Raw genomic sequence first — 113,554 nt, forward strand, 5'->3', positions numbered from 1 at the left:
CCTCCTGCCAGCCGGTGGCCTCATAGAAGCGTCGGCGATAGTCGGGATCCAGCGGGCCACGGGTGACCTCGGCCAGGGTCCAGACCCCGGCACTCAGCCCGTTGCCCAGCGCCTGCATGAAGGGATCCTGGCCGAAGTGACCGGCGAGGTAGCGATCGAACAGCAGATCCCGCTGGTGGCTGAGGTTGTCGTAGAGGTAGACGGGCCGCTTCCCCACCCCAAGCAGCAGGGCGCAGTCGAATGCCACCCGCTGCTGGATGAGGCGCACCATGGCGGCCGGGAAGGCCGGGCCGTGGAGGGCCTCTATGGTGTCGGTCAGGGCGCGGGTATGGGCGGGGCTGGTCATGGGCTGGGGATCTCTGCTGGGGCTGGGTCCGATAGGCCCCATGCTAGCACGGCAGTGAGAAAACTGTCCCCAGAGGGACATATCCGCGGGGGGACGCCGGAGGGAGGATAGGGGCTTTTCCTCTGCCGCTGGAGCGCCCATGACTGACTCTCACCTGCTCGATGACTTGATGGCCCGCGGGCTTGTCGCCCAGAACTCCGGCCCCGAGGCCCTGGCTGCCCACCTGGCGGAGCCGCGCACCCTCTATTGCGGCTTCGATCCCACCGCCGGCAGCCTGCACATCGGCCATCTGGTGCCGCTCCTGATGCTGCGCCGCTTCCAGCTGGCCGGTCACAGGCCGGTGGCCCTGGTGGGGGGCGCCACCGGCCTCATCGGGGATCCCAGCTTCAAGGCCACCGAGCGCACGCTCAACAGCGGCGAAACCGTGCAGGGCTGGGTCGCCAGCCTGTCGGCCCAGATAGCCGCTCTGCTGCCGGCGAGTGACGGCCTGGCGGCGCCGCAGTTGGTGAACAACGCGGACTGGATGGGGCAGATGTCGGCCCTGGATTTTCTGCGGGATGTGGGCAAACACTTCTCCGTCAACGCCATGTTGGCGCGGGAGTCGGTGCGCCAGCGTCTCGCCCGCCCGGATCAGGGCATCTCCTTCACCGAGTTCTCCTACGCCCTGCTGCAATCCCAGGACTTCGCCGTGCTGCACGAGCGGCTCGGCTGCACCCTGCAGATCGGCGGTAACGATCAGTGGGGCAACATCACCGGCGGCATGGATCTCACCCGCCGTCTGCAACGGGCCCAGGTGTTCGGCATGACCCTGCCACTCATCACCAAGGCGGACGGCACCAAGTTCGGCAAGACGGAGGGGGGCGCCATCTGGCTGGATCCGGCCCTCACCTCGCCCTATGCCTTCTACCAGTTCTGGCTCGGTACCGCGGACGAGGATGTGTATCGCTTCCTGCGCTACTACAGCTTTATGCCGCTCTCTGCCATCGAGGCGCTGGAGGCCGAGGATGCGGAGCGTCAGGGGCGCAAGCGGGCGCCCCAGGTGCTGGCGGACGAGCTGACTGCCCTGGTGCACGGCGAGGCCGCGCTCGCCCAGGCGCGGGCCATCAGCGAACTGCTGTTCAGCGGCCGGGTGGCGGAACTCGACGAGGGGCCGCTGGCGCAGCTGGCCGCTGGCGGCCTGCCGACCACGGCCTGGCAGGTCGACGGGGAGCTGGCGGCCCTGCTGGTGGCGACCGGGCTAGCCGGCTCCAGGCGGATTGCCCGCGAGCTGCTGGCCGCCGGTGCCATCAGCCTCAACGGCCGACTGGCGGAGGGGGGCGAGCTGGTGGAGGGGGACTGGCGCTTTGGCCGCTACCTGCTGCTGCGCCGGGGCAAGAAGCAGTACCATCTGGTGCTGCGCTCCTAGAGGGCCAAGTTTTCCATCAACTAGGTGTTGATAATGGATCTGTTGATGTCGCTGGCCCACCCAGCTCGCGGATCACGTAGTCGAGGAAGTGGGTGATGAGGGCCGAGTCGGCGCGCCTCTGGGTGTAGAGGGCGTAGAAGTGCGCCCCCTTGGGCCGGTAGGCGGGCAGCACCTCGCACACCGAACCCGATGCCAGCTCATCGGCCACCAGATAGCGGGGCAGGCGGGCGATGCCGAGCCCCTGAGCCATCGCCATCCGGATCGACTTCTTGTTGCTGAAGGCGAGCTCCCCGGCTACCTCCAGGAGGATCTCCTTGCCCTGGTGGAGCAGGGTCCAGTGCTCGCGGCGACCGTAGTCCTGGCTGCGGGTGATGAGGCTGTGATGTTGCAGATCCTGGGGATGCGCCAGGGGCGGATGTGCAGCCAGGTAGGCCTCGCTCGCGCAGAGCACCAGATCGTCCTGGACGATGGGACGCGCCAGATAGGGTTCACTGCGCAGCACTGTGCTGCGAAAGGCGACGTGCAGGTTGTCCCGCACCAGGTCGGCGACATGGTTGGAGAAGTCGGCGATGATCCGCACCTCGGGGTGGCTGGCGCGAAAGCGCAGCAACACCGGGGTCAGCACCACCTCCCCCCAGAGATCCGGCGCCGTGATCCTGAGCTCGCCGCAGAGGCTATGGCGACGCCGTTGCAGACCGTCGAGCAACTCCTCGTGCAGGGCCACCATCTGGTCGGCCTGCTGGCAGGCCAGCTTGCCCGCATCGGTCAGTTGTACCCGGCGGGTGGTGCGGCTGAGCAGCACGGCCCCCAGGCTCTGCTCCAGATGGCGCAGATCCTTGGAGGCCTTGCTCGGGGTGATGCCGAGGTGGCTGGCGGCCGCTGCGAAGGAGCCGAAGCGGGCGATGGCGAGCAGCAGTCGCATCAGATAGAGGGTGTCGAGCTTGTGGTTATCCATGGGATCTCTTATTGAATCCTGTTGGGAATGAGTGTCTTTCTTTTCGGCCTGATTATGTCTTTAAGGGCTGGGATTATAGTGGCGTCAACGAGGCACAGATGCCAGGAGAAAGACCATGATCCCGATGTTGAATGACGAATTCCACTTTGTGCGGGCCGGGCTGCGGCTCAAGAATCGGGCCGTGCTGGCCCCGCTGACCCACAACATGAGCGCCGACAATGGGGATCCCAGCCGGGCGGAGCTCGACTGGCTGGCCCGCTGCGCCGAGGGAGGCTTTGGCTTGCTCATCGGTGCCGCGACCCAGGTGCAGACTGGGGGGCGCTGCTGGCCCGGACAACCGGCCCTGATGACGGATGCCCAGCAGTCGGCCTTTGCAAGGCTGGCGCAGAGCGCCGAGGAAAACGGCGCCCTGGCGCTGATCCAGCTTCACCACGGTGGGGTCCGTGCCCAGCCCGAGCTGAACGGCACTGCTCCGGTCGGCCCCAGCGCCATGGCCCCGGGTGGCCGCTATCCGTTCGGGGTCGAGGCACTGACGGAGGCGGATATCCTCCGGCTCATCGATGCCTTCGTGGGGGCCGCCGAGCGTGCCCATGGGGCCGGCCTGCACGGGATCGAGCTCCATGCCGCTCACAACTTCCTGCTCTGCAACTTCCTCAATCCCCTGCTGAACCGACGGGAAGATGGCTGGGGGGGCAACCTGGCCGGGCGGGCAAGGCTCCTGATCGCCATAGTGCGGGGGATCCGGGCCCGGCTGCCGAAGCGCTTCCTCATCGGGGTGCGGCTCTCACCGGAGAGCTATGCCCATATCGAGGGGATCCGGCTCGCCAACCAGCTGGCGCTGGCCGAGTTGCTGGCGGAGGAGGAGATCGACTACCTGCACTTCTCCATGGGGGACAGCTTCAAGGCGGCGAACGAGGATCCCGACGGGGGCTCCCTGCTGGCGGCGGTGCGAGCCGGGGTCGGGGGGCGGGTGCCGCTCATGGTGGCGGGCCGGATCCGGGACGCCGAGTCCGCCCGGCTGGCCCTGGCCGGCGGCGCGGACCTGGTGGCGGTGGGGGCGGCGGCCATCGGCAACCCGGACTGGATGCAGAGGGTGAGCCGGGCCCAGCCGCTGCGCCAGCCTCCCTTTGGGACGGCCCTGCTGACGGAGCTTGGCTTCACCGATCGCGCCCTGGATTACCTCGGCAGCCTGCCGGGCCTGGTGGCTCGGGCCGAGTGTGAGGAGGTGCTATGAGCGACTGGGCCCTGCTCTGGATGTTCGTCCCCACCTTCTTCCTCATCTCCGTCTCCCCCGGTCTGTGCATGATGCTGGCCATGAGTGTCGGCGCCAGTCTGGGGCTGAGGCAAACCCTCTGGGTCATCGCCGGGGAGCTGCTCGGGGTGGCCCTAATCGCGCTGACCGCATTGCTGGGCTACACCCGGGTACTGGTGGAACACCCGGCCCTGCTGCAGGGCTTCAAGTACGGCGGTGCCCTCTATCTGCTCTGGCTGGGGGTCATGGGCCTGCGCCCAGGCCCGGGCGACGGGCCCGTCCCCGAGGTGGACAGGGGGCGAGCCGGCCTGCTGCTGCGGGGCTTCACCGTGGCCATCTCCAACCCCAAGTCCTGGCTCTTCATGATGACCCTGCTGCCCCCCTTTATCAGCCCGGATCTGGATGTCGGCCGTCAGACCCTGGCCTTCGTCGCCGTGATAGTGCTCATCGAGTGCGTCAATCTGCTGCTCTACGCCTACGGCGGACAGAGCGCGCACCGCCTGTTGCAGGGGCGGGGAAGGGGCAATCTGCTCGGGCGCATCTCGGCCCTGCTGATGATGGGCATCGCCCTCTACTGGCTGCTGGGGTGAGTGAAGAGGGGGAAGCGGCCGTGCACGGCCGCCTCCCTTCAGGCCATGAGGGGCAGCAGCTCGGCGTAATCCTTGAGAGCCGGGAAGCGCTGGAACTGCAGGGGCGGCATGGCGCTGTCCGGCTGGTGGATGCCGAGCTGGTGGGCGATGCCGTAGTCGGCGGAGGCGACCAGGATCCGCTCGCTGTCGTCGATGAAGAGGGTGCGGGCGGGAGCGAAGGGCAGGCGTCCTGCCAGGGCCTGCCAGCAGTGCTGACTCTCCTTCGACCAGCCGAGCTCGTGGGTGCTGACGATCTCGTCTAGATGCTTATCGAGTCCGAGTCGTTCGATTTTGACCGCCAGGCTGGCCGGGTGGGCGTTGGTGAACAGGACACGGCGCTTGCCGGCGGCGTTGAGGGCGGCGAGAAACGCGATGGCGTTGGGGCGCCACTGGATCTTCTCCAGGATCTCCTGCTTCATCCCCCGGATGTCGAGCGCCAGAGTCTGGCTCCAGTAGTCCACGCAGTACCAGTCGAGGGTCCCCGCCACCGCCTCGTAGTGGGCGTCGATGCGGCGCTTCGCCTCGTCTTGCGCCAGGCCGTGGCGCTCGGCATAACGCGTCGGCACCAGGGTTTGCCACAGATGGCTGTCAAACTGCAGGTCGATCAGGGTGCCATCCATGTCGAGCAGAACCGTGTCTATCTGGTGCCAGGGGAGGGAAGCGGGCATGGATCATCCTTCGTATCGTGTGGAAAGCGGAAAGGGCGGCATTATAACGGATTTTTTAGGCACCTTTAGCGCCCTTGCCCCGTGGTGTTCGTTCGGTGAGTCGTTTACTCTTGAAGCACGATTTTTTAACGAGCAACACCCCCCATGAGTGAGCACCACAAGAGCAAGCCCGAACACATTCGTGTGGAGATGATCGCTCACGACAAGCCCAAGCCGGCGATCCTCAAGGCCGAGATAGTGGCCGAGAGCCGGCTGTTCAAGGTGGAATCCCTGCACCTCCAGTTCTCCAACGGGGAGGAGCGCGTCTACGAGCGCATGCGCGGGGGCAACCGGGGGGCCGTCATGGTGGTGCCCATGCTGGATGCGCACACCTTGCTGCTGGTGCGCGAATACGCGGCGGGCACCCACTCCTACGAGCTCGGCTTCCCCAAGGGGCTGATCGATCCGGGGGAGAACGCCCTCGAGGCGGGCAACCGTGAGCTGATGGAGGAGGCGGGCTTCGGCGCCCGCGAGCTGGTGCCCCTCAAGCAGGTCTCCCTCGCCCCCGGTTACTTCTCCAGCCGCATGGACATCTTGCTGGCACGGGATCTCTACCCCGAGCAGCGCATCGGCGACGAGCCCGAGCCCCTGGAGGTGATCCCTTGGCCCCTCGACCGGATCGATGAATTGTTGGCGCGACCCGACTTTACCGAGTCGCGCAGCATCAGCGCCCTGCTGCTGGCCCAGAAGTGGCTGGCGGAGCAGGGAAATGAGCGCCCCTAGGGCGCAGTGTGTAGAAAACAGAGGTAGCGAGATGCAGGAGCTGTTGGCCTGGGTGCCTGGGGTCAAGGAGATAGCCCGCGAAGCGGGGCGGATCCTTCACGAAATCTATCACGGCGGTCAATTCGAGCGTCAGCTGAAGGAGGATGCGACCCCGGTCACCAGTGCCGATCTTGCTGCCGATGCCTACCTCAAACAGGCGCTGTCGGCGCTCACCCCCCATATCCCCGTGTTGACCGAAGAGGCGGCGGACGTGCCTTTCAGCCAGCGGGCAAACTGGCGCCAGTACTGGCTGGTGGATCCCCTGGACGGCACCGGCGAGTTCATCGCCGGCAGCGGCGACTTCGCCACCCTGATCGCCCTGGTGCAGGACAACGTACCCGTGCTCGGGGTCATCTATGCGCCGGAGTCCGACGTGCTCTACTGGGCGGTGCGTGGCCATGGCGCCTTCAAGGAGGCTGGGGGGGAGGTCTATCCTATCAGCGCCATGCACCACGAACACGATCAGCCGGACGCCCTGGTGGTGGCCATCAGCCGTCGCCAGAAGTTGGAGCGACTGACCCGCCGCCTCAACCCGGCCATCAACTACGAGCTGATCCCGCTCGGTTCCAGCTCCCTCAAGTCCTGTCTGGTGGCGGAGGGGGCCGCCGACTGCTACGTGCGCCTCGGCCCCACCGGCGAGTGGGACACGGCCGCCGCCCAGTGCATCGTCGAGGCGGCCGGGGGGCGCATCCTCAGCCTGGCGCTGCAGCCCCTCAGCTACAACGAAACGGAGTCGCTGGAGAACCCGGACTTCATCGTGATGGGGGATCCGGATCTCGCCTGGGGCAAGATCCTGGTCAGCTGACGGGGCCGGGATCCCGCAGCCGACATCGCAAAGGGCGGCCTCAGGGTCGCCCTTTGCATTAGCGCGATCCTCTGCCGTTATCGGACTTTGACAGGGATATTCGCTGGCAAATGCGAGTCGTGGCAGTGGATCATCACACTTATCCAGGATGGAATGGTGGGTGGTTTCATGTAATTCTGTAAATGCTCGTTCTGTCAAAATAAAAAATCAGACTGATCGTGAATTTTGGTTTTATGTATCGTAAAAATCCTGATGTCAGGATATATGGAATTACATACTCCGATTATCCAGCCCAATCTCACTGGCTTGGCCGCTCTTTGGCAGTGAGATCTGCCAGTTCCGATTTTTGAGAATTAAATTCTGAAAGAGCACAATTATTTCAGTTTTAAATACTGACAATAAGTGAATTACCGATGAGTTTATCTGCAGAGGTCACAACGGAGCTATCCGGTTCCCGATCCGTCGCCGCCCACACCGGCTGGCGTCGTCACGACACTCACTGGGTCATCAGCCTGTTTGGCACCGCCGTCGGCGCCGGCATCCTGTTCCTGCCCATCAACCTGGGGCTAGGCGGGATCTGGCCCCTGGTCATCGTCGCCGTGCTGGCGGGTCCCATGACCTTCCTGGCCCACCGTGGCCTGGCGCGCTTCGTGCTCTCCTCCTCTCGCCCCCAGGCGGATTTCACCGAGGTGGCGGAAGAGCATTTCGGCAAGATGGCCGGCCGCCTCATCTCGGCGCTCTATTTTCTCTCCATCTTCCCCATCCTGCTCATCTACGGTGTCGGCCTGACCAACACGGTGGAGAGCTTCATGGTCAACCAGCTCGGCATGGCCACCCCGAACCGGGTGATGCTCTCCGGCGTGCTGGTGTTCGCCATGATTGCGGTGATGCTGGCCGGTGAGAAGGCCATGCTGCGGGCCTTCGCCTTCATGGTCTACCCGCTGGCGGCCATACTGGCGGCCCTCTCTGTCTATCTCATCCCCCAGTGGCACTGGCCGGAAATGGTGGCCTTCGGGGGGGCCAGCTTCCTCAACACCGTCTGGCTGGCGCTGCCGGTGACGGTATTCGCCTTCAGCCACGCCGCCGCCATCTCCGGCTTTGCCAACGTGCAGCGCCGGGAGTACGGCGAGCAGGCGGAGGCCAAGAGCGGCCTCATACTGCGCAACACCACAATCATGCTGGTGGGCTTCGTGTTGTTCTTCGTCTTCTCCTGCGTGCTGAGCCTCTCCCCGGCCCAGCTGGCGGAGGCCAAGGCGCAAAACGTCTCAGTGCTCTCCTATCTCGCGAACATCACAGACAACCCTGTGATCATCACCCTGGGGCCGCTCATCGCCTTTATCGCCATCAGCTCCTCCTTCCTCGGCCATTTCCTGGGGGCCCGCGAGAGCCTCAAGACCCTGATCGCCAAGCCCACCGGCCTGTCGCTGGCCAAGGCGGACAGGATCGGCATCGCCCTGATGTTCTTCGCCATCTGGGGGGCTGCGGTCATCAACCCCGGCATCCTCGGCCTGATGGAGACCCTCTCCGGCCCCGTCATCGCCATGATCCTCTTCATCATGCCGGTGGTGGCCATCTACAAGGTGGAGGCACTGGCTCGCTTCCGTCAGGGCTGGGCCAACGGCTTCATCCTGCTGACCGGAGCGCTGGCGGTGTCGGCGCTACTGTTCAGCCTGCTGAAGTAACGGACGGCCTCTTGTGGGAGGCAGAAATACACAGAGAGGCGACCCCGGGGTCGCCTCTCTTGTTTTATTCGACTGAGTTTTTTCTATCGGGGGCTTAGCCCAGCTTGGCGCCGTTCTCCACCGCCCGCTCCGGGATGGCCATCACCACGGCTCCGTCCGGCCGGTAGAAGCCGGTGAGCAGAAACTCCGACTGGAAGGGGCCTATCTGCTTGGTGGGGAAGTTCACCACGGCCACTATCTGGCGGCCCACCAGATCGTCCGGTTGATAGAGGTCGGTTATCTGGGCGCTGCTCTTGCGCACCCCGATCTCGGGGCCGAAGTCCGCCCACACCTTGTAGGCGGGCTTGCGCGCCTCGGGGAAGGGTTCGACCCTCACCAGGGTGCCGACTCTCAGCTCCACCATCTCGAAATCCTGCCAGCTTATGGTCTGCATCTTGGCTCCTTATCTTGCCTGTTTAGCGCGATGCTCAGCATGCCCGAACCACCGTCGTCTTGTCTTCGGTGCAGAGCCGATCCGTTATGGCAACTGGCCGTTTTGTTGGCGCCAGAGGGACGGGGTCAGGCCGGTCTCGGTGAGGAAGCGTTCGGCGAAGGCCCCCTGATCCTGGTAACCGCAGCGGCAGGCTATCTCGCCGATGGGAAGGGCTGTCTGGGCCAGCAGGGTGCGGGCCAGCGTCATGCGCCGCTGCCGGATGTAGTGGGAGACGCTCATGCCCAGCTGCTGGCGAAAGGCGTGCTTGAACTGGCTCTGGCCGAGGCAGGCGAGGGCGGCGAGGCGCTCGTTGCCGAGGGGCTCGGCGAGGTGGGCTTCGATATGGCGCTGTACCCTGAGGATGCGGGGGGAGACAGGGGCGGCGGCGTTCTGGCCCTCGGCCAGCAGGTTCAGCCAGATCTGCTCCATCCCCGCCACGTGGCGACCCTGTGCCACCATCTGGCGCAGGAAGGCAAGGTAGTGGCGCTGGGGCTCGTCCAGCTCGATAAAGGGGCGCTCGGTGAGGGGGGCCGGCAGCCATTGGCTCTCCTGCACCAGGAAGGAGAGGGTCGGATCGGCGGCGTAATCGTGACGCTCCCCCGGCACTATGATGCAGGCAAACCCGGGGGGAAGGCGCCGACCCCTGCCCTGCACCTCTATCTCGATGGGACCGTCCAGGGGGATCACCAGCTGGGCGAAGTCGTGGCTGTGACTGCTCACATCGTGCTGATAGCGGCGCAGGCTGAAGGGAAGGGGAGTGGATGACAATGACGCGGCCAGGGGCCGCGTCATTGAGGGGGGAGGACTCTTCGCCATCTGCTCGGCAGATTATTCGGCGTCGTAGTCTTCGATTTCCTTGCCGAGCGCTTCCATGATGGCGCGCGCCTCGGCAGGGACGCTGTCCGGGTGATCCTTGCGCAGATCCTCGTCACCGGGCAGCGGCTGGCCGGTAAAGGCGTGCAGGAAGGCTTCACAGAGCAGCTCGCTGTTGGTCGCATGACGCAGGTTGTTCACCTGGCGACGGGTGCGCTCATCGGTCAGCACCTTCAGCACCTTGAGCGGGATCGAGACCGTAATCTTCTTGACCTGTTCGCTCTTCTTGCCGTGTTCCGCATAGGGGCTGACGTAGTCGCCGTTCCACTCTGTTCCCATGATCCACCTGTTCTCATTTGGTCGTGAGCGCGGATTTTAACCCTTAAGGAATTCAATGGCAATCCAACAGCAAAGCCATTTAGACGTCCAGAAGTGTTGACGGCTTTTTTGTGCTGACGTAAGGTGGTTCACCATAGGCCAGCAATGGCAGGCTGGTCGTGGCAGAGGTGCGGCGACTATCCCCCAGCGACAGTTCAAGGAGAGAGTGACATGACCCACAAGGCCACCCTGGCGGTACGTACCGGCATTGAGACAGATACCCAGCACGGCGCCGTGGTGCCGCCCATCTACCTCTCCAGCAACTACACCTTCGCCGATTTCGGCGAGCCGCGCACCTACGATTATGCCCGCTCCGGCAACCCGACCCGCACCAACCTGGCGGACGCCCTGGCGGCCCTGGAAGGGGGGGCTGGCGCCGTGGTGACCGGCACCGGCATGGGGGCCGTGCACCTGGTGACGACTGCCCTGCTCAAGGCCGGCGATCTGCTGATCGCCCCCCACGATTGCTACGGCGGTACCTGGCGCCTGTTCGAATACCTGGCGGCCAAGGGCCACTATCGGGTGCAGTTCGTGGATCAGGGGGACGAGGTGGCGTTGGCCGAGGCGCTTTCCCAGAAACCGGCGCTGGTGTGGGTGGAGACCCCCTCCAACCCCCTGCTGCGGGTGGTGAACGTGGCCGCCATCGCCGCCGCCTCCCACGAGGTGGGCGCCCAGGTGGTGGTGGACAACACCTTCCTCTCGCCTCTGTTGCAGCAGCCCCTGACCCTGGGCGCCGATGTGGTGGTGCATTCCACCACCAAGTACATCAACGGCCACTCAGACGTGGTGGGCGGCGTCGCCATCGCCAAGGAGGCCGTCCTGGCCGAATCCCTGGTGTGGTGGGCCAATTGCCTGGGACTGACCTCGGGGGCGTTTGATTCCTACCTCACCCTGCGGGGCCTGCGCACCCTGGCGCCGCGCCTGCGCACCCATCAGGAGAACACGGACAGGATCCTCGCCTTCCTGCAGCAACAGCCCCTGGTGAAGACGATTTATCACCCCAGCCTGCCGAGCCATCCGGGCCACGAGATTGCGCGTCGTCAACAGTCTGGCTTCGGCGCCATGCTAAGTTTTGAACTCGATTGCAACGAGGCGGGGCTGCGTACCTTCCTGGCGGCCCTCGAGCTCTTCTCGGTGGCCGAATCACTCGGCGGGGTGGAGAGTCTGGTGGCCCATCCCGCCAGCATGACCCACAGGGCCATGACCCCGGCGGCGCAACAGGCGGCGGGCATCAGCGCCCAGCTGCTGCGCCTGTCGGTCGGCATAGAACACGGTGAAGACCTGGTGGCCGACCTGGCCCGGGCATTTGAACAAGCAGCACTGGCAGAACAGGTGAAGTAAATGGAACAGCAGCAAGGAGAGGTAGCGGTGGCAGCAGAAGCGGTACTGAAGCGGCGCCATGTGCACAAGTTTGGCGGCAGCAGCCTGGCGGATCCCGTCTGTTATCGCCGGGTGGCCAGCATAGTCGAGCAGCAGCCGGGTGGTCATGAGCTGATTGTGGTCTCCGCCGCCGGCAAGACCACCAACCGGCTGATCCAGCTGGTGGAGCTGGCCGAAGCGGGTGACGAGGCCGCCGGTGAAGCCATCACGGCCCTGCACGCCTATCAGCAGAGCCTGATCGACGGCCTGCTGGAGGGGGATCTGCAGCTCGACTTGAGCAAGCAGCTCGCCGACGATCTGCAGCTGATCGCCAAGACCCTGGAGGGGCAGTTCGATCGCTTCGAGCGAAACGGCCTGCTCGCCTTCGGCGAGGTCTGGTCTGCGCGCCTGTTGGCCGCCCTGCTCAGCAGCCGTGGCGAGCCCGCCATCTGGCTCGATGCCCGCAGCTTCCTGCGCGCGGAAGACGGCGCCCTGGTCAAGGTGGATACCGCCATCTCCAGCGAGCTGCTCAAGGCCCGCCTCGCGGAACATGCCGGCCGCATCGTCGTGACCGGCTTTATCGCCGCGGATCTGGAGGGGCGCTCCCTGCTGCTCGGCCGCAACGGATCCGACTACAGCGCCAGCCTGTTGGCGGCGCTGGCGGATGGCGAGTCCACCACCATCTGGAGCGATGTGGCCGGTGTCTACAGCGCGGATCCGCGCCGGGTGAAGGAGGCGCGCCTGCTGGAGCGCCTGAGCCTGGCCGAGGCCAACGAGCTGGCCCGTCTCGGCTCCTCGGTGCTGCATTCGCGCACCCTGCAGCCGGTGGCAGACAGCCGCCAGCGTCTTACCCTGCGTTGCAGCTACAACCCGGACGAGGGTTGCACCCATATACTGCGCCGGGCACCGCGTTCCGGCGGCGCCCGCATCGTCTCCTCGGTGGATCAGATAGCGCTGATCGAGTTGAAGGTGTTGCCCCAGACCGGCTTCGAGCAGACGGTGGCGGCCATCGAGGCTCATCTGGCCCGCCATCGCCTCAACCCGCTGACCCTGCAGCGCCAGCCGGATCGGCGGGTGCTGCGTCTCGCCTACACGCTCGAGGTGGCACAAGGGGCCTTCGAGGTGCTGCGAGACTTCCAGCTGCAAGGCAACTTCACCGGCCTCATCCAGAAGGAGGGCTTCAGCCTGGTGGCCCTGGTGGGCGCCGGCGTCACCGACAACGCCGAGCAGTGCCACCGTTTCTATCAGCTGTTGGCGGATCAACCCCTGGAGTTCGTGCAGGTGGCCAGAGACGGCCTGAGCCTGGTTGCCGTGCTGCGCCAGGTGGTGCTGGAACCCCTGCTCATCGCCCTGCACAGCGCCCTGTTCAGCCGCCCGACCCGGGTCGGGCTTGTGGTGTTCGGCAAGGGCAACATAGGCGGCCACTGGCTCAGCCTCTACGCCCGCGAGAAGGCGCGGCTCGAACACGATCTCAACCTGGCCCTCACCCTGTACGGGGTGTTCGACTCCAAGGGCGGCCTGCTGGACGAGGAGGGACTGGCTCCCCTCAAGGTGCGGGACAAGTTCGATCCCAAGCCCCTCATCTGGCCCGAGCTGCTGGGTCAGCTGGAACAGCACGGCTTCGATACCCTGATAGCGCTCGACATGACTGCCAGCGAGACGGTGAGCCGCTACTACCCGGACTTCGCCCAGCTCGGCATTCACATCATCGCCGCCAACAAGTTTGCTGGCGCCGCCGAGAGCGAGTTCTACCAGCGCATCAAGCAGACCTGCCGGGATCATCAGGTGCAGTGGCGCTACAACGCCACCGTCGGCGCCGGCCTGCCCATCCAGTCCAGCATCCAGATGCTGCGCCAGAGCGGCGATCGCATCCAGAGCGTGTCGGGCATCTTCTCCGGCACCCTCTCCTGGCTGTTCCAGCAGTATGACGGCAGCCGCCCCTTCTCTGAGCTGGTGGACGAGGCCTGGCAGCACGGCCTGACCGAGCCGGATCCGCGCGAAGATCTCTCCGGTCAGGATGTGCGTCGCAAGCTCTTGATCCTGGCGCGGGAGGCGGGTTTCGAGCTGGATTCCGCCGACATCGAGCTGGAAAACCTGGTGCCCGTGCCTCTGCGCAAGGTGACCACGGATCAGTTCATGGACCGCCTCAAGGAGCTGGATGCCCCCATCCAGAGTGCGTTCGAGGGCGCGCAGCGGGTCGGCAAGGTGCTGCGCTACGTGGCCCGCTTCGAGCACGACGGCAAGGCGCGGGTCGGGCTGGAGACCCTGGAGCCCCACCATCCGTTCGCGAACCTGCTGCCCTGTGACAACGTGTTCGCCATCGAGAGTGACAGCTATCGCACCAACCCCCTGGTTATTCAGGGGCCGGGGGCGGGGCGCGAGGTGACGGCGGCGGCGATCCAGTATGATCTGTGGCAGATCTGCGCCAGCCTGTGATGGTTAAGAGCAATTGAAGAAGAGGCGCCCTTGGGCGCCTCTTCTGTGTGTATCGCTGGATGGAGTGACAGGGGGGCGTTACCAGAGCACTTTGCCCAGCAGGGGGGCGAGCAGCACGGTCGCCATGCCGGCGATCATCATCACCATGCTGGAGACCACCCCCTCCTCGTTACCCATCTGGTACGCCTTGGCGGTGCCGGCGCCATGGGCGGAGGCGCCAAAACCGGCCCCCTTGCCGAGGCGGCTGCGAATGGCGAGCACCGCCAGCACGCTCTCACCGACCGCCATGCCGATCACCCCGGTCAGCACCACGAACAGGGCGGTGAGATCGGCGTTGCCCCCCACGGATCGGGTCGCCTCCACCGCGAAGGGGGTGGTGATGGATCGCATGGCCATGCTGCGTTGTAGCAGATCCGGCAGCTCCAGCCAGCGGGCCAGCAGCACTGTGCTGCCTACCGCCATGATGACGGAGGCGATGACCCCCACAGAGAGCGACAACCAGTGGCGACGCATCAGCATGCGGTTCTCGTAGACGGGCACCGCGAAGGCGACGGTGGCGGGCCCCAGCAGCCAGAGCAGCCAGTGGGACTCGGCCATGTAGTCCTGATAGGGGATCTTGAACAGCATGACCACGGCCACCAGCAGGGCGGGGGCCAGCAGCAGGGGCATCAGCGGCAGTATGCGCTTGCGGGCATAGAGCCACTTGCTGGCATAGTAGAACAGCAGGGTGAGGGCGAAGCAGAGCAGGCCGAGCAGGGTATCAGACATGACGGCGACTCCGGCGGGCCAGCATGAGTTCGAAGCGGTAGACTCTGTCCACCACCAGGGCGGTAGTGCCAAGCACCAATATTGTGCTGATGACCAGCACCAACATGATGCGCCACCCCTCTTGAAGCAGCAGATCCTGATAGTTGACCACGGCCACCACGGCGGGGACGAAGAACAGCAGCATCTCCGCCAGCAGCCAGCGGGCGCCGGCGCTGAACCACTGGGCCTTGACCACCCCGAGCAGGATGCAGGCGAGCAGCAGCAGCATGCCGGTGAGGTTGGCGGGCAGGGGCAGGTGCAGGGTGCGCACGGCTGTGTCCGCCAGCAGCCAGATGCCGGCCAGCAGGACGATTTGGAAGACGGTTTGCAGCCAGTTGAGGCAGAAGGTTTTCATGATGGAGGTCTGTCTGTGAATCTGATCACAGTATAAGAGGGTGGTAAACCTGCAAAAAATGAATTTAAATTATGAAAAATATGCCAATTAGGCATTATTTAGATTCCACCACCACGAGCCCCACCATGGATATCCGAGCCCTGCGTTACTTCGTCGAACTGGTGCGGGAGCAGAGCTTCACCCGCGCCTCCGAGAAGCTGTTCGTCACCCAGCCCACCATCAGCAAAATGATCCGCAACATGGAGGAGGAGCTGGGCCAGCCTCTGCTGAACCGGGAGGGGCACAGTTTCACCCTGACCGACAGCGGCCAGGTGCTGTTCACCCACGGCCAGCTGGTGCTGGCCCAGATGCAGCAGTTGGAGGCGGAGCTTGCCGACTTGCAGAGCCTGCAGCACGGGCGCCTCGCCCTCGGCATACCGCCCATGGTGGGTCACGTCTACGCGGATCTCATCCGCGCCTATCGCAGCCGCTACCCCAAAGTGGAGCTCTCCATCGTCGAATACGGCGGGCGGCGCATCGAGCAGGCGGTGCTGGAGGGGGAGCTGGATCTCGCCATTACCATGCTGCCGACCAAGGAAGAGGGGGCACTGAGCGCCCTGGAGCTGGATTGCTATCCCATCCAGGTGGTGCTGCCTGACTTGCCCCGCTGGCGGGATCGAGCCGAGATCCGGCTTGGGGACCTGAAAGAGGAGCCGTTTTTGCTCTACACCCAGGCCTTCACCCTGAGCGAGCGGTTGGAGCAGGCGTGTCAGCAGGCGGGCTTCACCCCCCAGGTGGCGGCGCGCAGCAGTCAGTGGGATTTTCTCACCGCCATGGTGCGAAGCGGCATGGGGGTCGCCTTCCTGCCCGAGCCCATCTGCCGGCGGCTGACCCCGGACGGCCTGGTGCTGAGGCCGCTTCGTCCCGAGCTCAGCTGGCGGCTCGGGGTGATCTGGCCGGCCAAGCGCTACCTCTCCCGCACCGCCGAGGCCTGGCTCGAGCTGTGCCGTGAGAGTCAGTCTGTCGCGGCTCCCTGAGCCGCAAACGCGAGCATGGGGCCGTGCTTTGCCTCATAGCTAGGTGGCCGAGACACGTCTCGCCAAGCTGCGAGACAGAGGTGCAGGGCTAGCCCCTCATCACCTCGCCCAGCCGGCGGCAGAGCCGGCGCAGGGTCTGGTTGTCTAGACAACCGAAGCCGAGCAACCAGCCCTCCCGGGTCCGCTCCCCCAGGTGAAACTGACCCAGAGGGCGCAGCCCCAGTCCGAGGGCGTTGGCTGCCGCCGTCCAGCGCGCCTCGCCGCCGGGGGGCAGCAGCACGGCGCACTGCAGGCCGGCACCGCTGTGGATGGGGGTGAGCTCGGGACAGTGCAGCGCCAGCTCGGCCAGCAGCAGATCCCGCCGGCTCTGGTAGACGAGCCGACTCTGGCGCAGGTGGGCGGCGAAGTGGCCGGCGCGGATAAAGTCCGCGGTGACCGCCTGCTGCAATTGGTTGCTGTGGCCGTCGATGGCGGCGCGCGCCCGCCCGAAGGCCTCCATCAAGGGGCGTGGCAGCACCAGATAGGCGAGGCGCAAGGAACCGAACAGCACCTTGCTGAAGGTGCCCACATAGATGACCCGGCCCTGCCCATCCAGCCCTTGCAGGGCGGGCAGGGGACGCTGATCGTACTGATATTCCCCGTCGTAATCGTCCTCCAGCACCCAGGCCCCCTGGCGCTCGGCCTCGGCCAGCAAGGCCATGCGCCGCGGCAGGCTCATGGGCACACCGAGGGGATACTGGTGGGCCGGGGTGCAGTAGATGAGCCTGGGCTTTGGATGCTCTCCCGTAGGGTTGAGCCCCTCCTCATCCACGGGCACAGGGTGGATGCGGGCGCCGGCACTCTCCATGGCGGTGCGCGCCCCCGGATAGCCGGGATCCTCCACCCAGACGCAGTCTCCTGCGTCTATCAGCAGCTGGGTCGCCAGCATGATCCCCTGCTGGGAGCTGGTGAGGATCAGGATCTGATCCGATTCGCACACCACGCCCCTGGACTGCACCAGGTAACTGCTGATGGCTTGGCGCAGCTCGGGCAACCCCTGGGGATCCCCGTAGTTCATCCAGTCGCCAGCGCGCTGGCGCCACTGCTGCTGCATCAGTCGGCCCCAGAGCTGCTGGGGGAAGAGACGGGGATCCGGCTGGCTGGAGGCAAAGGAGTTGCCAACCTCTGGCACCTCCTCGCAGGCGCCCCCCGCCGCCATCTCCTGACCACGGCGAGAGAGCCCGGCCGCCGACTGGGGCGGGCGAGGGGCTGGCCGCACCGCCGCCAGCGCCACGAAGCTGCCGGCCCCCACCCTGCGCACCAGATAGCCTTCCGATTCCAGCCGGCCGTAGGCAAGCTCCACAGTGCTGCGGGAGATGCCGAGATCGCTCGCCAGCAGGCGGCTTGCGGGCAAGCGGCTGTGCTGGGGCAGGTGGCCCGCGAGTATGGCTTCGCGCAAGGTGCGCACCAGCTGTTCATGCAGGGGCAGATCGGTTTGCTGCTGGTGGGCGAACAGGGTTGGCAGGACCGTCATGGCTGGCACCCATCGGCTTCCCGTCGGGTGCGTGCCAAGTGCTCATGGAGAGGCAGAGCAGTTTGCTGCTGGTGGGCGAATAGGGTGGGCAGGACCGTCATGTCGGCCTCCGGTGACAGGGGAAGGAAAGCGTCATTGGTCTGCTTATATTGGCAAAATTGGTCGGGGTGGCAAGGCCATTCTCTCGCTACAGTGAAGTCAGCGTTCAGGCCTTAGTCATCACAAGGAGTCGGTATGTCGGAATTTGGCGCCATCATCAAATGGCAGCGGGGGGAGGATGAGTCCTTCGTTGATCAGCGCTACAGTCGGGCCCACAGCTGGGAGTTTGACGGCGGCGTGCGGGTGCCCGCCTCCTCCTCCCCACACGTAGTGCCCTTGCCCTATTCGGTGGCCGAGAATGTCGACCCCGAGGAGGCCTTCGTCGCGGCGCTCTCCAGCTGCCATATGCTCACTTTCCTCTGGCTGGCGGCCAAGGCGCGCTATCGGGTGGAGAGCTATCAGGACGAGGCGCTCGGCATCATGGAGGCGGACGAGCGCGGTCGCCAGTCCATCACCCGGGTCCGGCTGCGCCCCCGCATCGTCTTTGGGGGCGAGCGGCAGCCGACGTTGCCTGAGCTGGAGCAGCTGCATCATCAGGCCCACGAGGAGTGCTTTATCGCGAACTCGGTGCGAACCGTCGTCACCACTGAGATCAGAACCTAATCGGGGCGGACGGTTGTCACTACCGAGATCAGGCCCTAATCAGGGTGGACGGTTATCACCATAGAAATGAGGCATTAATCGGTGGTGTGAACCCTAGTCACCACCGAAATCAGAAACGAGTCGCAAGGAGCATCAGGATGAGTCAGGTATTGAGTACAGGGGTGGCGAGCCCGGTGGAGGCCAGCGCGTTTTTCGAGGCCCAGCTGAAATATCGCACCGATCCGGCGGATCTGGCCGCGGATCTGCTGAGCGGGGAGGCGGGTGAGGGCGGGAAGATAGTGGTCATCGACACCCGCTCCCCCGCCCACTACGCCGAGGGCCATATTCCGGGGGCGGTTTCTTTCCCCCATCGCACCATGAATCCGGCCAGCACGGCGGCCCTGCCCAGGGACAAGGTCTATGTCTGTTACTGCGATGGCATCGGCTGCAACGGTTCGACCCAGGGGGCCTACAAGCTGGCGGCGTTGGGCTTTCAGGTAAAGGAATTGATCGGTGGCCTGCACTGGTGGCGTCAGGACGGCTTCGCCGTCGCCACCGGCAGCGAGGTCGGGGTTTTGCAGAAAGAGCTGTTGGAAGGAGGGATTGCCTGTGCCTGCTAAGCCGCTTGTTACCCATATTACGAACGAGTTCGATCAGCCCGTTGGCGCCGAGGTGCCGGGCTGGGCTGGGGCCGAGTTCCCCCCCAAGGCGGTCATGAGCGGTTGGGGCTGCCGGCTGGAGCCGCTGGATCCCGCGCGTCACTGCGACTCGCTCTGGCAGGCATTTGGTGCCGACAGCGGGGCCATGTGGACTTATCTCACCAGCGGTCCCTTCGAGGATGAGGCGGCCATGTTGGCCTGGCTGCAACAGAGCGCCGCCAAGGCGGATCCCCAGTTCTATGCGATCGTGGACGAGGCGAGCGGCCAGGCGCTGGGGCTCGCCAGTTATCTGCGCATCGACCCCGCCGCCGGCAGCATAGAGGTGGGCTGGCTGCACTTCTCCCCCGCCATGCAGCGCACCCGCCTCTCTACCGCGGCCATGGCGCTGATGATGGGCAACGCCTTCGCGCTCGGCTACCGGCGCTACGAGTGGAAGTGCAACGATCTCAATTGGCCCTCCCGTCATGCGGCGCTGCGCCTCGGCTTCAGCTATGAGGGCACCTTCCGCCAGGCCCGGGTGGACAAGGGGCGTTCCCGGGATACGGCCTGGTTCTCGGTGATCGACGGCGAATGGCCGGCCCTGAAAACGGCCTTCGAGCGCTGGCTGGCGGATGAGAACTTCGATGGGCAGGGGCGCCAGATATTGCGGCTCTCCGATCTTCGCCTGTCGCGCCAAGACTGACCAGGCTAGGCCCATAAGACTAAGCCCATAAAACGAGAGAGGCCCCGCATTGCGGGGCCTCTCTCTTGCACGCTGTGACTTAGTCGTGATGATCGCCAATGGGGGCGGCAATCCACTTCATCAGGGTCAGCATGTCCTGGGGAGCCACGCCCACCGAGAGGCCGCGCTTGCCGCCGCTCACCAGGATCTCGTCATACTGCATGGCGGAGTCGTCCAGCACGGTGGGCAGCAGCTTCTTCTGGGCCAGCGGGCTGATACCGCCCACCTTGTAACCGGTCAGCTTCTCGGCCTCCGCCGGCTTCATCATTTCCACCTTCTTGAGTCCCGCCGCCTTGGCCAGCTGCTTCAGGCTGCACAGGCCGGAGGAGGGCACTATGGCTACCACCGCCTGCTTGTCATGGTGGGCGATCAGGGTCTTGAACACCTGGGCCTCCGGCAGGCCGAGCTGGGTCGCGGCATGCTTGCCGAAATCGTCGTGGGCCTCGCACTCGTAGGGGTAGAGCTTATGGGGGATCTTCAGCTTTTTCAGCAGGTTGATAGCGGGGGTCATCAGATTTCCTCGAGCCGGGACAAGGTCAGACAGTCTGCGCCCGAGATGCTGGCATGGCAAGGGGCGCGGTCAATTCGCCCCATGACGCAGAGCGCTTGCGAGGACGCGGCCTCCGGATCCCGCCTATGCTCTGAGGGCTAAACCCTGCATGCCTATACTGGATGCGTCGCAATGTTGGCAAGGGAGAGGGATCCTAACCCGTGAGTAGCTCAGTGATAAACCTGCCGAGTGCCGAGCCCTTCGGTCGCCATGACGCCCTGGCGCGGTTGACCGCCCTCGACCGTGCCTATGGCATCGTCGAGTTCGATCTCGCCGGTCGCATGGTCGCGGCCAACCCCTTGTTCTGCTCCATCCTGGGGTACAGCCTGCAGGAGCTGCTCGGCCAGTCTCACCGTCTGCTGGTGCCACCGGAGCTGCAGGAAGGGCACGCAGCCTTCTGGCAGGGGGTGCTCAGCGGCGAGATCCACGGCGGGGCCTTCCGCCGTGTCCTGCGGGACGGCAGCAACCTCTGGATCCATGCCACCTATACCCCGATCACCGACGAGACGGGTACTCCCCTCGGGGTGATCAAGCTCATCCACGACATCACCCAGGAGGTGCTGGCGGAGCAGCGCGTCGAGCTGCAGAGCCAGATGTTCGACATCATAGTGGCCGCCCATCAGAGTTTTCTGCTGGACCGCAACCTGGGATCGGCCTGCGATACCATCTTCGAGCGCTTGCTGAGCGTGAGCCAGAGTGCCTACGGCTTCATCGGTATAGTCCAGCATGAAGAGGGTCAGCCCAGCCTCTATGTGCCCTCCATCTCCAATCTCTCTTGGGACGAGGCCACCCATGCCTGGTACGAGCAGCAGCGCCAGAGCCGGGGAGGCCTCATCTTCAACAAGCTCGACAACCTGTTCGGCCATGTGGTGACCCACAACGAGCTGGTGTGCAGCAACGATCTGCCGAACCATCCGGCGAGTCGCGGCTCATCCCCCCGCGGCCATCCCCAGCTGTACAGCTTCCTCGGCATCCCCATTCGCCACAAGGGGGAGGCCATCGGCATGATAGCCCTGGCCAACCGTCCCGGTGGTTTTGACGAGAGTCTGGTGAGCCTGCTCGAGCCCCTCACCACGGCCCTCGGAACCCTGATCCACGCTCGTAACCTGGAGGAGGAGCGCAGCCGGATGGAGCAGGTGCTGCGTTTCAACGCCGAGCATGACTTCCTGACCCGCCTGCCCAATCGCAGCCGTTTCTTCAGCCAGGCCAATCTGCTGCTGGCCCATCTGCTGGTGCATCCGGAAGAAAGGAACTGCTGCCTGGCCCTGATCGATATCGATTTCTTCAAACAGATCAACGATGAGTACGGCCATCTCGCCGGCGATGCGGTGTTGCGGGAGCTGGCCCAGTTGCTGATGCAGGGGGTGCAGGGCAGGGATCTGGTGGCTCGTTTCGGTGGGGAGGAGTTCATCCTGCTGCTGCGCGGTGTCGACCCTGAGGAGGCGAGATCTCTCATGGAGCGCATCCGCATGGCGATCGAGCGGCACAGCTTCCGCCATCAGGGGGGGCTCATCCCGGTGACCATCAGCGTCGGTCTGACCCCCTTCCGGCCCGATTACCACTCCATGGATGACTGGATCCAGTGCGTGGATCTGCACCTCTATGAGGCCAAGCGCCTCGGACGTAACCGTATTGCCTAGGGTTGCCGGATACCGGAAATAGAAAAGGGCGCCACAATGGCGCCCTTTTTGCGTTTGATGCGAGATCCGTGATCAACCCGTGTTGCGCATGCCGGCGGCAATCCCGGCTATGGTGACCATCAGCGCCTGATCCAGCTCCGGGTGCAGGGTCTCGGGGTGGTTGCGGGAGCGACCCAGCAGCTCGACCTGCAGCACGTTGAGGGGATCCGTGTAGGGGTTGCGCAGCTTGATGGACTCCTTGATCCAGGGCTGGTCATCGAGCAGATCCCCCTGCGGGCGCAGCTCAAGCACCACCTGGATGGAGTCGGAGAGCTCCTGACGCAGCTGTTTGCCCAGAGCCCACAGCTCGGTCGGTACCAGACGGGTGTCATAGTACTCCGCGAGCCAGAGGTCGGCCTTGAGGAACACCATCTCCAGCATCTCAAGGCGGGTGCGGAAGAAGGGCCACTGGCGGCTCATCTCGTCCAGCACGGCCTTGTGACCGTCGTCGATGGCCTGTTGCAGCCCCTTGTGGGCGCCGAGCCAGGCCGGCAGCATCAGCCGGTTCTGGGTCCAGGCGAAGATCCAGGGGATGGCGCGCAGGCTCTCGACACCGCCGTTCGGCTTGCGTTTGGCAGGACGGGAACCGAGCGGCAGCTTGCCGAGCTCCATCTCCGGGGTGGCGGCACGGAAGTAGGGAACGAAGTCCTGATGGCCACGGACGATGGAGCGGTAGTGCTCGCAGGAGGACTCGGCGACCTGCTCGATCACGGCGCGCCAGCTCTCCTTCGGCTTCGGCGGTGGCAGCAGATTCCCCTCCAGCACGGCGCTGGTGTAGAGATTCAGGCTGTTGATGGCGACCTTGGGCAGGCCGAACTTGAAGCGGATCATCTCCCCTTGCTCGGTCACCCGCAGGCCGCCGCGCAGGGATCCCGGCGGTTGGGACAGGATCGCCTGATGGGCGGGGGCGCCGCCGCGACCGACGGTGCCGCCACGGCCGTGGAACAGGGTCAGACGCAGGTTGTTGGCCTCGGCCAGCGCCACCAGGGACTCCATGGCGGCGTACTGGGCCCAGCCGGCGGCCATCATGCCTGCGTCTTTGGCGGAATCCGAGTAGCCGATCATCACGTACTGACGGCCCTGGATGTAGCCGCGATACCAGTCAACGGACAGCAGGCGCTCCATCACGGCGGTGCCCGCCATCAGGTCTTCCTGGGTCTCGAACAGCGGCGCCACCGGCATGCGGAACTTGCAACCGGCCTCTTTCAGCAGCAGCTGCACCGCCAGCACGTCGGAGGGGGCGCCGGCCATGGAGATGATGTAGATGCCGAACGCATCCGGGTCGTGCTGGGCGATCACCCGGCAGGTGTCTATGGTCTCGCGAGTCTCGGCGCTCGGCTCCCAATCGGTCGGGATCAGCGGGCGGCGGGAGTTCAGTTCGTTCAGCAGGAAGGCCTGCTTGTCGTCCTCGCTCCACTCGGCGTAGTCACCCATGCCGAGGTAGCGGGTCAGCTCGGAGAAGACCTGGCCGTGGCGCTCGCCGTCCTGGCGGATGTCGAGCTTGACCAGATGGATGCCGAAGCAGGCGAGCTTGCGCAGTACGTCCAGCAGCATGCCGTCGGCGATGTTGCCCATGCCGCAGGCGTGCAGGCTGTGGTAGCAGAGCTCAAGGGGCTCGCGCAACTGGGCCGTGGTCTTGACCAGATCCCGGCTCTCGCTCACCTGGCCCTGTACCTTGGCGGTCAGGTACTCCTGGGTCTCGCGCAACTGCTCGCGCAGCTCCCGTACCAGGGCGCGGTAGGGCTCCGGGTTGTCACCCACCAGTTTGCGCAGATCCTCGGTGCAGTCAGCCATGGAGAGCTCTGAGGTGAGCTCCTTGATGTCGCGATAGAAGAGGTTCACCGCCATCCAGCGGCCCAGCTCCAGAACCTCGGCGGTCACCTTGGCGGTGACGAAGGGGTTGCCGTCACGGTCACCGCCCATCCAGGAGGTGAACTTGACCGGCGCGGCATCCAGGGGCAGGCGCACACCCAGGTGGTGTTGCAGGCGCTCGTCCAGATGGCGCATGAATTCGGGAATGGCGGGCCAGAGGCTGTTTTCCACCACGGCGAAGCCCCACTTGGCCTCGTCCACCGGGGTGGGGCGCTGCTCGCGGATCTCGTTGGTGTGCCAGGCCTGATTGACCAGCTGTTCGATGCGATTGAGGATCTTGTCCCGCTCACGGGGCAGCAGATCGGAGAGCTCCAGCGCCTCCAGGCAGTCGTTGAGCTGCACATGCTTGTGGATCAGGGTGCGACGGGTCACCTCGGTGGGGTGAGCGGTCAGCACCAGATCGATGTCCAGTTCGCGCACGGCCTGGATGATGGCCTCCTGGGACAGGTTGGAGGCTTTCAGCTTGTCAAACATCTGCTCCAGGGGATCCGGGGTGCAGACTTGCTCTTCGCAGCGGCGGGAGATGGTGTGGAACTGTTCCGCCACGTTGGCCAGATTGAGGAACTGGCTGAAGGCGCGGGCCACGGGCAGCAGCTCGTCATCGGAGAGGGTGCGCAGGGTCTCGAGCAGGCGTTCCCTGTCTGCCTCATTACCCTTGCGGGAGGATTTGGCCAGTTGGCGAATGGTCTCGATCTTGTCGAGGAAGGCCTGTCCCTGATGATCCTTGATGGACTTGCCCAGCAACTGGCCCAGCATGCCTACGTTGGCGCGTAGAGCGGCGTACTTTTCGTTCATTCCACATCCTTATTTTTGTTGGTGCCTCCTGACCTTCCTAGGCGAGAGGCAGCCCCACTTATTGTTGTGCGATTACAACATATGCTCCGTCATCTTAGGGGGACAATCTACCCAGATTGTCTGCGCAAGGTCAAATAACAGGCCGATTCAGAACATGTATTTCCCTCACCTGTCCCGCCCCGGCATGTCATGTAACTTACTTACATTCTGCCCCTGTCAGATGCAGAAACGCCGGACCAGGTGCTGCAATACCGCCGTGGTCGGTTTGACAAACGACAGATCCAGATACTCATCCGGCTGGTGGGCCTGGGCGATATGGCCAGGGCCCAGCACTATGGTTTCACAACCGAGCAGCTGGATGAAGGGGGCCTCGGTGCAATAGTTCACGGATTGCGCGGCCTGGCCGCTCGCCAACTCAGCTTCCCGCACCAGATCCGAGTCATCCTTGCAGGCGTAGGCGGGGATGGGCTCGTGCAGGTGCTGCAGGTGCAGGCAGCCCGGCTGGTGGATCTCGATGGGGGAGAGGGCCTCCTTGAGCATCCCCATCAGCTCGTCCGGCCCCACCTGCGGGGTGGGTCTCATATCGATGTGTAACTCGCAGCAGCCGCAGATGCGGTTCGGGCTGTCCCCCCCCTGGATGTAACCCAGGTTCAGGGTCGGCTGGGGCACGGCGAATCTATGATCCGCGTATTTGTCCTTCAGATCTTGCTGCAGCTTCAGCACCTGCCCCATGGCCTTGTGCATGATCTCCATGGCGTTGACCCCGTTGGCAGGATCCGAGCTGTGGCCGCTCCGGCCCGTGATGCGGATCGCCTCGGACATGTGTCCCTTGTGGGCCACCACGGGCACCAGGCCGGTGGGTTCGCCGATCACGGCGTAGTCCGGCTTGAGCTCGGCCGCATCGGCGATGGCGCGGGCCCCCGCCATGGTGGTCTCCTCATCCGCGGTGGCGAGGATGCGCAGGGGCTTGTTGAGGGTGGTCAGATCTATATCTTTCAGCGCCTCCACGATAAAGGCGAAGAAGCCCTTCATGTCGATGGTGCCCAGGCCATAGAGGCGGTTGTCCTCCTCGGTCACCTTGAAGGGATCCTTGCGCCAAGCGCCCTCATCAAAGGGCACGGTATCCGTGTGACCCGCCAGCAACAGGCCTCCCTCGCCCTGGCCGATCGTCGCCACCAGGTTGAACTTGCCGGGCAGATCCGGCAGGGCAGTCACCTCGCAATGAAACCCCAGCTGACCGAACCAGTCCGCCAGCAGACGGATCACCCCCTCGTTGCTCTGATCCCAGCGGGGATCCGTGCTGCTGATGGAGGGAATCGCAATAATATTCTTATAAAGTGAAAAAAAATCCAGATTGGCCATCAGCTCCTCCTTGCGTCCCCGGAATCTTTCTGTTAGAAAATACAAATGCAAAGTGAGTGCATGAATATTCTTTTCGAGTGCTCATCGACAAGGCTTCTAGTTGTAAGGGAAAGTTAATGTTCTGTCACCTGATCTGTAACCGACGACACAACCCCGCCTGAATTGCCCCTCCGCACACAGAGTGTCAAAGGGGCGATAGCTGACCCTTTGCGCTACAGCATCGCGCTGTGAACTTCAAACCCAGACTTGGAATACTCAACAATGCTTAACACCGTTATCGTCGGTGCCAGTGGCTACGCGGGAGCCGAACTGGCCGCACTGGTCCAGAACCATCCACAACTCAAGCTGTTCGGCCTCTATGTCTCAGCCGGCAGCCAGGACGCGCACAAGCGCTTCTCCTCCCTCCATCCCCAGTGGGTCGGTGCGCTGGATCAGCCCCTGCTGCCCCTGGACGAGGATGGTATGACCCGGATCCTGACCCAGGCCGATCTCGTTCTGCTGGCCACCGCCCACGAGGTGAGCGCCGAGCTCGCGCCCAAGTTCCTGGCCAAGGGGCTGCCGGTGTTCGATCTCTCCGGCGCCTTCCGGGTCAAGGATCAGCAGTTCTACTCCTCCTTCTACGGTTTCACCCACGAGAGCGAGCAGTGGCTGGATCAGGCGGTCTACGGTCTGGCGGAGTGGAACGCCGATGCCATCCAGAGTGCCCAGCTCATCGCCGTGCCGGGCTGCTACCCGACGGCGTCCCTCTGCGCCCTCAAGCCGCTGCATCAGGCGGGCCTGATCGCCAGGGAGTGGCAGCCCATCATCAACGCGGTCTCCGGTGTCTCCGGGGCCGGTCGCAAGGCGGCCATCAACACCAGTTTCTGCGAGGTGAGCCTGAACCCTTACGGCACCTTCAATCACAGACACCAGCCGGAGATCAGCCACCACCTCGGCAAGGGGGTGCTGTTCCAGCCCCACCTCGGCAACTATGTGCGTGGCATCCTGGCCACCATCTATGTGCAGCTGGCGGACGGCGTGACTCAGGTCCAGGTGGATCAGGCCTATCTCAAGGCCTATGAGGGCAAGCCCCTGGTGCGCCTCACCGGCCAGATGCCCTCCATCCGCGGGGTGGCAGGCACCCCATACTGCGACCTCGCCTGGCAGCAGCAGGGCAACATGCTGGTGGTGGTCTCCGCCATCGACAACCTGCTCAAGGGCGCCGCCTCCCAGGCCATGCAGTGCATAAATATCAAATTTGGATTTGAACCGGCCACCGGCCTGATTTAAGGAAGGATTGAGACATGGACAAGCAGACACTGGTTATCAAGTTGGGTGGGGCGCTTATCGAGAATGACGAGGCGCTGACTGCCCTGTTCGCCACCCTGAAGACATTCCTGAACGAGCAACACAAACCCCTGGTGCTGGTGCACGGCGGCGGCTGCCTGGTGGACGACCTGCTCAAGGGGCTGGGTCTCACCTCCACCAAGAAGAACGGCCTGCGGGTCACCCCGTTCGACCAGATCCCCTTTATTGCCGGCGCCCTGGCGGGCACGGCGAACAAGATGATGATGGCCAAGGCCATCGCCACCGGCACTCCGGCGGTGGGGCTCTGCCTCGCCGATGGCGGCCTCTGTCAGGTGACCCAGCTCGACCCGGATCTCGGCGCGGTCGGTGACTGCCAGCCGGGCAACCCGGCCCTGGTGCAAGGGATCCTGGGGCAGAACTTCCTGCCTGTGGTGAGCTCCATCGGCATCACCGCCGAGGGCCAGCTGATGAACGTCAACGCGGATCAGGCGGCCACTGCCATCGCCGAGGCACTCGGTGCCGATCTGGTGATGCTGTCCGACGTGAGCGGCATCCTGGATGGCAAGGGCAAGCTGGTGCCGCAGCTGGACAAGCAGAGCGCCCTGGATCTGATGGAGAAGGGGGTCATCCGCGACGGCATGGCGGTCAAGGTGAAGGCGGCCCTGCACGCCGCCGAGACCCTGGGCAAACCGGTCTGTGTCGCGAGCTGGCGCTACCCGGATCAGCTGCTCAAGCTGCTGGCCGGCGGCGCCGTCGGCACTCAAGTCTGCCTCTGACATTCACCGGGAAAAGGACAATCCGATGCAACATCTTCTGAAAGACAGCGACTTAAACAAGGCCCAGATCGAGGCGCTGATCGCGCTGGGCAAATCGGTCAAGGCCGACCCGAAGAAGTACGGCCAGGCCCTGGCAGGCAAGAGCGTGGTGACCCTGTTCGAGAAGCCGTCCCTGCGCACCCGGGTCACCTTCGACATCGGCATCGCCCGCCTCGGCGGTCACAGCGTCTATCTGGATCAGCAGAACGGGGCGCTCGGCAAGCGGGAATCGGTGCAGGACTTCGCCGCCAACCTGTCCCGCTGGTGTGACGCCATAGTCGCGCGGGTGTTCGATCACCAAACCCTGGTGGGGTTGGCGGAGCACGGCAGCGTGCCTGTGGTGAACAGCCTGTGCAACCTCTACCACCCCTGCCAGGGGCTGGCGGACTTTATGACCATTGCTGAACACTACGCCGATCTGTCAAAGGTGAAGCTCGCCTACCTTGGCGATGGCAACAACGTCAGCCACTCCCTGCTGCTGCTGGGGGCGACGCTCGGCACAGACGTGACCCTGGTCTGCCCGAAGGGTCACGGCCCGGACACCCAGATCTTCCTGCAGGCCCAGGCCCTGGCGGCCCAGTCCGGCGCGCACATCCATATCAGCGATGACGTGGGCGCCATCGAGGGCTTCGACGTGGTTTATACCGACACCTGGGTCTCCATGGGTGACAACACGCCAATGGAGCAGGTAAAAGATATCTTTATGCCTTATCAGATCAACCAGGCCCTGCTCGACCGGACCGGCATCCAGCACGTGCTGCACTGCCAGCCGGCGCACCGGGAGCTGGAGATCACCTCGGAGGTCATGGACGGCCCAGCCTCCCTCATCCTGGATGAGGCAGAAAACCGGATGCATATCCAGAACGCCGTGCTGCTGACCCTGCTCGGGCACAAGTGACGCGACAACCGACCCTGAATCAAACACCTTATCGAATCATCATGGAGAGAAGTAAATGAGCGGAATCAACAAGATCGTACTGGCTTACTCGGGCGGACTGGATACCTCGGCCATCATTCCCTGGCTGAAGGAGAACTATGACGCGGAAATCGTCGCCTTCGTCGCCGACGTCGGCCAGGAGCGCGACGATCTGGAAGGGATCGAGCAGAAGGCCATCGCCTCCGGCGCCACCAAGTGCATCGTCAAAGACCTGCGCGAAGAGTTCGTCAAAGAGTACGTCTACCCGACCCTGAAGACAGGGGCCGTCTACGAAGGCACCTATCTGCTGGGCACCTCCATGGCCCGTCCCATCATCGCCAAGGCCATGGTGGAAGCGGCCCTGGCGGAAGGCGCCGACGCCATCTCCCACGGTTGCACCGGCAAGGGCAACGATCAGGTGCGTTTCGAAGGGGCCGTGGCCGCCCTGGCGCCACAACTGAAGGTGATCGCCCCCTGGCGTCTGTGGGACATGCGCTCCCGTGAGGATCTGCTGGCCTATCTGGAAGCCCGCGACATCCCCTGCAAGGCGACCCTGAAGAAGATCTACAGCCGCGATGCGAACGCTTGGCACATCTCCACCGAGGGTGGCGAGCTGGAGAGCACCTGGAACGAGCCGTCCGAAGCGGTCTGGCAGTGGACCGTCTCCGCCGAGCAGGCACCGAACGAGCCGGAATACGTCAAGCTGACCGTGGCCCAAGGCGAAGTGGTCGCGGTCGACGACCAGCCGCTCAGCCCGCATCAGATCCTGATGACCCTGAACGAGCGTGCCGGCAAGCACGGCGTCGGCCGCATCGACATCACCGAGAACCGCATGGTGGGCATGAAGTCCCGCGGCTGCTACGAGACCCCGGGTGGTACCGTCATGGTCGCCGCGCTGCGCGCCGTGGAAGAGCTGGTGCTGGATCGTCCGACCCGCGCCTGGCGGGAAAAACTCGGTGCCGAGTTCTCCCACCTGGTCTATGACGGTCGCTGGTTCACCCCGCTGTGCAAGGCGATCAAAGCCTCTGCTGACGCCATCGCCGAGGATCTCGACGGCGAAGTGGTGCTGAAGATGTACAAGGGTCAGGTCACCGCGGTGCAGAAGAAGTCGCCGAACAGCCTCTACTCCGAAGACTTCGCCACCTTCGGCGCCGACGAGGTGTACGACCAGAGCCACGCAGAAGGCTTCATCCGCCTCTACACCCTGGCCAGCCGGATCCGCGCCATGAAGGAGCAACATCAGGCCATCGGCGGCGATCATACCCACGGCTGATGTATTGGTTTTACCCGCTAACACCGGTGAGGGGGCTTTGCCCCCTCGTTTATAGATGGCGGCTTGGCCCCCTCACTTATAAGCGGCGGTATGTGACGAAAGCGGCAGCGCCTTGGCCGCGGCTGTGAGATAAGTCTCTGTCAGACGAGAGACTCGCAGCCAAGCAAGGCAAGATTTCAGCGCGCAGGCCAGGGGCCGCGCCAGTGCGGCAGGCGCAAGGCGCCGCCGGCAACGTATTCAAGGAGAGCAGTATGGCACTTTGGGGTGGACGCTTCAGTCAGGGCGCAGACAGCAGATTCAAGCAATTCAACGACTCGTTGCGCTTCGATTACCGCCTGGCGGAGCAGGATATCCAGGGCTCCATGGCCTGGGCCCGCGCCCTGGTCAAGGTCGGCGTCTTGACCGGCGATGAGCAGGCACAGCTGCAACAGGCGATGGAAGTGCTGCTGGCCTCGGTGCAGCAGGATCCCCAGCAGATCCTGAGCTCGGATGCCGAAGACATCCACTCCTGGGTCGAAGGCAAGCTGATCGACGCCGTGGGGACCCTCGGCAAGAAGTTGCACACCGGCCGTTCGCGCAACGATCAGGTCGCCACCGACTTGAAGCTCTGGTGTAAGGCCCAAGGGGAGCTGCTGCTCGCCTCCATCACAGGGCTGCAGCAGGGGTTGGTGGCGTCGGCCCGTGCCAATCAGGCCGCCGTGTTGCCCGGCTACACCCATTTGCAGCGTGCCCAGCCGGTCACCTACGCCCACTGGGCCCTGGCCTATGTGGAGATGCTAGAGCGGGACTATTCCCGTCTGCAGGATGCGCTCAGGCGCCTCGATACCAGCCCCCTCGGTTGCGGCGCCCTGGCGGGTACCGCCTACGCCATCGACCGGGAGGCGCTGGCGCTGGACATGGGCTTTAGCGGCGCTACCCGCAACAGCCTGGATTCGGTGTCGGACCGGGATCACGTGGTGGAGCTGATGCACGTGGCGTCCCTCTCCATGGCACACCTGTCCCGCTTCGCTGAGGATCTTATCTTCTACAACACCGGCGAGGCGGGCTTCGTCGAGTTGTCCGATGCGGTCACCTCGGGTTCCTCCCTGATGCCCCAGAAGAAGAACCCGGATGCGCTGGAACTCATCCGTGGCAAGACCGGCCGGGTGGTCGGTGCCCAGATGGGCATGCTGATGAGCCTCAAGGCGCTGCCGCTCGCCTACAACAAGGACATGCAGGAAGACAAGGAGGGGCTGTTCGACGCCCTCGACACCTGGCACGACTGCCTGGACATGGCGGCGCTGGTGCTGATCGATCTGAAAGTGAATGGCGAGCGCACCATGGCCGCGGCCCAGGGTGGCTACGCCAACGCCACCGAGCTGGCAGATTATCTCGTCGCCAAGGGCATCCCCTTCCGCGAGGCGCACCATATCGTCGGCGAGACGGTGGTCTACGCGATCGGGGTGAAGAAGCCATTGGAGGAGCTTTCCATCTCTGAGTTCCAGCGCTTCAGCCCCGTGGTGGGAGAGGACGTCTATCCGAACCTGGAGCTGGAGGCGACCCTGGCCAAGCGGGTCGCCAAGGGCGGCGTCGCCCGGGAGCAGATCGAAGGCGCCCTGGTCGCCGCCGAAGCCTGGCTGGCCAAGCGCGGCTGATTGCCGGGCTGAATGCAACGAAGAGGGCCTTGGCCCTCTTTTTTATTTCTGTGTCATCGCCTGCCGACCCCGATTGCGTGAGAATGGGCAGGTGCACGGACGCACCGCCATCCATCAAGGAGTTCCTATGTATCTGCCAACCCACTTCGCCGTCACCGATCCCGAGGCGCTGCACGCGCTGATGCGGGCCCATCCGCTGGGGGCCCTGATCACTCATGGGGAAGGGGGGCTGGATGCTAATCACCTGCCGTTCGAATTCGATGCAGGGGAAGGGGAACATGGCGTCCTGCGCGCTCATGTGGCTCGCAACAACCCGCTCTGGCAGGCGGTGACGGATGGCCAGGAGGTGCTGGTGATCTTCAAGGCCGCCGATGCATATGTCTCCCCGAACTGGTATCCGAGCAAGCAGGAGCACCACAAACAGGTGCCGACCTGGAACTACGCCGTGGTACACGCCCATGGCCGCATTAGGGTGCGGGACGATGCCCGCTTCGTGCGCCGTCTGCTGGCGAGCCTGACGAGGGTTCACGAGGCCGCCGAGCCTAGCCCCTGGAAGATGGCGGACGCGCCGCGAGACTATCTCGAGGCCATGGTGGCGGCTGTGGTCGGCATCGAAATCGAGATAACCGGGCTGGTGGGCAAGTTCAAGTTGAGTCAGAACAAGGAGGCGGCGGATCGGCAGGGGGTCGTCGATGCCCTGCAGGAAAGGGATCAGGCAGCGCTGGCAGAGGCGATGCAACATTTGTCCTCGTCGGTGTCGCGCTAACCCGAATCCGCTTTAGAGCGAAAAGCAGTAACCCCAGTTATTATTTAATTTTGTAATCAATTTGGATGCAAGCATTAGCTATACACGTCAACGAATGTTAATGTTTTTACATTTAGTGGGGGCCGATTAAACGTGTGTATGGTTATAATTTTTAATAGACTTTCACATTGAAAAATGGCACGTCAATGATAAGCAGCTGAAATTAGCGAGACAGTATGGAAGAATTATTAACACAGTTACTTCAAGTTAAATATATTAATCTCATTGCAGGTGGGGTTGCGGGCTGTATAGGGGGGGTATTTACAGCCTGGTTTACACAAAGAGCATTAAATAGGCGAGGGATTTTCTCTTACTCTGTGACCCACAATAGAGTTGGTGTTTCTTCTGAGGATATGGTCTTCGGAAAGGTTATAGTAACGTGGAATGGAAATGAAGTAAAAAATTTATACCTATCAACTATAGAAATGAAAAATGAAAGCTTTAATGATTATGAAAATGTAATTGTTCGTACTTATACAAGTGATACACTGTTAATGAATGAACAAACTCAGATCGTTGATACACCTAATCCATTAGAGTTTTCAGATAAATATAAAGCTCAGATATTTGTTAAAGATGGGGAGATGTATAGCACTAATCAAATCGCGCTTTATAGTGGGCAACGTGAATATATTATACCGGTTTTCAATAGGGGACAATCCATTCGGATTACCTATCTTAACTCTGCCAATACACTTGACATGCCGAACATTTGGTTGTCTGTAGCAATAAAAGGGGTTAAGTTGAAATTTCAAGCCCCACAGAACCAAACTCTCGGTGTCCCACAAAATCAAGCTGCATTCATTGGTGTTGTGATCGGTGTAGGAATTCTGATTATCCTTCCAATGTTCATTACGAACTCTTGGGTTATTGCAATATGTGCAATGCTCTATGGCTTTGTAGCACAATTGCCAGGCGCATTCACAATTAAATTATATCGCTGGATAAAAGAAAGTATTGGCGGATGATAGACCATGATTAATATTTGGGCTTTGAAGCTGAGAGGTTAATGAAATACCCATAAGATTATTAGCAAAAACGGCAACCCTGGTTGCCGTTTCGATTGCTGCCTCGCCGGGTTCACAGATCCCTGAACGGTTTGCGCTTCTCCTGCTCGAGCACTATGGCCTCCAGGTTGGCGACCCGCTCCTGCAGCTCCCTGATGATCATGTCCTGCTTGCCGAGGCGGTCGGTGATGCGAGCATCCCCCAGCTGATAGCGGGCGCGCTTGCCGAGGTAGCCGAACAGCACGCTGATAAAAACGATCAGGACTATGCCTGTCCACATGGTCATACACGACTCCTTGCCGATGCATAAACGAGAGGATCCATCTCGCTGGCTATCGTTGTCTCACAGCCGCCGGCGGGCGGCAATACCCGTCCAGGCGCCGGTTCAGGCTCCCTGCCAGAGCGGCCTGCCGACCCAGAGTCCCCAGAGGGTCAAATGCAGCAACACGATAAACCAGAATACCAGCCGATAGCTCCCCTTCTGGGTCTTGTGGCGCAGCCAGTGGCGGGCGACCAAGGCGCCGGGCCAGCCGCCGAGCAGTTCCAGCAGATGCAGGCGGGCTTCCGGCACGCGCCAACCGCCACGCACGGCCTGGCGTTTGTCGTGGGCGTAGGCCAGGGCCGTCAACAGGCTCATGGTGGTGATAAGGGCCAGTGGCCACCAGTTGGCGTCCACCATGCCGAGCCAGCCGCCCCACAGCAGGGGCAACAGGGCGAGCCAGATCATAAGACTTGCTCCTCTGGTTTGTGGGCACTCGGGGGCTGGCTGAGGCCGGCAGAGGTGCCCATGGCGAGGGGGCTGCGCAGCCGATTCACTGCATGATCTCCGGATCCCGCGGCTCGTCCGGGCTCAGGGTGCGGATGACCCTGGCCGGGTTGCCGACGGCCAGGGAATCGGCCGGGATGTCGCGGGTCACCACGGCACCGGCCCCTATGATGGATCTCGGCCCTATGGTGACGCCTGGGCAGATGATGGCGCCGCCGCCAATCCAGCAGTCATCGCCGATGCGCACCGGCTTGTTGTAGGCGGTCCAGTTGCGGCGCTCCAGGTGGTTCAGGCTGTGGGTGGCTGTGTAGATCTGCACATTGGGGGCCAGCAAGACGTTGTTGCCTATGTGCACCTCACCCACGTCCAGTATGGTGACGTTGAAGTTGAAGAAGGTCTTCTCGCCGATGTGGATGTTGCGGCCAAATTCGCAGGTGAAGGGGGTGCTGATCCAGCAGGAGTCCGGGCAGTGGCCGAACAGCTCGCCACACAGGCGCTGGCGCAGGAGGTGATCCCCGGAGGGAGAGGCGTTGAACTGTGCCAGCAGTGCCTGGCCGCGGATGCGGTCGTTGGCTATCTCCTCGGTCTGGGTGAGGGGGCCACCCGCCAGAATTCCATCCCAATCGCTTGCCATGCTCTCATCTCCTCATGTGCCAAGAGGCGCCAGTATACGCAACTTGTCAGGAGGCGTCAGGAGGCTCTCATCTGAGACTGATGATCCCGTCAATAAAAAAGGCGTCACCCAAGGGGGGACGCCTGCAAAACCAAACCTTGCGGTTTGCGGACCAACGGAACCAAGGATCACACACACTCAGCACTTCTTCGGGACGGCGGGGATCAACCCTGCCACTTGCCTCCTTCCACTATCACGTCGTTGGGATCTGTATCGGCGCTCAGCTTCTCACGCACGTACTGGTCGTAGAGCTTGAGCAGGTATTTCTCCTCCCCCAGCTTGGCGAGACGGTCGTTGACCCAATCACGCAGCTCGATATTGCCCTTCTTCACCGCCGGGGCGATCGGGTCTTCCGAACCCAGCTTCTGGGGCAGCACGCGATAACCCGGATTCTCCTTGGCCCAGCTGAACAGCACCAGGTTGTCCTGGGCGTAGGCATCGCCACGGCCCTGGGCCAGGGCCTGCAGGGATTCGGAGTTCTTCTCGAACTTGAGTACCTTCCAGTCCGGGTGATTGCGGGTCAACCAGATGTCGGCGGTGGTGCCGGTGGTGACGATCAGGGTCTTGTCCGCGAGATCGTTCAGCCCCTTGGCGGCGCTCTTCTCCGGCACCAGCACCTGCACCGCCACCCTCAGGTTTGGGTTGGTGAAGTCCACCACCTCGCGCCGCTCCGGGGTCACCGTCATGTTGGCGAGGATGAGATCCACCTTGTCGCTCTGCAGGAAGGGGATGCGGCTGGCGGGCTCGACCGCCACGAATTCAATCTTGTTCTCGTCCCCCAGCAGATCCTTGGCGAAACGGCGGCCGAGATCGGTGTCGAAGCCCACGTATTTCCCCTTCTCGTCCACGAAGCCGAAGGGGGGCTTGTCGGTGAAGACCCCGACGATGAGCTTGTCGCGGGCCTTGATCTTGTCGAGGGAACCGTCCGCCGCCTGGGCGGCGCCGCTGGCGATGCCCAGGCCGATGAGGGCGCTAAACAGTACCGAGGTAATTTTCTTCATGCTGACTCCTTTCGTTTGATGACATGGGTATAAGAAAACTTGGCGAGGAACTGGCGCGCACGCTGGCTCCTGGGGTTATCGAAAAACTGGCGGGGGCTGGCCTGCTCCAGGATGTGGCCCTCCTCCATGAAGACGATGCGATCCGCCACCGCCTGGGCGAACGCCAGCTCGTGGGTGACGATGAGCAGCGTCATGCCGCTGCCGGCGAGATCCCGGATCACCTCCAGCACCTCCTGCACCATCTCGGGGTCGAGGGCGGCGGTGACCTCGTCGAACAACATCACCTGGGGGTTCATGCACAGGGCCCGCACTATGGCGATGCGCTGCTGCTGGCCGCCGGAGATCTCGCGCGGATAGGCGTGGCGCTTCTCCCAGAGGCCCACCCGGGTCAACAACTGCTCCGCCTGCAGCAGGGCCTCGGCCCGCTCCCGTTTTTGCACCTGAAGGGGCCCGAGCAGCACGTTCTCCAGCACGGTCAGGTTCGGGAACAGGTGATAGCTCTGGAACACCATGCCGATGCGCTGGCGCACGCGCTGCCAGTCGGTCGCGGCATCCAGCGGCTGGCCATCGAAGCGGATCTCGCCGCCCTGAATGGGTTCGAGCCCGTTCAGGGTGCGCAGCAAGGTGCTCTTGCCGCAGCCGCTTGGCCCCAGGATGACTATCACCTCCCCGGTGTTCACGGCGAGGCTGACCCCGTCCAGTACCCGGTTCTGACCGAATTGTTTGCTGACGGCATTGAGTTCAAGCAGAGGCGTCATACCGCATTACCCCATTTTTGCTCGAGCCGGCGCGAGGCGAGCGAGAGCGGATAGCAGACCAGAAAGAAGAACAGAAACAGCAGGCCGTAGATGAGCAGCGAGGCATAGGTGCGCTCGATGATCTGCTGGCCCACCTTGATCACCTCCACCACCCCGATCAGCACCGCCAGCGAGCTGGTCTTGATGATGCGGGTGTGGATGTTGATGGTGGGCGGCGTCAGCCGTTGCAGCGCCTGGGGCAGCAGCACGTGGCGATAGAGCTGCCAGCGGGAGAGGCCTAGCGCCAGGCCGGCCTCCTGCTGACCACGGGCCAGGGACCCCAGGCCGCCGCGCACCACTTCCCCCACCTCGCTCGCGCCCCAGAGGGAGAGCACCAGCACGGCGCACCAGAAGGCCGGGATATCGAGGCCAAAGACGATGGGCAGCCCGAAGAAGAACAGATAGAGCCACACCAGCACGGGCACCACCCGAAACAGCTCCAGATACAGCCGCAGTACGCCCTGGGTCAGGCGGCCGCCCTGCTGGGCCAGCACGCCGTAGCCGAGGCCCCCTAAGGTGGCGAACAGGATGGCGAGCAACGAGATGGCGAGGGTCTGGCCCGCACCAATGGCCAGCAGGGGCAGGGCCTGGCTCAGCAACTCAGAAACCGGGGTGGCCATACTCATCCCTCCCTTCCAATACGTGTAGGGCAGGTGACGGCTGCGGCATAAAGATCCATGCCCACATGGGGAGCCGCGACTGCATCAGCGACTCAGTGACCGAATTGACCATATTGCAGCCTCCTCTCCAGGGCCCGCAGGGCCAGCGACAGTGGCAGAAAGATGAGCACACACATCAGGGTCAGCACCGCCAGCATCTCGTAGGTCTTGTAGTAGAGGGCGATGTAGTTCTTGGTGGTGTAGAGCAGCTCAGGCACCGCCACCGCCGAGGCGACCGTGGTCTCTTTGAGCAGGAAGATGAAGTTGGCAAAGAGCGCCGGCAGGCTGGCGAGCCAGGCCTGGGGCAGCTGCACGTGGCGCAGCAGTTGCCAGCGGGAGAGGCCGATGGCCTGGCCCGCCTCCAGCTGGCTGTGAGGTACCGCCGCCACCCCGGCCCGCAACGCCTCGGTCAGGTAGCCGCCGCCGAGGAAGGTCATGGCGATCACCGCCGTGGTGAAACCCGACAGGGACAGCCCCAGGGCCGGCAGCCCGAAGTAGAGGAAGAACAGCTGGATCAGCAGCGGCGTGTTGCGGGCCAGCTCCACATAGCCGCGGATCACCGCGGTCAGCCAGGGCCTGTGCAGGCCGAGCAACGCTACGTTGAGCAGGGCCACCGCGAGGGAGGTCGTGATGACGATGGCGCCGAGCTGCAGGGTGACCCAGACCGATTTGCCGAAGGCGGGCAGGGTGGCGACGATAAAGGCCCAGTCGAAGGTCATGCGGGGATCCTCCCGTCACGGCGCAGGCGCTGGGGCACGACTGTGATGGCGTCCGGGTACTTGATGCCGGCGCCCGTGTTGAGCACCACCACCCGCTCCCCTCCTTTTATCCAGCCCGATTCCCGCAGCTGGCGGGCGGCGGCGCAGGCGGCGGCCCCCTCCGGGCAGACGAAGCTGCCTTCCTGGGAGGCGAGCTGGCGAATTTCGTTCTGGATGGCCCTGTCGTCCACCGCGATGGCGCAGCCCTCGGTGCGATAGAGGGCGTCGAGCACCAGAAAGTCCCCCAGCGCCTTGGGTACATTGATGCCAAAGGCCAGGGTCTGGGAGTCGGGCCAGAAGGTCGATTCTGACGCTCCTTGCTGCCAGGCCTGCACTATGGGCGCGCAGCCGCTCGACTGCACCGCCACCAGCCGGGGCAGGTCACCCTTGACCCAGCCCAGCTCCTGCAACTCTCGCAGCGCCTTGTAGATGCCGATGAGGCCGACGCCGCCGCCGGTGGGGTAGAGGATCACGTCCGGCAGGGTCCAGCCGAACTGCTCGGCTATCTCCAGCCCCATGGTCTTCTTGCCCTCGATGCGATAGGGCTCCTTCAGGGTGGAGGCATCGAACAGGGACTGCTCCGCCACCGCCTGGGCCACCTGGCGACCGGCGTCGCTGATGAGGCCGTCCACCAGATAGAGGCGGGCACCGGCGAGGGAAGTCTCCAGCCTGGTGATGGCGGGCGCCGCCTGGGGCATGACTATGGTGCTGCGCAGGCCGGCGCGGGCACCGTAGAGCGCCCAGGCCGCGCCGGCATTGCCGTTGGTGGGCATGGCGAAATGGGCGATGCCGAGCTCGCGGGCTCGGGAGAGGCCGACCGCGGCACCACGGGCCTTGAAGGAGCCGGTGGGGATGATGCTCTCATCCTTCATCCAGAGATCCGGAATGCCTATCTGCTTGCCGAGTTTCGGCAGGGGCAACAGCGGGGTGAAGCCTTCCCCAAGCGTCACCACCTGGGCGGGATCGCGCACCGGCAGCAGCTCATGATAACGCCACAGGCTGGCGGGACGACCCAGCAGGGCCGCAGGGTGCCAGTCCTTCTTCAGGGCCTCGAGATCATAGCTGGCCAGCAGTGGCGCCCCGACCCGGCTCAGTTGCTGGGGCTGGTCGGCATCATGGATTTCGCCTGTCTTGCTGCAACGCAAATGGGAGAGATAGCTATAGGGCATGGATTATCCTGAGCGGGTCGTCTGGGCTGGTCGGTTATGCCATCCTGTGACCCAAGTGCCGGATAACAAACAAAATAAAGCGGCAAACTTAAGCGAAAAGATGGCTATGGCAAGGGGCCGCTCTGGCACGGGGACGTGCTCGCCTGAGTCAGGTCTCCCCTGGGGGGTTGGGGGCCATGCCACTCTTTGCTAACCTGCCTGCTTCATTCGAACCGCAGGGAGTTGCCTCGATGCGATCCATTGTCTGTCTGCTGGCCCTGACATTGCTCGGTGCCTGCAGTGGTCACTCAACTCAAGAGGATGCCATGTCAGGGAAAACGCGCCTTCATTACCCCATCACCCGCCAGGGCGAGCAGGTGGATCACTACTTCGGTCAGGCCGTGGCCGACCCCTATCGCTGGCTGGAGGACGACCGCAGCCCCGAGACCGAGGCCTGGGTCAGGGCACAGAACGCCGTGACCCAGGATTACCTGGCCAGGATCCCGTTTCGGGAGGCGATAAAGAGCAAGCTCGCCGCCTCCTGGAACTATGCCAAGGAGGGGGCGCCGTTTCGCGAGGGACGCTACCACTACTTCTTCAAGAACGACGGCCTGCAAAACCAGAACGTGCTGTGGCGTCAGGCGCCGGGCAAGCCCGCCGAGGTGTTCCTCGATCCCAATACCCTCAGCCCCGATGGCACCACGGCGCTGGATCAGCTAAGTTTCTCCCGGGACGGCAAGCGGCTGGCCTACTCCTTGTCCCTGGCTGGCAGCGACTGGCGAGAGATCCACCTGATGGATGTGGAGAGCAGGCAGCCCCTGGAGGCACCCCTCAAGGACGTGAAGTTCAGCGGCATCAGCTGGCTTGGCAACGAGGGCTTCTTCTACTCGAGCTATGACAAGCCGGATGGCAGCGAGCTGTCGGCCAAGACGGATCAGCACAAGGTCTACTTCCACCGCCTCGGCACGGCGCAAGAGGACGATCGGCTGGTGTTTGGCGCCATCCCGGCCCAGAAACACCGCTACGTGGGGGCCAGCGTCACAGAGGATGATCGCTACCTGCTTATCTCGGCGGCGAACTCCACCTCGGGCAACCGCCTCTATGTGAAGGATCTGACTCAGGACAATGCGCCCCTGTTGACGGTGCAGGGGGATCTGGATGCGGATGTCAGCCTGGTGGACAACAAGGGCAGCACCCTGTTCTTGCAGACCAATCGCGGCGCCCCCAACGGTCGGCTGGTGACGGTGGATGCGAGTGAACCTGGCCCCCAACACTGGCGCGATCTCATCCCCGAGCGCCCTCAGGTGCTGACGGTACATAGCGGCGCCGGCTATCTGTTCGCGGAATATATGGTGGATGCCACCGCCCGGGTCGAGCAGTTCGACTATGATGGCAACAAGGTGCGGGACATTGCACTGCCTGGCCCCGGCAGCGTCAGCGGTTTCAACGGCAAGCACGATGATCCCGAGATCTACTTCGGCTTCGAGAACTATGCCCAGCCGCCGACTCTCTATCGGCTGGCCCCCAGGAGCGGCGACATCAGCCTCTACCGCGCCTCGGCGGCGCCGTTCAATCCCGCGGATTATGTCTCGGAGCAGCGCTTCTACCAGAGCAAGGACGGCACCCGGGTGCCGCTCATCATCAGCTATCGCAAGGGGCTGAAATTCGATGGCAGCAATCCCACCATCCTCTATGGCTACGGCGGCTTCGATGTCAGTCTGACCCCGAGCTTCAGCGTGTCGGTGGCAAACTGGCTGGATCTGGGGGGCGTCTACGCGGTGGCGAACCTGCGCGGGGGCGGCGAGTATGGCCAGGCCTGGCACCTGGCGGGCACCCAGATGAACAAGCAGAACGTGTTCGACGACTTTATCGCAGCGGCCGAGTACCTGAAGGCAGAAGGCTACACCAGCACCGACAAGCTGGCGGTGCGCGGCGGCTCCAACGGCGGTCTGCTGGTGGGGGCCGTCATGACCCAGCGCCCGGATCTGATGCGGGTCGCCCTGCCGGCGGTGGGGGTGCTCGACATGCTGCGCTATCACACCTTTACCGCCGGGGCGGGCTGGGCCTATGACTACGGCACCAGCGACGACAGCGAGGCCATGTTCGAGTATCTGAAGGGCTACTCGCCGCTGCACAACCTGCGCGAAGGGGTGAGCTATCCCTCGACCCTGATAACCACGGCGGATCACGACGATCGTGTGGTGCCGGCCCACTCCTTCAAGTTCGCCGCCACCCTGCAGGCGGACAACGAGGGCCCTCATCCCCAGCTCATTCGCATCGAGACCAATGCGGGGCACGGGGCGGGCACGCCGGTCACCAAGCTCATCGAGCAGAGCGCGGATCTCTATGCCTTCACCCTCTACGAGATGGGCTACCGGCAACTGCCGTTGCAGCTCTGACCAGTCTGAGATGGGCTACCGACAACTGCCGTTGCAACCCTGAGCGGGGTGAAAGGGCTGGTATCAGCCGTGTCGATCTGACCAAGGGCCCCAGGGGGCCCTTTTCGTTGTATGGGCCCCGTCCAGAGGCTGGGCGCGACCATCCCTGTCTCGCCATTTGCCGGTTTTGGCTCCGTCTTGCCCTCTGCTATCCCCCCGGTGGTATAGTCAGCCGCAGGATCTGCATTGAGGAAGTCATCGTGAAGAAGATCGTCTACATACTGCTGGGGCTGGCGCTGGCCGCCCTGGTGGCCATCGTCGCCCTGGTCAGCCTGATCGACCCGAACCAGTTCAAGCCCCAGCTGGCGGATCAGGTGAAGAAGAACACGGGCCGCGAGCTGGTGATGGAGGGAAACATCGGCTGGCGCTTCTGGCCGAGCCTTGGCCTGAGCTTCGAGCGGGTGGCCCTGCGCAATCCCGCCGGTTTCGCCGAGCCTGATCTGGTGCGGGTCGAGAAGGGGGATGCCTCGGTGGCACTCTTGCCTCTGCTCTCCCATCGGCTGGAGATAGGCGAGGTGACCCTGAGCGGTGCCCATCTCTTCATCCAGACCAAGTCTGACGGCAGCAGCAACCTGACGGATCTGGTCAAGGATGAAGGCAAGGAGGTCGGTGCGAGCGAAGCGGCCCCCGCCAGCCCTGCCGACGAGTCGCAGCCCTGGCAAGTCACCCTCAAGGGGGTCTCCCTCGAGCAGGCCAGCGCACTGGTGCAGGACGATCGCAGCGGCGTCAGCTCTCGTCTCGAGCGCCTGGATCTCAACCTGGGTCAGCTGACCCTGGGGGAGTGGGTGCCGGTGACCCTTGCCGCCAAGGGGGCGCGGGGTGAGCTGGCCTTCGACATCAAGGGCCAGGCCGAGATCAAACTGGCCCGGGATGAGAAGGAGAGCGAGCTCAAGGATCTGTCGCTCAGCGGCAGCCTGAGCGACCCCAAGCAGCGGCTGGATGACTTCTCCCTCAAGGCGGATCGCCTGGCGCTGGGGGAGTGGAGCAGCCTGACCCTGAGTCTGAACGGTGCCCAGGGGGAGGTGGCCAAGCCGACTCTGGCCGGTACGCTGGATGGCACCCTCAAGGCGAAGGTCGACGAGAGCCTGCAACTGGTAGAGGTCTCGGATGCGGTGCTGGCCGCCAAGCTGAGCGGGGAGGGCCTGCCGCGCTCGCCCCTCTCCCTCAAGCTGGCGGGCTTCGCCCGCGCGGAGCTGGACAAGCAAACTGTCACCCTGACCAACCTGGTGATGGGGGCCGATGATGCCTTGTTGAGTGGCAATGGCGTGGTGAAACTCGCTGCCGTGCCCAGGGTCGAGTTCGATCTCAAGGGAGACAAGCTGGATCTCGACGCCTGGCTCGGCAAGCAGGACGGGGCCAATACTGCCGCATCTTCTGCCGCACCGGCCACAGTGTCGGCGGGTGAGCAGGGCGCAGCGGCCAAGTCAGCCCCCTCGGCTCAGTCCCTGTCCACGGCAGAGCCGGACTTGAGTGCCCTCAAGCTGGTCGATCTGGCGGGTCGACTGCAACTGGGCAACCTGAAGGTGAAGGGGCTGGATTTGAGCGCCGTCGATCTGCAACTGGCCTTAAGCGGCGGTGAGCTCAACCTCAAGCAGTTCAATGCCGGCGTGGCCGGTGGTCAGGTGAGTGCCAGCGGAGTGCTCGATGCCCGTCAGCAACCCGCCAGCTACCGGGTGCACAAGCAGATCCAGGGGGTGGAGATACGCCCGCTGTTGCAGACCCTGGGCCAGAACGACCGACTGGAGGGCAAGGGGGATCTGGATATCCAGGTGCAGGGGCGCGGCCTCTCCGAGCAGGCCCTGCGCAGCCAGATGCAGGGCACTATGAGTCTGAAGCTGAGCGACGGTGCCCTGCACGGCATCAACCTGGCCCAGATGATCCGCGAGGCGCGGGCCATCCTGACCGGCAAGGGCGCCGAGCAGGTGAACGAGGCGCGCAAGACCGACTTCAGCGATCTCAGCGCCCGCTTCCAGATAGCGAATGGCATCGCCCGCAGTGACGACATCCAGCTGGCGGCTCCGGCCCTGCGGGTACAGGGTCAGGGTCAGACCGCCCTAGTGCCCGAGACCCTCGACTTCCTCTTCCTCACCTCTGTGGTGGAGAGCAGCAAGGGCCAGGGGGGCAAGACGGTGGATGAACTCAACGACATCACTATCCCGGTGCACATCGGCGGCCACTGGCAGGCGCCCAGCTACAAGTTGGATGTGAAGGCGCTGCTCAGCAACAACAAGGTGCTGGAGGAGAAGGCCAAGAAGGAGGCCGAGCGCGGTCTCAAAAAGTTGTTGGGGGACAAGGCCGACGACGAGGGGATCAAGGGGGCGGCGGATCAGCTGCTCAAGGGGCTGTTCAAGTAGCCTGGCTTCGCATCACGTATTCATGACAACGGGCCCTTGGGCCCGTTTTTTGTGCCAAGGGTCAATCCTGCCGACATCCGCCGATCAGCCCCTCGGCCAGCCAGAGCTGCAGGAAGCAGCCGGCCCGAAAGGCGGCCACCTCTTCCCCGAGTCGCTCTCCCAGGTGCAGGCAGAGGCTGGCGAAGGTTTCCCGCCGAAACAGATCCTGCACCGCCATGGCTTCGTCGGGGCCCAGGCTGCGATAACGGCTCAGGCGCTCGCCGTCTCGCCAGATGAGGCAGAGGCTTGGGTGTTCTTGATACTGGGGGGGAGGCGGCGCCTGCTCGTCCTTGAGCGCCTTCCACACCGCCAGGGTATTGAAGTGCTGGGGATGCAGGTTGGCCGACGGCACCGGCACGAAGCGTATGCCGGGCCAGCTGTCGGCGGGTTGGCGCTGGATCTCGCTCAGGGTCAGAGGCTTTGCATCGGCGGCATCGAAGGCGGCGCGAAGGCGCCACTCGAAGTCGGCGAGTTCCGCCACCTGGGGGTGTTCGGCGAGGGTCCGTTCGAGGTAGTGGGGGAAGCCCGCCCCCAGTGCCCTCAGGGTCCAGCTGCGGGGCGGGTGCTGTGCCAGATAGCCGAGGCAGCACTGCTCGAACAGCTCATCTCCCACATAGGCCCAGGTCTGCTCGAAATCCTCCTGCAGGCATTCCAGCAGCCGGCTCTGGTAGGCGTTGGCATAGATCTGCCAGCGCAGTTCGGCGGACAGGTGGCCTGCGACCAGGGGAACGGGTGGAGAGTCGGATTGTTGCAACAGGCCCTGCATAAAGGCCTGCAGCAGGGCTTGCAGTTCAGCGGGCACTGGCATGGGGCACCTCGCGATGGACCTTGCCGGTGGGCCAGTGGGGGGAGGCGATGCGCCTGGCCTGGTTCAGCTCCGCCACCAGCTCAGCGAAAGGTGGAATATGATCGTCGCGCTCTATCATGGTGCTGACGGGGCCGAAGCGGCGCACCGCCCGCTCGAACAGGGACCAGACCGGATCGACTATGGGGTGGTCATGGGTATCGATGACGTAGTCGCCATAGTCGCTGTGACCGGCGAGGTGGAACTGCACCACGGCCTGGGTATCGATCTCGTCCAGATAGGCGTTGGCATCGAAGCCGTGGTTGCGGCTGCTCACATAGATGTTGTTGATGTCGAGCAGCAGCTTGCATCCGCTCTGCCGACTGAGCTGGTTGAGAAAGTCCTGCTCCAGATATTCGTCCCTCGGGAAGGCGAGGTAGGTGGAGGCGTTCTCCAGCACCAGGGGACGACCGAGGTAGTTCTGCACCCCATCGATGCGATCGATCAGGTGGGTCAGCACTGCATCCGTCAGGGGGAGGGGGAGCAGGTCATGGCTGTTCTGGCCGCCCGCGCCGGTCCAGCAGAGATGATCCGACAGCCAGACGGGCTCTATGCTGCGCATCAGTTCCCGCAGGCGGGCGAGGTAGTCCATGTCGAGGGGGTCGGTGGAGCCTATGTTCATGGAGACCCCGTGCATGACGATGGGGTAATCGGCGCGCACGCGATCGAGATAATGGCGCGGCTTGCCCCCCGCTACCATGAAGTTCTCCGACAGGATCTCGAACCAGTCGACGCCTTTTGCGCCATCCAGTACATCCTGAAAGTGGGGGGGCCTGAGCCCGAGACCGAAGCCAAGCCAGGGGAAGTGGTGCATCCAGACTCCTTGGTTGAGAGGCCTTAAAAAACAGGCCGGTAACCCCTCGCAGGGACCGGCCATGGCAAGAGCTAGTGGTCAGCTTAGCGAGTTTTCCCGCCCTTGGCGTTGCACTCTTCCCGGGTCATGCTGAGGAAGCCCTGGCCCTTGCAGGCGCCCTGTCCCTTGCAGCTGTTCTTGGCGGTCTTGCAGTCGTTGTGGCCCTTGCAGCTGTTCACTCCCCAGCACTGCACCTGATCTTCACCGTGTTGTCCGGTATTGGCGGCCATGGCGGCACCGGAGAGGGAGACGGCGGCCATGGCCAGAGCGGCACCGGCCAGACAGTTGAGGGTTTTGCGGGTTGCGTGCATCTTGTTCTCCTTGGTCATGTCGTCACTCTGCCCGTATTGGCCGAGTGTCCGTGTGACGTCATCGGGTGAGGCGCGGCCTCCGGTACTGCGTTCAGGGAGGTGTGGCTCACTGACCCTATTACGATCCGGTTCGAACCCTTGGATCACTCTGAGCCCCGATGACGACGCTCATTGAACAAGACCGTGGCGAGCGCGATTTACATTCAAATCACATGCATCTTTTTTGCACACCCGGGTGGAATGCCCGTTGGTCATAGGCTGGCACGGCGGTGCTCATGGTCTGATCGATACCCATTTCGCCCGTTGCGCGTCAGATCTGCTGGGGTAGTATCTGGGCAGACAATGAGCACAATAAACAGGGAGGTGAGGTGAGCAAGAGGGCATTGATCACCGGCGGTAGCCGGGGAATAGGGGCGGCAACCGCCCGTCATCTGGCGGGGCAGGGCTATGATCTCTGCCTCAACTATCGCCAGGGCCGTGAGGCCGCAGAGGCGCTGGTGGCCGAGATCCGTGAGCGTCATGGGGTGGCCTGCATTGCGCTGCAGGCGGACGTCAGCATCGAGGTCGAGGTGGTGCGGCTGTTCGAGGAGATGGACCAGCGGCTCGGCCCCATCACCCATCTGGTGAACAACGCCGGCATCTTGCAGCCACAGATGCGGGTGCTGGAGATGAGCGCCGAGCGCATCAACAAGACCCTGACCACCAATGTCACCAGCTATTTCCTCTGCTGCCGGGAGGCGGTGCGCCGGATGACAGCCGGAGGCGCCATCGTCAACGTCTCCTCCGCCGCCGCGCGCCTCAGCTCCGCCGGTGAGTATGTGGATTATGCCGCCTCCAAAGGGGCCATCGACGTGCTGACCAAGGGCTTGTCCCTGGAGGTGGCGGCCCAGGGGATCCGGGTCAACGGGGTGAGGCCCGGGTTTATCTACACCGACATGCACGGCGATGGCGGTGAACCCGGCCGGGTGGATCGCATCAAGGGAAATATTCCACTGCTGCGAGGTGGTCAGCCAGTGGAGGTCGCTGCCGCCATCGCCTGGCTGTTGTCGGATGAGGCCTCCTATGCCACCGGCACCTTTATCGATGTGGCGGGCGGACGTTGAGAGGTGTGGGGAAGGCTGATCTTCCCCAAACCCTGAGGGTTTATAGACGGGGGCCATCAGTCGTTGATCCGCAAAGGTCACTATTTCACGACTGACGCTATGGGGTGCCTGGTCTCTTGTTTGTTCTCAACGGTTTGTTCGCAACAAGCAGCCCCATGTCTGCTCGGCATTGAGGTGTCGTCTGCACAGTGATTGAGTCAGACCCTCGCTCAGTTGAAATGAGTGCGAGTCAGGTTACTGCCTGACTCGCACTCTGGGACTGATGGGCAATCAAACAAACTTGGCCAGGGGATCGGCGGCGGCAAAGGCCTCGTCGCGATTAGGCTTGGGCGGATAAATCAGCTCGTTGGTGATGGCTATCTTGAGTTTCTTCGCTTCTTCGCGAACCAGTTTTACCTGCTGATCCCAGCCTTCGGTATAGACGGCACCCCAGGCCCCCAGATCAAGGCAGGTCACATAGTTGACCTGGCGATAGGGCAGTGGAGTGACCCCCAGCAGGCTGGCGGCGACGTTGTGTCCGGCGAATTTCCCCAACTGGATGGCGTGCTGGCAGGTCATCAGCGCCGTGTTGCCAAGGTCATCCGTCTTGGCATGGGCCATGTCGCCAGTGGCGTAGATATTCGGGTGACCCGGGATCTGCAGCTCCGGCGTGACGATAAAGCGCCCTTGCGCATCGCGCTCGGCGACGATGGATTCCCCCAGCGAACTGGCTTTGACCCCGGCGGTCCAGATCACGGTGGCCGCATCAATCCGGCTGCCATCTTGCAGCGTCACCCCGGTGGCATCCACCACTTCCACGCCCGTCTTCAGTCGCCACTCCACACCCAGCTCATCGCAGGCGTTGCGGATCACCTCGCGCAGCGCCTCACTGTACTGGCCACCGACGACAGAACTACGCTCTACTACGACTGCTTTGGTATTCGTATTGGCGCCTAACAGGGCCTTGAGTCGTGAAGGCAGTTCGGTGGCCAGCTCGATCCCGGTAAAGCCGCCACCACAGACCACGACTGTGTTGCGTGCCGGGCTGTCTGGCTGGGTTGGCAGGGCATTCAGATGCGTTTCGAGGCGCTGCGCCGTCTCCAGCTGATCGATGTCGAATCCATATTCGGCGATGCCCTTGACGCCGAAGTTGTGCAGCTGGCTGCCGCCGGCGAGTACCAGACGATCGTAGGCAATGCAGGTCATCTCGGCTTGAGCATTGCGATACCAGACCCGGTTTTCCTGGCACTCCACCCGTTCAGCACTGCCGGCAATGAAACGGATATCGAGGGCCTCGAACAAGGGCCTCAGATCGGCGGTCAGCGAGGCCACGTTCGCCTCATAAAAACGGGGCCTGACCCGCAGTTCGGGCTGGGGGGAGAGCACGGCTATCTCCAGCTCATGGCTGCCCTGGAGATGCGCCAGACGCGCGGCACCGACGGCGGCCCACATGCCGGCAAAACCACTGCCGATGATAAGAATACGTTGCTTCATGTTTTTCCCTTCCAAAGGTACAGGCTGATTCGCCTCGATATCTGCGACTATACTTATCCGAGTTAACTGCGACAAGATCTTTCTGAGTATCTGCTGTACCATCGGCAGGACGAACGAGATGGAGCAAGCAATGGCGTTTTACAGTTCTGGTGTGGAATACGGCATTCACAGCCTGATGAGCATGGTCGATGCGAAAGGCAACGAGCGTGAGCTGAGCGTGCGCGAAATGGCAGAATTGCAGAACGTGCCGTACGACTACCTGGCCAAGATCTTTACCCGTCTCTCCCGGGCGGGGCTGGTGGTGAGCTCGGAAGGCAAGGGGGGAGGATTTCGACTCGCCCGGGCCAGCGAGCTGATCACTGTGCTGGATGTGGTGCAGGCCATCGACGGGGACAAATCGCTATTTGAATGTCGCGAGATCCGCCAGCGACTGGCCCTGTTTGACGAGACGCCCCCCGCCTGGGCCTGCGATGGCCCCTGCGGTGTTCGCGCCGTCATGGATGGTGCCCAACAGCGCATGGAAGAGGAGTTGGCCCGCTGCAGCATCCTTGACCTGGTGCGCAAGATGTACCGCAAAGCCCCAGATACCTTCACCATCGAGGTGAAACAGTGGATCAGCGATCGTCGCAGCAAGGCCGCCATCCCGGAGCGGGAGTAACCTGTTTGAGGGCATCTCTCGCCAAGGCAGCCTTGAGGGGAAGCGAGAGATCGCCTTGAGGTAAAGCTTTGTCAGCCTTGGACTTTGGGGTCCAACGTTATGGCTCCACCCCATCAGGTGTTGAAAAGCCAATCTTGAAGCAGGACCTTACCGTGGGGGCTTCATGGCTCCTCTGCCTTTCAACACCAGCAGCCCCTCTTCCCATGACAGACCTTGCGCCAACGCCCTGTTGCTCATCAACATGAGCTGGTCGCCCCCCATCCGAGGGCTTCATTGACCATTCAGTTGCAAGCATGTCGTTGCTGCCTGCCCCCGGCTATTCGCACCGACATGGCACAGTTTGACTCCCTTTGTCAGCCCCCCAGCCTGGGCTGCCATCGTCCTGTCCGGTGGGCACGCTGTGTGGAGCACCCTCGCCAGCACAAAGCTCCGTCAGCCTCCCTCGAACCGGCGCAGTAGACAGCAGATCCTGCAGTTGCCCCTACCGGACGGGGGGTTGGCCACATCAGATGGGCAAATCCACGCGCATTCCCCCTTGGCTAGACTGGGCCAGTCGTCTTATGACACCCATTTGGCATACTTGCCTTCAACTCTATCTGGAAGGATCCGATATGAAACCCTTGTTGACCGCCCTCTTGCTCCCCTTGCTGCCCCTCGCCGCACAAGCCGCCGAACCCGTCTGGATCACGGTCGGTGCCGACAGCGGCGTCGAACTCAAGCAGGTCAAGGCCAAGCTGACCCCATTGTTCAGTGCCAGCGGCGCCCCGATCCAGCTGGCCCAGGTCGAGGCAAGCGAACTCGGCACTCTTTCCCACCTGATGCACGAAGGTCATCAGCGCTGCGGCGGCTACGTGGTACACAGCACCCTGGCCGACGCCCTGCAGAGCATGGCCCAGCCCATCAGCCAGAACCTGTTCAGCGCCCCGCCGCTGACCCAGGGGGCCAGCGTCACCCGGCTGTTGCCCTATCTGGATCAGGGCAACATAGTCGGCACCATCAGCCAGCTCGCGAGCTGGCGTAACCGCTACTACACCACCACCACAGGGGTACAGTCGGCCGACTGGGTGGCCGGTCAGTGGCAGAGTCTGAGCGCCGCCCTGCCCTGGGCCAGCGTCAGTCGGGTCAAGCACAGCGGCTATCCACAGCAATCCGTGGTGCTAACCCTCAAGGGCAGCCGCTACCCGGACGAAGTGGTTGTGCTCGGCGGCCACCTCGACTCCACCGCAGGCTCCGCCCCCAACAGCCGCACCCTGGCGCCGGGTGCCGACGACGATGCCTCCGGCATCGCCACCCTGACCGAGGTGCTGCGGGTCATCGCCGAGCAGGGCCGCCAGCCGGAGCGCACCCTGCAGTTCATCGGCTATGCGGCGGAAGAGGTGGGGCTGCGCGGCTCCAAGGACATCGCCACCCGCTACAAGGCAGCCAACACCAAGGTGCTGGCGGCGCTGCAGCTGGACATGACCAACTATCAGGGCTCGGCGGAAGACATCGTCTTCATGACCGACTACACCGACAAGGGGCTGACCGGCTACTTGGCCCAGCTGCTCGATGCTTATCTGCCCCAGATCCGCTACGGCTACGACAGCTGTGGTTACGGCTGCTCGGATCACGCCTCCTGGCACAATCAGGGCTACCCGGCCGCCATGCCGTTCGAGTCGCGCTTCAACGACTACAACCCCAACATCCACACCGCCCAGGACAACTTGCAGAACTCGGATCCCTCGGCCGCCCATGCCCTCAAGTTCGCCCAGCTGGCCACCAGCTTCGCCATCGAGATGGGCAAGATAAACTGAGACGCCAGTGGGAGATGATCCACATAATGAAAGGCTCTGTCCCCATCAGGTGTTGGAAGGCTTATCTTGAAGTCGGCCCTCATTGTGAGGGCCGTCATCTAGGGAAGAGGGGGCTGTGGCAGTGGATGAAACCTTCTTGACTCATCACCTGGTGGTTGTCCTATGAAGCCTACTGCGTCACTGGCACCTTTATCGGCGTGGTCGGCGGCGCTAAGAGACTTGGGAAAGGCTGCCCTTCCCCAATCTTTGGCTATTCATAGACGGCGGTGGCTGTCAGCAGTTGGTCTGCAAGGGTAAATATTTCATCGACCGAGCCTATGGGATGTCTGGTCTCTTTTTTGTTCTCATCAAACAGCCCAATGTATTTCTGTTTGGCGTTGAAGTGCAGCCTGCACAGTGGTTTGCGATTGTTATCATCCAGCAGCACGCCGAAATAGCTCTGGGTGTCTCTTGCTGCAATCCGTGTTACCTCGAATTGTTGTCGAAGAATCGCTTTGACAACATTAAATCCTTCTATTTCCTCAATGCTAGTATCAACCTTCGATTTCTCTGCATTGTTATTGGAAGAATCAGTTTCATCATCTGATTGGTTATTGTCAGCAACATGCTGAATTGATGCAGTGCTAATACTGCTACCAATTGCAGACTTCAATCTTGCATTGATACTGTCGTTGAGGAATTGAATGAGGGCCTTTTTGGTTATGTCGGTAAAGGACTGTTTTACCTTTGCGGTCAAAACTCCATCATATATTCTGGAAGCAAAAAATCTTACGAAGTCTTCCTCTGGCGAATTGAATTGTTCAGCAAGCAGCTTTTTAATTTGACTGAGATACTTCAATTCACCCGCAGCATCAACGACCGACTCGACGTCAAAAGCACTCTTGGTTAACTTGAGTACTTCTGGCACCACATGTTCATCAATGTCTTCCAGATCCAGTGTGAGAAACGGCTTCTCGTCCATCTTGTTGGGGGCATCGAGATCGGTATAGAACTCGTACTGAGCGCCGTTGGTCAATATACCAATTCGAGCATTGGTGACCGAGAAGTATCGGAAGAGCTGACCAGAGTGTTTCATTGACAGCTTTTCACTGTACTTCTTGCATTCAACAAGAATTTGAACCTGCCCGTCCTTCAAAATGGCATAGTCAACCTTCTCTCCTTTTTTGATCCCAGTATCTGCGGTAAATTCAGGAATGACTTCGGTCGGATCAAATACATCATAACCGAGTACACGGCTGAGAAAAGGCATTACAAATGCATTCTTTGTCGCTTCTTCAGTCGTGATCATGGCAGATTGCTGGCTGATTTTTTTGGCGAGGCTTTGAAGTTGCTCTGAAAAGTCCATATCTGTCTCTCTACATAGCTGTGTGGGTACTTTTATTCGTCACTGTTTTTCTGTGGCTTCCTGATAAAGACGAGGAAATTTCATCTCGACTCAATAGTTAGCAAAGTTCTATGGGAAGCCAAGGCGTGAATGTTGGAAACAGGATCCAGCTCACCACTATTGAGAAAGAGGTTAAATATATAGAAAGGTGTTAGGGATCAGTTCAGCATAGAGAGGGCGCCAAGGCGCCCTCTTTTTATTGTTCAAACCGGGGTGATTTCACTCTCCCAGCAGTTGTTGCCAGACCCCCTCGACCAGGCCTCGCTCGGGCAGCAGCTGGTCATCGCGGACCTTGCGGGAGATCTCCGACAGGTTGAGGCGATGGCCGAGGTTGCGGATCTCCAGATAGGCGTGTTTGAGCCCCTCTGCCTGCTCCAGGGTCAAGACCCCCGTCAGCACGCACTCATCGAAGATGCGCACGTTATCGGACCAGCGGGTCAGGGCGTCCGGCTCGCCACTGGCGTGGGCCAGCACCAGGTACTGGGCGATAAATTCGATGTCCACCATGCCGCCGGGAGACTGTTTGAGATCGAACTCCCCCTCGCCGGCCTTGAGCAGGTGATCCCGCATCTTGTGGCGCATCTCCCGCACTTCCTTGGCCAGGGTCGGCAGGTCGCGCTCCTTGGCCAGCACGGCGCGGCGGATCTGGGCAAACTCAGCGATGACGATGTCGTCCCCATAGATGGGGCGGGCCCGCACCAGCGCCTGATGCTCCCAGGTCCAGGCCTCCTGCAACTGGTACTGCTCGTAGGCAGACAGGGATGAGACCAGCAGGCCGGCGTCGCCGGAGGGGCGCAGCCGCATGTCGATCTCATAGAGGATGCCGGACGGGGTGCGGGTGCTGAACAGGTGCAGGATGCGCTGGGCGAGGCGCAGGTAGAACTGGCGGCTGTCGATGGGTTTGCGACCGTCGGTATAGCCGTTGGGGTCGCCGCCGTGCAGGAACACCAGATCCAGATCCGAGCCGTAGCCGAGCTCGATGCCGCCGAGCTTGCCGTAGGCCACCACGGCGAAGCCGCGCCGGTCGCTGCTGACTTCGGGGGGCACGCCGTAGCGCTCACTCATCTGGGTCCAGGCCTGATTGACCACCTCCTCGGTGATGGCCTCCGCCAGCCAGGTGAGGTGATCGCTCACCTTCATCAGCGGCAGGGCGCCGGCGATGTCGGCCGCGACAATGCGCAAGAGTTGCACCTGCTTGAACTGGCGCAGGGCCTCCATCTGCTGCTCCACGTCCTCTTCCGGGATGCGCAGCAGGAACTGGCGCAGCTGGGGCTTGTACTGATCCAGGGGCGTGGGGTGGTAGAGGTGCTGGGGATCCAACAGTTCGTCCAGCAGTATGGGGTAGCGGGCGAGCTGCTCGCTCACCAGGTGGCTGGCGTCGCAGAGCCGAACTAGCTGGCGCAGGGCGGCGGGGTTTTCCGCCAGCAGTTGCAGGTAGGCGCTGCGGGTGAAGATGCGGGTCAGCAGGGTGCAGACTCGCTCGAACAGGCGGGCTGGCTCCTGGCTCGCCACCACCAGCCGCAGCAGCTCGGGCATCAGCCAGTCCAGGGCGATCCGCCCCTGGGGCCCGACCTGGCGGCGCTTGTACTCTTCCTTAAAGCGCAGCAGGGCGGCGCAGAGCGGAGCCGGATCGCTTACCCCCTGGCCGGCCAGCAAGGTCTCCAGTTCGCTGGCGTCCAGCTCGGTACGCCACAGATCGAGCCAGAGTTGCTCCAGGTGGGCGGGGGCCTCCTTCTCTTCCCCCACCACGGCGACGAACTCCAGGTGGACGGTGGCCATTTCCTCATCGAGGTGGGTCATGAAGGTGGGCCAATCGGTAAAGCCCAGAGAGGCGATCAACCGTTGACGATCCCGCTCCTCGGTGGGCAGGGTCTGGGTCTGCTGATCGCCAATCTCCTGCAGTATGTTCTCGACCCGGCGCAGGAAGCGGTAGGCGCCGAGCAGCCGCTCGGTGCGCTCGGGCTCCAGGGCACCGCTCTGGGCGATGGCGGCCAGAGCTTCGGGCAGGTGACGCACCCGCAGGGCAGGCTCACGGCCGCCGCGAATGAGCTGCAGCGCCTGGGCGATAAATTCCACCTCGCGAATACCGCCGGCACCGAGCTTGATGTTGCCCTCCAGCCCCTTGCGGCGCACCTCGGCGGCGATCATCGCCTTCATCTGGCGCAGGCCGTCGATGACCCCGAAGTCGATGTAGCGGCGAAACACGAAGGGGCGTAGCAGCTCGGTGAGGGCCTGGGCGTGCTCACATTGGTTACCCAGCACCCGCGCCTTGACCATGGCGTAGCGCTCCCAGTTGCGGCCATGGTGCTGGTAGTAATCCTCCATGGCGGCAAACGAGATGGCGAGCGGCCCCGCCTCGCCGAAGGGGCGCAGCCGCATGTCGACCCTAAATACCTGGCCGTCGACCGTGCTCTGATGCAGCGCGTTGATCAGCCGCTGGCCGAGCTTGATGAAGAACTGCTGATTCGCGAGCTCCCGCCGCCCGCCGACCGTGTAGCCGTTCTCCGGGAAGGTGAAGATGAGGTCGATGTCGGAGCTGAAGTTCAGCTCGCCGCCGCCGAGCTTGCCCATGCCGAGGATGAGCAGGGGCTGGGGATCCCCGTTGCCATCCACCGGGGTGCCGAGCTCGGCGCACTGTTTGGCGTAGAGCCAGTCACGGGCGCCGCAGATCAGCGCATCCGCCAACTTGGTCAGGTGGACGAAACTCTCCTCCACCTCGGCCTGCCCCAGCAGTTCGCGCCAGGCGATCATCAGCATGCGGCTGCGCCTGAACTGGCGCAGCACCCGCTTGAGCGTCTCCTCATCGTTCACCTCGCCAAGCAGGGCGGCGAGATCCCCCTCGTAGGCAGGCCAGCGTGCTTGCCGTGCGAGATCCCCCGATCCGAGCGTCAGCCCCAGCAGTTCAGGCTGCTTGATAAGGGAATCGGCGATGAAGTCCGAGAGACCGAGCAAGACGAGCAGGGTCTGCTGCTGCTCTTTGGGCAGATCCCCATAGGCCGGGCTCAGGTCGAGCAGCCGTTGCCACTGGCGCCAGGCCTGTTCTTGCAACAAGGGCGGGAGAAGGGGGAGAGACGCTGGGGTGAGAGATGCATGCTGGGCCACGGTAGCCGTCCTTGTGATTCACGGGTCTGCAGAGAAAAGAGAAAACGCCGGCAGCCAATCTATCATCGCCGCGCAGCCCCGTCACAGGTCCGGGGCGAGAAGCTTGATCCGGCGAGGGAAAAGGGTGGCCGGCGTGGCTCAGGGGCGCTGGTAGATCTCGGGATCGTATTTCTCCATCAGGCTCTCCGGCCGGGCAGGGGGCGCGAAGCCAAAGCCGGCGTAGAGTCCATGGGCATCGGCGGTGGCTAACATGAGACGGCGCAGCCCCTGCAACTCTGGGTGGGCGAGGATGGCGCCGATCAACGCCTTGCTGTGACCCCGGCCACGATGGGCAGGCAGCACGAATACGTCGGAGAGATAGCCTAAGGTGGCCCTGTCCGTGATGACCCGGGCGAAGGCGATCTGCTGGCCCGCCAGATAGCCGCCGAAGCAGAGGGAATGGTTGATGGCCCGTTGCACGGTGGCAAATGGAATGCCGGGGCTCCAGTAGGCCTCCTCGGACAGGAAGCGGTGGATGAGCGGCACGTCGAGCCGCCCCTTGTCGTCGCTGATCTCAAGCGCAAGTTCTGTGGTCTGCATCCTGGCTCCTTGCCGTGGCATCAATAAGAAAGGCCCCTTGTGGGGCCTTCAGCGTACCAGATTGATGCCGTCAGGCCAGCTTGAAGGCCTGGATATGCGTGTCCAGAGTCTGGCTGTGGTGCTCCACCAGTTGGGAGGCCTCCTGCAGCTCTCTCAGCACCACCACGGATCCTTCCACCACCTGTTTGACCTGCTCCAGGTTGGCGCTCATCTCCTCGGCCACCGAGCTCTGCTGCTCTGAGGCGGCGGCGATCTGGCGGTTCATGTCCGCCACGCCCTGCACCCGCTGCACTATGGTGGCGAGCTGATCGCCGGCCTGGGTGACCTGTTCCACCCCCTTGTCCGCCTGTTGCACGCTCTCGGCCATCAGGCCGACGGCCTGGCGGGCGTTGCCCTGCAACTGCTCGATCATCTTCTGGATCTCGACGGTGGCGGCCTGGGCCCGGTTCGCGAGTTCCCGCACCTCGGAGGCCACCACGGCGAAACCGCGTCCCGCCTCACCGGCACGGGCGGCCTCGATGGCGGCGTTCAGGGCCAGCAGGTTGGTCTGCTCGGAGATGCCGCGGATGGTGTCCACCACCGAGCCGATGCGATCCACCCCGTGTTCCACCTCGTTGACCACGGTGGAGGAGCGCTGGATGTTGCCGGACAGGGTGTCTATGGTGTTGACGGTGGCGGCCACGCAGCGGCTGCCCTCCTCGGCCAGCGCACTGGCGTCGGCGGTGGCGTGGGAGGCCTGCTCCGCATGGGCCGCCACCTCGCGAATGGCACCGACCATCTGGCTCATGGCGCTCGCCAGCTGCTCTATCTGGGTGAACTCTTCATTGATCGCCTCGTTCGCCTCCTCCATGCAGAGGGTCACCTGGGAGGCGATGTCGTTGAGCTCCTTGCAGGCGACGCGCTGGGTGCCGAACACCTCCTTGAGGTTCTCCTGGGAGTGGGCGACCGCCTTGGCGATGTCACCGAACTCGTCGCGGGACTTGAGCAGCACGCTGTGGCTGAGATCCTTGCGGGCGAAACGCTCGAGCAGCCCTACCAGGTAGTGCACCTGTTTGACCATGAGGCGGGAGCCGGTCAGCAGCAGGATGACGAAGAGCACCCCCATCAGGGCCGTCTCCATCAGCCCGGTCCAGAGCAGGCGATCGGAGATGGCATTGGCCTTGGTGGCCTCTATGCCCTCGGCCAGCAGGGTGGCCTCCAGGTTGCTGGCATCGAACCAGAGCTTGACCAGCAACAGGAGGGTGCTGAACACCATGAGCAACACCACCTTGGGTACCAGACGGATATTGCTCATGCGCCGTTCCAGCGAGTTCAACTGCATAATCTTTCTCCTTTCAACGTCCATTTTTCCTTTGTCGTCATGGCTATCGGCATTATCTTCCTTTTTGTTACTTGGCACTGCGTTTAAAGTTGGAAATTGTATGCGACATCACTTAAGTCACCTGCGCGCCATGGATCTGCTGATGGCGTTTCTGTCGGTGATCTCCGTCACCCTGGTCTGCGCCCGTTGGTGGGGGCATGGGGATCTGAGCCCCCAGACCCGGCAGCTGTTCTATGACCTCGACAGCCTCATCTGCTATTTCTTCCTCGCCCACTTCGCCTATGGCTGGGTGCGGGCCCCGGATCGGATGGCCTTCTTCAAGGCGAACTGGTTCTATCTGCCGGGCAGCCTGCCCATGGTGGAGCAGCTGCGCTGGGCGCGACTGATCCAGCTGTGGCGGGTCTATCAACTGATCCGCAACGGGCCGGATCTGCTCGGCATGTTCCGCCGCGAGCGCAACGAGACCACGCTGTCCGGCATACTGTTCCTGTTCTTCCTGCTGCTGGGGGTGGGATCCGGCGTCATCTACTGGCTGGAGGCGGGCCATCCGGGTAGCGAGATCCAGACGCCCTATGACGCCTTCTGGTGGACGCTCGTCACCCTATCTACCGTGGGGTACGGGGATCTGGTGCCCAAGACGGAGGAGGGGCGTTTCGCCGCCAGCCTGCTCATCCTGTTCGGGGTCGGTCTGTTCGGCGCCATCAGCGGTTTCATGGCCAGCCTGTTCGTGCGCCCGGGCAAGACGAGCGATGAGGAGGGTCAGTGGCAGCGCAGGCAGATCGAGCAGCAGGATCAGTTGCTGCAAGAGCTCAAAGCGCTGCGGGAAGAGGTCAGGTCGCTGAGGCAGCGCTAGGGGTTGCCATCGGCGTCAGTAGAGACCTGCTCTTCGGCTGGCGCCCGCGGCGGCGTCTGGAATGGTCGCGTGGCGGTGAGGGCAAGATGCGAGCCAGCTCGCAGGGCGGGGGAGGGCAGCTTTCTTTGCTTGTCCTTTGACCCGCCAGCAGCTTAACATTCCGCCTGTCACCTAACTCAACGAAGAGAATCGATCGACCATGCGCGCCCTTCTCGGGATTTTGATCTGCTTGTGTGCCCAACAGGCACTGGCCGATACCCGTTATGTTTCAGACAACATCTTTACCTATATCCACAACGGCCCGGGCACCCAGTACCGGATCCTCGGCAGCGTCAAGGCCGGTGAACCCCTGGAGGTCAAGACGGTCAACAACGAGGCTGGCTTCACCCAGGTGGTGGATGGTCGTGGCCGCGAAGGCTGGATCAAGAACAGCGAGCTGCAGGGCCAGATCAGCCTGCGCGAGCGCCTGCCCCAGGTGGAAAAAGAGCTGGAAGAGGCCAAGGCCCGTCTGCTGAACCTCAACGGCGACAACGAGCGTCGTTTCGCCGAGAAGGATGGCAAGATCGCCGAGCAGACCCAGGAGATCGCCAGCCTGAAGGCGAAGCTCAACAGCCAGGGCAGCGAAATAGGGGACCTCAAGGAGCAGAACGAGGCCCTGACTCAAAGCTACGACAACCAGGAGCACGACATGCAGATGGACTGGTTCATCCGCGGTGGCGCCATGGTGGGGGGCGGCATCCTGCTGGGCATCTTGCTGCCCATGTTGCCGCGTCGTCGCAAGAGCAGCGAACGCTGGATGAACTGATCCGGCTGGATATTTGAAGAGAAAGGGTCGCCATGGCGGCCCTTTTTGTATGGCGCATCCTCCGGAGCGCAGCCTTCCCGTACCATGTCGGGGGTCGCCATGAGGGGCGCCCGGTCGTAAGATAAAGCCCACTTGTCCGTGCCTCGCACGCCCTTCTCAACGAGAGTCTTCACCTTATGTCATCGACCGAACAGGCCCGCTGGTTCGTGCTGGGGGGCGATCACCTCGTCCTGCTGGATCCGCAGGGGCAGATCCCGCAAGGCCTTCGCAGTGAGCTTCCCACCCCGTTGCAGGACGCGCCGTTCGAGCGCTTCGACGACTGGGATGGCGAGCCCTGCTACCTGCTGGATCTGGGGGAAGAGGCCGACACCTCGGCCATGACGGGCCTGCGCCAGCTGATGGTGGCCGGGGACGAGGAGGGCTTTCGCCTCGCGGGCCGCGCCTGGCAACTCGCCACCTTCCGCCGCAGCCACCGCTTCTGCGGCGAGTGCGGTGCCCCCATGACCCCGAAGGCGGGGGAGTGGGCCCAAGAGTGTGAGCAGGGGCACCTGGTCTACCCGCGCATCTCCCCCTGCATCATAGTCGCGGTGCGCAAGGGGCCTGCCATCCTGCTGGCGGCTCACCGTCGCCACTATCAGGCGGACGATCCCATGTATACGGTGCTGGCCGGCTTCGTGGAGGCCGGGGAGAACCTGGAGCAGTGCGTGGCGCGGGAGGTGTTCGAGGAGAGTGGCATACGGGTGCACAACGTGCGCTATGTGGCGAGCCAACCCTGGCCCTTCCCCCACAGCCTGATGATGGGCTTCACCGCCGACTACCAGAGCGGCGAGATCAAGGTGCAGGACGAGGAGCTGGTGGCCGCTGACTTCTTCCTGGCCGAGGCGCTGCCCCGCCTGCCGCCTCACGGCACGATCGCGCGGCGGCTCATCGAGCTGTGCCTCGCAGACGAGGTGTAAGAGGCAAGGGGATCAAGAGGTTGTTCGTGCAGCGCCGCGCCGAATGAGGCGGCGTGACAGGCGAGGGGATCAAGGGGATGGGGGGCGCTTGTTTGCGCCCCTTCACATCTTTGCGCTCCGATGGCGCCGCCGCGCGTTTGGGCCGCCCTAAGCCCCACACAAAGTGGTATCATATCCGCCATTTTATGCGTGAGATGAGCCAGGAACTGGGATGAAAGAGCTGAAAAACGATCGATACCTGCGCGCCCTGCTGCGCCAGGAAGTGGACATGACCCCGGTATGGATGATGCGTCAGGCTGGCCGCTACCTGCCGGAATACAAGGCAACCCGCGCCGTCGCGGGGGATTTCATGTCCCTGTGCCGCAACGCCGAGCTGGCCTGCGAGGTCACCCTGCAGCCCCTGCGCCGCTATCCGCTCGATGCCGCCATCCTCTTCTCCGACATCCTGACCGTGCCCGACGCCATGGGGCTCGGCCTCTACTTCGAGCACGGCGAAGGCCCGCGCTTCGAGCGCCCCATCAAATCCATGGCCGACGTGCAGGCCCTGCCCATTCCGGATCCGGAAGACGAGCTCGGCTACGTGATGAATGCGGTGCGCACCATACGCCGCGAGCTCAAGGGCGAAGTGCCGCTGATCGGTTTCTCCGGCAGCCCCTGGACCCTGGCCACCTACATGGTGGAGGGGGGCAGCTCCAAGGCGTTCACCAAGATCAAGCAGATGATGTACGCCGAGCCCCTGACCCTGCACCTCTTGCTGGACAAGCTGGCGGACAGCGTGATCGCGTATCTGAACGCCCAGATCAGGGCCGGCGCCCAGTCGGTCATGGTGTTCGACACCTGGGGCGGCGTGCTGACCCCGCGGGATTACCGCGACTTCTCCCTGCAGTACATGCACAAGATCGTCGATGGCCTCATTCGCGAGCACGACGGTCGCCGGGTGCCGGTGACCCTGTTCACCAAGAACGGCGGCCAGTGGCTGGAGCAGATCGCCGCCACAGGTTGCGATGCCCTTGGCCTGGACTGGACCACGGACATAGCCGATGCCAAGCGCCGGGTCGGTGACAAGGTGGCGCTGCAGGGCAACATGGACCCCTCCATGCTCTACGCCGCCCCCGAGCGCATTCGCGAAGAGGTCGCCACCATCCTCGCCGGTTTCGGTCAGGGTAACGGTCACGTCTTCAACCTGGGCCACGGCATCCATCAGGATGTGGATCCGGAGCACGCCGGCGTGTTTGTGAACGCGGTGCACGAGCTGTCCGCCCAGTACCACGGTCGCTAAGGTAATAAAACTGTATGACGACGGGGCCTGCTGGCCCCGTTTTGCTGTCCGCAGCAAAGAGCCGATGGGGGGCGCAGTTAGTGGGGATTACGCCCGGGCCCTGGCTCGGGTTACACTGCTGCACCGGTGACCCGGGGTCACACACAAGACAAGCCGGCTCGCCCTGATTGGAGGGAGCCCGGACATGGCAGGAGGCAGAATGAGCAAGGGTTCTTGGGATTGGGGCATAGACCTTGGCGGGACCAAGTGCGAGTGCGTGGTGCTGGACGGTGACGAGGTGCTGCTGCGACATCGCATCCCCACCGAACGCCGCGGCGGCTATCAGCACATGATCGGCCAGATTGCCAAGCTGGTGGACGAGTGTGCCGAGAAACTCGGCCAACGCCCCACCGTCATCGGCATGGGCACCCCGGGGGCGCGGGATCCCCAGACCGGCCTGATGAAGAACTGCAACACCACCGAGCTCAACGACAAGCCGTTCAAGGAAGATCTGGAACGCAGGCTGGGTGTGCCCGTGCTGATCGCCAACGACGCCAACTGCTTCGCCCTGGCGGAGACCCACCTCGGGGCCGTGCGCCAGCATCATCCCGATGCCAAGGTGGTGTTCGGCATCATCATGGGCACGGGTGTCGGCTCCGGCATCGTCATCAACGGCCAGATCCTCAACGGCCACCACGGCATCGCCGGGGAGTGGGGTCACAACGTGCTCTCCCCCGACGGCCCCGAGTGCTATTGCGGCAAGCGCGGCTGCGTCGAGACCTTCATCAGCGGCCCGGCCCTGGAGGCCTGGTACGAGGCCAAGGCCAAGCGCCATCTGTCGCTGGCCCAGATAGCGGCGGCGAGCGCCCACGATCACGTGGCCAAACTCACCCTGGACCGCCTGCATCTGTTGTTTGGCCAGGCGCTTGCCAACGTGGTCAACATCCTGGATCCGGACGTCATCGTCATCGGCGGCGGGGTCGGCAATGTGCAGAGCCTCTACAGCGTGGGCCGTCAGACCGTGCTGCCCTTCCTGTTCAACCCCCGCTTCGCCACCCCCATCATAGCGCCGGCCCTGGGTGACAGCGCCGGGGTGTTCGGGGCAGCACTGCTGGCCCGTGGCGTCTTCAAGGATGCCCTGCTGTCGTGAGCCAGCCATCGACCTCATCCCCTGTCGCCGTCAAAGACACGGAGTTTTCATGATCAAGATTGCCATCAACGGGTACGGCCGCATCGGCCGCAACGTACTGCGGGCCCTCTACGAGAGCGGCCGCGACAACAACATCAAGATAGTGGCCATCAACGAGCTGGCGGCCCCCGAGGCCATGGTGCACCTCACCCGCTTCGACACCAGCCACGGCCGCTTCCACCATCCGGTGCAGCTCGCGGGTCACAGCATGCTGGTGGGGGAGGATCTCATACCGCTGTTCGCCGAGCGGGATCCGGCCAGGCTGCCCTGGCGGGCGCTGGGGGTGGACGTGGTGCTCGATTGCACCGGGGTCTTCGGCTCAAGGGCGGATGCGGAGCTGCATCTGGCGGCGGGGGCCCGCAAGGTGCTCTTCTCCCATCCGGCGGATGCGGACGTGGACGCCACCATAGTCTACGGGGTGAATCACCAGACCCTGACGGGGCGGGAGCGGATCGTCTCCAACGCCTCCTGCACCACCAACTGCGTGGTGCCGGTGATAGAAACATTGCATCGAGAATTCGAGATCAATTGTGGTACTATTACGACAATTCATTCGGCCATGCACGATCAGCAAGTCATCGACGCCTACCACAGTGACTTGCGCAGAACCCGGGCAGCCAGCCAGTCCATCATCCCGGTGGACACCAAGCTGGCAAAGGGGTTGGAGCGTATCCTTCCCCACTTCGCCGGCAAGTTCGAGGCGATCGCGGTGCGGGTGCCGACCATTAACGTCACGGCGATGGATCTCAGCATCACTGTTCGTAAAAAAGTGACAGTTAGTGACGTAAATCAAGCCCTGCAACGGGCATCCAGAGGTACATTAAGCGGTATTCTGGATTACACGGAAGAGCCTTTGGTCTCCGTAGACTTTAATCATGATGCACACTCCTGCATCATCGATGGTACCCAGACCCGGGTGAGCGATGCCAACCTCGTCAAGATGTTGATGTGGTGTGATAACGAATGGGGCTTCGCGAATCGGATGCTGGATACCACCCGGGCCATGATGGCCGCAGGCTGAGAGCCTGCACGGGTGCAAGGTTACTGTTTTTTTAACATTACCTGAAAATATAGAGGACTGAATATGTCTGTTATCAAGATGACCGACCTGGATCTGGCGGGTAAACGCGTCCTGATCCGTGCTGACCTGAACGTGCCGGTAAAAGACGGCAAGGTCACTTCCGATGCACGTATCGTCGCTACCCTGCCGACCATCAAGCTGGCTCTGGAAAAGGGCGCCAAGCTGATGATCACCTCCCACCTGGGTCGTCCGACCGAGGGTGAATACAACGAAGAATTCTCCCTGGCTCCGGTTGTCAACTATCTGAAAGACGCACTGTCCTGCCCGGTCCGTCTGGCCAAAGACTACCTGGATGGCGTAGAAGTCGCCGCCGGTGAACTGGTTGTGCTGGAAAACTGCCGCTTCAACAAGGGCGAGAAGAAGAACACCGAAGAGCTGGCCAAAAAATACGCCGCCCTGTGTGACGTCTTCGTAATGGATGCATTCGGTACCGCTCACCGCGCCGAAGGTTCCACCTACGGTGTGGCCCAGTTCGCCCCCGTTGCCTGTGCTGGCCCCCTGCTGGCCGGTGAACTGGAGGCCTTGGGCAAGGCCATGCTGAAGCCCGAGCGCCCCATGGTCGCCATCGTCGGCGGCTCCAAGGTCTCCACCAAACTGACCGTGCTGGAATCCCTCTCCAAGATCGCTGACCAGCTGGTGGTCGGTGGCGGCATCGCCAACACCTTCATCGCCGCTGCCGGTCACAACGTCGGCAAGTCCCTGTGCGAGCACGATCTGATCGACACCGCCAAGAAGCTGGCCGCCGAGACCAACATCCCGGTGACCACCGACGTGGTCGTGGGTGCCGAGTTCTCCGAATCCACTCCGGCCACCATCAAGTCCGTCGCTGACGTGACCGATGGCGACATGATCTTCGACATCGGCCCGGATTCCGCCAAGGCCCTGGCCGACATCATCATGAACGCCAAGACCATTCTGTGGAACGGCCCGGTCGGCGTGTTCGAGTTCGACCAGTTCGCCGCAGGCACCAAGGTGATCGCCGAAGCCATCGCCGCTTCCCCGGCCTTCTCCATCGCTGGCGGTGGTGACACCCTGGCCGCCATCGACAAGTTCGGCATCGCCGACAAGGTCTCCTACATCTCCACCGGCGGCGGCGCCTTCCTGGAGTTCGTAGAAGGTAAGGTACTGCCGGCCGTGGCGATTCTGGAACAGCGCGCCAAAGCCTAATTGACCCGGAACGGGGGGCAAAAGCCTCCCGTTTCGTTTATCATGTGACCGCTGTGCCGGTTCGTGATGAACCCCCATTTTTTATTAACGGCATACGAGACAGGACGATTTAACATGTCTAAGAAAATTTTCGACTTCGTGAAACCCGGTGTACTGACTGGTGATGACGTACAAAAAGTGTTCGCCATCGCCAAAGAGAACGGCTTCGCTCTGCCAGCCGTCAACTGCGTCGGTACTGACTCTGTCAACGCTGTACTGGAAGCGGCCGCCAAGGTCAAAGCGCCGGTCATCGTTCAGTTCTCCAACGGGGGTGCCGTATTCACCGCCGGTAAGGGCCTGAAGCTGGAAGGTCAGCAAGCTGCCATCCTGGGTGCCATCTCCGGCGCCAAGCACGTGCACGCCGTTGCCGAAGCCTATGGTGTCCCCGTGATCCTGCACACCGACCACGCCGCCAAGAAGCTGCTGCCGTGGATCGACGGTCTGCTGGATGCCGGTGAGAAGCACTTCGCCGAAACCGGCAAGCCGCTGTTCTCCTCCCACATGCTGGATCTGTCCGAAGAGTCTCTGGAAGAGAACATCGACATCTGCTGTGAGTACCTGGTACGCATGGCCAAGATGAACATGACTCTGGAGCTGGAACTGGGTTGCACCGGCGGCGAAGAAGACGGTGTGGACAACAGCCACATGGATCAGTCCGCCCTGTACACCCAGCCGGAAGACGTGGCCTACGCCTACGAGCGTCTGTCCAAGATCAGCCCGCGCTTCACTATCGCTGCCTCCTTCGGCAACGTGCACGGTGTCTACAAGCCGGGTAACGTCAAGCTGACCCCGTCCATCCTGGACGCTTCCCAGAAATACGTTTCCGAGAAGTTCGGTCTGCCGGCCAAGTCCCTGGACTTCGTATTCCACGGTGGTTCAGGTTCCACTCTGGAAGAGATCCGCGAATCCATCTCCTACGGCGTGGTGAAGATGAACATCGACACCGACACCCAGTGGGCGACCTGGGAAGGTATTCTGGGCTTCTACAAAACCAACGAAGCCTACCTGCAGGGCCAGCTGGGCAACCCGGAAGGCGCCGACAAGCCGAACAAGAAGTTCTACGATCCGCGCGTATGGCTGCGTGCCGGTCAGACTTCCATGATCGCGCGTCTGGAGAAAGCCTTCTCCGACCTGAACGCCATCAACGTACTGTAATCAGTACCGAGATCGCAGAAAAAGGCGCCTCATGGCGCCTTTTTTATTGCGCGGCTGGCAGGGCGGATCGCGGATGGCCGGCCTCGCACAAAGGTGTCCTTCGGGACACCTTTTGCATTTCTGTGATCCGGGCGGGCTGGCATGGCATCCTGGGGCTGGGTATTATCGATGACGAAACGTTTAATTTAGTAAACGAATGCAACCAAGGCAGGATGCTGAGCATGCAGACAGGAAGACATGGACATCAGGAGCACGTGGCCTCCTATTACGCGGCGACCCGCAACGATCATCAGCAGTGGCCCGAACTCGGCGGCGAGCTGGATGCCGATGTCTGCATCATCGGTGGCGGCTTCACCGGCCTCAACACCGCCATCAACCTGGCCGAGGCGGGCTACAAGGTGGCCCTGCTGGAGGCGAACCGCATCGGCTGGGGGGCCTCCGGTCGCAACGGGGGTCAGCTCATCCGCGGCATCGGCCACGACACCAGCCAGTTTGCCCGCTGGATAGGGGAAGACGGGGTGCGGGAGCTGGATCTGATGGGGTTGGAGGCGGTGCAACTGGTGCGCCAGCGCATCGAGCGCTTCAACATCGACTGCGACCTGCGCTGGGGCTATTGCGATCTCGCCACCAAGGCGCGCCACCTGGCAGGCTTCGAGGAGGAGCTGGCTCATCTGGCGAGCCTGGGTTACCAGCATGAGACCAGGCTGGTGCCCAAGGGCGATATGCACTCTGTGGTGGGGTCGGATCGCTACATCGGCGGCATGATCGACATGGGCTCTGGCCACCTGCATCCCCTCAACCTGGCCCTCGGCGAGGCGCGTGCCGCCGCCGGCCTGGGGGTCTCCCTGTTCGAGCACTCCAGGGTGATCAACATCGAGTACGGGGACAAGGCGCAGGTCACCACGGCCCACGGCCGGATCAGCGCCCGCTATCTGGTGATCGGTTGCAACGCCTATCTCAATGATCTCAACCCAGAGCTGGGGGGCAAGGTGCTACCGGCGGGCTCCTACATACTCGCCACCGAGGTGCTGGAGAAGCGGCTTCGCCAGCGGCTGTTGCCACAGAACATGGCGGTGTGCGATCAGAACGTGGCGCTGGACTACTACCGGCTCTCCGCCGACGGTCGCCTGCTGTTTGGGGGCGCCTGCAACTATTCCGGCCGTGACCCCCGCGATATAAAGGCCTTTATGTTGCCCAAGCTGCTGCGGGTCTTCCCGGAGCTCGCGGATACCGCCATCGAGTTCCAGTGGGGGGGTATGATAGGGATAGGGGCCAACCGATTGCCCCAGATAGGCCGATTGCAGAGCCACCCCAATGTGTTCTACGCCCAGGCCTATTCGGGGCACGGTCTCAACGCCACCCACATGGCGGCCAAGCTGGTGGCGGAGGCGATCAAGGGGGAGAGTCGGGGCTTCGACCTGTTCAGCCGGGTGCCCCACATGACCTTCCCGGGGGGCCCCTCCCTGCGCTCGCCACTGCTGGCGCTGGGGATGCTGTGGTACCGGCTGAAGGATCTGCTGTAAGGGGGGCTCAGGAGGCGGGGCTGTCCTGGGTCTGGCCCGGCTCGGCCAGGCGCCAGCCCTGCTCCGTCTTCATCATCCAGATCTCGCGCTCCTGCGCCAGAGCCTGACCGGCCTCGAACTCGCCGTATTTGCGCTCAAGTTCCATCAGCCCCATCTCCTGCTGGAAGGGGCCGACTCGGTCGTAGACGAGATCTTCGTCGTGCAGGATCTGCAACTGCTCCAGCCCCTGCTTGAAATGCAGCTGGTAGCCCACTCGGACCAGATAGACCCCCTCCATCCGCTCTTCCTTGCCGAGCACGGCGAAGTCACTGATATCAAACAAATTGGCGTCGGTATCGGCCTGGAGTTTGGCGGTCACCTGACTCTGGATAGCCTCTTCACCTGGACCCGCATCACAGCCATAGAGCCAGCAGGCGAGCAGGGGGATGAACCACTTTTTCATCGAAACTCCGGATGATGCGAGACAGGAGGGGCAAAGTTTGCCACGGCGCCGGACAGATACAAGGGATGCTCAGAAAAATCGGCGGCCAGGGTGAAGCGCCGCCCCGGCTCAGGGGCGTGCAATGGCGCGGCTCATGACCAGGGTATCGCCGCTGAACCCGGCGATCCGCTTGCTACCCACCTGCTGGAAGCCGTGCCTGGTCCAAAAGTGCAGGGCGGGCAGGTTGGTCTCGATGACCCCGAGTCGCATGGCGGTGCAACCCCAGTTGGCCGCCATCTCAATGAGACGCTGGACCAGCTCGCTGCCGATCCCTCGTCCCTGCCAGGACTCTTTCAAGAGCAGCAGGCCGAGATAGGCCGTCTGCTCATCGGGATAGCCGCGGACAAGATCGACGCAGCCCAGCAGTTCCCCCCCTTCCAGCACCGCCAGCACAAACTTGTCATCTTCCCCGATACCCGGCGGGCAGACCCTGAGTATCTCCAGGGCGTCTGCAGGGTCGGGGGCCTTGCCCTCGGTCAGCCAGCAGTAGGCGGGGGCCGCCAGCACGACCTCCTCCAGCCACAATATGTGATTCGGATTGGCCGATGTCAGGCGCAGCAGCTCCATCTAGCGCAGCTTGTCGAGCTGGCCCAGGAACTCGCTCGGCCCCATGAAGCCGGTCACCCGCTGGCCACTCACCTCGTTGCTGTCCCGATCGAAGAAGATCAGGGTCGGCAGCCCCAGCACGTTCAGACCGTTGAGCAGTTCGACGTCGGCGTCGTCGTTGGCGGTGACATCCGCCTGCAGCAGCACCATGTCGGCAAAGCGCGCCTGCACCTCGGGATCCCTGAAGGTCTTGTGTTCGAACTCCTTGCAGGCCACGCACCAGTCGGCATAGAGATCCAGCAGCACCGGCTTGCCGCGGGCGGCACCGAGCTGGCTCTTGAGGTCATCCAGGGTCTTGATGCGAATAAACTGCGCCGCCTCGGCTTTGGGGCCGGCCGAGACGTGTTGGCCCGGCAGCAGCAGATCCCTGGCCACCACCACGGCCCCCATCATGGCCAGCAGCAGGGCGAAGCCGCACAGGCTCTTGCCTACCGAGTGGGCGCGATGCTGGTTGTGGTGATAGAGGTAGGCGCACAGCGCCAGCCCCCACACCAGCCAGGCCAGAGTCGTTAGATCGTCGCTCCATAGCCGGGAGAGCAGCAGCACAGGCACCGCCAGCAGGGCAAAGCCGAACAGCTGCTTGATCACATCCATCCAGGCGCCGGCCCTGGGCAGCAGCTTGCCTCCCGAGGTGCCGAGCAGCAGCAGGGGCAGCCCCATGCCCAAGGAGAGGGCGTAGAGGGCGGCGGCACCGAGCCAGAGATCGCCGCTCTGGGCCACGTAGATGAGGGCGCCGGAGAGCGGCGCCGTGGTGCAGGGGGAACAGACCAGGCCGGAGATCATGCCCATGATGCCGACCCCGACCACGGATCCCCCCTGCTGGCGGTTGGAGAGGCCGGAGAGCCGGGTCTGCAGGCTGCTCGGCAGCTGCAGGGTATAGAGCCCGAACATGGAGAGGGCCAGCAGCACGAACATGATGGATAGACCGATCAGCACATAGGGGTGTTGCAGGGCGGCCTGGAACTGCAAGCCCGCCGAGGCGACCACCAGGCCGAGCAATGTGTAGGTGATGGCCATGCCCTGCACATAGACGAAGGAGAGCAGGAAGGCGCGGCGGGTGGAGAGGCGCTCACCGGCGCCGGCTATGATGCCGGTCAGTATGGGATACATGGGGAAGACGCAGGGGGTGAAGGCGAGCCCCAGCCCCAGGGCGAAGAAGGCGGCGATGCTGAGCCAGAAGCCCTGGTTGCCGAGGGCGGCCGCCAGCTGATCCTGCTGGCTGCTGGCGGGGGCGCTGGCGACGTCGGCACCGGTCTCGTTCATATCGGTGGCGGTGCTGGCCGCCAAGGGCTGCACCTCGACCCGCTGGTCGGTCGGCGGATAACAGAGCCCCTCGGTGCAACCCTGATAGCTGACGGTGAGGCTGGCCCCCTGGCCCGCCTCGGTCAGGGTGAGGGGGATCTGCACCTCCCGGTAATAGACCCGGGTCTTGCCGAAGAAGTCGTCCTCGTGCTCGGTACCGGCGGGCAGTTCGGGCTCCTGGAAGCTGAGGTTCTCCCCCTTGAAGCTGAAACGGTGGCGATAGAGGTAGTAGCCATCGGCGATGTGCAGGGTCAGCCGCAGCTGGTTGCCCTGCTGGGTGCTCTGGAGGCTGAAGGCCTCATCGACTTTCAGAAACTTGGGGGGGGAGCTCGCCTCGATGCCGAGGCTGCTCAGCAGATCCTGGCTGGCGGCCTGGACCGGAGGGGCGAGCAGGCTGAGCAGGAGCAGCAGGGGGGTGAGCAGGGATGTCAGCTTCATGCCGTCTCTCCGGCCAGCCAGTCGAGATAGGGCTGATGGCCGAGACTGACGGGCAGCGCCAGGATCTCCGGCACCTCGTAGGGGTGCAGCTCGAGGATGCAGTGGCGCAGGGGCTCGAACAGGGCGGCGCTGGACTTGATGATGAGCTGGATCTCCCGGGCACGTTCGATCTGCCCCTGCCAGCGATAGACTGAGGTGAGCCCGGGCAGCTGGTTGATGCAGGCGGCGAGGCGTCGGCTCAACAGCTGATCGCAGATACGGTCGGCGCTGGCCTCATCTGGACAGGTGCAGAGCACTAAAATAGCGTCGGTCATGGCGTGAAAATCTCGTTTTAAGGGGGTGAAACAGGCCCATAAACCAGCGGTTACTATACCTAGCACCGGCATAAATAGCACCCGCCGTGCATGTCCCGATGCGGGAGAAAATAAGTGCTCTGTCCGAGATAGACGCTGTGAAAAGGAGAGGGCAAAATGGGCTGGCTTATTCCCATTTTACGTAAGGAAATGTATGACCCAACAGAATGAGCAGCAGAGAAACCGCATGTTGAGCCTGTTGCGTGAGGGCGAGCGCCGCATGCTGGTGCAACTGTCCGGTCTGCTGCGTACCAGCGTCGATGAGATCAACGCCGAGCTGGAGAAAGAGGAGCTGCTGTCTGCTCTGGAACAGCCCATCACGGTGGAGTATCTGAGCGGCGTGGTGCAGCATCATCTGTTCGAGCGCCTGCACAAGGGTGACATGGTGGCGGCTCAGCGCATGCTGAACCAGTACCAGAGCGATCTCGAGGCCATGCTGAAACAGGAAGCGGGGCAAGACGAGACCCCCGTCGAAGAGGCGAAGGCCGGGGCCTGATCCCCACCCGACCCCCACCAGCACCATCATGCCTGCCGCATGATGGTGCCTCGTTACCTCATTGGAAATGCCCTTCTCAGTTCATCACCCGCTGCGCCGGCTGGCCCGGGATGGGGAACACCTTGTCATAGCTCCAGTTGTAGACGAAGGCATAGACCAGGTAGAAGAGCACGAAGCCCAGATCCAGTATCAGTGCCTCCAGCAGACCGATGTTGAGCCACCAGGACATCACCGGCAGCGCCACCAGCAGTAACCCCCCTTCGAAGCCAAAGGTATGCAGCACCCGTTGCCACAGCGACTTGTGGGTATGGCCCTGATAGCGCAGCAGCAGCTTGTCCACCCCTATGTTGTAGACATAGTTCCAGACGGTGGCGACCACCGAGAAGAACAGGGCCAGGGGCCCCATGTGATTGAGGCCGACACCGGTGACCCAGCTCGCCAGCGGGGCGGCGATCAGCAGACCAATCAGTTCGAAACCGATGGCATGACGCAGGCGATCACGAGTATTACGCATCTTTCATGTCTCCATTTATCGTTGGACTATGGTTGATGGCGGGCAATTTATAGTGATTTATAGATAGTTTCACGTTGGTATCTATCGTTAAAATAGATACATATGCGGGCCGTACCAGGACCCGAACATGACAGGAGTACCCTGATGAACCCCTCCCTCGAGCAACTCAAGGCACTGCTGGCGACGGCCGAGACAGGATCTTTCTCCGCCGCTGCTCGTAAATTGGGCAAGGCGCAATCCGTGGTGAGCACCGCCATCGCCAATCTGGAGATCGATCTCGGCCTCGAGCTGTTCGATCGCAGTGGCCGCTACCCTGTGCTGACGGTGGCGGGGGCGCGCATTCAACAGGAAGCCGGCATACTGCTGGCTCAGAGCGAGCGGCTGCAGGCCATCGCTGGGGAGTTGGCGACGGGCATAGAGTCGCGACTCACCCTGGCCATCGACGATGACTCCCATCTGCCCTGGCTCGGCTCCTTGCTGGAGGAGTTCGCCACCCGCTACCCGACGGTGGAGTTGGAGCTGTTGTTTCCCCTGATGGAGGACGTGACCGAGCTGCTCAAGAGTGGGCGGGCCCAGCTCGGCATCAGCTACCAGAAGGAGCAACCGGAGCGGGAGATAGCTTCCCGTTCATTGGGGGCCGTCAGCATGCCGCTGGTGGTCTCGCCGGATCACCCCCTGGCACACAAGACGCCGCTGCGGGAGAGCGATCTGCAAGGGGCTCGCCAACTGATGGTGACGGGACGACGGGAGGGGACGGAGCGCCATCGTTTTCGCCTCTCACCCCAGGTGTGGTGGGTGGAGGGTGATCTCGGCATCCTGGAACTGATCAAGCTGGGGCTGGGCTGGGCGGCGGTGCCCGATTTCCTGCTGCATCGGCCGCTGGCACGGGGGGAGGTGGTGGTGTTGCAGCCCGATTTTCTCTCGCGCCATGAACTGGAGCTGGAGCTGCAGTGGCATCGCGCCCGCCCGCTCGGGCAGGCGGGCCGCTGGCTGAAAGAGGCACTGCTGGCGCGGGTGCCTCGTTAAGTCAGATAGCGCTAAGGGTCAGTCGACCAGCGGGTAGGGCAAGGGTTGCAGGACGAGATGGGCGCTCTCATCCTGCTTGAGGCGAAACTCGGCATCGGCCTCGGTGTCCTTGGGCAGCACGGTGGTGAGCCAGATCTGGCCATCCCGTTGCCAGGCGTTCAGCACCATGCCGCTGCGGCGCCAGTTGTCACCGAGGCGGATCTCCAGGGTGTCGCCGCTGGCCACAGGGGCACCGGCGGAGCCCGCCAGCACGAAGAGGGCGCGGTTGTTGGCGCCGCGATACTTGGCGCGGGCCACTATCTCCTGCCCCATGTAGCAGCCCTTGGTGAAGCTGATGCCATCCAGGGCCTGCAGGTTCAGCATCTGGGGGATGTATTCCCCCTGATGCACGGCTTCCAGATGCGGGATGCCGGCCTTGATGTCCAGACCCCACCAGAGGGATTCATCGGCCGCGGGCAGGGCGATGGAGAGGGGCTGCTCGCTCACCAGCAGCCAGCGATCGGCTTCAATGCGCACCGCCATGCCCCCCGGGATGAGGCCGGTATCCTGCAGGCCGAATTGGGCCGAGATCCAGGCATCGCTGCCCTGACCGGCCACGCCCGCCACCTGACCCGGGTAGTCGTCTATCTCTACCTTGGCAAACACCGCAAACTTCTTGAGCTCAGGCAGCTGGCGTACCAGCACCGAGGGCTTGGTCAGCAGCAGCAGGGACTCTTCCAGACAGAGCAGGCGAAAGTCGCTCCACAGTTTGCCCTTGGGATCACAGTGGCCGCCGAGGGTGCTCTGACCCGGCTGCAGGGCGTTGACGTCGCAGGTGACCTGGCCTTGCAGATACTTGGCGCGATCGGGGCCGCGCAAACGGGTGATGGCGAGATCGCTTAGGGAGAAGAGGCTGGGCTCGGCAGGCAGAACAGGGGTCGACAGGCTCACAGTGGTCGTCCAAAGGCATAAAGTATGTGACCAGCATGGTAAAGACGTAAGGAATGTTTGTCAGCCGGAAAATCTAGCTGCTACCATTCCCGAGTCTTTGTAAGGAGAGTTCCATGTTGAGCCCAATTGAAAAGTCCCGCCTGAAGTGGGCCTGCCGCCGCGGCATGCTCGAGCTGGATGTCATCTTTATGCCCTTTTTCGAACACGAGTTCGACAGCCTGAGCGACGAGCAGCAGCAGACCTTCATTCGCCTGCTGGAGCGCGAGGATCCCGAGCTGTTTCGCTGGAGCATGGGCCACGGCGTGCCGGAAGATCCGGCCTTCGCCGCCATGATCCCGCTGATCCTGGAGCGCAACCAGGCCCGTCACGACCGCCAGGGCTGATCTCCCCATGCGGGTGTGCATGCCCGTACTCGTATCCCGCCGGCAGCCGTGTCTGCTGGCCATTCTCTTCTCGTTGCTGCTCTGGCCCGCCGCCAGCCTGATCCAGGGCTGGCAGTGGGGGCTGTTCCTGCCGTGCTGGCTGCTCGGACTCTGGCTCGCCCTGCGGCGAGCCCAGGGGGTCTGCGGTGAACTGATCCTGGATGGGGAGTGGCTGGATTGGCAGGGGCGGCGCTACCGGCTGGACCCACGCAGCCGCATCCTGCCCGGGGTACTCTGGCTGTACCTCACCGCAGAGGGGATGCCCGAAACCCGGCTCTGGCTCTTCGCCGATGCCCTGGCCCCCGAGCATTACCGGGCGCTGGCCCGCGCCATCCACCTCGCGCCGCCCCGCTGATCGCGTTTTCCCGTAGCCCATAAACAGTTAACCCCGCCGGGGCGGGGTTAACTTGGTCATTTGCAGTAGGGAGGATTAATCCCTGTCCGGGGTCAGCACGGTCGGTTTGGAGTCCGGCTGCATATCCGGGTAATCCAGGTTGTAGTGCAGTCCGCGGGACTCCTTGCGCTGCAGGGCGCAGTTGACGATGAGCTCGGCTACCTGCAACAGGTTGCGCAGCTCCAGCAGGTTGTTGGAGACCCGGAAGTTCGCGTAGTACTCCTGCACCTCCTGCTTGAGCAGGTCGATGCGGCGCTTGGCGCGGGCGAGGCGCTTGTTGGTGCGCACTATGCCCACGTAGTCCCACATCATCAGCCGCAGCTCATGCCAGTTGTGTTGGATCACCACCTGTTCGTCCGAGTCGTCCACCTGGCTCTCGTCCCAGGCCGGCAGCCTCGGCGGCTCCACGCTCATGGGCAGCTTGGCCAGGATGTCGGCCCCCGCCTGATGGGCGAAGACCACGCATTCCAGCAGGGAGTTGGAAGCCATGCGGTTGGCGCCGTGCAGGCCCGTGTAGGTCACCTCGCCGATGGCGTAGAGGCCCGGGATATCGGTCTGGCCATTGCCGTCTATCATGACACCACCGCAGGTGTAGTGAGCGGCGGGGACGATGGGCATGGCTTCCTTGGTGATGTCGATGCCCACCGCGAGGCAGCGCTCATGAATGGTGGGGAAGTGCTTGATGATGAAGTCTGCCGGCTTGTGGCTGATGTCCAGATACATGCAGTCGGCGCCGAGCCGCTTCATCTCGTGGTCGATGGCGCGCGCGACTATGTCGCGCGGTGCTAATTCCGCACGTTCATCAAACTCCGGCATAAAGCGGCTGCCGTCCGGGCGGCGCAGATAGGCCCCTTCACCGCGCAGGGCCTCGGTCAGCAGGAAGTTGGGATCGTCCGGGTGGAACAGGCTGGTGGGGTGGAACTGGTTGAACTCCAGGTTGGCCACCCGGCAGCCGGCGCGCCAGGCCATGGCGATGCCATCGCCTGAGCTCACGTCCGGGTTCGAGGTGTACTGATACACCTTGGAGGCGCCGCCGGTGGCCAGCGCCACGAAGCGGGCGCGGATCACCTCGACCTGCTCGACGTTGCGATTCCAGACATAGGCCCCCAGCACCTTGTTGCCCGGCAGATTCAGCTTGCGGGTGGTGATGAGATCCACCGCGTTGAAGCGCTCCATCAGCTTGATGTTGGGATGGGCGCGTACCTGATCGATCAGGGTGAGCTGCACCGCCTTGCCGGTGGCATCGGCCGCGTGGAAGATGCGGCGATGGCTGTGGCCCCCTTCCCGGGTCAGGTGATAGTGAGATTCCCCTTCGGCGTCTTCCTCCTGATCGAAGGGGACCCCCTGCTGGATCAGCCACTGAATGGACTCGCGGGCGTTGCGGGCGGTGAACTCCACCACGGCGGGGTCACACAACCCGGCCCCGGCGTTGAGCGTGTCGCTCACGTGGGATTCGATGCTGTCGGTCTCGTCGAACACGGCAGCGATGCCTCCTTGCGCATAGAGAGTGGCCCCCTCACTGATGGGCCCCTTGCTCAGAACCAGGACTTTGGCCTGGTCTGCCAATCGCAACGCGAGGGACAAACCGGCGGCACCGCTGCCAATGATGAGTACGTCGCAAAGGTATTCAACACTTGCTTTCATAAGTATCATTGGCCTGGATTAAGAACTGGCCCCATGGTAGCCCAAGGGGGGGTTGTGATGCAGCTCGCATCACATTTTTTTCGATACAAGCGAACTTTCTCTGATTCCTCCTGTCTGAACTTGTGCGCTTAGGAAGGGCCGGAAAAGAAAAACGATAACCTGATGGGGGTTTTACGGCTCTGATGAGCGACCAGAATCTACTGGACGAACAGCTGGTTGAACGGGTCCAGCGTGGCGATAAAAATGCATTCAACCTGCTGGTAAAGAAATACCAGCATAAGGTGGTCAATCTGGTGGCCAGGTATGTCAACAATCCGGGCGATGTGCCGGATGTGGCGCAGGAGGCTTTCATCAAGGCTTACCGTGCGTTGCCGACATTCCGTGGCGAGAGCGCGTTTTACACCTGGTTGTACCGGATCGCCGTCAATACGGCCAAAAATTACCTGACCTCACAAGGGCGCAGACCGCCCAGCAGTGATGTCGAAGCCGATGAGGCTGAATACTATGGTGGGGGCGAAGCCTTGCAAGAGGTGGCTACCCCGGAGAACCTGACGCTTACCGATGAGATCAAGCGCACCGTGTTCACCGCCATAGAAGCCTTGCCGGAAGACTTGAGAACAGCGATCACCCTTCGTGAACTGGAAGGGCTGAGCTACGAAGAGATTGCAGAGATCATGGATTGCCCTGTGGGTACGGTGAGATCCCGTATCTTCCGGGCGAGGGAAGCAATCGACAAAAAGCTGCAACCTCTGATCGAGAATTAAACTGGGGAAAGACAGGCAAACTTATGGCAAATAAAGAGCAAATCTCAGCCCTGATGGATGGCGACCTGAGCGAGATAAAGGTACTGAATGAGCTGGGAACGGATCCCGCCATGCAAGATACCTGGTCTCGTTACCATCTGATCGGTGATGCCATGCGGGGTGACCTGCCGGTCAATCTGCAACTGGATCTCAGCGACAGCATCATGCTGGCGCTGGAAGACGAACCCACCATACTGGCTCCCGCGCCGGCGCCTTCAACTGCTCCCGGGGTGAAAACCGGTGCCAAAGTGATACCGCTGCTTCGCCGCTTCGGCCAGCAGGTGGGGCAATATGCCATCGCCGCTTCCGTGGCTGCCGCCGTCATCTTCGGGGTGCAGCAGTATCAGGGGCAGGACGGTGTGCCGAACAACCCCGTGCTCAACACAATCCCCGTTGGTGGCAGCGCCACTCCCGTCAGCGTCCACTATCCGCAAGAGGGCAATCGCGCCACGACTCGCCAGCAAGGGCTGAACGAGCAGCAGATGCAAGAGCAGCGCGAGCGAGTCAATGCCTTCCTGCGGGACCACCAGCTGCAACAACGTCTGCTGCAAGACAAGCAGATCCAGGAATAACGCATTTTTAGGGATCAGACCGTGCGACAGTCCAGCCGTATCCTGCTGGCCTCTCTTCTGTTGATTTGTGCCAAGGCCTCGGCCGACGATCAGTCGGCCGAGGCCTTGTTGCAGCAGATGCAGAGTGCCGTTTCACAACAGAACTTCGAGTTATCCATGGTCAAGGCCCGCCAGGGTCGCCTCGAACCCATCCGCATCAGCCATGGGGTCATCGATGGCAAGGAGGTGGCTCACCTGAGCTATCTCGACGGCAAGACGGTGGAATACCTGCAGCGCCAGAACGAGTACACCTTCTTCGAGAACACCCACGAGCCCTACACCCTGAAAGGCGCCCGTTTCCCCGGCGTCTGGTCGACCCTGGTGAAGATGCCGCTGTCCAGGGTGCTGGAGAGCTATGATCCCGTGTTGGCGGGTCGCAGCCGGGTCGCCGGTCTGGTGGCCCAGGTGGTGAGGCTGGTCCCGAAAGAGGCGGACAAGTACGGTTTCGTGCTCTGGATCGACGAGCAGAGCCACCTGCTGCTGCGCATCGACATGGTCGATCGGGAAGGCAATCTGGTGGAGCAGGTGCTGGGGGTGGATCTGGACAGGCAGTCTGCACCGGCCCCCTGGTTGGTGACCCTGGCCAAGAGCAAGCTGCCGGAGGCGCTGACCCTGGAGGATGCCTATCCGACGCCCCAGCAGACTCTGGCCTGGCACCTCACCTGGCTGCCGAGCGGCTTCAAGGTGCTCTCTCAGGACAGGCACCAGCTGGTCAGTACCAGTTTGCCGGTGGACTACATGATGCTCTCCGATGGCGTGGTGGACCTCTCCGTCTACGTCGCCCGGGTCGACCCCAAGCAGGCGGTGCGCCAGCAGCTTATTCGGCAGGGGGCCACCTCATTGGTGAGTTATGTCAACGAGGTGGGGGTGGAGATCACAGTGGTGGGTGAGGTGCCGGCCGAGACCGCCAAACGCATCGCCGAGTCGGTGCAACCCCTGGCCCGCAACGAGGCCGTGCAGTAATCCCATGGCGAGTCGTTCTCATTCCACTTGCCGAGGCGAGTCGGGCGTGTTCAGATTGGATAAATCCATGGCTGTTAATCTGGAGTCGTCAGGTGAGTAACATGAGCGAAGAGCTGGCGACAGTCGTGGCCATCGAAGGGGACTATGCCTGGGTGGAGTGTGAACGACGCTCCGCCTGCAGCGGTTGCCACCAGCAGTCCAACTGCGGCACAGGTACCGTGGCCAAGGCTTTTCCGATGAAGTCCCAGCGACTCAAGGTGGCCCTCAATGGGGAGGTGATGGTCGGCCAGCAGATCCGCCTCGGCATCCCCCAGGCGAGCATTCTGCGCGGGGCGGCCCTGGTCTATGTGCTGCCGCTGTTCTGCCTGCTGCTGGGCGCCCTGCTGGGTCAACTCTGGCTGGCACCCTTGCTCTCGGCGGGGGAAGGAGTCACCATCCTCAGTTGCCTGCTGGGAGGAACCCTGGGTTTTTTACTGGTTCGTTACTTTTCCGCAAGACTGGAGCAGGGGGAATATGGCCCCCGCATGCTCGGTGTGGTGCTGAGCACCCGCCACCTCTCCTGACTGGCAAGTTTTACTGCGGCTCCAGGCCCTGGCGCGATAAATGGTCGCCAGGGCGCTATTTCCGGGCCTTCGTCGACTAAAGATTGGCCGTCGACCGGGTTATCCAGTAAAATCCTGCCCTCATATCCGACCCTAACTTAATTTTGAGTGATTCTTGCTCGATGAAACACATTCGTAACTTCTCGATTATTGCGCACATCGACCACGGTAAATCGACCTTGTCGGACCGTCTGATCCAGACTTGTGGCGGCCTGTCCGACCGCGAGATGCAGGCTCAGGTGCTGGACTCCATGGACCTGGAGCGCGAGCGCGGCATTACCATCAAGGCACAGAGTGTGACCCTGAACTACCAGGCACAAGACGGTAACACCTATCAGCTGAACTTTATCGACACCCCGGGCCACGTGGATTTCTCCTACGAGGTTTCTCGCTCCCTGGCTGCCTGTGAAGGGGCGCTGCTGGTGGTGGATGCCGGTCAGGGGGTTGAGGCACAGACTCTGGCCAACTGCTACACCGCCATGGAAATGGATCTGGAAGTGGTGCCGGTGCTGAACAAGATCGACCTGCCGGCCGCCGAACCCGAGCGGGTCGCCGAAGAGATCGAAGACATCGTCGGCATCGACGCTGTGGACGCGGTGCGCTGCTCCGCCAAGACTGGCCTCGGTGTGGATCTGGTGCTCGAAGAGATCGTGGCCCGCATCCCGGCGCCGGAAGGGGATCCCGATGCCCCGCTGCAGGCGTTGATCATCGACTCCTGGTTCGACTCCTACCTGGGTGTCGTCTCCCTGGTGCGGATCAAGAACGGTTCCCTCAAGAAGAACGACAAGATCAAGGTCATGAGCACCGGTCAGGTGTGGGGCGTGGATCGCATCGGTATCTTCACCCCCAAGCAGGTGGATACCCAGGGCCTGGGTTGTGGCGAGGTAGGTTGGGTCGTCTGCGGTATCAAGGACATCCACGGCGCCCCTGTGGGTGATACCCTGACCCTGGCGAAGCACGGTGCCGACAAGGCGCTGGCGGGCTTCAAGAAGGTGAAGCCTCAGGTCTATGCGGGTCTGTTCCCCATCTCCAGCGACGACTACGAGTCCTTCCGTGATGCCCTGGAGAAGCTCTCCCTGAACGATGCCTCCCTGTTCTATGAACCGGAGAGCTCCACCGCGCTCGGCTTCGGCTTCCGTTGTGGCTTCCTCGGCATGCTGCACATGGAGATCATCCAGGAGCGGCTGGAGCGGGAGTACGATCTGGACCTCATCACCACGGCCCCGACCGTGGTCTACCAGATCGAGCTGAACAACGGCGAGACCATCCATATCGACAGCCCGGCCCAGATGCCGGCGGTCAACAACATCAAAGAGATGCGCGAGCCCATCGCCGAGTGCAACATCTTGCTGCCGCAGGAGTACATGGGCAACGTCATCACCCTCTGTATCGAGAAGCGTGGCGTGCAGACCAACATGGTCTATCACGGCAAGCAGGTGGCGCTGACCTACGAAATCCCCATGGCGGAAGTGGTGCTCGACTTCTTCGACCGCCTGAAGTCCACCAGCCGCGGCTACGCCTCCCTGGATTACGGCTTCAAGCGCTTCGAAACCTCCGACATGGTGCGCCTCGACATCATGATCAACGGTGAGCGGGTCGACGCCCTGGCCATCATCACCCACAAGGAGAACGCCCAGTTCCGCGGTCGCCAGGTGGTGGAGAAGATGCGTGAGCTGATCCCGCGCCAGATGTTCGATATCGCGATTCAGGCCTCTATCGGCAACCAGATCATCGCCCGCAGCACGGTCAAGGCCCTGCGCAAGGACGTGACTGCCAAGTGCTACGGCGGTGACGTGAGCCGTAAGAAGAAGCTGCTGAACAAGCAGAAAGAAGGCAAGAAGCGGATGAAGTCCCTCGGCCGTGTCGACGTGCCGCAAGAGGCCTTCCTCGCTATCCTCCACGTAGGCAAGGACTAATCGATGGCAAGCACCTTTTCCCTGATCCTCGTCGTCGTCACCATCCTGACCGGCATCATCTGGACCGTTGACAAGCTGGTCTGGTCCAAGCAACGGGCGGCCAAGATAGCGGCGGCCCGTGCCAATGCCGGCCCGAACGTGGACGAGAAGACCCTGGCCAAGGTGGCCCCCATGCCGGTCTGGATCGAACAGACCGGCGGTGTCTTCCCGGTCATCGCTCTGGTGCTGATCCTGCGCTCCTTCATCTTCGAGCCGTTCCAGATCCCTTCCGGCTCCATGATGCCCACCCTGCTGGTGGGGGACTTCATCCTGGTTGAGAAGTTTGCCTATGGCTTGCGGGATCCGGTGAGCAACACCAAGTTCCTCGAGACCGGCGAGCCCAAGCGTGGGGATGTGGTGGTGTTCAAGTATCCGCTGGATACCCGCGTCGACTACATCAAGCGCGTGGTCGGCATGCCGGGGGACAGGGTCATCTATCGCAACAAGGAGCTGATGATCCGGCCCAAGTGCGATGAGCAGGCAGGGAAAACGTGCCCGGGCTTCAAGAAGCTCGACGTCAAGTTTGAACAGCGTGGTGAGTTCAGCCAGATGGGGATCCCGCTGGATCGGTACACCGAGCAGCTGGGCACCGTCTCTCACGAAACCCTGCGCAATCCGCTCATGCCGGATCTGGTGGATCGCTACTATCGCCAGCCGGGCACCTACCCCGATGAGTGGGTGGTGCCGGAAGGCCACTACTTCGTGATGGGCGACAACCGCGACAACAGCACCGACAGTCGCTTCTGGGGCTTCGTGCCCGAGGAGAACCTGGTGGGCAAGGCGGTCGCCATCTGGATCAGTTTCGAATTCGAGCGCGAGGACGGTTCCAGCTTGCCAAGCTGGGTGCCGACCGGTGTGCGCTTCAACCGCATTGGCGGAATCAAGTAAATGAATATCAAGATGAACAGACTGCAGTCCCGTCTCGGGCATGTCTTTCAGGATCAAGAACGACTGACCCGGGCGTTGACTCACCGCAGCGCCGGTTCCCGTCACAACGAGCGACTGGAATTCCTGGGTGACTCCATCCTGAGTCTGGTGATTGCCGATGACCTCTTCCACCGCTTCCCGCAAGCGGCGGAAGGGGATCTCAGCCGGATGCGCGCCACCCTGGTGCGGGAGAAGACCCTGGCCGAACTCGGCCGGGAGTTCGATCTCGGGGATCACCTGATCCTGGGGCCGGGTGAGCTCAAGAGCGGCGGTTTTCGCCGTGAGTCGATCCTGGCCGACACGGTCGAGGCGGTGATCGGCGCCATCTATCTGGATACCAATTTGGAGACGGTGCGGGCCCTGTTGCTCGGCTGGTACGCCAGCCGCCTGGAGGAGATCAAACCGGGCATAGAGCAGAAGGATCCCAAGACCCGTCTGCAGGAGATCTTGCAGGGAAGCCGCAAATCCCTGCCGACCTATACGGTGACCAACGTCAAGGGCGAGGCCCACAACCAGGAGTTCACCGTCCAGTGCGAGGTGGATGGTCTGGATGGTCCGCTGGTCGGGGTCGGCACCAGCCGTCGCAAGGCCGAACAGGCCGCGGCGCAGCAAGCATTGGAAAGATTGTCATGACAGATAACACCTACTGCGGCTTTGTCGCCATCGTGGGCCGCCCCAACGTGGGCAAGTCCACCCTGCTGAATAAGCTGCTTGGCCAGAAGGTCAGCATCACCTCGAAGAAACCCCAGACCACCCGTCACCGGATTTTGGGGATAGACACCGAGGAGAACTATCAGACCATCTACGTCGATACCCCTGGTCTGCACATCGAAGAGAAGCGGGCCATCAACCGCCTGATGAACCGCGCCGCCACCAGCTCCCTCGGGGACGTGGCCATGGTGGTGTTCATGGTGGACGGGACCCACTGGACCAAGGACGACGAGATGGTGCTCGGCAAGTTGCGCCACCTCAAGTGCCCCGTGGTGCTGGCGGTCAACAAGATCGACAACGTCAAGGAGAAGGAGGATCTGCTCCCCCATCTGGAGTGGCTGGGCCAGCAGATGAACTTCGCCCATATCCTGCCCATCAGCGCCGAGAAGGGCACCAACGTGGAGAAGATCCGCGAGTGGGCCAAGGATCTGCTGCCGGAGAACGTCCACTTCTTCCCGGAAGACTACGTGACCGACCGCTCGTCCCGCTTCATGGCCTCCGAGATCATCCGCGAGAAGCTGATGCGTTTCACCGGTGAGGAGCTGCCCTACTCGGTGACCGTGGAGATCGAGCGCTTCAAGGTCGAAGAGAACGGTCTGTACCATATCCATGGCCTGATCCTGGTGGAGCGCGATGGCCAGAAGAAGATGGTCATCGGCAACAAGGGTGAGAAGATCAAGACGATCGGCACAGAGGCGCGCCTCGACATGGAGCGTCTGTTCCAGAACAAGGTGCACCTGGAGCTCTGGGTCAAGGTCAAATCCGGCTGGGCCGATGACGAGCGCGCCCTGCGCAGTCTCGGCTATGGCGATGACTAAGTGGCGATGAGCGATTGCTGAGTCCGGCTTTCGTCATCCACAGTCGGCCCTATCGGGAGACCAGCCAGCTGGTCGAAGTATTCACCCAGGATAGTGGCCGATTTACCCTGGTGGCTCGCGGTTCTCGCGGGCCACGCTCCTCTCTGAAGGGGCTGCTGCAACCCTTCTCCCTGCTCACCATCGCCTGGCGCGGCAAGGGGGATCTCAAGAACCTCACCCAGGTGGAGTGTCCGGATCACTCCCTGCGGCTCGGCGGCGATCGGCTGTTCTACGGCCTCTATCTCAACGAGCTGGTCTACTACCTGCTCGAAGCCCATACCCCCTTCCCCGAGGTGTTCGACGCCTATGCCCGTGCCATCATGGCCCTGGCGGACGGCGAGACTCCTGAGCTGCCCCTGCGCCGCTTCGAGTTCCTGCTGCTGCAGGCGCTCGGCTATGCGGTGGACTTCGAATACGCCGCCGACGACGAGTCCCCCATCCAGCCCGAGCAGCTCTACGGCTTCGAGCGGGAGCTCGGCTTTGTGGCTTGCGAGCGGGCGCCGGATCCCCGTACCCTGTTCCTCGGCGCCCACCTGCTGGCCTTCGCCGAGGGGCGCTTCGACAGCCCTCCCTTGCTACAGGCGGCCAAGCGTTTCAGCCGGCTGGCGCTGCAACCCTATCTGGGGAAGCGCCAGTTGAAGAGTCGGGAGCTGTTTTTAAAGCGAAAAGCGAGTGCATGAGGCTGACATCGGCTGGCGTTGCAACCACCCATGTTTCTGGGAACACGTCAGTGGAAGAGTCGGGGGCTGTTTTTAAAACGCAGAGCCAGCACGCAAGGCTGACATACGGATATCGGGGCTGGCGCCAAGGCGACAGCCGCACAGTTAACAGACGTATTTTCAAGGAGTAATCAATGAGCGAGATCTACCTGGGCGTGAACATCGACCACATCGCCACCCTGCGCAATGCCCGCGGCACCCAGTACCCGGATCCGGTACAGGCCGCCTTCGTGGCCGAGCAGGCCGGTGCCGATGGCATCACTGTGCACCTGCGGGAAGATCGCCGCCACATCACCGACCGGGACGTGGAGATCCTGCGCCAGACCATCCAGACCAGGATGAACCTGGAGATGGCGGTGACCGAGGAGATGATCGGCATCGCCTGCCGCATCCAGCCCCAGTTCGTCTGCCTGGTGCCGGAGAAGCGCACCGAGGTGACCACTGAAGGCGGCCTGGATGTGGCCGGCCAGCTGGACAAGGTGACGGATGCGGTGATCCGTCTGGCCGCAGTCGGTGCCCAGGTCTCCCTGTTCATCGATGCGGATCCGCTGCAGATCGATGCGGCCGCCGCGAGTGGCGCTCCCTTCATCGAGATCCACACCGGTCGCTACGCCGATGCCACCACGGATGGGGAGCGCAACGCCGAGTTCAAGCGCATCGCCGCCGGTGCCTCCTATGCCGCCGGCAAGGGCCTGAAGGTCAACGCCGGCCACGGCCTGCACTACCACAACGTCAAGGCCATCGCCGCTATCCCAGAGCTCTATGAGCTCAACATCGGCCACGCCATCATAGGCCGTGCCGCCTTCGACGGCCTGGCCAAGGCGGTGAGCGACATGCGTCTGCTAATGCAGGAAGCCCGCCAAGGGATCTGATGCCTGCTCGTCAGACCGAGAGAAACAAGGGACGCCACGGCGTCCCTTGTTGTTTCTGGTGCTTGGGGTCTATTCGGGATAATACCGCTCCAGCAGGGCCATCAGGATGGCCTGAGATTCCTCATCCGGTTCGCCGGTGACTAGGCCGGGACGGAAGTGCAGCTGGAAGGCGCGCAGCACGGCCCGGCTCTGCTCATCCCAGTCACCGCTTGGGGTGATGCCATAGCCGTAGCGGGCGAGCTGTTGCTGCCACAGGAGAGCATCCCAGACGGGGAGCGACTGGCGCAGGGCCGCGACCCTGGCCTCGTCGGGCCAGGCGCCGACCCCGTAGTCCAGGGCAAGCTCGCGCCAGGGGAAGAGGGGGCCGGGATCCTGCTTGCGCTCGGGGGCTATGTCGCTGTGGGCCAGCACCTGAGTCGGGGGTATGTCGTAACGCCGGACCAGATCCCGAGCCAGGGCACCGATGGCGGCGATCTGGGCCCGGGTGAAGGGCTGCCAGTGACGCAGGTGGGTGGGGAGTTCGGCTTCTTGCTCGTCGTACCCCAGATTCACTATCTCTATGCCCAGCGAGCTGGCGTTGAGTCCGGCGTACTGGTGCCAGCGGCTGCGGCCGGCATGCCAGGCGCGCTGGCTGTCCGGCACCAGCTGGTAGACCGGCAGCGGGTGCTGGTCGGTATCGCGCGGCACCAGATAGTGGGCACTCACCTTGTATCGGGGCTCGGTCAGCAGGCGCAGGGAGTGGGCATCGTCCTCGTCCGTGTAGTGCAGGATCAGGAAGGCGATGCGCCCGTTTTGACTGGCGCTGACATGGCGGGTATCGAGGCGATAGGGGGCGGGCTGACAGGCGGTCAGCAGCAGAAGTAACAGGCAGAGCGACCAGCGCAGCTCACCGGCCATCCTGATGAGGGCAGAGGGTGAGCGGGGGCGCTGGTCCATGGCTCAGGCGTGGCTTAATGTCAAGCGCGATGCTTGGCGGTGAGGCCGATCAGGAAGTTGCGCAGGATCTGATCCCCGCAGTCCTGGTAGTGCTTGTGATCCCGGGCGCGGAACAGGGCGCTCAGCTCGGACTTGGAGAGGTTGAAGTTCGCGAGCTTGAGGGTGCCCAGCATGTCCTCTTCCTTGTAGTTCAGGCCGATGCGCAGCTTGCGCAGGATCAGGTTGTTGTTGATCCGGTTCGGGATCACCTGGGGCGGAGCATCCTCACGCACACCACGCCGGATGGCGATGAAGCCGTCGAGGAACTGGCTCAGCGCCGCATCCGGACAGGCCACGAAGCCCGGATCTTGCGCTTCCCCCTCCGCCGCCTCTTTCAGCAACCAGCCGTGCAGCTGGGCATGGGTGACGGTCAGGTTGCCCTTGGCAAACATCTCGACCATCTGATCGTTGCTGATGGTGAGGGCGTAGCGCAGACGGCGCAGAATATCGTTGTTGGTCATGCTGACTCCTGTAAAAAACGGCGCAACTCTACCATTTACCGGACTGTGCGTCAGAAAAAGCGCGTCAGCCACTCGTTTCGAGATAGCGGGGCGCCTCCTGGCGCACCTGCTCCAGCGCATCCTGCAGCTCCAGCAACTCGGGCTCCAGCTCGCTCACCGGCACGCCATCCCGCAGCTGTTGCTCCAGCTGGGAGAGCAGGCGTTGCAGTCCTGGGACCCCCGAGTAGGCACAGCCACCGTTGAGACGGTGGAGCTGGGCCAGCACCTCGGCATCGTCGGCCTCTCCCGCCAGCGCGGACTCCAGCAGGGGCTCCACCTCCTCGAAGCTGGCCAGCAGCATGGTCAGCATCTCCTGGGCCAGCTCCGTCTTGCCGGCGGCCTGGCGCACGGCGAGGGACCAGTCTATCTGCCCATCCCCGTGATTCTGGTGGCGGCGATGAGCGAAGTCGGTGATGAGCTGCAGCAGCATGCTCTCGTCGATGGGTTTGGCCAGATAGTCGTCCATGCCCTGGCGGATCAGCCGCTCCCGTTCCCCCGGTATGGCGTGGGCGGTGACCGCGACGATCGGGGTTTCCATGTTGAGGGAGTGGCGACGAATGGCCTGGGTCGCGCTGATGCCATCCATGATGGGCATCTGTATGTCCATGAAGATGATGTCGAACGGCTGGCTCTGGGCCAGGCTGACCGCCTCCTTGCCGTTCTTGCACACCACCACCTGGCTCACCATCTCCTTGAGCATGGCGGCGATGAGCTTGAGGTTAGCGGCGTTGTCGTCCACCGCCAGCACCTTGATCGCCTGCACCTTGATCTCCGGCTCGGGGGCAACCGAGGGGGCGGGCAGCTGGGCGCTTCTGGCCGTCTCGGGGGTGAGCAGGGCGTGCAGCAGCTTGCGGTGGTTGATGGGTTTGGAGAGGCAGTGCTGGGCGCCGTGGGCCTGCATGGCGTCATACAGGGCGGGCTCGTGGCTGCTCAGCACCACTATGGTGTTCTGGGCTCCGTCGAGGCCATCGAGGCGGGCGATCACCTGCTGGGGGGGGTGCTGGGTGCTGCTGCCGATGATCACCAGATCCTGACTGCTCATCTCGGGCCAGTCGTCGTCCATGCCGAGGGAGTGCACGTCCAGCTGCCATTCGGCCAGCAGGGCATGCAACGAGGCGTGGGCGAAGGGATCCGGCTCCAGCAGCCAGACCCGCTTGCCCTGGATGCGATCCAGCGGCAGCCGCTCGGTCTGGGGCAGGGGAGAGATGTCCAGTTCCAGGTTGAAGGAGAAGATGGAGCCCTTGCCTAGCTCGGACTCGAAACGGATCTGCCCCCCCATCTGCTGCACCAGCTTCTGGGTGATGACGAGGCCGAGGCCGGTGCCACCATAGCGGCGGGAGATGGACGAATCGGCCTGGTTGAACGCTTGGAACAGCTGGCGCTGCTGCTCCTCCGAGATGCCGATGCCGGTGTCGTGGATCAGCACCCTGAGCCGCACCTTCTTACCGCCATGGTGGCCAGCACCGGTGTCGAGCTGCTCGATGCGCACGTCCACGTTGCCGCGTTCGGTGAACTTGATGGCATTGCCGGTGAGGTTGGTCAGCACCTGCTGCAGGCGCATGGGGTCGCCGGTGAGGTAGTCCGGCACCTCGGCATCCACCTGCAAGGAGAGCTCCAGCTGCTTGTCGTGGGCACTCGGGCCCAGCAGGTGCATGGTCTCGTTCAGGGTGTCCCGCAGGCTGAAGGGGATGTGCTCGAGCTGCAGCTTGCCCGCCTCCAGCTTGGAGAAGTCGAGGATGTCGTTGATGATGCCGAGCAGGTTGCGAGCCGACTTCTCGATGGTCTGCATGTAGTCGGTCTGGCTCGGGGTCAGGCTGGTCTTGAGCAGCTGGCGGGTGAAGCCGATGACGCCGTTCAAGGGGGTTCGCAACTCGTGGGACATGTTGGCCAGGAACTCGGACTTGACCCGTGCCGCCTCCTGGGCCCGTTTCTTCGCCATATCGAGCTCGACGTTCTGGATCTCTATCTGTTCGAGCGTCTCCCGCAGATCCGAGGTGGCCTGATCGATGTTCTGCTGCATCTCCTCGTGATATTCGGAGAGCGCCTTGGCCATGGCGTTGATGCCGTTCTTCAGCATGTCCAGCTCACCGGTGAGCTGGCCGCTGACCCGGGTGTCGAGCCGCCCCTCCCTGATCCGGTGCACCGCCTGCACCATATCGGTGATGGGCTGGGTCACGCTCTTCACCAATCGGAAGCCGAACAGGGTGCTGATGGCCAGGCCGATGAGCACCATGACCACGGCGAAGAAGGCGTCTCTGTATTGCAGGACTATGGCCCTGTCGGTGGCGAGCTGCATGGAGATGTAGCCGATCACCGGCGGCTCCAGATCGCTCGGCAGCGGGAAGCCGTCCAGGCTGGTCTCGGCCTGGATGGGGGTGCGCAATATGATGTCATCGCCGTTGAAGGAGACGCTGGTGAGCTCGGGGACGGCGCTGCCATCGGGCAGGCGTAGCTGGCCGAAGTCCCTGTGATAGTTGGAGGTGACGAACAGCTGGTTGTCCTGGGTGAAGACGGCGATGGACTTGATGAAGGGGGAATTCTTGCGATGGGTGAGCCCGATCAGCCGCTTGAGGGACTCGCGGCTGTGTTGGGTCATGCCGTACTCACTGGCGATGGCCAGGGGTTCTATGATGTTGATGCCCTGATCGATCAGGCTGCTTTCCAGTTGCTGATAGCGGTGGAAGGTGAAGTAACCGGCTATCAGGCCGCCGATGATGAGGGTGGGCAATATGGTGAAGGCCAGTACCCTGGCTCTGAGGCCATATCTGGTCATGCTGATACCCCGTTGGGGATGAGGGCGGATACGAGGGTCATTGCCGCATGGGCGTGAGGGCCATATCTGGTCATGCTGATCAACCGCCGACGAAGAAGACTGACATTAGGGTAAGGTCATGGCAGCACGGGCCCCGAGGCCGCATTTGGTCATACTATTATTCTTGTGGGACAATGGCCCGCTGCAGACCCCACAATCATGACATAGCCACCTATAGGCACCAAGTTTTATGGCCCAGTTTTTCAAGCCCCAAAAGAAATCCACCCAGCCCCAACGTATTGAATTTACGGTAGACAGTCTGGACCACCACTGTGTTGGCGTAGGCCGTCATCAGGGCAAGGCGATCTTCGTCGAAGGGGCGCTGCCCGGTGAGCGGGTCAAGGTTCGCATCCTGGATGACAAGAAGCAGTACGCCCACGGTGTCCTGCAGCAGATAGTGACTCCGGCGGCCAATCGCATCGCCTCCTTCTGCCCCCATTATCGCGAATGTGGCGGCTGCAGCGCCCAGCACCTGTCCGAGGCGGATCAGCAAGGGGCCAAGGAGGCCGGGCTGGTCAGCCTGTTCGAGCGTCTCGGCAACATCCAGGCGCCGCCCCTCGAGCCCGTCCTCAAGGGGGAGTCCCGCAGCTACCGCCGGGTCTGCCGCCTGGCCATCAAGTTTGACAAGAACGGCCGTTGCACCCGGGTCGGTTTCCGTCGCCGCCAATCCAATGACCTGGTGGAAATCCAGGGCTGCCCCGTGCTGGCCGAGCCGCTCTCCGACCTCATCAATCCGCTGCGGGACTGCCTCAATCGCCTCAAGAGCCAGCGCGAGCTGGGCCATGCTGAGTTCATCCAGGCCGAACAGGGGATCATGATGCTGCTGCGCCACACCGGCCGGCCGAACGAAACCGACAGGGCCATGCTGATCGAGTTCGCGCAAGCGCAGGGGATCGATCTCTACCTGCAGGCGTCGGACGAGCAGATAGAACCCCTGCGTCAGCAATTCCAGCCGAGCTATTCCCTCGATGGCCTGTCTCTTGCATTTGCCCCCGGGGATTTCATCCAGGTCAACGGCCCCATCAACCAGAGCATGGTGAACCAGGCCCTGGCCTGGCTCGACGCCACCCGGGATGACAAGGTGCTGGATCTGTTCTGCGGCATCGGCAACTTCACCCTGCCCCTAGCCCGTCAGGCCCGGGAAGTGGTGGGGGTCGAGGGGGATCTGGCCATGGTGGAACGGGCCCAGGAGAACGCCCGTCGCAACGGCATCGACAACGCCCGCTTCTACAAGGCGGACCTCAGCGGTGACATCGTGGGCATGTCCTGGGCACGGGAGGGTTTCGACCTGGTGCTGCTGGATCCGGCTCGCCCCGGCGCCCTGGAGGTGATGGGCCATGTGGCGGCACTTTCCCCGAAACGGGTGGTCTATGTCTCCTGTAACCCCGTCACCCTGGCCCGCGACAGCCAGGTGCTGGTGAAACAGGGTTATCGACTGACTCGCCTGGGAATGTTGGACATGTTCCCCCACACTGGCCATCTGGAGTCCATGGCGCTGTTCGAACGGAAGTAACCGAAAGGTTCCCATATAGCGGCCATCTGGAGTTCATGGCGCTGTTTGAGCTGAGCTGAGCTGAATGGCCGATGCCGGGAAGGGGAGATGGGGATTTATCTCCCTTTTCCTGAATGCCTGGTGCTGTGTGAGCGGGGGGATTAGGGTAATCTAGAGCGTCGAAAATTGGCCTGATAGGTGGGAGGCTCCTGTTGCCCTGATGGGTGATATGCCTTGAAAAGTCGACCATTTATCCCCATTTGAGGCAATCGTCAGCTGATGAGGGGCAAACGGCTTTTGGCCCCACACTTTTAAGGATTGATACCATGGTTGCGGTACGCGATATTCATTTGAAGGACAACTTCACCCTCGAAGAGTGGGTCAGTTCACTCGGGTTGAGTGAAAGCGACAAGAATCAGCTGCGAACCGTCTACCAGTTTTGCCTGACCCTCGGCGACGAGGGGCTCACCAACCGATTGCTGGTGCGCGGCGTCGAGATGGTGGGCATTCTGCTGATGCTCAGCATGGATCTCGCCACCCTCAAGGCCGCCATCCTCTATCCCTTCGTCGAAGCCGGTCTCATCAAGCAGGAGAAGGTGGAGGAGGACTTCGGCCCCAAGATCGCCAAGCTGGTGGAGGGGGTGCTGGAGATGGAAGCCATCCGCTCCCTGCAGACCCTGCACCGCAGCGAGACCTCGCCGGAACAGGTGGACAACGTCCGCCGCATGCTGCTCGCCATGGTCGAGGACGTGCGCGCCGTGGTGATCAAGCTGGCGGAGCGGATCGCCTGCCTGCGGGAGGCCAAGAAGGCGGATGAGGAGACCCGGGTGCTGATGGCCCAGGAGATCACCAACATCTACGCCCCGCTGGCGAACCGCCTCGGCATCGGTCAGCTCAAGTGGGAGCTCGAAGATCTCGCCTTCCGTTACCTGCACCCGGACACCTACAAGCAGATCGCCAAGCAGCTCGACGAGAAGCGCCTCGATCGGGAGCGCTACATCCGCGAGTTCGTGCAGTCCCTGCGGGATGCGCTGGCGGAGGCCGGGGTCGAGGCCGAGGTCTATGGTAGGCCGAAACACATCTACAGCATCTGGCGCAAGATGCAGAAGAAGCATCTCGAATTCAACGAGCTGTTCGATGTGCGCGCGGTGCGGGTGGTGACCAAGCGGCTGCAGGATTGCTACGCCGCCCTCGGCATAGTGCACACCCATTTCCACCACATTCCCCGCGAATTCGACGACTATGTCGCCAACCCCAAGCCCAACGGCTACCAGTCCATCCATACCGTGGTGGTGGGGGAAGAGGGCAAGACGGTGGAGATCCAGATCCGCACCGAGCAGATGCATCAGGATGCGGAGCTCGGCGTCGCCGCCCACTGGCGCTACAAGGAGGGGGCCCAGGCCGCCGCCAAGACCAGCAATTTCGAGGACAAGATCGAGTGGCTGCGCAAGCTCCTCGCCTGGCAGGAGGATCTGTCGGAGAGCGGCTCCCTGCTGGACGATCTGCGCAGTCAGGTGTTCGAGGACAGGGTCTATGTCTTCACCCCCAAGGGGGATGTGATCGATCTGCCTGCCGGTGCCACCCCGCTCGACTTCGCCTATCACGTCCACAGCATGATTGGCCACCGCTGCATCGGCACCAAGATAGACGGCCGCATCGTCCCCTTCACCTACACCCTGCAGACCGGTGACCAGGTGGAGGTGATCACCCAGAAGGAGCCGAACCCGAGTCGTGACTGGATGAACCCGAACGCCGGCTTCCTGCGCTCCAGCCGGGCGCGGGCCAAGGTGGCGACCTGGTTCAGGAAGCTGGATCGGGACAAGAACATCGCCGCCGGCAAGGAGCTGCTGGAGAAGGAGCTGGACAGGCACAACCTCACCCTCTCCAAGGTGGACAAGGTGGTGCTGGAGCGCTTCCATGCGGAGGAGCTCGAGGATCTGCTGGCGGGCATCGGCAGCGGCGACATCCGCATCAACCAGCTGCTCAACTACCTGGACACCCGCTACAACAAGCCGACGGCGGAGGAAGAGGATCGCCGCCTGCTGGAGAAGCTGGAGCAGAAGGCCAACGTGCCGTTCCGCCCCAAGCCCAAGGATCACATCGTAGTGGAAGGGGTCGGCAACCTGATGACCCACATCGCCCGCTGCTGCCAGCCCATTCCGGGGGACAGCATCCAGGGCTTCATCACCATGGGTCGCGGCGTCTCCATCCACAGGGATGACTGCGAACAGTTGAAAGAGCTGACCCGCCGCAACCCGGAGCGCCTCATCGATGCGGTCTGGGGGGAGAACTACTCGGGCGGCTACGGCCTCACCATCCGCATCCTCTCCAATGACAGATCAGGCCTGCTGCGTGACATCACGACCGTGCTCGCCAACGAGAAGATCAACGTCATGGGTGTGCGCTCGCGCTCCAACGTGCGCGAGCAGACCGCCGAGATCGACATGGAGCTGGAGATCTACAACATCAACGCCTTCAACCGGGCGCTCGCCAAGCTCAGCCAGCTCAACGACGTGATCAGCGCCAAGCGCCTGTGATATCGACCGACCGGCCCCTGTGGCCGGTTGTTTTTGATGACCCTTTTCAACGAATCGAAAGTGAAGATCCCATGACCCAGCGCTACGACCTGCCTCAATTGCTCGACATGAGATTGACCGGCTGCGTGGCCTGATGTTGAGTCATCCCCATTTAACGAATCGAAAGTGAAGATCCAATGCCCCAACGTTACGACCTGTCCCAACTGCTCGACATCATGGCCCGCCTGCGGGATCCGCAAGGGGGCTGCCCCTGGGATCTCAAGCAGAGCTTCCAGACCATAGTGCCTCACACCCTGGAGGAGGCCTACGAGGTGGCCGATGCCATCGAGACCCAGGATTGGGAAGGGTTGAAGGGGGAGCTCGGCGATCTGCTGTTTCAGGTGGTGTTCTACGCCCAGCTCGGCAAGGAGCAGGGGCTGTTCGATTTCGCGGACATCGTCGACACCGTGAGCGAGAAGCTCATCCGCCGCCATCCCCATGTCTTCTCCGACGCAGATCTGGGCGACGAGCAGGCGGTCAAGGTGAACTGGGAGGCCGAGAAGGCCAGGGAGCGGGCGGCGCTGGACAAAGAGAGCGTGCTGGACGATATCCCGCTGGCGCTGCCGGCCCTGACCCGGGCCGCCAAGATCCAGAAGCGCTGCGCCACCGTCGGTTTCGACTGGAAGACCCTCGGCCCCGTGGTGGACAAGATCCACGAGGAGATCGACGAGGTGATGGAAGAGGCGCTGATGGTCGATGTGGACGAGGGGCGGGTGAGCGACGAGCTCGGCGACCTGCTGTTTGCCACCGTCAACCTGGTGCGCCATCTGGGCAAGGATCCCGAGCAGGTGCTGCGGGCCGCCAACGCCAAGTTCGAGCGTCGTTTTCGACAGGTTGAGCAGTTTATTGCCGCTGAAGGGCTGAAAATGACCGATTGCACCCTGGAGAAGCTGGACGCTGCCTGGGACAGGGCCAAAGAAACCGAACAAAGTTGATTTGGCGCAAGACGGGGGGCCGGGGAGCCTGATAGATTTTTGTTCATTGTTTGGGAGAGGGGGTTTTGGTATACTGTTTCCCCGTCCTGCTTCATCCCCGAAGCACCCCTTAAAATTCCCTAAACTTCTTTCAGGTTCAGCATGACGACCAAATATATTTTTGTGACTGGTGGCGTTGTTTCATCCCTCGGCAAAGGCATTGCCGCAGCTTCTCTGGCAGCCATTCTGGAAGCCCGTGGTCTGGATGTGACCATCATGAAACTGGACCCCTATATCAACGTGGATCCGGGCACCATGAGCCCGACCCAGCATGGTGAAGTGTTCGTAACCGAGGACGGAGCCGAGACCGATCTGGATCTGGGTCACTACGAGCGTTTCATCCGCACCAAGATGACCCGCCGCAACAACTTCACCACCGGCCGCATCTACGCCGACGTGCTGCGTAAAGAGCGTCGTGGTGACTACCTGGGTGCCACCATCCAGGTGATCCCGCACATCACCAACGCCATCAAGGAGCGGGTGATTGCCGGTGCCGAAGGCCACCAGGTTGCCATCGTCGAAGTGGGCGGTACCGTGGGCGACATCGAGTCCCTGCCGTTCCTCGAGGCCATCCGTCAGCTGGCGGCCGAAGTGGGTCGCAACAACGCCATGTTCATGCACCTGACTCTGGTTCCCTATCTGGCTGCCGCCGGCGAGGTGAAGACCAAGCCGACCCAGCACTCCGTGAAGGAGCTGCTCTCCATCGGGATCCAGCCGGATGTGCTGATCTGCCGCTCCGATCGCGCCATTCCGGCCAACGAGCGCGCCAAGATCGCCCTGTTCTGCAACGTGCCGGAGCGCGCCGTCATCTCCATGAAGGACGTGGACTCCATCTACAAGATCCCGGCCCTGCTGAAGTCCCAGAACCTGGACTCCTACTTCACCGAGCGCTTCGGTCTGGAGTGCAAGGAAGCCGATCTCTCCGAGTGGGAGCAGGTGGTCTTCGAAGAGGCCAACCCGACCGCGGAAGTGACCATCGGCATGGTGGGCAAGTATGTCTCCCTGCCGGATGCCTACAAGTCCGTCAACGAGGCCCTGAAGCACGGCGGTCTCAAGACCCGTCTCTCCGTCAGCATCAAGTACATCGACTCCCAGGACATCGAGACCCGTGGCTCCGAGCTGCTGGAAGGCCTGGACGCCATCCTGGTGCCGGGTGGCTTCGGCGAGCGCGGCGTGGAAGGCAAGATCCTGGCCGCCCAGTATGCCCGTGAGAACAAGATCCCCTACTTGGGTATCTGCCTCGGCATGCAGGTCGCCATGATCGAGTTCGCCCGCAACGTGGCCGGCATGACTGGTGCACACTCCTCCGAATTCAAGAAAGACTCTCCGTTCCCCGTGGTCGGCCTCATCACCGAGTGGGTGGATGAGGAAGGCAACGTCGAGACCCGTAGCGAGAAGTCCGATCTGGGGGGCACCATGCGTCTGGGTTCCCAGCTCTGCCACCTGGTGGAAGGCTCCAAGGTGCGTCAGATGTACGGTTCCCCGACCATTTACGAGCGTCACCGTCACCGTTATGAGGTGAACAACAAGCTGCTGCCGCAGATCGAAGCGGCCGGTTTGCAGGTGACCGGTCTCTCCGCCGACAAGAAACTGGTGGAAATTATCGAGATCCCGGATCACCCTTGGTTTGTAGCGGCGCAGTTCCACCCGGAGTTCACCTCGACTCCTCGCGATGGACACGCCCTGTTCGCCGGCTTCGTGAAGGCCGCCGGTGAGTATCAGAAGCGTAATCTGAAGTAATTGAAAATAAATGCGGTTGAGGCCCTGTGCCGCAGCCGCTTTTTTTGGCATATTTTTGTTGTTTTTTTACGAAACCTGAGGAAATACACATGTCCAAGATCGTTAAAGTGATCGGTCGTGAAATCATCGACTCCCGTGGTAACCCGACCGTTGAGGCCGAAGTTCACCTGGAAGGTGGTTTTGTTGGTATGGCAGCCGCTCCGTCTGGCGCGTCCACCGGTTCCCGCGAAGCGCTGGAACTGCGTGACGGCGACAAGAGCCGTTTCCTGGGTAAAGGCGTGCTGAAAGCCGTCGAAGCCGTCAACGGCCCGATCGCTCAGGCTCTGCTGGGCAAAGATGCCAAGGACCAGGCCACTCTGGACCAGATCATGATCGATCTGGACGGTACCGAGAACAAATCCAAGTTCGGCGCCAACGCCATCCTGGCCGTTTCTCTGGCTGCCGCCAAGGCTGCTGCCGCCTCCAAGGGCCTGCCGCTGTACGCTCACATCGCCGAGCTGAACGGTACCCCGGGCGTTTACTCCATGCCGCTGCCCATGATGAACATCATCAACGGTGGTGAGCACGCCGACAACAACGTCGACATCCAGGAGTTCATGATCCAGCCGGTTGGCGCCAAGACCCTGAAAGAAGCCATCCGCATGGGTGCCGAAGTGTTCCACAACCTGGCCAAGGTACTGAAGGCCAAGGGCTACGCCACCGCCGTGGGTGACGAAGGTGGCTTCGCGCCCAACCTGAAGTCCAACGCCGAAGCGCTGGAAGTGATCGCCGAAGCCGTTGCCGCTGCCGGTTACAAGCTGGGCACCGACATCACCCTGGCCATGGACTGCGCCGCGTCCGAGTTCTACGACGCCGAGAAGAAAGAGTACAACCTGAAGGGCGAGGGTCGTACCTTCACCTCCAACGAGTTCTCCGACTACCTGGCCGACCTGACCACCAAGTTCCCGATCGTCTCCATCGAAGATGGCCTGGACGAATCCGACTGGGAAGGCTTCGCCTACCAGACCAAGGAACTGGGCAGCAAGATCCAGATCGTGGGTGACGACCTGTTCGTAACCAACACCAAGATCCTGAAGCGCGGTATCGACAACGGCATCGCCAACTCCATCCTGATCAAGTTCAACCAGATCGGTTCCCTGACCGAGACCCTGAACGCCATCAAGATGGCCAAAGACGCTGGCTACACCGCCGTCATCTCCCACCGCTCCGGTGAGACCGAAGACGCGACCATCGCCGACCTGGCCGTGGGTACCGCTGCTGGCCAGATCAAGACCGGTTCCATGAGCCGTTCTGACCGTGTTGCCAAGTACAACCAGCTGATCCGTATCGAAGAAGCCCTGGGTGCCAAGGCTCCGTTCCGCGGTCTGAAAGAAGTGAAGAACCAGGCTTAATGCCTGACTGCACTTGAGCTGTTGAAAGCCCCGCCACTTCGGCGGGGCTTTTTTATATCCACCGCTGCCGCCCCCTTCTCGCCATTCGCCGTATTTTTTATTCCGAGCCAGCCAGTCTGGAACACAGGCTTTCTTTTGTCTTGCCTGCGAATATGGGAAACTAGGCCGCTTGAAGGAGACTCAGTGCATGCGGCTACTCACTCTAATCCTGCTCCTCCTGTTGGGAGGGCTGCAATATGACTTCTGGCTGGGGAAGAACGGCCTCTCCGACTATCGGGAGCTCTCCAACGCCATCGATCGGCAGCAGCAGGACAATCTGGTTCTCAAGGACCGCAACAACCTGATTTACCGTGAGATCGACGATTTGACCTCGGGCCTCGAGGCCATCGAGGAGCTGTCTCGCAACGATCTGGGTTACATCAAACAGGGTGAAACCTTCTACCGGATCATTCCCAAGGAAAAAGACCAGGTCACGGAACCGGACGGAGCGCCCTACGATGACTGATCTGCCTCGGGGACTGACCGCTATAGTGCCGGCCGCCGGCATCGGCAGCCGGATGGGCGCCGACTGCCCGAAGCAATACTTGCCGCTGGCAGGCAAGACCATACTCGAGCACACCCTAGGTGTTTTATTGTGCCACCCTGCGATTGAGCGGGTCATCGTCGCCGTCTCCCCCCAGGATCACTGGTTCGAACGACTGCCGGTGGCGGCGGATCCGCGCATCCTGCGGGTCGAAGGGGGGGCCGAGCGCGCCTATTCGGTGCTCAATGCCCTGCGAGTCGTCAAGACGCCCTGGGTGCTGGTGCACGACGCCGCCCGCCCCTGCCTGCGCCACGCCGATCTCGATGCCCTGATCGCCGCCGCCATGGCGTGCGATGGCGCCATCCTCGGCAGCCGGGTGCGGGACACCATGAAGCGCACCGATGCCGCCGGCAACATAGTGACGACGGTGGATCGCGAGCAGCTCTGGCATGCCCTGACGCCCCAGATGTTCCCCACCGCCCCCTTGACGCGGGCGCTGGAGGAGGGGCTGGCCCTGGGGGCCGCCATCACCGACGAGGCCTCCGCCATGGAGCGGGCGGGTTTCGCGGTGCGCATGGTGGAAGGGAGGGCCGACAACATCAAGGTGACCCGGCCCGAGGATCTCGCCCTGGCCGGGCTGTTTTTACGCCAGCAGGCATAATCCGTTTTTGCGACGAAAGTGACGTAGAGGAGCAGACATGATCCGCATTGGTCATGGTTTTGATGTACACAAGTTTGGTGGTGTCGGCCCCTGCATGCTGGGGGGGGTCGCCGTGCCCTATGAGCAGGGTCTGCTGGCCCACTCCGATGGCGACGTGGTGCTGCACGCGGTGAGCGACGCCCTGCTCGGCGCCATCGGTGCCGGCGACATCGGCCGCCACTTCCCCGATACCGCCGCCGAGTTCAAGGGGATCGACAGCCGCATCCTGCTGCGGGACGTCTATGCCCGGGTGCAGCGGGCGGGCTACGCCATCGGCAACCTGGACGTGACCATCATCGCCCAGGCTCCCAAGATGGCGCCGCATATCGAGGCCATGTGCGCCGTGCTGGCGGCGGATCTGCAATGTGAATTGAACCGGGTGAATGTCAAGGCGACCACCACGGAACAGCTTGGGTTCACGGGGCGCAAGGAAGGGATCGCCACCGAAGCCGTCGTCTTACTGGTGAAACAATGATGCTGGAACAGCTTAGCTATCTGCACGGGGCGCCGACCGCCCGCGGTATTCTCAAGGCCGAGGCTAGCGACTTCGTGGTGGTCGAGGATCTGGGCTTCGAGCCCTGCGGCGAGGGGGAACACATCTTCGTGCGGGTGCGCAAGACCGGCGAGAACACCGCCTGGGTGGCGGGCCTGCTGGCGGATGCCGCCGGGGTTGCCCGCAATGCGGTGACCTGGGCGGGCCTCAAGGATCGTCATGCTGTGACCGAGCAGTGGTTCGGCATCCACCTGCCGGGCAAGGGGGAGCCGGATCTCTCTGTCATCCAGAGTGACAGCATCCAGATCCTTCAAGCCAAGCGTCACAACAAGAAGTTGCGGGTCGGCTACCTCAAGGGCAACCACTTCCGCCTGCGCCTCACCGGGCTCGAACAACCCGAGGGGCTGGAGTCCCGCCTGCAGGCCATCGCCAGCCAGGGGGTGCCGAACTACTACGGCGAGCAGCGTTTCGGTCGGGGTGGCAACAACCTGGAGGCGGCCAAGGCGATGTTCGCCGGCAAGCGGATCAAGGATCGCAACAAGCGCTCCCTCTACCTCTCCGCCGCCCGCAGCATGTTGTTCAATGCCATCGTCAGCGCCCGCATCGAGCAGGGGCTGGCCCATCGGTTGCTGGCCGGCGACTGCGTGATGCTCAAGGGAAGCCACTCCATCTTCAGCGAAGAGACGCTGACTCCGGAGCTGGAGGCGCGTCTGGCCTCTGGTGACGTGCAGCTCACCGCCCCCCAGTGGGGCCGTGGCCGCCTGGCGAGCCAGGGCGCCGCCGCCGAGTTCGAGCAAGGGGTGTTGGCTCCCTATGGCGAGTGGTGTGAGGGGCTGGAGAAGGCCGGGCTGGATCAGGACAGGCGCCCGCTGCTGCTCAAGCCACAAGACATGGAATGGAGTCTGGAAGCCGGGGTGTTGACCCTGTCGTTCTTCCTGCCGGCCGGTGCCTTTGCCACCAGCCTGGTGCGCGAGTTAATGCAGGCCGAAGAGGCCGATCACGGTTTCAGGGATCCCACCGATGCGAATTCTGGTCAGTAATGACGATGGAGTACACGCCGAGGGCATTCGTGCCCTCAGCACGGCGCTGGCGGCCTGTGGCGAGGTCATCGTGGTGGCGCCGGATCGCAACCGCAGCGGGGCGAGTCACTCCCTGACGCTGGAAGTACCGCTGCGGGTCACCCGCATCAGCGAGACCGGGTATTATGCGGTCAAGGGCACGCCGACGGACTGCGTCCACCTGGCGGTCAACGAGTTGGTGCGCCCGGAGCCCGACATGGTGGTGGCCGGCATCAACCACGGTGCCAACCTGGGGGATGACGTCATCTACTCCGGTACAGTGGCGGCGGCGACCGAGGGACGCCACCTGGGCTTCCCGTCCCTCGCCATCTCCCTGGTGGGCAAGACCCACTTCGCCACGGCGGCCCACTATGCGGCCCAGCTGGTGCGGGGCCTGATGGTGCACCCCTTGCCGGCGGATCAGATCCTCAACGTCAACGTGCCGGACTTGCCCCTCGAGCAGGTCAAGGGGATCCGGGTGACCCGGCTCGGCAATCGCCACCGGGCCGAGTCGGTGATCCGTGCCGAGGATCCCCGTGGCCAGCCTATCTACTGGATCGGCCCGCCGGGCAGCCAGCAGGATGCAGGGGAGGGGACGGACTTTGCCGCCATCGAGCAGGGCTATGTCTCCATCACCCCGTTGACCATCGACATGACCGCCTACAGCAGTCTGGCCGGTCTGGGTGCCTGGCTGGATCTGCAGGGATGATGCTGTGATAGTTCAGCGCCTGTTAAATCAGCTGATCGCCCAGGACGTGCGGGATTTTCGCGTGCTCGCGGCGATCGCCAAGGTGCCGCGCCAGCTGTTCGTGGATGAGGCCATGGCCCACAAGGCTTGGGACAACACGGCCCTGCCCATCGGCCACGGCCAGACCATCTCGCAGCCCTACATGGTGGCGCGGATGACCGAACTGTTGATCCAGAACGATCCGGCCCATGTGCTGGAGATAGGCACCGGCTCGGGTTATCAGACCGCCGTGCTGGCCCACCTGGTGGAGCACGTCTACACGGTGGAGCGGATCAAGTCCCTGCAGTTCCAGGCCAGGCGTCGGCTGCGCCAGCTCGACCTGCACAATGTGTCGGCCAAGCACGGCAACGGCTGGCTGGGCTGGCCCAACAAGGGACCCTTCGATGCCATCCTGGTGACGGCGGCGGCGAGCGAGGTCCCCAAGGCCCTGACCGATCAGCTGGCCGACGGCGGCCGTCTGGTGCTGCCGGTGGGGGACAGCCAGCAGACGCTGCAACTCATCGAGCGTTCGGGCTCCCAGCTGACCAGCCGGATCCTGGAGCCGGTGCGTTTCGTTCCTCTTATCGACGGAGATGTTGAGTGAAGTTGTTTTCCCGCCTCTATGTGTTGGTGATGCAGTGGGCTCGCCACAAATATGCCCCCTGGTATCTCGCCATCACCGCCTTCATCGAATCCATCTTCTGGCCCATTCCGGTGGATGTGATGCTGGCTCCCATGGCGCTCGGCAAGCCCAAGCGGGCTTGGCACTACGCCGGCCTCGCAACCTTCTTCTCCGTGCTTGGGGCCCTGTTTGGCTATCTGCTTGGCTATGCCCTCTGGGATCCCGTGGTGCAGCCCCTGGTGGTCTCGGTCGGCTATGAGGACAAGATCGCCCTGGCCGAGCAATGGTTTGAGCAGTGGGGGATCTGGGTGATTTTTATTGCCAGTTTCACGCCGATCCCCTACAAGGTGTTTACCGTCACGGCGGGACTGCTCCACATGGCGCTGTTGCCCTTCATCCTGACCTCTCTGATCGGTCGCGGCATGCGCTTCTTCCTGGTGGCGGGCCTGATGCGCTGGGGCGGTGAGAAGATGGAGCGCAAGCTGATGCACTATGTGGATGTGCTGGGTTGGCTCTGTATTGGTTTGGCCGTTGCGGCCTATTTCTGGTTTAGTCGTTAAGGATCCACTATGCGTTCGCGTGTTTGGCAAGGTAGCAGTGTCGTCGTGTTGTCATGGCTGCTGCTTGCCTGCTCTTCCAGCAAGACAGCTGCCCCGGTGCAGAGTCTGGGCAATGACCCCATTGCCTCGACCATACCGACCCGTCAGGCCATGGCCAAGCCGGGCATTCAGGGCGGCAGTTACACTGTGGTCAGGGGGGACACCCTCTACTCCATCGCCTTCCGCTCCGGCATGGACGTCGCATCGCTGACCAGCCTCAACGGCATCAGCCCACCCTACAACATCTACCCGGGCCAGCAGCTCCGGCTGGATGGCTCCTCCGGCGCCGTGGCCAGCACCGGCATGGCGATCAGCCGCCCGGTCGCCACCGGCAACGGCACCTATGAGGTGCGCCGCGGTGACACCCTGAGTAGCATAGGCCGCCAGTTCAATGTCTCCAACCAGACCCTGGCCCAGCGCAACAATCTGCAGGCGCCGTACGGGCTTCATGTGGGTCAAGTACTCAGCGTGCCGACGGTGGCCAGCACGGGTGGCAGCCAGGTGGTGGCGAGCACGGCTGTGACCAGTTCGGGGCCCAAACCCCTGGCTACCGCGCCGGCAGGTACGACCACTCCGTTCATCTCGCAAAAAAGCATTGCTCCGGCATCTTCAACAGCATACGCTCAGGCGAAAGAACAAAAAACCAGCAGTTCCTCGTCGACGCTCGCGTGGCACTGGCCGACCCAAGGGCGGATCGTCGAAGGTTTCTCTGTTGCGGAACAGGGTAACAAGGGCATCGATATCTCGGGTCAGAAGGGGCAACCCATCTACGCCGCCAGCGGTGGCAAGGTGGTTTACGCGGGCAGTGCACTGCGAGGTTACGGCAAGCTGATCATTCTGAAGCACAACGATGACTACCTCTCCGCCTATGCCCACAACGACGAGTTGCGGGTGAAGGAGGGAGACTCCGTCAAGGGCGGATCTGTCATCGCGAATATGGGTAGCACGGATGCACCGGATGTGCGCTTGCACTTTGAAATCCGGTACAAAGGCAAGTCAATCAACCCAATGGGTTATTTGCCAAAGCGTTAACCCAGAGAGCTAGGTCTTACTCTGGTTCAGTTCAGGGAGACATATCATGAGCCAAGAACAACTGGTAATGCAGGATGCAGAGTTAGAGTTCGACGAAGAGCTGGAGGCCCAGGAGGAAGAAGAGGTTCAGGAGGTGACCGCAGAAGCCGAGGAGACTATCTCCGACGAGCTGCTGGTGCCCGAACTGAACAAGGTCATGGACGCCACCCAGCTCTATCTGGGGGAGATCGGATTCTCCCCCTTGCTCACGGCCGAAGAGGAAGTCTACTACGCTCGCCGTGCCTTGCGGGGTGATAAAGCCGCCCGCAAGCGCATGATCGAATCCAACCTGCGTCTGGTGGTGAAGATAGCCAGACGCTACAACAATCGCGGCCTGGTGCTGCTGGATCTTATCGAAGAGGGCAACCTCGGTCTCATCCGCGCGGTCGAGAAATTCGACCCGGAGCGCGGCTTCCGTTTCTCCACCTATGCCACCTGGTGGATCCGCCAGACCATAGAGCGGGCCATCATGAATCAGACCCGCACCATTCGTCTGCCCATTCATGTGGTCAAGGAGCTGAACGTCTATCTGCGTACCGCCCGCGAACTCTCCCATCGGCTCGATCATGAACCGACGGCGGAAGATATCGCCTTCGCGCTGGATCGCTCGGTAGACGATGTGAATCGCATGCTCAAGCTCAACGAGAAGATCACCTCGGTCGACACCCCCATCGGTGGCGATCGCGACAAGGCGCTGCTGGATGTGCTCTCCGACGAGCGCGGCATGGGGCCTGAGCTGGAGTCCCAGGATGACGACATGCGCGCCAGCATAGTGCACTGGCTGGAGGAGCTGAACCCCAAGCAGCGCGAGGTGCTGGCCCGTCGCTTCGGTCTGCTCGGCTATGAGCCGGCGACTCTGGAAGACGTGGGCGCCGAGATTGGACTGACCCGCGAGCGGGTTCGCCAGATCCAGGTAGAAGGGCTGCGCCGCTTGCGGGAGATCCTGCTGGGGCAGGGGCTCTCCATCGAGGCGCTGTTCCGTACCAACTAATGGCTGTGAGAGCGAAGATCCTCACCAAGCAAAACAAAAAGGGGCCGAAGGCCCCTTTTTCATGCTGACTGGATCCGCTGGATCAAACCGGATCCAGGGTATCCAGCGGCCAGCGTGGTACGGCCTTGACTGCCAGTGGCTCGAACACCCCGGCTTTCAGGCGCTGCATGCCGGCATAGGCGATCATGGCGCCATTGTCGGTGCAATATTCGGTGCGCGGGTAGAACACTTCCCCCTTGAGGCTCTCCATCAGCTCGGCCAGCTGGGCGCGCAGATGACGGTTGGCGCTGACGCCGCCGGCCACCACCAGGCGATTGAGGCCGGTCTCCTTCAAGGCACGGCGACACTTGATGGCCAGGGTGTCGACTACTGCGTCTTCAAATGCTCGGGCGATATCGGCGCGGGTCTGTTCATCATCACCGTTTGCGGCGATGGTGTTGGCGGCGAAGGTCTTGAGGCCGGAGAAGCTCATGTCGAGCCCGGGACGGTCGGTCATGGGACGCGGGAAGGTGAAGCGTCCAGTGGTGCCCTTCTCCGCCAGCCGGGAGAGCAGCGGGCCACCTGGGTAATCCAATCCCATCAGCTTGGCCGTCTTGTCGAACGCCTCGCCGGCAGCATCATCGATCGACTCGCCCAGCAGCTGGTAGCTACCGATGCCATCGACCCGTACCAGCATGGAGTGACCGCCGGAGACCAGCAGCGCCACAAAGGGAAACTCGGGGGCTCGCTCTTCCAGCATGGGCGCCAGCAGGTGGCCTTCCATGTGGTGTACGGCAATGGCCGGTTTGTTCCAGGCCATCGCCAGCGAGCGGCCGATGGTGGCCCCCACCAGAATGGCGCCAACCAGGCCCGGACCTGCTGTGTAGGCGATGCCGTCGATGTCGTCCTTGCCCAGTCCCGCCTCTCGCAACGCGGCCTGGATCAAGGGGATCGTCTTGCGCACATGATCCCGGCTGGCGAGCTCGGGAACCACGCCGCCGTAGTCCGCATGCAGCTTGACTTGGCTGTATAACTGATGGGAAAGGATCCCTTTTTGATCGTCGAAGATCGCGATCCCGGTTTCGTCACAGGATGTCTCTATGCCCAATACACGCATTGCTAAAAAATTTCACTGCTAAAATGAGACGGCTATGGTAACCTTCGCGGGTTTTTTAAACCAGAGCGATCTCTGCGGGTTTACTTTCATTCCCTGTCCAGAGTATAATTTCGCACCATTTTAAGACATGCTGATCGATTGAAGGTCAGCTAACCAAATATCACTGAGGTGAAAGGCACATGCCAGTAATCAAAGTCCGTGAAAATGAGCCGTTTGACGTTGCTCTGCGTCGCTTCAAGCGTTCTTGCGAAAAGGCCGGTATCCTGTCCGAAGTTCGTAGCCGCGAGTTCTACGAGAAGCCGACTACCATTCGCAAGCGCGCCAAAGCGTCCGCCGTCAAGCGTCACGCCAAGAAGCTGTCCCGCGAAAACGCACGTCGTATCCGCCTGTACTAATCGGGGGATCATGCCGTGTCTCTGAAGGATCAACTCAAGGATCAACAAAAGCTCGCCATGCTGGCCAAAGACAAGGCCCGGCTGGGAGCGATCCGTCTGTTGATGGCCGAGATCAAGCAGCGTGAAGTCGATACCCGTGTCGAGCTCAATGATGAGGATATCCTCGCTGTGGTGACCAAGATGGTCAAACAGCGCCGCGATTCCATCAGCCAATTTGAAGCTGCCGGTCGTCAGGATCTTGCCGACAAAGAGTCCGCCGAGATCCTGGTGCTGCAGGAATTTCTGCCGCAACAGCTGACCGCAGACGAGATTGCCAGCCTGATCGAGCAAGCCATCGCGCAAAGCGGTGCTGCCGTCATGGCCGATATGGGTAAAGTCATGGCTGTCTTGAAGCCGAAAATTCAGGGGCGTGCCGATGTCGGCGCCGTCAGTGCGCAGGTGAAAACCCGCTTGGCGTAACAGGCATTTCTCTTGTTAGTCGAAAGAAGCCGTGCTTCCCTGTGAATGCGCGGCTTTTTTATTTTCAATGAAACAGGACGGTTATGGCAGGCAGGATCCCACAATCCTTTATCGATGATCTGCTCGCACGCACAGACATCGTCGAGCTGATCGACTCGCGAGTGCGGCTGAAGAAAGCCGGCAAGAACTATCAGGCTTGTTGCCCGTTTCATAACGAAAAAAGCCCCTCTTTCACTGTCAGCCAGGAGAAGCAGTTCTATCACTGTTTCGGTTGTGGTGCCCACGGCAATGCCATCGGCTTCGTCATGGAGTACGACGGTCTCGAATTTCCCGATGCCATCGAAGAGCTCGCCAACCTGCAGGGGATGCAGGTGCCTCGCGAGCAGAATGCGGGTGGTGGCAAGGCACAGCCGGCCGTCAGCAAGGATCTCTATGAGCTGATGAGCCAGATCGCCCGCTTCTACGAGAGCAACCTCAAGAGTGCCCCCCAGGCGGTAGATTACCTGAAGGGACGCGGCCTGACCGGTGAAGTGGTCAAGCGCTTCAACATCGGTTATGCCCCGGGTGACTGGGATCAGGTAAGACGGCGCTTTGGCAGCAGCCGGGATCACGAGCAATTGCTCATCTCTGGCGGCATGCTGATCCCTCGCGACAGCGGCCCCGGCAGCTACGATCGTTTTCGCGATCGCATCATGTTCCCCATTCGCGACAAGCGCGGCCGGGTCATCGGCTTCGGCGGCCGGGTGCTGGGGGACGGCACGCCCAAGTACCTGAACTCGCCGGAGACCCCCATCTTCCACAAAGGCAGGGAGCTGTTCGGTCTCTATGAGGTGAAGCAGGCGAACAAGGATCCTCGCCGGATCCTGGTGGTGGAAGGCTATATGGACGTGGTGGCGCTCGGCCAGTACGACATCGACTACGCGGTGGCGGCGCTGGGCACCGCGACCACCAGCGACCACATCCACACCCTGTTTCGCACCACGGCCGAGGTGGTCTGCTGCTATGACGGCGACAACGCCGGTCGCGAGGCTGCCTGGCGTGCGCTGGACAACGCGCTCTCCCATCTGCAGGACGGGCGTGAGCTCAAGTTCGTGTTCCTGCCTGACGGCGAGGATCCGGATTCCCTGGTGCGCCAGATCGGCAAGGAGGGCTTCGAGGCGTTGCTGGACCAGGCGCAGCCCTTCGCCGATTTCATGTTCGAGCGTCTCGGGCGGGATGCGGCGCTCTCCGGCGAGGCGGGCAAGTTCGAGGTGGCGAACAAGGCCGCCGAGCTGATCCGCCGGGTGCCGGAAGGATTCACCCGGGAGGGGCTCATCACCCGGCTCTCCAGCATGATGCGCTGGGGGGAGAACAAGCAGCGTATCGCCGAGCTGTTCGCCCGCAGCGCTCAGCCGAAGGCCGAGGTCAACAAGCCCAAGGCCGCCAAGCTGACCCCCATACGCCGGGCGCTGGCACTGATGCTGCAATACCCGGCCGTGACCGCCGAACTGCCGGCCATGCCGGAGCTAGCCGGATTGCGGGTACAGGGCATCCAGTTCCTGCTGCAACTCCATCAGCAGATCCTCTCCCAGCCCGGCATCACGACCGGCATCCTGCTGGAGCACTGGCGTGGCACCAAGGAGGGGGAGATCCTGGCACAACTGGCGATGCACGATCTGTTCGAGGAGATCAAGCTCGATCAGGAGCCGGACATTCTGGGGGAGTTGCAGGATACCTTCGTCGGTTTCATCAACCAGTTTCTCAAGCAGCGGATCGAGGAGTTGCAGGCCAAAGTGGCCCAGCAAGGGCTCAGCAGCGAAGAGACTCAGGAGCTGATGATGCTGATCAGAGAGGTGCAGATTGGAGAAAAGAAATGAGACTGGGGCTTGATATTTGAGTGATTAGTCTCAATATAAATACCGTTGCCCGAATGGACGGGATTAAAAGCAAACACTTTATAACCGCCTGGCCCCGACAATACTGCGGGCAGGGGTTTCTCATGACCGACGCCGCAACCAGACATAGCATGTCTGGCGGTTTTCTATTAGAATTGGCTATTTGCGCAGCAGCGCACTGTACGCGCAACCTAGCAACACCAACCGGATGAGTTCTATGGAGCAAACCCCGCAGTCTCAGCTTAAACTCCTCGTTGCCAAAGGTAAAGAACAGGGCTACCTGACCTATGCCGAGGTGAACGATCACCTCCCGCAAGACATCGTCGACTCCGACCAGATCGAAGACATCATCCAGATGATCAACGATATGGGTATCCAGGTGGTGGAAAACGCCCCGGATGCCGATGACCTGATCATGGCTGAAGGTGGCACCGCCGATGAGGACGCTGCCGAAGCAGCGGCCCAGGCTCTGGCATCTGTTGAATCTGAGATTGGTCGCACGACCGATCCCGTCCGCATGTACATGCGGGAAATGGGTACCGTCGAACTGCTGACCCGTGAAGGCGAAATCGACATCGCCAAGCGGATCGAAGACGGTATCAACCAGGTACAAAGCTCCGTCGCCGAGTACCCCGAAGCCATCACTTACCTGCTCGAACAGTACGACAAGTACGAAGCCGAGCAGCTGCGTCTGTCCGACATCATCTCCGGCTTTATCGACCCCAATGAAACGGACGATGTGGCGCCGACCGCCACTCACATCGGTTCCGAGCTCAGCGAAGATGATCTGGCTGACGAAGACGAAGATGAAGACGAAGACGAAGACGAAGACGGCGATAGCGATGACGACGGCGACGGCGGTCCGGATCCCGAAGTCGCCCGCGAGAAATTCGGTGAGCTGCGTGCCCAGTACGAAGTCACCCGTCTCTCCATTCAGAAGAATGGCCGTGCCCACGACGACACCCAGGCCGCGATTGCCCAGCTGGCCGATGTGTTCCGTCAATTCCGCCTGATGCCCAAGCAGTTCGATCGCCTGGTCAACAACATGCGCGAGATGATGGAGCGGGTCCGCGTGCAGGAACGCATCATCATGAAACTCTGCGTTGAGCAGGCCAAGATGCCGAAGAAAACCTTCGTCGCGGCCTTCACCAACAACGAGTGCGAAACTGCCTGGTTCGAATACCAGAAACAGGCCGGCAAGGCGTGGTCTCCCCGTCTGCTGGAGATGGACGAAGAGATCCTGCGCTCCATCGGCAAGCTGCAGCAGATCGAAGAGGAAACCGGCCTCTCCATCGCCCAGATCAAGGACATCAACCGTCGCATGAGCATCGGCGAGGCCAAGGCCCGTCGTGCGAAGAAAGAGATGGTCGAGGCGAACCTGCGTCTGGTTATCTCCATCGCCAAGAAATACACCAACCGCGGCCTGCAGTTCCTGGATCTGATCCAGGAGGGCAACATCGGTCTGATGAAGGCAGTGGACAAGTTTGAATACCGTCGTGGCTACAAGTTCTCGACCTATGCCACCTGGTGGATCCGTCAGGCCATTACCCGCTCCATCGCGGATCAGGCCCGTACCATCCGTATCCCGGTGCACATGATCGAGACCATCAACAAGCTTAACCGTATCTCCCGCCAGATGCTGCAGGAGATGGGTCGTGAACCGAACCCGGAAGAGCTGGCCATGCGCATGGGCATGCCGGAAGACAAGATCCGCAAGGTATTGAAGATCGCCAAGGAGCCCATCTCCATGGAGACGCCCATCGGTGATGATGAAGACTCCCACTTGGGCGACTTCATCGAAGATACCACGCTCGCCCTGCCGGCGGATGCGGCCACCAGCGAGAGCCTGCGCAACGCCACCCGCGAAGTGCTGGCCGGTCTGACCGCCCGTGAGGCCAAGGTGCTGCGCATGCGTTTCGGTATCGACATGAACACCGACCACACCCTAGAGGAAGTGGGCAAGCAGTTCGACGTCACCCGTGAGCGTATTCGTCAGATCGAAGCCAAGGCCCTGCGCAAACTGCGCCACCCGAGCCGCTCGGAAGTGCTTCGCAGCTTCCTGGACGAATAGTCCTGAAAGTCGCCGACAGGCCTTGTCAAAAAGCCCCGCCATGCGGGGCTTTGTTTTATGCGTGGCGCGCAGAGCGCATTGGCAAGGGAGTGAGGCGAGTTTAATCGGTCAGACTGGACAAAAACTCGGCAAGTGGTTGATCTGCCTATGGACGAGGTATCTCGCATCCCCTATAATCCACGCCGCAAAACCAAGATTCTGGCCCCTTAGCTCAGTTGGTTAGAGCAGTCGACTCATAATCGATTGGTCGCCCGTTCAAGTCGGGCAGGGGCCACCACTTTCAGACAAAGCCGCTCATCATGAGCGGCTTTGTCGTTTCTGGCGTCTTACCAGCGCCTGTCCAGATCCTCGGCATAGAGGGTCATGGCGCGCCTGTAGGTGACGAGGGCGGGATCCGCCGTGGTCTCGGCCAGCACCGCCAGCAGGCTCTCCATCCCCTCCTTGTGCTGCCCCAAGTTGTAGCGGGCCATGGCGCCGAATACCCTGAACTCGGTGGCGTCGGGGAAGCGGGTCAGGCCCTGCTCGAAGGCGGCCAGCGCCTCGGCATACTGACCGATGCAGCGATAGGAACTGCCAAGGCCGAGCCAGGCCCCGCGCAGCGAAACCTCACTCAACCCGAGCGCTATGGCTTTCTGATACAGGGGAATGGCCTGAGACTCGCGCCCCAGCATGTCGTGCAGGCTGGCCACTTCGTAATGCAGCTCGGCGTGCTGCGGATGTTCCGTTATCTGCAGCAATCCGTGCTGCCTGGCCTCTTCAATCCTTCCCTCGGCCTTGAGGGCTTCCAGTTGTTTCATATGCGCTCCTGCATGGGATCCGGGATCCAGTATGCCTGTGAGTCGGCGGCCGGGAAATGGGGGCTAGGAAGGTCGTCGCGGCGCAGCAGCAGCTCGAGCGGTGGCTGGAATAGGAAGGGAAGGTGAGCATAAAGTGCCACCGGGCCGGGAACCCGGCGGCACGGTTTTATCATGGTGGGCCAGATAGGCTCCGGCAGTGGGCGGCATGGTAGCTCACCGCCGAAGCCTTATCTCCCGAGGCTTATTGGGCGCTCAGGCTGTAGGCCAGGGTCTGGTCGTTGAAGCGCACCAGGTAGGTGCCGACCACTGAGGTGGTGATGTCGGCGCCGGTCTGCTCGGCCACCCCGTCCTTGTTGCTGTCGCCGTAGTTCTGGGTCCAGTCGCCCTTGACGTCGAACTTGAAGCGTTGGCCCCCGCTGGCGTCTCCGGCCCCGGTGAAGGTGACGCTGGCCTGCCACAGGTGATCGGCCACCAGGGTCATGGGGGTAGAGCCCCAGTTGTTGGGGGTGCCGCGCAGGCTCAGGCTGGGGAAGGTCTTCGCGTAGCCGACGCTGACCGGGGTCAGGCTGTAGGCCAGGGTCTGATCGTTGAAGCGCACCCGATACTGGCCGATGACGGCGGTGAGGATGTCGTTGCCGGCGAGCTCGGCCACCCCATCCTTGTTGTTGTCACCGTAGTTCTGGCTCCAGTCGCCCTTGACGTCGAACTTGAAGCGCTGGTTGGCCTGACCGTCGAAGCTGACGAGTGCCTCCCACTGGTTGTCGGCGACCAGCGTCATGGCGAGCGAGCCCCAGCCGTTGGGGGTGCCACGCAGGTGCAGGGTGGGCAGCACGCTGGCGTAAGCGCCGTTGGTGTCGGTGACGTTCACGGTGGAGCTGGCACTGGCGGTCAGCCCCTCGGCATCGGTGACGGTGACCGTGACGGTGTGGGTGCCCAGGGTATCGAACAGCACAGTCTCCGTCTTGCCGTTGCCACCGGTGGACCAGGCGTAGCTGGTCACGCCGACGTCGTCGCTGGAGGCGGAGGCGTCGAACACCAGGCTCTCACCCAGCTTGGCGTTGATGGACTTGGGCGAGATGACCGCGACCGGCGCCTGGTTGCTGGCGAGCGGCGTCAGGCTGTAGCTGAGATCGCTCTCCTTGAGGGCGACGCGATACTGGCCGGCACCGCTGAACAAGATGTCCTTGCTGCTGCCCTTGTCGGCGATGCCATCCCCCTCGTTGTCGCCGTAGTTTTCGGTCCAGTTGCCAAAGACGTCGAACTTGAAGCGCTGGGCTCCGGTCGCGTCACCGGCGCCACTGAAGGTGATGGTGGCAGACCAGACGCGGTTGGCATCGACTGTCATGGGTGTATTGCCCCAGGCGTTGTGGGTGCCGCGAATGTTCAGGCTGCTGAACTTGTTGCCCGGCAGTGTGGTGCCGCCGCAGGGGCTGGTCTTGGTGCAGCCGGCCAGGATGGCGGCGGCCTTCATGCCCGCCAGGTTCAGGCCGGCCTTGCCGCTGGCGTCGACCGCTATGTAGGCGCCGCTGCAATAGTCACTGCCGCTGAGGATGTTGCAGTACTCGCCGGCTGGCAGGCCGGTCGGGACCGAGGCCACCAGGTTGCCGCTCTCGTTGTTGATGGCGACGAAGCCCTTGTCACCCCGGCTGAAGGCGATCTGGTTGTTGCCGTTGTCCCACCAGTTGCCGACCGCCGTGCCCTCGGTGCGGTTGTGGAACAGGGCCATATTCATGATTTGCGGGCGGCGCTGCTCGCAGTTCCACTGGCTGTCGGAGCAGGGCGTGCTGGCCGGCGCGCCTTTATCGGTTTCGTACTTGCCCATGTCGGCGAAGCGATAGCCGGACATCAGCTGCTTCCAGCCATAGGGCCAGGCCATCATGAAGACGTTGGCCAGCTCATAGCGGGCGCCGTTCATGAAGGTGAGCATGCCGCCGCCCCCGTGGCCGCGCTCGCGATCGTGGTTGACCACGAAGATGAAGGACTTGTCGGAGGGGAGCAGGCCCCAGCTCTCGCCGAGGGTCTTGAGGTTCTTGATCTGGCCGTTGAAGTTGGCGGCCAAGTCGGTGCCGTACTTGAAGTCGGTGACTCTGTCGATATAGGTGTAGCGATTGGGCTGGATGTCGGCGGATTCACCACCCGCGCCTATCACCTCGAGGTAGGCCTT

106 protein-coding genes, 1 tRNA gene and 1 pseudogene (2 of these 108 cut by a window edge) are annotated in these 113,554 nt (G+C 62.6%); 67 read left to right on the top strand and 41 right to left on the bottom strand.

Features of this window, described 5'->3' with window-relative positions; all coding sequences use genetic code 11:
• On the bottom strand, positions 1-346 hold the start of the coding sequence (locus ACT5M9_RS14955; protein WP_457982252.1) for a helix-turn-helix transcriptional regulator. The gene continues 491 nt to the left of window position 1, outside the view; the window shows 346 of its 837 coding nt (coding positions 1-346); its start codon is at positions 344-346; its stop codon lies off the left edge, out of view.
• A gap of 139 nt (positions 347-485) precedes the next feature.
• On the opposite strand from ACT5M9_RS14955, the gene tyrS reads away from it, so the two are divergent.
• Positions 486-1,751, top strand: a complete 1,266-nt coding sequence (gene tyrS / locus ACT5M9_RS14960; RefSeq protein ID WP_457982253.1) for a tyrosine--tRNA ligase — start codon at positions 486-488, stop codon at positions 1,749-1,751.
• 16 nt (positions 1,752-1,767) lie between these two features.
• Here tyrS and ACT5M9_RS14965 read toward each other — a convergent pair whose 3' ends face one another.
• Entirely contained in the window at positions 1,768-2,706 is a 939-nt protein-coding gene (locus ACT5M9_RS14965; protein WP_457982254.1) for a LysR family transcriptional regulator, read from the bottom strand.
• A 115-nt stretch (positions 2,707-2,821) separates the two neighbouring features.
• Here ACT5M9_RS14965 and ACT5M9_RS14970 point away from each other — a divergent pair, with 115 nt between their 5' ends.
• On the top strand, positions 2,822-3,940 hold the full coding sequence (locus ACT5M9_RS14970) for an oxidoreductase (protein WP_457982255.1): 1,119 nt from the start codon (positions 2,822-2,824) through the stop codon (positions 3,938-3,940).
• Entirely contained in the window at positions 3,937-4,548 is a 612-nt protein-coding gene (locus ACT5M9_RS14975; protein WP_457982256.1) for a LysE family translocator, read from the top strand. The genes ACT5M9_RS14970 and ACT5M9_RS14975 overlap by 4 nt, the downstream gene beginning before the upstream one ends.
• A 38-nt stretch (positions 4,549-4,586) precedes the next feature.
• Here the strand turns inward: ACT5M9_RS14975 and yrfG are convergent, their stop codons facing one another.
• Positions 4,587-5,255, bottom strand: coding sequence for a GMP/IMP nucleotidase (gene yrfG / locus ACT5M9_RS14980; protein ID WP_457982257.1), 669 nt, complete (start codon positions 5,253-5,255; stop codon positions 4,587-4,589).
• A 144-nt stretch (positions 5,256-5,399) separates the two neighbouring features.
• Between yrfG and nudE the strand changes: the two genes are divergently transcribed.
• The 3 genes from nudE to ACT5M9_RS14995 all read left to right on the top strand — a co-directional run bounded on the left by nudE (position 5,400) and on the right by ACT5M9_RS14995 (position 8,543).
• Positions 5,400-6,017, top strand: coding sequence for an ADP compounds hydrolase NudE (nudE, locus tag ACT5M9_RS14985; protein ID WP_457982259.1), 618 nt, complete (start codon positions 5,400-5,402; stop codon positions 6,015-6,017).
• 31 nt (positions 6,018-6,048) lie between these two features.
• Positions 6,049-6,861, top strand: a complete 813-nt coding sequence (cysQ, locus tag ACT5M9_RS14990; RefSeq protein WP_457982260.1) for a 3'(2'),5'-bisphosphate nucleotidase CysQ — start codon at positions 6,049-6,051, stop codon at positions 6,859-6,861.
• Between the two features lie 413 nt (positions 6,862-7,274).
• Positions 7,275-8,543, top strand: a complete 1,269-nt coding sequence (locus ACT5M9_RS14995; protein WP_457982262.1) for an aromatic amino acid transport family protein — start codon at positions 7,275-7,277, stop codon at positions 8,541-8,543.
• A 94-nt stretch (positions 8,544-8,637) separates the two neighbouring features.
• On the opposite strand, the gene ACT5M9_RS15000 is transcribed toward ACT5M9_RS14995, so the two are convergent.
• From ACT5M9_RS15000 to metJ, 3 genes are all read right to left on the bottom strand, one after another.
• Entirely contained in the window at positions 8,638-8,976 is a 339-nt protein-coding gene (locus ACT5M9_RS15000) for a tRNA-binding protein (RefSeq protein WP_434665533.1), read from the bottom strand.
• Positions 8,977-9,060: 84 nt separating this feature from the next.
• The gene (locus tag ACT5M9_RS15005; protein ID WP_457982263.1) at positions 9,061-9,807 is read right to left on the bottom strand and encodes a helix-turn-helix domain-containing protein; all 747 of its coding nucleotides are present in this window, start codon (positions 9,805-9,807) and stop codon (positions 9,061-9,063) included.
• Positions 9,808-9,843: 36 nt separating this feature from the next.
• Positions 9,844-10,167, bottom strand: coding sequence for a met regulon transcriptional regulator MetJ (gene metJ, locus ACT5M9_RS15010; RefSeq protein WP_438549277.1), 324 nt, complete (start codon positions 10,165-10,167; stop codon positions 9,844-9,846).
• Positions 10,168-10,377: 210 nt separating this feature from the next.
• Here metJ and metB point away from each other — a divergent pair, with 210 nt between their 5' ends.
• A complete protein-coding gene (gene metB / locus ACT5M9_RS15015) occupies positions 10,378-11,547 on the top strand; it encodes a cystathionine gamma-synthase (RefSeq protein WP_457982265.1) in 1,170 nt (389 codons plus the stop codon).
• On the top strand, positions 11,548-14,001 hold the full coding sequence (gene metL / locus ACT5M9_RS15020; protein ID WP_457982267.1) for a bifunctional aspartate kinase/homoserine dehydrogenase II: 2,454 nt from the start codon (positions 11,548-11,550) through the stop codon (positions 13,999-14,001).
• 78 nt (positions 14,002-14,079) lie between these two features.
• Here the strand turns inward: metL and ACT5M9_RS15025 are convergent, their stop codons facing one another.
• Positions 14,080-14,769 carry an LrgB family protein gene (locus tag ACT5M9_RS15025; protein ID WP_100861559.1) on the bottom strand — a complete coding sequence of 230 codons (690 nt, stop codon included), beginning with the start codon at positions 14,767-14,769 and terminating at the stop codon, positions 14,080-14,082.
• Positions 14,762-15,163, bottom strand: a complete 402-nt coding sequence (locus ACT5M9_RS15030) for a CidA/LrgA family protein (protein WP_457982269.1) — start codon at positions 15,161-15,163, stop codon at positions 14,762-14,764. The genes ACT5M9_RS15025 and ACT5M9_RS15030 overlap by 8 nt, the downstream gene beginning before the upstream one ends.
• A 125-nt stretch (positions 15,164-15,288) precedes the next feature.
• Here ACT5M9_RS15030 and ACT5M9_RS15035 point away from each other — a divergent pair, with 125 nt between their 5' ends.
• Positions 15,289-16,179, top strand: a complete 891-nt coding sequence (locus ACT5M9_RS15035; protein WP_457982270.1) for a LysR family transcriptional regulator — start codon at positions 15,289-15,291, stop codon at positions 16,177-16,179.
• Between the two features lie 88 nt (positions 16,180-16,267).
• Here ACT5M9_RS15035 and pdxR read toward each other — a convergent pair whose 3' ends face one another.
• On the bottom strand, positions 16,268-17,692 hold the full coding sequence (gene pdxR, locus ACT5M9_RS15040; protein WP_457982271.1) for a MocR-like pyridoxine biosynthesis transcription factor PdxR: 1,425 nt from the start codon (positions 17,690-17,692) through the stop codon (positions 16,268-16,270).
• 234 nt (positions 17,693-17,926) lie between these two features.
• On the opposite strand from pdxR, the gene ACT5M9_RS15045 reads away from it, so the two are divergent.
• From ACT5M9_RS15045 to ACT5M9_RS15055, 3 genes are all read left to right on the top strand, one after another.
• The gene (locus tag ACT5M9_RS15045) at positions 17,927-18,394 is read left to right on the top strand and encodes an OsmC family protein (protein WP_457982273.1); all 468 of its coding nucleotides are present in this window, start codon (positions 17,927-17,929) and stop codon (positions 18,392-18,394) included.
• A gap of 137 nt (positions 18,395-18,531) precedes the next feature.
• Positions 18,532-18,993: a rhodanese-like domain-containing protein gene (locus tag ACT5M9_RS15050; protein ID WP_457982274.1), complete on the top strand. Its 462-nt coding sequence runs from the start codon at positions 18,532-18,534 to the stop codon at positions 18,991-18,993.
• Positions 18,983-19,714 (top strand): GNAT family N-acetyltransferase, encoded by a 732-nt coding sequence (locus tag ACT5M9_RS15055; RefSeq protein ID WP_457982276.1) that lies wholly within the window; start codon positions 18,983-18,985, stop codon positions 19,712-19,714. The genes ACT5M9_RS15050 and ACT5M9_RS15055 overlap by 11 nt, the downstream gene beginning before the upstream one ends.
• Before the next feature lie 79 nt (positions 19,715-19,793).
• Here the strand turns inward: ACT5M9_RS15055 and ybaK are convergent, their stop codons facing one another.
• Positions 19,794-20,264 (bottom strand): Cys-tRNA(Pro) deacylase, encoded by a 471-nt coding sequence (gene ybaK / locus ACT5M9_RS15060; RefSeq protein ID WP_042643734.1) that lies wholly within the window; start codon positions 20,262-20,264, stop codon positions 19,794-19,796.
• Between the two features lie 200 nt (positions 20,265-20,464).
• On the opposite strand from ybaK, the gene ACT5M9_RS15065 reads away from it, so the two are divergent.
• The gene (locus ACT5M9_RS15065; RefSeq protein WP_457982277.1) at positions 20,465-21,943 is read left to right on the top strand and encodes a sensor domain-containing diguanylate cyclase; all 1,479 of its coding nucleotides are present in this window, start codon (positions 20,465-20,467) and stop codon (positions 21,941-21,943) included.
• 72 nt (positions 21,944-22,015) lie between these two features.
• Here the strand turns inward: ACT5M9_RS15065 and ppc are convergent, their stop codons facing one another.
• A complete protein-coding gene (ppc, locus tag ACT5M9_RS15070) occupies positions 22,016-24,649 on the bottom strand; it encodes a phosphoenolpyruvate carboxylase (RefSeq protein ID WP_457982278.1) in 2,634 nt (877 codons plus the stop codon).
• A 216-nt stretch (positions 24,650-24,865) separates the two neighbouring features.
• On the bottom strand, positions 24,866-26,011 hold the full coding sequence (argE, locus tag ACT5M9_RS15075; protein WP_457982280.1) for an acetylornithine deacetylase: 1,146 nt from the start codon (positions 26,009-26,011) through the stop codon (positions 24,866-24,868).
• Positions 26,012-26,272: 261 nt separating this feature from the next.
• Here argE and argC point away from each other — a divergent pair, with 261 nt between their 5' ends.
• From argC to ACT5M9_RS15110, 7 genes are all read left to right on the top strand, one after another.
• A complete protein-coding gene (gene argC, locus ACT5M9_RS15080) occupies positions 26,273-27,280 on the top strand; it encodes an N-acetyl-gamma-glutamyl-phosphate reductase (protein ID WP_457982282.1) in 1,008 nt (335 codons plus the stop codon).
• Between the two features lie 14 nt (positions 27,281-27,294).
• Positions 27,295-28,074, top strand: a complete 780-nt coding sequence (gene argB / locus ACT5M9_RS15085; protein WP_457982283.1) for an acetylglutamate kinase — start codon at positions 27,295-27,297, stop codon at positions 28,072-28,074.
• A 25-nt stretch (positions 28,075-28,099) separates the two neighbouring features.
• Positions 28,100-29,011, top strand: coding sequence for an ornithine carbamoyltransferase (locus ACT5M9_RS15090; RefSeq protein WP_457982284.1), 912 nt, complete (start codon positions 28,100-28,102; stop codon positions 29,009-29,011).
• Between the two features lie 55 nt (positions 29,012-29,066).
• On the top strand, positions 29,067-30,302 hold the full coding sequence (locus ACT5M9_RS15095; RefSeq protein WP_457982286.1) for an argininosuccinate synthase: 1,236 nt from the start codon (positions 29,067-29,069) through the stop codon (positions 30,300-30,302).
• Between the two features lie 251 nt (positions 30,303-30,553).
• A complete protein-coding gene (gene argH / locus ACT5M9_RS15100; protein WP_457982288.1) occupies positions 30,554-31,936 on the top strand; it encodes an argininosuccinate lyase in 1,383 nt (460 codons plus the stop codon).
• Positions 31,937-32,063: 127 nt separating this feature from the next.
• Positions 32,064-32,702 (top strand): FMN-binding negative transcriptional regulator, encoded by a 639-nt coding sequence (locus ACT5M9_RS15105; RefSeq protein ID WP_457982290.1) that lies wholly within the window; start codon positions 32,064-32,066, stop codon positions 32,700-32,702.
• A 215-nt stretch (positions 32,703-32,917) separates the two neighbouring features.
• A complete protein-coding gene (locus ACT5M9_RS15110; protein WP_457982291.1) occupies positions 32,918-33,709 on the top strand; it encodes a hypothetical protein in 792 nt (263 codons plus the stop codon).
• 112 nt (positions 33,710-33,821) lie between these two features.
• Here ACT5M9_RS15110 and ACT5M9_RS15115 read toward each other — a convergent pair whose 3' ends face one another.
• The 8 genes from ACT5M9_RS15115 to ACT5M9_RS15150 form a co-directional block, all read right to left on the bottom strand.
• Positions 33,822-34,034, bottom strand: coding sequence for a hypothetical protein (locus ACT5M9_RS15115; RefSeq protein ID WP_457982293.1), 213 nt, complete (start codon positions 34,032-34,034; stop codon positions 33,822-33,824).
• Positions 34,035-34,133: 99 nt separating this feature from the next.
• A complete protein-coding gene (locus tag ACT5M9_RS15120; RefSeq protein ID WP_457982294.1) occupies positions 34,134-34,475 on the bottom strand; it encodes a DUF1294 domain-containing protein in 342 nt (113 codons plus the stop codon).
• A gap of 85 nt (positions 34,476-34,560) precedes the next feature.
• Complete coding sequence (locus ACT5M9_RS15125; protein ID WP_457982295.1) at positions 34,561-35,148, bottom strand: sugar O-acetyltransferase; 588 nt, start codon at positions 35,146-35,148, stop codon at positions 34,561-34,563.
• Between the two features lie 203 nt (positions 35,149-35,351).
• Entirely contained in the window at positions 35,352-36,188 is an 837-nt protein-coding gene (locus ACT5M9_RS15130; protein WP_457982297.1) for a transporter substrate-binding domain-containing protein, read from the bottom strand.
• Positions 36,185-36,946, bottom strand: coding sequence for an amino acid ABC transporter ATP-binding protein (locus tag ACT5M9_RS15135; protein WP_457982298.1), 762 nt, complete (start codon positions 36,944-36,946; stop codon positions 36,185-36,187). The genes ACT5M9_RS15130 and ACT5M9_RS15135 overlap by 4 nt, the downstream gene beginning before the upstream one ends.
• Positions 36,943-37,605 carry an amino acid ABC transporter permease gene (locus ACT5M9_RS15140; protein ID WP_457982444.1) on the bottom strand — a complete coding sequence of 221 codons (663 nt, stop codon included), beginning with the start codon at positions 37,603-37,605 and terminating at the stop codon, positions 36,943-36,945. The genes ACT5M9_RS15135 and ACT5M9_RS15140 overlap by 4 nt, the downstream gene beginning before the upstream one ends.
• A 92-nt stretch (positions 37,606-37,697) precedes the next feature.
• Positions 37,698-38,363: an amino acid ABC transporter permease gene (locus ACT5M9_RS15145; RefSeq protein WP_457982299.1), complete on the bottom strand. Its 666-nt coding sequence runs from the start codon at positions 38,361-38,363 to the stop codon at positions 37,698-37,700.
• A complete protein-coding gene (locus ACT5M9_RS15150) occupies positions 38,360-39,571 on the bottom strand; it encodes a threonine synthase (RefSeq protein WP_457982300.1) in 1,212 nt (403 codons plus the stop codon). The genes ACT5M9_RS15145 and ACT5M9_RS15150 overlap by 4 nt, the downstream gene beginning before the upstream one ends.
• Positions 39,572-39,801: 230 nt before the next feature.
• Between ACT5M9_RS15150 and ACT5M9_RS15155 the strand changes: the two genes are divergently transcribed.
• Positions 39,802-41,949 carry a prolyl oligopeptidase family serine peptidase gene (locus ACT5M9_RS15155; RefSeq protein ID WP_457982302.1) on the top strand — a complete coding sequence of 716 codons (2,148 nt, stop codon included), beginning with the start codon at positions 39,802-39,804 and terminating at the stop codon, positions 41,947-41,949.
• Positions 41,950-42,188: 239 nt separating this feature from the next.
• The gene (locus tag ACT5M9_RS15160; protein WP_457982304.1) at positions 42,189-44,342 is read left to right on the top strand and encodes an AsmA family protein; all 2,154 of its coding nucleotides are present in this window, start codon (positions 42,189-42,191) and stop codon (positions 44,340-44,342) included.
• Positions 44,343-44,403: 61 nt separating this feature from the next.
• Here the strand turns inward: ACT5M9_RS15160 and ACT5M9_RS15165 are convergent, their stop codons facing one another.
• From ACT5M9_RS15165 to bufA2, 3 genes are all read right to left on the bottom strand, one after another.
• Complete coding sequence (locus ACT5M9_RS15165) at positions 44,404-45,189, bottom strand: HvfC/BufC family peptide modification chaperone (protein ID WP_457982305.1); 786 nt, start codon at positions 45,187-45,189, stop codon at positions 44,404-44,406.
• Positions 45,173-46,039, bottom strand: coding sequence for an MNIO family bufferin maturase (gene bufB / locus ACT5M9_RS15170; RefSeq protein ID WP_457982307.1), 867 nt, complete (start codon positions 46,037-46,039; stop codon positions 45,173-45,175). Before bufB ends, ACT5M9_RS15165 begins: the two co-directional genes overlap by 17 nt.
• An 83-nt stretch (positions 46,040-46,122) precedes the next feature.
• On the bottom strand, positions 46,123-46,389 hold the full coding sequence (gene bufA2 / locus ACT5M9_RS15175) for a BufA2 family periplasmic bufferin-type metallophore (protein ID WP_438549246.1): 267 nt from the start codon (positions 46,387-46,389) through the stop codon (positions 46,123-46,125).
• 368 nt (positions 46,390-46,757) lie between these two features.
• Between bufA2 and ACT5M9_RS15180 the strand changes: the two genes are divergently transcribed.
• Positions 46,758-47,492 (top strand): SDR family oxidoreductase, encoded by a 735-nt coding sequence (locus ACT5M9_RS15180; protein WP_457982308.1) that lies wholly within the window; start codon positions 46,758-46,760, stop codon positions 47,490-47,492.
• A gap of 270 nt (positions 47,493-47,762) precedes the next feature.
• On the opposite strand, the gene ACT5M9_RS15185 is transcribed toward ACT5M9_RS15180, so the two are convergent.
• Positions 47,763-48,965 carry an NAD(P)/FAD-dependent oxidoreductase gene (locus ACT5M9_RS15185; protein WP_457982309.1) on the bottom strand — a complete coding sequence of 401 codons (1,203 nt, stop codon included), beginning with the start codon at positions 48,963-48,965 and terminating at the stop codon, positions 47,763-47,765.
• 130 nt (positions 48,966-49,095) lie between these two features.
• Here ACT5M9_RS15185 and ACT5M9_RS15190 point away from each other — a divergent pair, with 130 nt between their 5' ends.
• Both ACT5M9_RS15190 and ACT5M9_RS15195 read left to right on the top strand, forming a co-directional pair.
• Positions 49,096-49,623: an RrF2 family transcriptional regulator gene (locus ACT5M9_RS15190; RefSeq protein WP_457982310.1), complete on the top strand. Its 528-nt coding sequence runs from the start codon at positions 49,096-49,098 to the stop codon at positions 49,621-49,623.
• Between the two features lie 611 nt (positions 49,624-50,234).
• Positions 50,235-51,416 carry a M28 family metallopeptidase gene (locus ACT5M9_RS15195; protein ID WP_457982311.1) on the top strand — a complete coding sequence of 394 codons (1,182 nt, stop codon included), beginning with the start codon at positions 50,235-50,237 and terminating at the stop codon, positions 51,414-51,416.
• 250 nt (positions 51,417-51,666) lie between these two features.
• Here the strand turns inward: ACT5M9_RS15195 and ACT5M9_RS15200 are convergent, their stop codons facing one another.
• The 4 genes from ACT5M9_RS15200 to ACT5M9_RS15215 form a co-directional block, all read right to left on the bottom strand.
• Complete coding sequence (locus ACT5M9_RS15200; protein ID WP_457982313.1) at positions 51,667-52,761, bottom strand: type I restriction endonuclease; 1,095 nt, start codon at positions 52,759-52,761, stop codon at positions 51,667-51,669.
• A 258-nt stretch (positions 52,762-53,019) separates the two neighbouring features.
• A complete protein-coding gene (gene glnE / locus ACT5M9_RS15205) occupies positions 53,020-55,902 on the bottom strand; it encodes a bifunctional [glutamate--ammonia ligase]-adenylyl-L-tyrosine phosphorylase/[glutamate--ammonia-ligase] adenylyltransferase (RefSeq protein ID WP_457982315.1) in 2,883 nt (960 codons plus the stop codon).
• 138 nt (positions 55,903-56,040) lie between these two features.
• Complete coding sequence (locus ACT5M9_RS15210; RefSeq protein ID WP_457982316.1) at positions 56,041-56,481, bottom strand: GNAT family N-acetyltransferase; 441 nt, start codon at positions 56,479-56,481, stop codon at positions 56,041-56,043.
• A gap of 70 nt (positions 56,482-56,551) precedes the next feature.
• Positions 56,552-57,802 carry a methyl-accepting chemotaxis protein gene (locus ACT5M9_RS15215; protein ID WP_457982318.1) on the bottom strand — a complete coding sequence of 417 codons (1,251 nt, stop codon included), beginning with the start codon at positions 57,800-57,802 and terminating at the stop codon, positions 56,552-56,554.
• 31 nt (positions 57,803-57,833) lie between these two features.
• Here ACT5M9_RS15215 and ACT5M9_RS15220 point away from each other — a divergent pair, with 31 nt between their 5' ends.
• The 9 genes from ACT5M9_RS15220 (at position 57,834) to ACT5M9_RS15260 (ending at position 67,828) form a co-directional block, all read left to right on the top strand.
• Complete coding sequence (locus tag ACT5M9_RS15220; RefSeq protein WP_457982319.1) at positions 57,834-58,655, top strand: potassium channel family protein; 822 nt, start codon at positions 57,834-57,836, stop codon at positions 58,653-58,655.
• Between the two features lie 199 nt (positions 58,656-58,854).
• Positions 58,855-59,460, top strand: a complete 606-nt coding sequence (locus tag ACT5M9_RS15225; RefSeq protein WP_438549237.1) for a TIGR04211 family SH3 domain-containing protein — start codon at positions 58,855-58,857, stop codon at positions 59,458-59,460.
• A gap of 176 nt (positions 59,461-59,636) precedes the next feature.
• On the top strand, positions 59,637-60,416 hold the full coding sequence (gene nudC / locus ACT5M9_RS15230; protein ID WP_457982321.1) for an NAD(+) diphosphatase: 780 nt from the start codon (positions 59,637-59,639) through the stop codon (positions 60,414-60,416).
• A 211-nt stretch (positions 60,417-60,627) separates the two neighbouring features.
• A complete protein-coding gene (gene hemE, locus ACT5M9_RS15235) occupies positions 60,628-61,695 on the top strand; it encodes a uroporphyrinogen decarboxylase (protein ID WP_457982323.1) in 1,068 nt (355 codons plus the stop codon).
• 199 nt (positions 61,696-61,894) lie between these two features.
• Positions 61,895-62,824: an ROK family protein gene (locus ACT5M9_RS15240; RefSeq protein WP_457982325.1), complete on the top strand. Its 930-nt coding sequence runs from the start codon at positions 61,895-61,897 to the stop codon at positions 62,822-62,824.
• A gap of 49 nt (positions 62,825-62,873) precedes the next feature.
• Positions 62,874-63,884: an erythrose-4-phosphate dehydrogenase gene (gene epd, locus ACT5M9_RS15245; protein WP_457982326.1), complete on the top strand. Its 1,011-nt coding sequence runs from the start codon at positions 62,874-62,876 to the stop codon at positions 63,882-63,884.
• Positions 63,885-63,947: 63 nt separating this feature from the next.
• Positions 63,948-65,111, top strand: coding sequence for a phosphoglycerate kinase (locus ACT5M9_RS15250; protein ID WP_438549232.1), 1,164 nt, complete (start codon positions 63,948-63,950; stop codon positions 65,109-65,111).
• A 114-nt stretch (positions 65,112-65,225) separates the two neighbouring features.
• Positions 65,226-66,305 (top strand): class II fructose-bisphosphate aldolase, encoded by a 1,080-nt coding sequence (gene fbaA, locus ACT5M9_RS15255; protein ID WP_349920989.1) that lies wholly within the window; start codon positions 65,226-65,228, stop codon positions 66,303-66,305.
• Positions 66,306-66,526: 221 nt separating this feature from the next.
• Positions 66,527-67,828: an NAD(P)/FAD-dependent oxidoreductase gene (locus ACT5M9_RS15260; protein WP_457982328.1), complete on the top strand. Its 1,302-nt coding sequence runs from the start codon at positions 66,527-66,529 to the stop codon at positions 67,826-67,828.
• A 7-nt stretch (positions 67,829-67,835) separates the two neighbouring features.
• On the opposite strand, the gene ACT5M9_RS15265 is transcribed toward ACT5M9_RS15260, so the two are convergent.
• The 4 genes from ACT5M9_RS15265 to cutA all read right to left on the bottom strand — a co-directional run bounded on the left by ACT5M9_RS15265 (position 67,836) and on the right by cutA (position 70,969).
• Positions 67,836-68,270: a hypothetical protein gene (locus ACT5M9_RS15265; protein ID WP_457982330.1), complete on the bottom strand. Its 435-nt coding sequence runs from the start codon at positions 68,268-68,270 to the stop codon at positions 67,836-67,838.
• A gap of 108 nt (positions 68,271-68,378) precedes the next feature.
• Entirely contained in the window at positions 68,379-68,876 is a 498-nt protein-coding gene (locus ACT5M9_RS15270; protein ID WP_457982332.1) for a GNAT family N-acetyltransferase, read from the bottom strand.
• A complete protein-coding gene (locus ACT5M9_RS15275; RefSeq protein ID WP_457982333.1) occupies positions 68,877-70,655 on the bottom strand; it encodes a protein-disulfide reductase DsbD in 1,779 nt (592 codons plus the stop codon). It abuts the gene before it with no gap.
• A complete protein-coding gene (gene cutA, locus ACT5M9_RS15280) occupies positions 70,652-70,969 on the bottom strand; it encodes a divalent-cation tolerance protein CutA (RefSeq protein WP_438549227.1) in 318 nt (105 codons plus the stop codon). Before cutA ends, ACT5M9_RS15275 begins: the two co-directional genes overlap by 4 nt.
• Before the next feature lie 193 nt (positions 70,970-71,162).
• On the opposite strand from cutA, the gene ACT5M9_RS15285 reads away from it, so the two are divergent.
• On the top strand, positions 71,163-71,504 hold the full coding sequence (locus ACT5M9_RS15285) for a hypothetical protein (RefSeq protein ID WP_457982334.1): 342 nt from the start codon (positions 71,163-71,165) through the stop codon (positions 71,502-71,504).
• Positions 71,505-71,580: 76 nt separating this feature from the next.
• Here ACT5M9_RS15285 and ACT5M9_RS15290 read toward each other — a convergent pair whose 3' ends face one another.
• Positions 71,581-72,018 (bottom strand): PACE efflux transporter, encoded by a 438-nt coding sequence (locus ACT5M9_RS15290; protein ID WP_457982335.1) that lies wholly within the window; start codon positions 72,016-72,018, stop codon positions 71,581-71,583.
• Positions 72,019-72,162: 144 nt separating this feature from the next.
• Here ACT5M9_RS15290 and ACT5M9_RS15295 point away from each other — a divergent pair, with 144 nt between their 5' ends.
• Positions 72,163-73,044: a LysR family transcriptional regulator gene (locus ACT5M9_RS15295; protein ID WP_457982336.1), complete on the top strand. Its 882-nt coding sequence runs from the start codon at positions 72,163-72,165 to the stop codon at positions 73,042-73,044.
• An 18-nt stretch (positions 73,045-73,062) separates the two neighbouring features.
• Here ACT5M9_RS15295 and ygfZ read toward each other — a convergent pair whose 3' ends face one another.
• Positions 73,063-73,968, bottom strand: a complete 906-nt coding sequence (ygfZ, locus tag ACT5M9_RS15300) for a tRNA-modifying protein YgfZ (RefSeq protein ID WP_457982446.1) — start codon at positions 73,966-73,968, stop codon at positions 73,063-73,065.
• Positions 73,969-74,087: 119 nt separating this feature from the next.
• On the opposite strand from ygfZ, the gene ACT5M9_RS15305 reads away from it, so the two are divergent.
• Both ACT5M9_RS15305 and ACT5M9_RS15310 read left to right on the top strand, forming a co-directional pair.
• Positions 74,088-74,357: an FAD assembly factor SdhE gene (locus tag ACT5M9_RS15305; protein ID WP_349920998.1), complete on the top strand. Its 270-nt coding sequence runs from the start codon at positions 74,088-74,090 to the stop codon at positions 74,355-74,357.
• A 19-nt stretch (positions 74,358-74,376) separates the two neighbouring features.
• Positions 74,377-74,751: a protein YgfX gene (locus tag ACT5M9_RS15310; protein ID WP_457982337.1), complete on the top strand. Its 375-nt coding sequence runs from the start codon at positions 74,377-74,379 to the stop codon at positions 74,749-74,751.
• 75 nt (positions 74,752-74,826) lie between these two features.
• Here ACT5M9_RS15310 and nadB read toward each other — a convergent pair whose 3' ends face one another.
• Positions 74,827-76,434, bottom strand: a complete 1,608-nt coding sequence (gene nadB, locus ACT5M9_RS15315; RefSeq protein WP_457982339.1) for an L-aspartate oxidase — start codon at positions 76,432-76,434, stop codon at positions 74,827-74,829.
• 182 nt (positions 76,435-76,616) lie between these two features.
• On the opposite strand from nadB, the gene rpoE reads away from it, so the two are divergent.
• From rpoE to pdxJ, 10 genes are all read left to right on the top strand, one after another.
• Complete coding sequence (rpoE, locus tag ACT5M9_RS15320) at positions 76,617-77,198, top strand: RNA polymerase sigma factor RpoE (protein ID WP_349921000.1); 582 nt, start codon at positions 76,617-76,619, stop codon at positions 77,196-77,198.
• A 23-nt stretch (positions 77,199-77,221) separates the two neighbouring features.
• Positions 77,222-77,809 carry a sigma-E factor negative regulatory protein gene (locus tag ACT5M9_RS15325; protein ID WP_457982340.1) on the top strand — a complete coding sequence of 196 codons (588 nt, stop codon included), beginning with the start codon at positions 77,222-77,224 and terminating at the stop codon, positions 77,807-77,809.
• Positions 77,810-77,830: 21 nt separating this feature from the next.
• Complete coding sequence (locus ACT5M9_RS15330; protein ID WP_438549220.1) at positions 77,831-78,811, top strand: MucB/RseB family sigma factor regulatory protein; 981 nt, start codon at positions 77,831-77,833, stop codon at positions 78,809-78,811.
• 101 nt (positions 78,812-78,912) lie between these two features.
• Positions 78,913-79,374: a SoxR reducing system RseC family protein gene (locus ACT5M9_RS15335; protein ID WP_456502420.1), complete on the top strand. Its 462-nt coding sequence runs from the start codon at positions 78,913-78,915 to the stop codon at positions 79,372-79,374.
• 161 nt (positions 79,375-79,535) lie between these two features.
• A complete protein-coding gene (gene lepA, locus ACT5M9_RS15340) occupies positions 79,536-81,329 on the top strand; it encodes a translation elongation factor 4 (RefSeq protein ID WP_438549218.1) in 1,794 nt (597 codons plus the stop codon).
• Positions 81,330-81,332: 3 nt separating this feature from the next.
• Positions 81,333-82,256, top strand: coding sequence for a signal peptidase I (gene lepB, locus ACT5M9_RS15345; protein ID WP_457982341.1), 924 nt, complete (start codon positions 81,333-81,335; stop codon positions 82,254-82,256).
• Positions 82,257-82,928 (top strand): ribonuclease III, encoded by a 672-nt coding sequence (gene rnc / locus ACT5M9_RS15350; protein ID WP_457982342.1) that lies wholly within the window; start codon positions 82,257-82,259, stop codon positions 82,926-82,928.
• Positions 82,925-83,824: a GTPase Era gene (era, locus tag ACT5M9_RS15355; protein ID WP_457982343.1), complete on the top strand. Its 900-nt coding sequence runs from the start codon at positions 82,925-82,927 to the stop codon at positions 83,822-83,824. The genes rnc and era overlap by 4 nt, the downstream gene beginning before the upstream one ends.
• A gap of 14 nt (positions 83,825-83,838) precedes the next feature.
• Entirely contained in the window at positions 83,839-84,543 is a 705-nt protein-coding gene (gene recO, locus ACT5M9_RS15360) for a DNA repair protein RecO (protein WP_457982344.1), read from the top strand.
• 173 nt (positions 84,544-84,716) lie between these two features.
• A complete protein-coding gene (gene pdxJ / locus ACT5M9_RS15365; protein WP_457982345.1) occupies positions 84,717-85,454 on the top strand; it encodes a pyridoxine 5'-phosphate synthase in 738 nt (245 codons plus the stop codon).
• Between the two features lie 69 nt (positions 85,455-85,523).
• Here pdxJ and ACT5M9_RS15370 read toward each other — a convergent pair whose 3' ends face one another.
• The 3 genes from ACT5M9_RS15370 to barA all read right to left on the bottom strand — a co-directional run bounded on the left by ACT5M9_RS15370 (position 85,524) and on the right by barA (position 89,702).
• Complete coding sequence (locus ACT5M9_RS15370; protein ID WP_457982346.1) at positions 85,524-86,390, bottom strand: N-acetylmuramoyl-L-alanine amidase; 867 nt, start codon at positions 86,388-86,390, stop codon at positions 85,524-85,526.
• A 20-nt stretch (positions 86,391-86,410) separates the two neighbouring features.
• Positions 86,411-86,890 carry a YehS family protein gene (locus ACT5M9_RS15375; protein WP_438549211.1) on the bottom strand — a complete coding sequence of 160 codons (480 nt, stop codon included), beginning with the start codon at positions 86,888-86,890 and terminating at the stop codon, positions 86,411-86,413.
• Positions 86,891-86,954: 64 nt separating this feature from the next.
• A complete protein-coding gene (gene barA / locus ACT5M9_RS15380; protein ID WP_438549210.1) occupies positions 86,955-89,702 on the bottom strand; it encodes a two-component sensor histidine kinase BarA in 2,748 nt (915 codons plus the stop codon).
• Between the two features lie 229 nt (positions 89,703-89,931).
• Here barA and rlmD point away from each other — a divergent pair, with 229 nt between their 5' ends.
• From rlmD to rpoS, 14 genes are all read left to right on the top strand, one after another.
• Positions 89,932-91,254 (top strand): 23S rRNA (uracil(1939)-C(5))-methyltransferase RlmD, encoded by a 1,323-nt coding sequence (rlmD, locus tag ACT5M9_RS15385; RefSeq protein WP_457982347.1) that lies wholly within the window; start codon positions 89,932-89,934, stop codon positions 91,252-91,254.
• A 305-nt stretch (positions 91,255-91,559) separates the two neighbouring features.
• On the top strand, positions 91,560-93,770 hold the full coding sequence (relA, locus tag ACT5M9_RS15390) for a GTP diphosphokinase (RefSeq protein WP_457982348.1): 2,211 nt from the start codon (positions 91,560-91,562) through the stop codon (positions 93,768-93,770).
• Positions 93,771-93,946: 176 nt separating this feature from the next.
• Positions 93,947-94,744, top strand: a complete 798-nt coding sequence (gene mazG, locus ACT5M9_RS15395; protein ID WP_457982349.1) for a nucleoside triphosphate pyrophosphohydrolase — start codon at positions 93,947-93,949, stop codon at positions 94,742-94,744.
• 141 nt (positions 94,745-94,885) lie between these two features.
• On the top strand, positions 94,886-96,523 hold the full coding sequence (pyrG, locus tag ACT5M9_RS15400; RefSeq protein ID WP_438549206.1) for a glutamine hydrolyzing CTP synthase: 1,638 nt from the start codon (positions 94,886-94,888) through the stop codon (positions 96,521-96,523).
• An 89-nt stretch (positions 96,524-96,612) separates the two neighbouring features.
• A complete protein-coding gene (gene eno / locus ACT5M9_RS15405) occupies positions 96,613-97,914 on the top strand; it encodes a phosphopyruvate hydratase (RefSeq protein WP_457982350.1) in 1,302 nt (433 codons plus the stop codon).
• Between the two features lie 187 nt (positions 97,915-98,101).
• Positions 98,102-98,419 carry a cell division protein FtsB gene (gene ftsB, locus ACT5M9_RS15410; protein WP_457982351.1) on the top strand — a complete coding sequence of 106 codons (318 nt, stop codon included), beginning with the start codon at positions 98,102-98,104 and terminating at the stop codon, positions 98,417-98,419.
• Positions 98,412-99,098 carry a 2-C-methyl-D-erythritol 4-phosphate cytidylyltransferase gene (ispD, locus tag ACT5M9_RS15415; RefSeq protein ID WP_457982353.1) on the top strand — a complete coding sequence of 229 codons (687 nt, stop codon included), beginning with the start codon at positions 98,412-98,414 and terminating at the stop codon, positions 99,096-99,098. The genes ftsB and ispD overlap by 8 nt, the downstream gene beginning before the upstream one ends.
• A gap of 37 nt (positions 99,099-99,135) precedes the next feature.
• Positions 99,136-99,612, top strand: a complete 477-nt coding sequence (gene ispF, locus ACT5M9_RS15420; protein ID WP_438549202.1) for a 2-C-methyl-D-erythritol 2,4-cyclodiphosphate synthase — start codon at positions 99,136-99,138, stop codon at positions 99,610-99,612.
• The gene (gene truD, locus ACT5M9_RS15425) at positions 99,612-100,670 is read left to right on the top strand and encodes a tRNA pseudouridine(13) synthase TruD (RefSeq protein ID WP_457982354.1); all 1,059 of its coding nucleotides are present in this window, start codon (positions 99,612-99,614) and stop codon (positions 100,668-100,670) included. The genes ispF and truD overlap by 1 nt, the downstream gene beginning before the upstream one ends.
• Positions 100,651-101,397 (top strand): 5'/3'-nucleotidase SurE, encoded by a 747-nt coding sequence (gene surE / locus ACT5M9_RS15430; protein WP_457982356.1) that lies wholly within the window; start codon positions 100,651-100,653, stop codon positions 101,395-101,397. Before truD ends, surE begins: the two co-directional genes overlap by 20 nt.
• Positions 101,398-101,401: 4 nt before the next feature.
• Positions 101,402-102,019: a protein-L-isoaspartate(D-aspartate) O-methyltransferase gene (locus tag ACT5M9_RS15435; RefSeq protein WP_438549200.1), complete on the top strand. Its 618-nt coding sequence runs from the start codon at positions 101,402-101,404 to the stop codon at positions 102,017-102,019.
• A complete protein-coding gene (locus ACT5M9_RS15440) occupies positions 102,016-102,597 on the top strand; it encodes a YqaA family protein (RefSeq protein WP_438549199.1) in 582 nt (193 codons plus the stop codon). The genes ACT5M9_RS15435 and ACT5M9_RS15440 overlap by 4 nt, the downstream gene beginning before the upstream one ends.
• Positions 102,598-102,606: 9 nt before the next feature.
• Positions 102,607-103,668, top strand: coding sequence for a LysM peptidoglycan-binding domain-containing protein (locus ACT5M9_RS15445; RefSeq protein ID WP_457982359.1), 1,062 nt, complete (start codon positions 102,607-102,609; stop codon positions 103,666-103,668).
• Positions 103,669-103,714: 46 nt separating this feature from the next.
• Positions 103,715-104,698 carry an RNA polymerase sigma factor RpoS gene (rpoS, locus tag ACT5M9_RS15450; protein ID WP_457982361.1) on the top strand — a complete coding sequence of 328 codons (984 nt, stop codon included), beginning with the start codon at positions 103,715-103,717 and terminating at the stop codon, positions 104,696-104,698.
• An 82-nt stretch (positions 104,699-104,780) separates the two neighbouring features.
• On the opposite strand, the gene tsaD is transcribed toward rpoS, so the two are convergent.
• Positions 104,781-105,794: a tRNA (adenosine(37)-N6)-threonylcarbamoyltransferase complex transferase subunit TsaD gene (gene tsaD / locus ACT5M9_RS15455; RefSeq protein ID WP_024946180.1), complete on the bottom strand. Its 1,014-nt coding sequence runs from the start codon at positions 105,792-105,794 to the stop codon at positions 104,781-104,783.
• Between the two features lie 179 nt (positions 105,795-105,973).
• Between tsaD and rpsU the strand changes: the two genes are divergently transcribed.
• The 5 genes and pseudogenes from rpsU to ACT5M9_RS15480 all read left to right on the top strand — a co-directional run bounded on the left by rpsU (position 105,974) and on the right by ACT5M9_RS15480 (position 110,870).
• The gene (rpsU, locus tag ACT5M9_RS15460; RefSeq protein WP_005309452.1) at positions 105,974-106,189 is read left to right on the top strand and encodes a 30S ribosomal protein S21; all 216 of its coding nucleotides are present in this window, start codon (positions 105,974-105,976) and stop codon (positions 106,187-106,189) included.
• Between the two features lie 15 nt (positions 106,190-106,204).
• Positions 106,205-106,648, top strand: a complete 444-nt coding sequence (locus ACT5M9_RS15465) for a GatB/YqeY domain-containing protein (RefSeq protein ID WP_438549195.1) — start codon at positions 106,205-106,207, stop codon at positions 106,646-106,648.
• A gap of 83 nt (positions 106,649-106,731) precedes the next feature.
• A pseudogene (gene dnaG / locus ACT5M9_RS15470) lies at positions 106,732-108,517 on the top strand (DNA primase).
• A gap of 183 nt (positions 108,518-108,700) precedes the next feature.
• Entirely contained in the window at positions 108,701-110,593 is a 1,893-nt protein-coding gene (gene rpoD / locus ACT5M9_RS15475; RefSeq protein WP_438549447.1) for an RNA polymerase sigma factor RpoD, read from the top strand.
• A gap of 200 nt (positions 110,594-110,793) precedes the next feature.
• A tRNA-Ile gene (locus ACT5M9_RS15480) sits at positions 110,794-110,870 on the top strand.
• A 49-nt stretch (positions 110,871-110,919) separates the two neighbouring features.
• On the opposite strand, the gene ACT5M9_RS15485 is transcribed toward ACT5M9_RS15480, so the two are convergent.
• Entirely contained in the window at positions 110,920-111,390 is a 471-nt protein-coding gene (locus tag ACT5M9_RS15485; protein ID WP_457982362.1) for a tetratricopeptide repeat protein, read from the bottom strand.
• A 241-nt stretch (positions 111,391-111,631) separates the two neighbouring features.
• A protein-coding gene (locus tag ACT5M9_RS15490; RefSeq protein ID WP_457982364.1) for an alpha amylase C-terminal domain-containing protein crosses the window boundary here: on the bottom strand, positions 111,632-113,554 show its 3' portion. It continues 654 nt past the right edge of the window; 1,923 of the gene's 2,577 nt are visible here — the last part of the coding sequence; its start codon lies off the right edge, out of view — the gene reads right to left on this strand; the stop codon is at positions 111,632-111,634.

It is taken from the genome of Aeromonas sp. AE23HZ002T15, from assembly GCF_054165525.2.

Coding starts and splice junctions, on each gene's coding strand:
- tyrS (WP_457982253.1), top strand. CDS start 486: ATGACTGACTCTCACCTGCTCGATGACTTGATGGCCCGCGGGCTTGTC.
- ACT5M9_RS14965 (WP_457982254.1), bottom strand. CDS start 2,706: ATGGATAACCACAAGCTCGACACCCTCTATCTGATGCGACTGCTGCTC.
- ACT5M9_RS14970 (WP_457982255.1), top strand. CDS start 2,822: ATGATCCCGATGTTGAATGACGAATTCCACTTTGTGCGGGCCGGGCTG.
- ACT5M9_RS14975 (WP_457982256.1), top strand. CDS start 3,937: ATGAGCGACTGGGCCCTGCTCTGGATGTTCGTCCCCACCTTCTTCCTC.
- yrfG (WP_457982257.1), bottom strand. CDS start 5,255: ATGCCCGCTTCCCTCCCCTGGCACCAGATAGACACGGTTCTGCTCGAC.
- nudE (WP_457982259.1), top strand. CDS start 5,400: ATGAGTGAGCACCACAAGAGCAAGCCCGAACACATTCGTGTGGAGATG.
- cysQ (WP_457982260.1), top strand. CDS start 6,049: ATGCAGGAGCTGTTGGCCTGGGTGCCTGGGGTCAAGGAGATAGCCCGC.
- ACT5M9_RS14995 (WP_457982262.1), top strand. CDS start 7,275: ATGAGTTTATCTGCAGAGGTCACAACGGAGCTATCCGGTTCCCGATCC.
- ACT5M9_RS15000 (WP_434665533.1), bottom strand. CDS start 8,976: ATGCAGACCATAAGCTGGCAGGATTTCGAGATGGTGGAGCTGAGAGTC.
- ACT5M9_RS15005 (WP_457982263.1), bottom strand. CDS start 9,807: ATGACGCGGCCCCTGGCCGCGTCATTGTCATCCACTCCCCTTCCCTTC.
- metJ (WP_438549277.1), bottom strand. CDS start 10,167: ATGGGAACAGAGTGGAACGGCGACTACGTCAGCCCCTATGCGGAACAC.
- metB (WP_457982265.1), top strand. CDS start 10,378: ATGACCCACAAGGCCACCCTGGCGGTACGTACCGGCATTGAGACAGAT.
- metL (WP_457982267.1), top strand. CDS start 11,548: ATGGAACAGCAGCAAGGAGAGGTAGCGGTGGCAGCAGAAGCGGTACTG.
- ACT5M9_RS15025 (WP_100861559.1), bottom strand. CDS start 14,769: ATGTCTGATACCCTGCTCGGCCTGCTCTGCTTCGCCCTCACCCTGCTG.
- ACT5M9_RS15030 (WP_457982269.1), bottom strand. CDS start 15,163: ATGAAAACCTTCTGCCTCAACTGGCTGCAAACCGTCTTCCAAATCGTC.
- ACT5M9_RS15035 (WP_457982270.1), top strand. CDS start 15,289: ATGGATATCCGAGCCCTGCGTTACTTCGTCGAACTGGTGCGGGAGCAG.
- pdxR (WP_457982271.1), bottom strand. CDS start 17,692: ATGACGGTCCTGCCAACCCTGTTCGCCCACCAGCAGCAAACCGATCTG.
- ACT5M9_RS15045 (WP_457982273.1), top strand. CDS start 17,927: ATGTCGGAATTTGGCGCCATCATCAAATGGCAGCGGGGGGAGGATGAG.
- ACT5M9_RS15050 (WP_457982274.1), top strand. CDS start 18,532: ATGAGTCAGGTATTGAGTACAGGGGTGGCGAGCCCGGTGGAGGCCAGC.
- ybaK (WP_042643734.1), bottom strand. CDS start 20,264: ATGACCCCCGCTATCAACCTGCTGAAAAAGCTGAAGATCCCCCATAAG.
- ppc (WP_457982278.1), bottom strand. CDS start 24,649: ATGAACGAAAAGTACGCCGCTCTACGCGCCAACGTAGGCATGCTGGGC.
- argE (WP_457982280.1), bottom strand. CDS start 26,011: ATGGCCAATCTGGATTTTTTTTCACTTTATAAGAATATTATTGCGATT.
- argC (WP_457982282.1), top strand. CDS start 26,273: ATGCTTAACACCGTTATCGTCGGTGCCAGTGGCTACGCGGGAGCCGAA.
- argB (WP_457982283.1), top strand. CDS start 27,295: ATGGACAAGCAGACACTGGTTATCAAGTTGGGTGGGGCGCTTATCGAG.
- ACT5M9_RS15090 (WP_457982284.1), top strand. CDS start 28,100: ATGCAACATCTTCTGAAAGACAGCGACTTAAACAAGGCCCAGATCGAG.
- ACT5M9_RS15095 (WP_457982286.1), top strand. CDS start 29,067: ATGAGCGGAATCAACAAGATCGTACTGGCTTACTCGGGCGGACTGGAT.
- argH (WP_457982288.1), top strand. CDS start 30,554: ATGGCACTTTGGGGTGGACGCTTCAGTCAGGGCGCAGACAGCAGATTC.
- ACT5M9_RS15105 (WP_457982290.1), top strand. CDS start 32,064: ATGTATCTGCCAACCCACTTCGCCGTCACCGATCCCGAGGCGCTGCAC.
- ACT5M9_RS15110 (WP_457982291.1), top strand. CDS start 32,918: ATGGAAGAATTATTAACACAGTTACTTCAAGTTAAATATATTAATCTC.
- ACT5M9_RS15115 (WP_457982293.1), bottom strand. CDS start 34,034: ATGACCATGTGGACAGGCATAGTCCTGATCGTTTTTATCAGCGTGCTG.
- ACT5M9_RS15120 (WP_457982294.1), bottom strand. CDS start 34,475: ATGATCTGGCTCGCCCTGTTGCCCCTGCTGTGGGGCGGCTGGCTCGGC.
- ACT5M9_RS15125 (WP_457982295.1), bottom strand. CDS start 35,148: ATGGCAAGCGATTGGGATGGAATTCTGGCGGGTGGCCCCCTCACCCAG.
- ACT5M9_RS15130 (WP_457982297.1), bottom strand. CDS start 36,188: ATGAAGAAAATTACCTCGGTACTGTTTAGCGCCCTCATCGGCCTGGGC.
- ACT5M9_RS15135 (WP_457982298.1), bottom strand. CDS start 36,946: ATGACGCCTCTGCTTGAACTCAATGCCGTCAGCAAACAATTCGGTCAG.
- ACT5M9_RS15140 (WP_457982444.1), bottom strand. CDS start 37,605: ATGGCCACCCCGGTTTCTGAGTTGCTGAGCCAGGCCCTGCCCCTGCTG.
- ACT5M9_RS15145 (WP_457982299.1), bottom strand. CDS start 38,363: ATGACCTTCGACTGGGCCTTTATCGTCGCCACCCTGCCCGCCTTCGGC.
- ACT5M9_RS15150 (WP_457982300.1), bottom strand. CDS start 39,571: ATGCCCTATAGCTATCTCTCCCATTTGCGTTGCAGCAAGACAGGCGAA.
- ACT5M9_RS15155 (WP_457982302.1), top strand. CDS start 39,802: ATGCGATCCATTGTCTGTCTGCTGGCCCTGACATTGCTCGGTGCCTGC.
- ACT5M9_RS15165 (WP_457982305.1), bottom strand. CDS start 45,189: ATGCCAGTGCCCGCTGAACTGCAAGCCCTGCTGCAGGCCTTTATGCAG.
- bufB (WP_457982307.1), bottom strand. CDS start 46,039: ATGCACCACTTCCCCTGGCTTGGCTTCGGTCTCGGGCTCAGGCCCCCC.
- bufA2 (WP_438549246.1), bottom strand. CDS start 46,389: ATGCACGCAACCCGCAAAACCCTCAACTGTCTGGCCGGTGCCGCTCTG.
- ACT5M9_RS15185 (WP_457982309.1), bottom strand. CDS start 48,965: ATGAAGCAACGTATTCTTATCATCGGCAGTGGTTTTGCCGGCATGTGG.
- ACT5M9_RS15190 (WP_457982310.1), top strand. CDS start 49,096: ATGGCGTTTTACAGTTCTGGTGTGGAATACGGCATTCACAGCCTGATG.
- ACT5M9_RS15195 (WP_457982311.1), top strand. CDS start 50,235: ATGAAACCCTTGTTGACCGCCCTCTTGCTCCCCTTGCTGCCCCTCGCC.
- ACT5M9_RS15200 (WP_457982313.1), bottom strand. CDS start 52,761: ATGGACTTTTCAGAGCAACTTCAAAGCCTCGCCAAAAAAATCAGCCAG.
- ACT5M9_RS15210 (WP_457982316.1), bottom strand. CDS start 56,481: ATGCAGACCACAGAACTTGCGCTTGAGATCAGCGACGACAAGGGGCGG.
- ACT5M9_RS15215 (WP_457982318.1), bottom strand. CDS start 57,802: ATGCAGTTGAACTCGCTGGAACGGCGCATGAGCAATATCCGTCTGGTA.
- ACT5M9_RS15225 (WP_438549237.1), top strand. CDS start 58,855: ATGCGCGCCCTTCTCGGGATTTTGATCTGCTTGTGTGCCCAACAGGCA.
- nudC (WP_457982321.1), top strand. CDS start 59,637: ATGTCATCGACCGAACAGGCCCGCTGGTTCGTGCTGGGGGGCGATCAC.
- hemE (WP_457982323.1), top strand. CDS start 60,628: ATGAAAGAGCTGAAAAACGATCGATACCTGCGCGCCCTGCTGCGCCAG.
- ACT5M9_RS15240 (WP_457982325.1), top strand. CDS start 61,895: ATGAGCAAGGGTTCTTGGGATTGGGGCATAGACCTTGGCGGGACCAAG.
- epd (WP_457982326.1), top strand. CDS start 62,874: ATGATCAAGATTGCCATCAACGGGTACGGCCGCATCGGCCGCAACGTA.
- ACT5M9_RS15250 (WP_438549232.1), top strand. CDS start 63,948: ATGTCTGTTATCAAGATGACCGACCTGGATCTGGCGGGTAAACGCGTC.
- fbaA (WP_349920989.1), top strand. CDS start 65,226: ATGTCTAAGAAAATTTTCGACTTCGTGAAACCCGGTGTACTGACTGGT.
- ACT5M9_RS15260 (WP_457982328.1), top strand. CDS start 66,527: ATGCAGACAGGAAGACATGGACATCAGGAGCACGTGGCCTCCTATTAC.
- ACT5M9_RS15265 (WP_457982330.1), bottom strand. CDS start 68,270: ATGAAAAAGTGGTTCATCCCCCTGCTCGCCTGCTGGCTCTATGGCTGT.
- ACT5M9_RS15270 (WP_457982332.1), bottom strand. CDS start 68,876: ATGGAGCTGCTGCGCCTGACATCGGCCAATCCGAATCACATATTGTGG.
- ACT5M9_RS15275 (WP_457982333.1), bottom strand. CDS start 70,655: ATGAAGCTGACATCCCTGCTCACCCCCCTGCTGCTCCTGCTCAGCCTG.
- cutA (WP_438549227.1), bottom strand. CDS start 70,969: ATGACCGACGCTATTTTAGTGCTCTGCACCTGTCCAGATGAGGCCAGC.
- ACT5M9_RS15285 (WP_457982334.1), top strand. CDS start 71,163: ATGACCCAACAGAATGAGCAGCAGAGAAACCGCATGTTGAGCCTGTTG.
- ACT5M9_RS15290 (WP_457982335.1), bottom strand. CDS start 72,018: ATGCGTAATACTCGTGATCGCCTGCGTCATGCCATCGGTTTCGAACTG.
- ACT5M9_RS15295 (WP_457982336.1), top strand. CDS start 72,163: ATGAACCCCTCCCTCGAGCAACTCAAGGCACTGCTGGCGACGGCCGAG.
- ACT5M9_RS15305 (WP_349920998.1), top strand. CDS start 74,088: ATGTTGAGCCCAATTGAAAAGTCCCGCCTGAAGTGGGCCTGCCGCCGC.
- ACT5M9_RS15310 (WP_457982337.1), top strand. CDS start 74,377: ATGCCCGTACTCGTATCCCGCCGGCAGCCGTGTCTGCTGGCCATTCTC.
- nadB (WP_457982339.1), bottom strand. CDS start 76,434: ATGAAAGCAAGTGTTGAATACCTTTGCGACGTACTCATCATTGGCAGC.
- rpoE (WP_349921000.1), top strand. CDS start 76,617: ATGAGCGACCAGAATCTACTGGACGAACAGCTGGTTGAACGGGTCCAG.
- ACT5M9_RS15325 (WP_457982340.1), top strand. CDS start 77,222: ATGGCAAATAAAGAGCAAATCTCAGCCCTGATGGATGGCGACCTGAGC.
- ACT5M9_RS15335 (WP_456502420.1), top strand. CDS start 78,913: ATGAGCGAAGAGCTGGCGACAGTCGTGGCCATCGAAGGGGACTATGCC.
- lepA (WP_438549218.1), top strand. CDS start 79,536: ATGAAACACATTCGTAACTTCTCGATTATTGCGCACATCGACCACGGT.
- lepB (WP_457982341.1), top strand. CDS start 81,333: ATGGCAAGCACCTTTTCCCTGATCCTCGTCGTCGTCACCATCCTGACC.
- rnc (WP_457982342.1), top strand. CDS start 82,257: ATGAATATCAAGATGAACAGACTGCAGTCCCGTCTCGGGCATGTCTTT.
- era (WP_457982343.1), top strand. CDS start 82,925: ATGACAGATAACACCTACTGCGGCTTTGTCGCCATCGTGGGCCGCCCC.
- pdxJ (WP_457982345.1), top strand. CDS start 84,717: ATGAGCGAGATCTACCTGGGCGTGAACATCGACCACATCGCCACCCTG.
- ACT5M9_RS15370 (WP_457982346.1), bottom strand. CDS start 86,390: ATGGACCAGCGCCCCCGCTCACCCTCTGCCCTCATCAGGATGGCCGGT.
- ACT5M9_RS15375 (WP_438549211.1), bottom strand. CDS start 86,890: ATGACCAACAACGATATTCTGCGCCGTCTGCGCTACGCCCTCACCATC.
- barA (WP_438549210.1), bottom strand. CDS start 89,702: ATGACCAGATATGGCCTCAGAGCCAGGGTACTGGCCTTCACCATATTG.
- rlmD (WP_457982347.1), top strand. CDS start 89,932: ATGGCCCAGTTTTTCAAGCCCCAAAAGAAATCCACCCAGCCCCAACGT.
- relA (WP_457982348.1), top strand. CDS start 91,560: ATGGTTGCGGTACGCGATATTCATTTGAAGGACAACTTCACCCTCGAA.
- mazG (WP_457982349.1), top strand. CDS start 93,947: ATGCCCCAACGTTACGACCTGTCCCAACTGCTCGACATCATGGCCCGC.
- pyrG (WP_438549206.1), top strand. CDS start 94,886: ATGACGACCAAATATATTTTTGTGACTGGTGGCGTTGTTTCATCCCTC.
- eno (WP_457982350.1), top strand. CDS start 96,613: ATGTCCAAGATCGTTAAAGTGATCGGTCGTGAAATCATCGACTCCCGT.
- ftsB (WP_457982351.1), top strand. CDS start 98,102: ATGCGGCTACTCACTCTAATCCTGCTCCTCCTGTTGGGAGGGCTGCAA.
- ispD (WP_457982353.1), top strand. CDS start 98,412: ATGACTGATCTGCCTCGGGGACTGACCGCTATAGTGCCGGCCGCCGGC.
- ispF (WP_438549202.1), top strand. CDS start 99,136: ATGATCCGCATTGGTCATGGTTTTGATGTACACAAGTTTGGTGGTGTC.
- truD (WP_457982354.1), top strand. CDS start 99,612: ATGCTGGAACAGCTTAGCTATCTGCACGGGGCGCCGACCGCCCGCGGT.
- surE (WP_457982356.1), top strand. CDS start 100,651: ATGCGAATTCTGGTCAGTAATGACGATGGAGTACACGCCGAGGGCATT.
- ACT5M9_RS15445 (WP_457982359.1), top strand. CDS start 102,607: ATGCGTTCGCGTGTTTGGCAAGGTAGCAGTGTCGTCGTGTTGTCATGG.
- rpoS (WP_457982361.1), top strand. CDS start 103,715: ATGAGCCAAGAACAACTGGTAATGCAGGATGCAGAGTTAGAGTTCGAC.
- tsaD (WP_024946180.1), bottom strand. CDS start 105,794: ATGCGTGTATTGGGCATAGAGACATCCTGTGACGAAACCGGGATCGCG.
- rpsU (WP_005309452.1), top strand. CDS start 105,974: ATGCCAGTAATCAAAGTCCGTGAAAATGAGCCGTTTGACGTTGCTCTG.
- ACT5M9_RS15485 (WP_457982362.1), bottom strand. CDS start 111,390: ATGAAACAACTGGAAGCCCTCAAGGCCGAGGGAAGGATTGAAGAGGCC.